This is a genomic window from Rhodococcus sp. 14-2470-1a (assembly GCF_002259425.1).
Taxonomy (GTDB): Bacteria; Actinomycetota; Actinomycetes; order Mycobacteriales; family Mycobacteriaceae; genus Rhodococcoides; species Rhodococcoides fascians_E.
Map to the genome: position 1 here is coordinate 1 of NZ_NPFZ01000014.1, position 112948 is coordinate 112948.

The 112948-nt window shown below is 63.8% G+C and carries 115 protein-coding genes, 1 pseudogene and 1 riboswitch (1 of these 117 cut by a window edge); of the genes and pseudogenes, 75 read left to right on the forward strand and 41 right to left on the reverse strand.

From position 1 onward, the window contains the following. Positions 1–150 precede the first annotated feature (150 nt). Entirely contained in the window at positions 151–585 is a 435-nt protein-coding gene (locus tag CH292_RS06240; protein ID WP_094626844.1) for a DUF6153 family protein, read from the reverse strand. Between the two features lie 400 nt (positions 586–985). Here CH292_RS06240 and dinB point away from each other — a divergent pair. Further along, positions 986–2193: pseudogene (gene dinB, locus CH292_RS06250) on the forward strand (DNA polymerase IV). Here the strand turns inward: dinB and CH292_RS06255 are convergent. Further along, positions 2179–3573 carry a cytochrome P450 gene (locus CH292_RS06255; protein ID WP_019663112.1) on the reverse strand — a complete coding sequence of 465 codons (1395 nt, stop codon included), beginning with the start codon at positions 3571–3573 and terminating at the stop codon, positions 2179–2181. The pseudogene dinB and the gene CH292_RS06255 sit on opposite strands and share 15 nt — an antisense overlap. An 85-nt stretch (positions 3574–3658) precedes the next feature. Between CH292_RS06255 and CH292_RS06260 the strand changes: the two genes are divergently transcribed. Together CH292_RS06260 and CH292_RS06265 are read left to right on the forward strand one after the other, a co-directional pair. Next, positions 3659–4234 carry a TetR/AcrR family transcriptional regulator gene (locus CH292_RS06260; RefSeq protein WP_094654283.1) on the forward strand — a complete coding sequence of 192 codons (576 nt, stop codon included), beginning with the start codon at positions 3659–3661 and terminating at the stop codon, positions 4232–4234. Between the two features lie 30 nt (positions 4235–4264). Next, positions 4265–4540 (forward strand): DUF2277 domain-containing protein, encoded by a 276-nt coding sequence (locus CH292_RS06265; RefSeq protein ID WP_019663114.1) that lies wholly within the window; start codon positions 4265–4267, stop codon positions 4538–4540. A 6-nt stretch (positions 4541–4546) separates the two neighbouring features. Here the strand turns inward: CH292_RS06265 and mraY are convergent, their stop codons facing one another. From mraY to CH292_RS06280, 3 genes are all read right to left on the reverse strand, one after another. Then, positions 4547–5623, reverse strand: coding sequence for a phospho-N-acetylmuramoyl-pentapeptide-transferase (mraY, locus tag CH292_RS06270; RefSeq protein ID WP_094654284.1), 1077 nt, complete (start codon positions 5621–5623; stop codon positions 4547–4549). A 55-nt stretch (positions 5624–5678) separates the two neighbouring features. Next, entirely contained in the window at positions 5679–6098 is a 420-nt protein-coding gene (locus CH292_RS06275; protein WP_019663116.1) for a helix-turn-helix domain-containing protein, read from the reverse strand. Positions 6099–6346: 248 nt separating this feature from the next. Beyond that, positions 6347–7510, reverse strand: a complete 1164-nt coding sequence (locus CH292_RS06280; RefSeq protein WP_019663117.1) for a globin domain-containing protein — start codon at positions 7508–7510, stop codon at positions 6347–6349. A 178-nt stretch (positions 7511–7688) separates the two neighbouring features. Here CH292_RS06280 and clpB point away from each other — a divergent pair, with 178 nt between their 5' ends. The 6 genes from clpB (at position 7689) to pyrE (ending at position 14289) form a co-directional block, all read left to right on the forward strand. After that, positions 7689–10235, forward strand: a complete 2547-nt coding sequence (gene clpB / locus CH292_RS06285; protein ID WP_037143436.1) for an ATP-dependent chaperone ClpB — start codon at positions 7689–7691, stop codon at positions 10233–10235. A 124-nt stretch (positions 10236–10359) separates the two neighbouring features. Continuing rightward, the gene (locus CH292_RS06290; protein WP_256977957.1) at positions 10360–11238 is read left to right on the forward strand and encodes a DUF5666 domain-containing protein; all 879 of its coding nucleotides are present in this window, start codon (positions 10360–10362) and stop codon (positions 11236–11238) included. A gap of 53 nt (positions 11239–11291) precedes the next feature. After that, entirely contained in the window at positions 11292–12173 is an 882-nt protein-coding gene (locus CH292_RS06295; RefSeq protein WP_094654287.1) for a hypothetical protein, read from the forward strand. 69 nt (positions 12174–12242) lie between these two features. Continuing rightward, the gene (locus CH292_RS06300; RefSeq protein ID WP_037112356.1) at positions 12243–13055 is read left to right on the forward strand and encodes an SDR family oxidoreductase; all 813 of its coding nucleotides are present in this window, start codon (positions 12243–12245) and stop codon (positions 13053–13055) included. 67 nt (positions 13056–13122) lie between these two features. Then, entirely contained in the window at positions 13123–13692 is a 570-nt protein-coding gene (locus tag CH292_RS06305; RefSeq protein ID WP_037112354.1) for a LemA family protein, read from the forward strand. 57 nt (positions 13693–13749) lie between these two features. Beyond that, the gene (pyrE, locus tag CH292_RS06310; RefSeq protein ID WP_019663123.1) at positions 13750–14289 is read left to right on the forward strand and encodes an orotate phosphoribosyltransferase; all 540 of its coding nucleotides are present in this window, start codon (positions 13750–13752) and stop codon (positions 14287–14289) included. A gap of 71 nt (positions 14290–14360) precedes the next feature. On the opposite strand, the gene CH292_RS06315 is transcribed toward pyrE, so the two are convergent. The 3 genes from CH292_RS06315 to CH292_RS06325 are packed head-to-tail and all read right to left on the reverse strand — an operon-like array spanning position 14361 to position 17221. Next, entirely contained in the window at positions 14361–14666 is a 306-nt protein-coding gene (locus tag CH292_RS06315) for an EthD family reductase (protein ID WP_019663124.1), read from the reverse strand. Between the two features lie 11 nt (positions 14667–14677). Then, complete coding sequence (locus CH292_RS06320; RefSeq protein WP_094627792.1) at positions 14678–16279, reverse strand: NAD(P)/FAD-dependent oxidoreductase; 1602 nt, start codon at positions 16277–16279, stop codon at positions 14678–14680. Between the two features lie 12 nt (positions 16280–16291). Then, a complete protein-coding gene (locus tag CH292_RS06325; protein WP_019663126.1) occupies positions 16292–17221 on the reverse strand; it encodes an alpha/beta hydrolase in 930 nt (309 codons plus the stop codon). Positions 17222–17440: 219 nt separating this feature from the next. On the opposite strand from CH292_RS06325, the gene CH292_RS06330 reads away from it, so the two are divergent. The 6 genes from CH292_RS06330 to CH292_RS06355 are packed head-to-tail and all read left to right on the forward strand — an operon-like array spanning position 17441 to position 22813. Further along, positions 17441–18604, forward strand: coding sequence for an ABC transporter substrate-binding protein (locus CH292_RS06330; protein WP_094627791.1), 1164 nt, complete (start codon positions 17441–17443; stop codon positions 18602–18604). Positions 18605–18642: 38 nt separating this feature from the next. Further along, complete coding sequence (locus tag CH292_RS06335) at positions 18643–19533, forward strand: branched-chain amino acid ABC transporter permease (protein ID WP_019663128.1); 891 nt, start codon at positions 18643–18645, stop codon at positions 19531–19533. Further along, the gene (locus CH292_RS06340; protein ID WP_094654289.1) at positions 19530–20462 is read left to right on the forward strand and encodes a branched-chain amino acid ABC transporter permease; all 933 of its coding nucleotides are present in this window, start codon (positions 19530–19532) and stop codon (positions 20460–20462) included. The genes CH292_RS06335 and CH292_RS06340 overlap by 4 nt, the downstream gene beginning before the upstream one ends. Continuing rightward, complete coding sequence (locus tag CH292_RS06345) at positions 20459–21286, forward strand: ABC transporter ATP-binding protein (protein WP_094654290.1); 828 nt, start codon at positions 20459–20461, stop codon at positions 21284–21286. The genes CH292_RS06340 and CH292_RS06345 overlap by 4 nt, the downstream gene beginning before the upstream one ends. Next, on the forward strand, positions 21270–21986 hold the full coding sequence (locus CH292_RS06350) for an ABC transporter ATP-binding protein (RefSeq protein WP_094654291.1): 717 nt from the start codon (positions 21270–21272) through the stop codon (positions 21984–21986). The genes CH292_RS06345 and CH292_RS06350 overlap by 17 nt, the downstream gene beginning before the upstream one ends. Then, on the forward strand, positions 21983–22813 hold the full coding sequence (locus CH292_RS06355) for a mycofactocin-coupled SDR family oxidoreductase (RefSeq protein WP_094654293.1): 831 nt from the start codon (positions 21983–21985) through the stop codon (positions 22811–22813). The genes CH292_RS06350 and CH292_RS06355 overlap by 4 nt, the downstream gene beginning before the upstream one ends. Before the next feature lie 8 nt (positions 22814–22821). On the opposite strand, the gene CH292_RS28830 is transcribed toward CH292_RS06355, so the two are convergent. The 11 genes from CH292_RS28830 to CH292_RS06405 form a co-directional block, all read right to left on the reverse strand. Further along, a complete protein-coding gene (locus CH292_RS28830) occupies positions 22822–22986 on the reverse strand; it encodes a hypothetical protein (protein ID WP_179277923.1) in 165 nt (54 codons plus the stop codon). Beyond that, the gene (locus CH292_RS06360; protein WP_094654294.1) at positions 22983–24278 is read right to left on the reverse strand and encodes a phenylacetate--CoA ligase family protein; all 1296 of its coding nucleotides are present in this window, start codon (positions 24276–24278) and stop codon (positions 22983–22985) included. The genes CH292_RS28830 and CH292_RS06360 overlap by 4 nt, the downstream gene beginning before the upstream one ends. Then, entirely contained in the window at positions 24275–24664 is a 390-nt protein-coding gene (locus CH292_RS06365) for a MaoC/PaaZ C-terminal domain-containing protein (protein ID WP_094627788.1), read from the reverse strand. The genes CH292_RS06360 and CH292_RS06365 overlap by 4 nt, the downstream gene beginning before the upstream one ends. Next, positions 24661–25125, reverse strand: coding sequence for a MaoC family dehydratase N-terminal domain-containing protein (locus CH292_RS06370; protein ID WP_094654295.1), 465 nt, complete (start codon positions 25123–25125; stop codon positions 24661–24663). The genes CH292_RS06365 and CH292_RS06370 overlap by 4 nt, the downstream gene beginning before the upstream one ends. Beyond that, a complete protein-coding gene (gene dctP, locus CH292_RS06375; protein ID WP_256977973.1) occupies positions 25122–26402 on the reverse strand; it encodes a TRAP transporter substrate-binding protein DctP in 1281 nt (426 codons plus the stop codon). The genes CH292_RS06370 and dctP overlap by 4 nt, the downstream gene beginning before the upstream one ends. Positions 26403–26411: 9 nt before the next feature. Beyond that, entirely contained in the window at positions 26412–27857 is a 1446-nt protein-coding gene (locus tag CH292_RS06380) for a TRAP transporter large permease (RefSeq protein WP_094654445.1), read from the reverse strand. A 32-nt stretch (positions 27858–27889) separates the two neighbouring features. Next, positions 27890–28372 carry a TRAP transporter small permease gene (locus CH292_RS06385; RefSeq protein ID WP_306437480.1) on the reverse strand — a complete coding sequence of 161 codons (483 nt, stop codon included), beginning with the start codon at positions 28370–28372 and terminating at the stop codon, positions 27890–27892. A 147-nt stretch (positions 28373–28519) separates the two neighbouring features. Next, positions 28520–29257, reverse strand: a complete 738-nt coding sequence (locus tag CH292_RS06390; protein WP_094654300.1) for an SDR family NAD(P)-dependent oxidoreductase — start codon at positions 29255–29257, stop codon at positions 28520–28522. 1 nt (position 29258) lies between these two features. Next, positions 29259–30017: a crotonase/enoyl-CoA hydratase family protein gene (locus CH292_RS06395; protein ID WP_094654302.1), complete on the reverse strand. Its 759-nt coding sequence runs from the start codon at positions 30015–30017 to the stop codon at positions 29259–29261. Next, positions 30014–30778, reverse strand: a complete 765-nt coding sequence (locus CH292_RS06400) for an SDR family NAD(P)-dependent oxidoreductase (protein WP_094654304.1) — start codon at positions 30776–30778, stop codon at positions 30014–30016. Before CH292_RS06400 ends, CH292_RS06395 begins: the two co-directional genes overlap by 4 nt. 11 nt (positions 30779–30789) lie before the next feature. Continuing rightward, a complete protein-coding gene (locus CH292_RS06405; RefSeq protein ID WP_094654306.1) occupies positions 30790–31944 on the reverse strand; it encodes a thiolase family protein in 1155 nt (384 codons plus the stop codon). A 121-nt stretch (positions 31945–32065) separates the two neighbouring features. On the opposite strand from CH292_RS06405, the gene CH292_RS06410 reads away from it, so the two are divergent. Genes CH292_RS06410 through CH292_RS06450 form a run of 9 tightly spaced genes read left to right on the forward strand, consistent with a single transcriptional unit; the run spans position 32066 to position 41983 of the window. After that, entirely contained in the window at positions 32066–33256 is a 1191-nt protein-coding gene (locus CH292_RS06410; RefSeq protein ID WP_094654308.1) for an acyl-CoA dehydrogenase family protein, read from the forward strand. 32 nt (positions 33257–33288) lie between these two features. Then, positions 33289–34059: an SDR family NAD(P)-dependent oxidoreductase gene (locus CH292_RS06415; protein ID WP_094654310.1), complete on the forward strand. Its 771-nt coding sequence runs from the start codon at positions 33289–33291 to the stop codon at positions 34057–34059. A 25-nt stretch (positions 34060–34084) separates the two neighbouring features. Then, positions 34085–35110 (forward strand): LLM class flavin-dependent oxidoreductase, encoded by a 1026-nt coding sequence (locus tag CH292_RS06420; protein ID WP_094654312.1) that lies wholly within the window; start codon positions 34085–34087, stop codon positions 35108–35110. Beyond that, the gene (locus CH292_RS06425; protein ID WP_094654314.1) at positions 35107–36750 is read left to right on the forward strand and encodes an AMP-binding protein; all 1644 of its coding nucleotides are present in this window, start codon (positions 35107–35109) and stop codon (positions 36748–36750) included. The genes CH292_RS06420 and CH292_RS06425 overlap by 4 nt, the downstream gene beginning before the upstream one ends. Before the next feature lie 14 nt (positions 36751–36764). Continuing rightward, a complete protein-coding gene (locus CH292_RS06430; RefSeq protein ID WP_094654316.1) occupies positions 36765–37931 on the forward strand; it encodes an acyl-CoA dehydrogenase family protein in 1167 nt (388 codons plus the stop codon). An 11-nt stretch (positions 37932–37942) separates the two neighbouring features. Then, positions 37943–38833, forward strand: coding sequence for a CoA ester lyase (locus CH292_RS06435; protein ID WP_094654318.1), 891 nt, complete (start codon positions 37943–37945; stop codon positions 38831–38833). After that, positions 38834–39307: a MaoC family dehydratase gene (locus CH292_RS06440; protein ID WP_094654319.1), complete on the forward strand. Its 474-nt coding sequence runs from the start codon at positions 38834–38836 to the stop codon at positions 39305–39307. Position 39308: 1 nt separating this feature from the next. Then, complete coding sequence (locus CH292_RS06445; RefSeq protein ID WP_094654320.1) at positions 39309–40781, forward strand: aldehyde dehydrogenase family protein; 1473 nt, start codon at positions 39309–39311, stop codon at positions 40779–40781. Then, complete coding sequence (locus CH292_RS06450) at positions 40781–41983, forward strand: CaiB/BaiF CoA-transferase family protein (RefSeq protein WP_179277925.1); 1203 nt, start codon at positions 40781–40783, stop codon at positions 41981–41983. Before CH292_RS06445 ends, CH292_RS06450 begins: the two co-directional genes overlap by 1 nt. Here the strand turns inward: CH292_RS06450 and CH292_RS06455 are convergent. Then, positions 41973–42566, reverse strand: a complete 594-nt coding sequence (locus CH292_RS06455; RefSeq protein WP_094654322.1) for a TetR/AcrR family transcriptional regulator — start codon at positions 42564–42566, stop codon at positions 41973–41975. The genes CH292_RS06450 and CH292_RS06455 overlap by 11 nt on opposite strands. Positions 42567–42733: 167 nt before the next feature. On the opposite strand from CH292_RS06455, the gene CH292_RS06460 reads away from it, so the two are divergent. Genes CH292_RS06460 through CH292_RS06495 form a run of 8 tightly spaced genes read left to right on the forward strand, consistent with a single transcriptional unit; the run spans position 42734 to position 49948 of the window. After that, the gene (locus tag CH292_RS06460; protein WP_094654324.1) at positions 42734–43966 is read left to right on the forward strand and encodes a CaiB/BaiF CoA-transferase family protein; all 1233 of its coding nucleotides are present in this window, start codon (positions 42734–42736) and stop codon (positions 43964–43966) included. Next, the gene (locus tag CH292_RS06465) at positions 43963–45165 is read left to right on the forward strand and encodes a CaiB/BaiF CoA-transferase family protein (RefSeq protein ID WP_094654326.1); all 1203 of its coding nucleotides are present in this window, start codon (positions 43963–43965) and stop codon (positions 45163–45165) included. The genes CH292_RS06460 and CH292_RS06465 overlap by 4 nt, the downstream gene beginning before the upstream one ends. Further along, positions 45162–45761, forward strand: coding sequence for a MaoC family dehydratase N-terminal domain-containing protein (locus CH292_RS06470; protein WP_094654328.1), 600 nt, complete (start codon positions 45162–45164; stop codon positions 45759–45761). The genes CH292_RS06465 and CH292_RS06470 overlap by 4 nt, the downstream gene beginning before the upstream one ends. Next, complete coding sequence (locus tag CH292_RS06475) at positions 45758–46192, forward strand: MaoC/PaaZ C-terminal domain-containing protein (RefSeq protein ID WP_094654330.1); 435 nt, start codon at positions 45758–45760, stop codon at positions 46190–46192. Before CH292_RS06470 ends, CH292_RS06475 begins: the two co-directional genes overlap by 4 nt. Then, on the forward strand, positions 46189–47343 hold the full coding sequence (locus CH292_RS06480; protein WP_094654331.1) for a thiolase family protein: 1155 nt from the start codon (positions 46189–46191) through the stop codon (positions 47341–47343). Before CH292_RS06475 ends, CH292_RS06480 begins: the two co-directional genes overlap by 4 nt. After that, a complete protein-coding gene (locus tag CH292_RS06485; RefSeq protein ID WP_094654332.1) occupies positions 47340–47750 on the forward strand; it encodes a Zn-ribbon domain-containing OB-fold protein in 411 nt (136 codons plus the stop codon). Before CH292_RS06480 ends, CH292_RS06485 begins: the two co-directional genes overlap by 4 nt. Before the next feature lie 29 nt (positions 47751–47779). Then, positions 47780–49153: an MFS transporter gene (locus tag CH292_RS06490; protein ID WP_094654446.1), complete on the forward strand. Its 1374-nt coding sequence runs from the start codon at positions 47780–47782 to the stop codon at positions 49151–49153. Positions 49154–49156: 3 nt separating this feature from the next. Next, entirely contained in the window at positions 49157–49948 is a 792-nt protein-coding gene (locus CH292_RS06495) for an SDR family NAD(P)-dependent oxidoreductase (RefSeq protein WP_094654333.1), read from the forward strand. Between the two features lie 109 nt (positions 49949–50057). On the opposite strand, the gene CH292_RS06500 is transcribed toward CH292_RS06495, so the two are convergent. Next, a complete protein-coding gene (locus CH292_RS06500; protein ID WP_094654334.1) occupies positions 50058–50822 on the reverse strand; it encodes an SDR family NAD(P)-dependent oxidoreductase in 765 nt (254 codons plus the stop codon). A 77-nt stretch (positions 50823–50899) separates the two neighbouring features. Here CH292_RS06500 and CH292_RS06505 point away from each other — a divergent pair, with 77 nt between their 5' ends. The 8 genes from CH292_RS06505 to CH292_RS06540 all read left to right on the forward strand — a co-directional run bounded on the left by CH292_RS06505 (position 50900) and on the right by CH292_RS06540 (position 56851). Next, positions 50900–52048: an acyl-CoA dehydrogenase family protein gene (locus CH292_RS06505; RefSeq protein ID WP_256977958.1), complete on the forward strand. Its 1149-nt coding sequence runs from the start codon at positions 50900–50902 to the stop codon at positions 52046–52048. A 176-nt stretch (positions 52049–52224) separates the two neighbouring features. Beyond that, positions 52225–52632, forward strand: a complete 408-nt coding sequence (locus CH292_RS06510) for a nuclear transport factor 2 family protein (RefSeq protein ID WP_094654337.1) — start codon at positions 52225–52227, stop codon at positions 52630–52632. 10 nt (positions 52633–52642) lie between these two features. After that, positions 52643–54199: a class I adenylate-forming enzyme family protein gene (locus CH292_RS06515; RefSeq protein ID WP_094654338.1), complete on the forward strand. Its 1557-nt coding sequence runs from the start codon at positions 52643–52645 to the stop codon at positions 54197–54199. After that, positions 54196–54636 carry a MaoC family dehydratase N-terminal domain-containing protein gene (locus CH292_RS06520; protein ID WP_094654340.1) on the forward strand — a complete coding sequence of 147 codons (441 nt, stop codon included), beginning with the start codon at positions 54196–54198 and terminating at the stop codon, positions 54634–54636. Before CH292_RS06515 ends, CH292_RS06520 begins: the two co-directional genes overlap by 4 nt. Continuing rightward, positions 54633–55052 carry a MaoC family dehydratase gene (locus CH292_RS06525; RefSeq protein WP_094654342.1) on the forward strand — a complete coding sequence of 140 codons (420 nt, stop codon included), beginning with the start codon at positions 54633–54635 and terminating at the stop codon, positions 55050–55052. Before CH292_RS06520 ends, CH292_RS06525 begins: the two co-directional genes overlap by 4 nt. Beyond that, positions 55049–55888, forward strand: a complete 840-nt coding sequence (locus CH292_RS06530) for a mycofactocin-coupled SDR family oxidoreductase (RefSeq protein ID WP_094627783.1) — start codon at positions 55049–55051, stop codon at positions 55886–55888. The genes CH292_RS06525 and CH292_RS06530 overlap by 4 nt, the downstream gene beginning before the upstream one ends. Before the next feature lie 10 nt (positions 55889–55898). After that, entirely contained in the window at positions 55899–56354 is a 456-nt protein-coding gene (locus CH292_RS06535) for a nuclear transport factor 2 family protein (protein ID WP_094627782.1), read from the forward strand. Beyond that, on the forward strand, positions 56351–56851 hold the full coding sequence (locus CH292_RS06540) for a pyridoxamine 5'-phosphate oxidase family protein (protein WP_094627781.1): 501 nt from the start codon (positions 56351–56353) through the stop codon (positions 56849–56851). The genes CH292_RS06535 and CH292_RS06540 overlap by 4 nt, the downstream gene beginning before the upstream one ends. On the opposite strand, the gene CH292_RS06545 is transcribed toward CH292_RS06540, so the two are convergent. The 3 genes from CH292_RS06545 to CH292_RS06555 form a co-directional block, all read right to left on the reverse strand. Beyond that, entirely contained in the window at positions 56839–57354 is a 516-nt protein-coding gene (locus CH292_RS06545) for a nuclear transport factor 2 family protein (RefSeq protein ID WP_094627954.1), read from the reverse strand. The two genes, CH292_RS06540 and CH292_RS06545, sit on opposite strands and share 13 nt — an antisense overlap. Positions 57355–57426: 72 nt before the next feature. Beyond that, positions 57427–57840 (reverse strand): nuclear transport factor 2 family protein, encoded by a 414-nt coding sequence (locus tag CH292_RS06550; protein WP_094627780.1) that lies wholly within the window; start codon positions 57838–57840, stop codon positions 57427–57429. 9 nt (positions 57841–57849) lie between these two features. Then, positions 57850–58971 (reverse strand): NDMA-dependent alcohol dehydrogenase, encoded by a 1122-nt coding sequence (locus tag CH292_RS06555; protein WP_094654344.1) that lies wholly within the window; start codon positions 58969–58971, stop codon positions 57850–57852. Between the two features lie 153 nt (positions 58972–59124). On the opposite strand from CH292_RS06555, the gene CH292_RS06560 reads away from it, so the two are divergent. Together CH292_RS06560 and CH292_RS06565 are read left to right on the forward strand one after the other, a co-directional pair. Next, a complete protein-coding gene (locus CH292_RS06560; protein ID WP_020110866.1) occupies positions 59125–59538 on the forward strand; it encodes a thioesterase family protein in 414 nt (137 codons plus the stop codon). After that, complete coding sequence (locus CH292_RS06565) at positions 59535–60803, forward strand: MFS transporter (RefSeq protein ID WP_256977959.1); 1269 nt, start codon at positions 59535–59537, stop codon at positions 60801–60803. Before CH292_RS06560 ends, CH292_RS06565 begins: the two co-directional genes overlap by 4 nt. On the opposite strand, the gene CH292_RS06570 is transcribed toward CH292_RS06565, so the two are convergent. Continuing rightward, positions 60756–61316, reverse strand: coding sequence for a nuclear transport factor 2 family protein (locus CH292_RS06570; protein ID WP_094654346.1), 561 nt, complete (start codon positions 61314–61316; stop codon positions 60756–60758). The genes CH292_RS06565 and CH292_RS06570 overlap by 48 nt on opposite strands. A 109-nt stretch (positions 61317–61425) precedes the next feature. Between CH292_RS06570 and CH292_RS06575 the strand changes: the two genes are divergently transcribed. Then, entirely contained in the window at positions 61426–62580 is a 1155-nt protein-coding gene (locus CH292_RS06575) for an ABC transporter substrate-binding protein (protein WP_256977960.1), read from the forward strand. Between the two features lie 4 nt (positions 62581–62584). Here CH292_RS06575 and CH292_RS06580 read toward each other — a convergent pair whose 3' ends face one another. Then, the gene (locus tag CH292_RS06580; RefSeq protein ID WP_094654347.1) at positions 62585–63349 is read right to left on the reverse strand and encodes an enoyl-CoA hydratase/isomerase family protein; all 765 of its coding nucleotides are present in this window, start codon (positions 63347–63349) and stop codon (positions 62585–62587) included. A 166-nt stretch (positions 63350–63515) separates the two neighbouring features. Here CH292_RS06580 and CH292_RS06585 point away from each other — a divergent pair, with 166 nt between their 5' ends. Then, a complete protein-coding gene (locus tag CH292_RS06585) occupies positions 63516–64253 on the forward strand; it encodes a FadR/GntR family transcriptional regulator (protein ID WP_094627775.1) in 738 nt (245 codons plus the stop codon). 68 nt (positions 64254–64321) lie between these two features. Here CH292_RS06585 and CH292_RS06590 read toward each other — a convergent pair whose 3' ends face one another. Further along, positions 64322–64513 carry a ferredoxin gene (locus tag CH292_RS06590; RefSeq protein ID WP_094627774.1) on the reverse strand — a complete coding sequence of 64 codons (192 nt, stop codon included), beginning with the start codon at positions 64511–64513 and terminating at the stop codon, positions 64322–64324. A 162-nt stretch (positions 64514–64675) separates the two neighbouring features. On the opposite strand from CH292_RS06590, the gene CH292_RS06595 reads away from it, so the two are divergent. Genes CH292_RS06595 through CH292_RS06605 form a run of 3 tightly spaced genes read left to right on the forward strand, consistent with a single transcriptional unit; the run spans position 64676 to position 68597 of the window. Then, a complete protein-coding gene (locus tag CH292_RS06595) occupies positions 64676–65953 on the forward strand; it encodes a cytochrome P450 (protein ID WP_094654348.1) in 1278 nt (425 codons plus the stop codon). After that, complete coding sequence (locus CH292_RS06600) at positions 65953–67107, forward strand: NAD(P)/FAD-dependent oxidoreductase (protein ID WP_179277926.1); 1155 nt, start codon at positions 65953–65955, stop codon at positions 67105–67107. Before CH292_RS06595 ends, CH292_RS06600 begins: the two co-directional genes overlap by 1 nt. Before the next feature lie 32 nt (positions 67108–67139). Beyond that, complete coding sequence (locus CH292_RS06605) at positions 67140–68597, forward strand: aldehyde dehydrogenase (RefSeq protein ID WP_094654349.1); 1458 nt, start codon at positions 67140–67142, stop codon at positions 68595–68597. A gap of 54 nt (positions 68598–68651) precedes the next feature. Here the strand turns inward: CH292_RS06605 and CH292_RS06610 are convergent, their stop codons facing one another. Genes CH292_RS06610 through CH292_RS06620 form a run of 3 tightly spaced genes read right to left on the reverse strand, consistent with a single transcriptional unit; the run spans position 68652 to position 71553 of the window. Continuing rightward, the gene (locus CH292_RS06610) at positions 68652–69536 is read right to left on the reverse strand and encodes an SMP-30/gluconolactonase/LRE family protein (protein WP_094654351.1); all 885 of its coding nucleotides are present in this window, start codon (positions 69534–69536) and stop codon (positions 68652–68654) included. A gap of 26 nt (positions 69537–69562) precedes the next feature. Next, positions 69563–70318, reverse strand: a complete 756-nt coding sequence (locus CH292_RS06615) for an SDR family NAD(P)-dependent oxidoreductase (RefSeq protein WP_094654352.1) — start codon at positions 70316–70318, stop codon at positions 69563–69565. After that, positions 70315–71553 carry a cytochrome P450 gene (locus tag CH292_RS06620; protein WP_094654354.1) on the reverse strand — a complete coding sequence of 413 codons (1239 nt, stop codon included), beginning with the start codon at positions 71551–71553 and terminating at the stop codon, positions 70315–70317. The genes CH292_RS06615 and CH292_RS06620 overlap by 4 nt, the downstream gene beginning before the upstream one ends. 62 nt (positions 71554–71615) lie before the next feature. Here CH292_RS06620 and CH292_RS06625 point away from each other — a divergent pair, with 62 nt between their 5' ends. Then, a complete protein-coding gene (locus CH292_RS06625; protein WP_256977961.1) occupies positions 71616–73217 on the forward strand; it encodes an NAD(P)/FAD-dependent oxidoreductase in 1602 nt (533 codons plus the stop codon). Between the two features lie 61 nt (positions 73218–73278). On the opposite strand, the gene CH292_RS06630 is transcribed toward CH292_RS06625, so the two are convergent. Beyond that, positions 73279–74676 (reverse strand): FAD-dependent oxidoreductase, encoded by a 1398-nt coding sequence (locus tag CH292_RS06630; protein ID WP_094654355.1) that lies wholly within the window; start codon positions 74674–74676, stop codon positions 73279–73281. 385 nt (positions 74677–75061) lie between these two features. Between CH292_RS06630 and CH292_RS06635 the strand changes: the two genes are divergently transcribed. The 4 genes from CH292_RS06635 to CH292_RS06650 are packed head-to-tail and all read left to right on the forward strand — an operon-like array spanning position 75062 to position 78146. Then, positions 75062–75928: a TauD/TfdA family dioxygenase gene (locus CH292_RS06635; RefSeq protein WP_019663192.1), complete on the forward strand. Its 867-nt coding sequence runs from the start codon at positions 75062–75064 to the stop codon at positions 75926–75928. Positions 75929–75957: 29 nt separating this feature from the next. Further along, entirely contained in the window at positions 75958–76485 is a 528-nt protein-coding gene (locus CH292_RS06640; protein ID WP_094627767.1) for a hypothetical protein, read from the forward strand. Between the two features lie 12 nt (positions 76486–76497). Beyond that, positions 76498–76911 (forward strand): rhodanese-like domain-containing protein, encoded by a 414-nt coding sequence (locus CH292_RS06645; protein ID WP_019663194.1) that lies wholly within the window; start codon positions 76498–76500, stop codon positions 76909–76911. Positions 76912–76922: 11 nt separating this feature from the next. Further along, the gene (locus CH292_RS06650; RefSeq protein WP_170945256.1) at positions 76923–78146 is read left to right on the forward strand and encodes an O-succinylhomoserine sulfhydrylase; all 1224 of its coding nucleotides are present in this window, start codon (positions 76923–76925) and stop codon (positions 78144–78146) included. Between the two features lie 2 nt (positions 78147–78148). Here the strand turns inward: CH292_RS06650 and CH292_RS06655 are convergent, their stop codons facing one another. The 3 genes from CH292_RS06655 to CH292_RS06665 form a co-directional block, all read right to left on the reverse strand. Then, positions 78149–79240: an isochorismate synthase MenF gene (locus CH292_RS06655; protein ID WP_094627765.1), complete on the reverse strand. Its 1092-nt coding sequence runs from the start codon at positions 79238–79240 to the stop codon at positions 78149–78151. Further along, entirely contained in the window at positions 79240–79998 is a 759-nt protein-coding gene (locus CH292_RS06660) for an HAD-IIA family hydrolase (protein WP_371828087.1), read from the reverse strand. The genes CH292_RS06655 and CH292_RS06660 overlap by 1 nt, the downstream gene beginning before the upstream one ends. 87 nt (positions 79999–80085) lie before the next feature. Beyond that, positions 80086–80385, reverse strand: a complete 300-nt coding sequence (locus CH292_RS06665) for a WhiB family transcriptional regulator (RefSeq protein ID WP_256977962.1) — start codon at positions 80383–80385, stop codon at positions 80086–80088. A 295-nt stretch (positions 80386–80680) separates the two neighbouring features. Here CH292_RS06665 and CH292_RS06670 point away from each other — a divergent pair, with 295 nt between their 5' ends. Continuing rightward, positions 80681–81907, forward strand: a complete 1227-nt coding sequence (locus CH292_RS06670) for an amidohydrolase (RefSeq protein WP_094627762.1) — start codon at positions 80681–80683, stop codon at positions 81905–81907. On the opposite strand, the gene CH292_RS06675 is transcribed toward CH292_RS06670, so the two are convergent. After that, a complete protein-coding gene (locus CH292_RS06675; protein WP_094654357.1) occupies positions 81886–83769 on the reverse strand; it encodes an HNH endonuclease signature motif containing protein in 1884 nt (627 codons plus the stop codon). The two genes, CH292_RS06670 and CH292_RS06675, sit on opposite strands and share 22 nt — an antisense overlap. Positions 83770–84230: 461 nt before the next feature. On the opposite strand from CH292_RS06675, the gene CH292_RS06680 reads away from it, so the two are divergent. From CH292_RS06680 to CH292_RS06780, 22 genes are all read left to right on the forward strand, one after another. Next, complete coding sequence (locus CH292_RS06680; protein WP_094627760.1) at positions 84231–85196, forward strand: amino acid ABC transporter permease; 966 nt, start codon at positions 84231–84233, stop codon at positions 85194–85196. Next, positions 85193–85990, forward strand: a complete 798-nt coding sequence (locus CH292_RS06685) for an amino acid ABC transporter ATP-binding protein (RefSeq protein WP_094654358.1) — start codon at positions 85193–85195, stop codon at positions 85988–85990. The genes CH292_RS06680 and CH292_RS06685 overlap by 4 nt, the downstream gene beginning before the upstream one ends. Positions 85991–86022: 32 nt before the next feature. Beyond that, positions 86023–86997, forward strand: coding sequence for an ABC transporter substrate-binding protein (locus tag CH292_RS06690; protein WP_026347448.1), 975 nt, complete (start codon positions 86023–86025; stop codon positions 86995–86997). Between the two features lie 7 nt (positions 86998–87004). Beyond that, positions 87005–88081 (forward strand): FAD-dependent oxidoreductase, encoded by a 1077-nt coding sequence (locus CH292_RS06695; RefSeq protein ID WP_094654359.1) that lies wholly within the window; start codon positions 87005–87007, stop codon positions 88079–88081. Positions 88082–88270: 189 nt separating this feature from the next. Continuing rightward, a complete protein-coding gene (locus CH292_RS06700) occupies positions 88271–88783 on the forward strand; it encodes a GNAT family N-acetyltransferase (RefSeq protein WP_033190170.1) in 513 nt (170 codons plus the stop codon). Next, entirely contained in the window at positions 88780–89850 is a 1071-nt protein-coding gene (locus CH292_RS06705) for an LLM class flavin-dependent oxidoreductase (protein ID WP_094654360.1), read from the forward strand. Before CH292_RS06700 ends, CH292_RS06705 begins: the two co-directional genes overlap by 4 nt. Beyond that, the gene (locus CH292_RS06710; RefSeq protein ID WP_094654362.1) at positions 89847–90884 is read left to right on the forward strand and encodes an LLM class flavin-dependent oxidoreductase; all 1038 of its coding nucleotides are present in this window, start codon (positions 89847–89849) and stop codon (positions 90882–90884) included. Before CH292_RS06705 ends, CH292_RS06710 begins: the two co-directional genes overlap by 4 nt. 1 nt (position 90885) lies before the next feature. Further along, a complete protein-coding gene (locus CH292_RS06715) occupies positions 90886–92277 on the forward strand; it encodes an NtaA/DmoA family FMN-dependent monooxygenase (RefSeq protein WP_094654363.1) in 1392 nt (463 codons plus the stop codon). After that, positions 92249–93688 carry an MFS transporter gene (locus tag CH292_RS06720; RefSeq protein ID WP_033190172.1) on the forward strand — a complete coding sequence of 480 codons (1440 nt, stop codon included), beginning with the start codon at positions 92249–92251 and terminating at the stop codon, positions 93686–93688. The genes CH292_RS06715 and CH292_RS06720 overlap by 29 nt, the downstream gene beginning before the upstream one ends. A gap of 44 nt (positions 93689–93732) precedes the next feature. Beyond that, the gene (locus tag CH292_RS06725) at positions 93733–94833 is read left to right on the forward strand and encodes an LLM class flavin-dependent oxidoreductase (protein WP_033190237.1); all 1101 of its coding nucleotides are present in this window, start codon (positions 93733–93735) and stop codon (positions 94831–94833) included. Between the two features lie 65 nt (positions 94834–94898). Continuing rightward, positions 94899–95001: riboswitch (SAM riboswitch) on the forward strand. 4 nt (positions 95002–95005) lie between these two features. Continuing rightward, complete coding sequence (locus tag CH292_RS29620; RefSeq protein WP_329955143.1) at positions 95006–95101, forward strand: putative leader peptide; 96 nt, start codon at positions 95006–95008, stop codon at positions 95099–95101. A gap of 98 nt (positions 95102–95199) precedes the next feature. Then, on the forward strand, positions 95200–96816 hold the full coding sequence (locus tag CH292_RS06730) for an ABC transporter substrate-binding protein (protein ID WP_094654365.1): 1617 nt from the start codon (positions 95200–95202) through the stop codon (positions 96814–96816). 2 nt (positions 96817–96818) lie between these two features. Continuing rightward, a complete protein-coding gene (locus tag CH292_RS06735; RefSeq protein WP_037112284.1) occupies positions 96819–97793 on the forward strand; it encodes an ABC transporter permease in 975 nt (324 codons plus the stop codon). Beyond that, positions 97786–98676 (forward strand): ABC transporter permease, encoded by an 891-nt coding sequence (locus CH292_RS06740; protein WP_094654367.1) that lies wholly within the window; start codon positions 97786–97788, stop codon positions 98674–98676. Before CH292_RS06735 ends, CH292_RS06740 begins: the two co-directional genes overlap by 8 nt. Next, positions 98673–100316 carry an ABC transporter ATP-binding protein gene (locus tag CH292_RS06745; protein WP_033190176.1) on the forward strand — a complete coding sequence of 548 codons (1644 nt, stop codon included), beginning with the start codon at positions 98673–98675 and terminating at the stop codon, positions 100314–100316. The genes CH292_RS06740 and CH292_RS06745 overlap by 4 nt, the downstream gene beginning before the upstream one ends. Continuing rightward, a complete protein-coding gene (locus CH292_RS06750; protein WP_019663216.1) occupies positions 100306–101454 on the forward strand; it encodes an LLM class flavin-dependent oxidoreductase in 1149 nt (382 codons plus the stop codon). The genes CH292_RS06745 and CH292_RS06750 overlap by 11 nt, the downstream gene beginning before the upstream one ends. Next, entirely contained in the window at positions 101451–102830 is a 1380-nt protein-coding gene (locus CH292_RS06755) for an NtaA/DmoA family FMN-dependent monooxygenase (RefSeq protein WP_019663217.1), read from the forward strand. Before CH292_RS06750 ends, CH292_RS06755 begins: the two co-directional genes overlap by 4 nt. Further along, the gene (locus CH292_RS06760) at positions 102827–103633 is read left to right on the forward strand and encodes a DUF1684 domain-containing protein (RefSeq protein ID WP_094654369.1); all 807 of its coding nucleotides are present in this window, start codon (positions 102827–102829) and stop codon (positions 103631–103633) included. The genes CH292_RS06755 and CH292_RS06760 overlap by 4 nt, the downstream gene beginning before the upstream one ends. After that, complete coding sequence (locus tag CH292_RS06765; RefSeq protein ID WP_020110838.1) at positions 103630–104757, forward strand: LLM class flavin-dependent oxidoreductase; 1128 nt, start codon at positions 103630–103632, stop codon at positions 104755–104757. Before CH292_RS06760 ends, CH292_RS06765 begins: the two co-directional genes overlap by 4 nt. Positions 104758–104823: 66 nt before the next feature. After that, the gene (locus tag CH292_RS06770; RefSeq protein WP_179277927.1) at positions 104824–105765 is read left to right on the forward strand and encodes an NADP-dependent oxidoreductase; all 942 of its coding nucleotides are present in this window, start codon (positions 104824–104826) and stop codon (positions 105763–105765) included. A 36-nt stretch (positions 105766–105801) separates the two neighbouring features. Next, the gene (locus CH292_RS06775; protein WP_094654372.1) at positions 105802–106152 is read left to right on the forward strand and encodes a multidrug efflux SMR transporter; all 351 of its coding nucleotides are present in this window, start codon (positions 105802–105804) and stop codon (positions 106150–106152) included. Next, positions 106152–106466 carry a multidrug efflux SMR transporter gene (locus CH292_RS06780; protein WP_019663223.1) on the forward strand — a complete coding sequence of 105 codons (315 nt, stop codon included), beginning with the start codon at positions 106152–106154 and terminating at the stop codon, positions 106464–106466. Before CH292_RS06775 ends, CH292_RS06780 begins: the two co-directional genes overlap by 1 nt. 2 nt (positions 106467–106468) lie before the next feature. Here CH292_RS06780 and CH292_RS06785 read toward each other — a convergent pair whose 3' ends face one another. From CH292_RS06785 to CH292_RS06810, 6 genes are all read right to left on the reverse strand, one after another. Further along, a complete protein-coding gene (locus CH292_RS06785) occupies positions 106469–107797 on the reverse strand; it encodes an LLM class flavin-dependent oxidoreductase (protein ID WP_019663224.1) in 1329 nt (442 codons plus the stop codon). Continuing rightward, positions 107794–108549, reverse strand: a complete 756-nt coding sequence (locus CH292_RS06790; protein WP_256977963.1) for an ABC transporter ATP-binding protein — start codon at positions 108547–108549, stop codon at positions 107794–107796. Before CH292_RS06790 ends, CH292_RS06785 begins: the two co-directional genes overlap by 4 nt. Then, complete coding sequence (locus CH292_RS06795; protein WP_037143522.1) at positions 108525–109421, reverse strand: ABC transporter permease; 897 nt, start codon at positions 109419–109421, stop codon at positions 108525–108527. Before CH292_RS06795 ends, CH292_RS06790 begins: the two co-directional genes overlap by 25 nt. Continuing rightward, positions 109421–110428: an ABC transporter substrate-binding protein gene (locus CH292_RS06800; RefSeq protein ID WP_037143523.1), complete on the reverse strand. Its 1008-nt coding sequence runs from the start codon at positions 110426–110428 to the stop codon at positions 109421–109423. The genes CH292_RS06795 and CH292_RS06800 overlap by 1 nt, the downstream gene beginning before the upstream one ends. A gap of 200 nt (positions 110429–110628) precedes the next feature. Then, on the reverse strand, positions 110629–112302 hold the full coding sequence (locus tag CH292_RS06805; RefSeq protein ID WP_256977965.1) for an ABC transporter ATP-binding protein: 1674 nt from the start codon (positions 112300–112302) through the stop codon (positions 110629–110631). Positions 112303–112305: 3 nt separating this feature from the next. Beyond that, on the reverse strand, positions 112306–112948 hold the 3' portion of the coding sequence (locus tag CH292_RS06810; RefSeq protein WP_094654378.1) for an ABC transporter permease. The gene runs 194 nt beyond the window's last position; the window shows 643 of its 837 coding nt (coding positions 195–837); its start codon lies off the right edge, out of view; it ends in the stop codon at positions 112306–112308.

Genomic DNA, 112948 nt, shown 5'->3' on the forward strand with positions numbered 1-112948 from the left:
CAGCCGACGACGAGGAACGCGCTCGCAGCAGCAGCAGCGATCGAGGCAATGACTTTGGTACGCATGAGGAAACTCCTTGCAAGAGTGAGTAGTACAGAGGATTCGATGTCGTTCGATCCGCCGACAGACACGCGTCTGTCGGGCTCCCCGTCACACTCGCAAGGTCACCGATCTGTCCAACTCCCACAACGTCCACGGCGGCGCACGCCCCCACGCGGAGTCGGTGCGCCCAACGATCCGGTTGACCAGCATCGGTACCGGGTCGATGGCTGCGCTCGTCGCCGGGACCGTCAGCGCGGGCCACGACGCTGTCGTGCCCACACAGGGGTGCATCATCTGGTGTGCCGACGGGCAGTCGTGCTCCCCGGTCATCACCGGAACCGACACCGAGTTGGCCATGCGGGACGGCGCTGCCATCGAGGCATGGCCGCCGCTCATCGACATGGACATGGACATCGAGCCGGTCACAGGCATCGACATCGGTGTCACCGAATGCATCAACAGCACACCGAACACCGTCAGTGCAATCAGCAAACCGACCATCGGAGCTGGACCCCGTCGACCGCGCCGGCTCACTGAGTGCATGCCCTCGACGATACCAAGAGATACCCCTGGGGGTACATTCGTCTCTGCGCTTCGGTCTTCGATGCATTTTGTCAGACTTTCGTGGTGTCGAGACGGTCCGCGCCCGAAGGTCGACGACCCATGGTCCGTCGTCGATGCGGCGGCGTAGCGCAAGAGATCGTCCGGTGGTTGCCCGGCCTGCGAATGCGGTTGTCCCGCAGGGGTTAATGCTCTACGCACACGCGGGTTACGACGCTATAGTCCGCAGGTTTCTGCGAACCCGCGCAGTTACGGCCCACTTCCACTCCACGACGCACCCCGTCATGGAGTCCGCCGAACCCGGTGAGAACTGGCGCTGGTGCTACATCCACCACGTCACTGCCTGAGAAAGTTCGTACCTGTCGGACCGTCGTGCGAACATATGTTCGTGATCATGCATGCCGATCTCGACTCGTTCTACGCGTCGGTCGAGCAGAGGGACGACCCGCGCCTGAGAGGACGACCAGTCCTCGTGGGCGGCGGTGTCGTGCTCGCGGCAAGCTACGAGGCGAAGGCCTTCGGAGTGCGTACCCCGATGAGTGGGTCGCAGGCCAGCGCACTGTGCCGCGACGCCGTCGTCGTTCCTCCCCGGATGGACGCCTACATCGAGGCGAGCAAGGCCGTCTTCGAGATCTTCCGCGACACCACCCCGCTCGTCGAGGGGATTCGGTTGACGAGGCGTTTCTCGACGTCACCGGTCTGGGAAAGATCCGCGGCACTCCGGTGCAGGTGGCGCAGCGGCTCAGACGCGAGGTCAAGGAGAAGGTAGGGCTGCCCATCACGGTCGGCATCGCGAGCACCAAGTTCCTCGCGAAGGTCGCCAGCGCAGTCGGCAAGCCCGACGGCCTCCTGCTCGTCGAGCCGGGACGTGAGCTCGAGTTCCTGCACCCTCTGAAGATCGAGCGGTTGTGGGGCGTGGGGAAGGTGACGGCGGAGAAGCTGCATGCCTTCGACATCGTGACCGTCGGTGACATCGCCGCGCAGTCCGAGGCGTCGATCGTGTCGATTCTGGGGAAGGGCGCGGGGCATCACCTGTACTCGTTGGCCAACAACCGCGATCCCCGACGCGTGCAGACCTACCGTGGACGCAGCTCGATCGGCGCCCAGCATGCACTCGGGCGTGGTCCGACGTCACCGAAGGACGTCGAGGCCTCGCTCATCGCTCTGGTGGACCGCGTGACGCAGCGGATGCGTGCCGCCGAGCGGACCGGCCGCACGGTCGTTCTGCGGCTCCGGTTCGCGGACTTCACCAAGATCACGCGCTCGCACACACTGAACCGGGCAACAGCGGACACTCGGGACATTCTCGATGCCGCCCTCGCGTTGCTGCGTGAGGCTGCGCCTCTGATCGCCGATCAGGGCATCACGCTGGTCGGGGTGACCGTCGCGAACATCGAGCGCACGGGCGCCGAGCAGCTCGAGCTGCAGTTCGATGCGCCACCGCGCAGCGGGGTGCAGGGCGCACCGAGCGCATCGGCGTTGGACATCGCTCTCGACGGTGTGCACAGCAAATTCGGGAAGAAGGCACTGACCCGCGGGGTGTTGCTGGGCCGCGACTCCGGACTGTCCGTGCCGCTACTTCCGGATTGACACCGTCAGCCGGAAATCCTTCGGCATCAGCGTCAGCCGCTCCTCGACCTTCAGGCGATACGTCGGATCTGCCTGGAAATCGAAGTGCTGCAGCAACGTACCGAGTACGAGGACGGCCTCGTGGATCGCGAACTGCCTTCCGATGCAGGCGCGTTCGCCGGTGCCCCAGGGCTTGTAGACGTGGCCCGGGCGTGAGCGCACCTCGGCCGAGACGAAGCGATCGGGATCGAACACTTCGGGGTTCTCACCCCAGACCGGGTCGCGATGCAACCCGGGAATCAGCACGAACGCCCAATCGCCCTGCTTCATCTCGTGTACACCGCCGATGACGGTGTCCTCCCGAGCTTCCCGCGCGAAGGCAGGTGCTGTCGGCCACAGCCGCAGGGTCTCGTCCAGTACTCGCCGGACGTAGCGCAGCTTGGGTACCTGCTCGAACGACGGTGCTTCACCGCCCCAGACTTCGTCGACCTCCGCGCGTGCGGCGTCCAGCACGTGCGGATTGTTCGCGAGGTAGTAGAGGGCGAACGACAATGCCCCCGAGGTGGTCTCGTGGCCTGCGATCAGAAAGGTCAGTATCTGCTGGCGAATGTTCACTTCGCTCAGCGCATTCGGGTTCCCGGAATCCCGCGCGGCGTCCAGCATGATCTCGAGCAGATCTGCATGGGCGCCCGGGTCGGAACGTTCGTCGCGGCGGGTGCGCACGATGTCGTCGAGGACCTGTTCGAGGTAACGCTGATTCGCGAGGTTGCGCCGGTCGGCTTTCTTGAAGACGAGGTTCGCCAACCAGGGGATGGGAACGATCTCGCGACGCTGATTGTGCGAGAGCACGCCGACCATCGCGTCGACGAATGGGTGGGGCTTGCTTCGGCTGAAGGAATCGAAACCGTAGCTGAACCCGGTGCGTCCGATGGTGTCCAGCGTCAGCTTCGTCATGTCCGAGGAGACGTCGACGGAGGTCTGCGAACGCCAGTGTGCCGCAAGCTCGGACGCAACGGCGAGCATGATGTCGTGGTATCCGCGCATGGCGCTCTGAGCGAACGCGGGGCGCAGGAGGTCGTGTGCCTTCTGCCAGTTCGGTTCGTGAGAATAGGCAGTGAACAGTCCGTCACCGCCGACTGATCTGAGACCTTCGATCGCGGGGGACACGTGCTTGACGAATCTGGACTCGTCGCACAGTTCCCCCGCGAGGTCGGCGCCGGAGACGAGCACGTAGCGGCGACCGAGGACGACCCGCTCGAAGATCGGGCCGAGCCGTGCGGCGAGTGCCATCGAGTCCTGGACCGGCCTCGACGCGTGGGCGCCGACGACGTCGCCCAGGACGGGCAGGCGTCGGGGCGGGTGGGGGAGAGCTGCGCTGCGTACTCCGACGTCGACGACCATGTGCGACCTCTTCGCTCGTTACTGAACTCGGATACAACAGTGAACGTACTCGCTACTGAACTCGTGTCAAGTAGCATCCTGGGTGATGAACGGCGTTCGAAAACGACTCTCCCCTGACCTGCGGCGCGCGCAACTACTCGACATCGGGTCGAAGCTGTTCGCCGACAGGCCCTACGACGAGGTGTGGATCGAGGAGGTCGCCGACCTCGCCGGAGTGTCCCGGGGCCTGATGTACCACTACTTCGCGTCGAAGCGAGATTTCTTCGCGGAGATCTTGAAGGTCGAGTCCGCGCGCATCCTCGACACGACCGCGCCGGACACGTCACTGCCGGTGGCGGATCAGGTCGCGGCCGGCCTCGACGCCTACATTCGCTACACCGTCGAGCACGAACACGGCGTCCGGGCCATCAACCGCGGTGCCATGCTGGGCGACGCGGAAATCCAGGCCATCCTCGCCGACGAACTGGAAGTGCAGCAGCAGCGGATTCTGGCCGCGCTGACCGCCGAGATTCGCGAGGACGAGATCACCCGGACGGCACTGCGTGGTTGGGTGTCGTTCGTGCGTGCGGTCTGCATGGACTGGCTCGATCGCCGATCCATCAGCGAGGACGAGGTCAAGGCGCTGTGCCTGCGTGCACTCGACGGGCTGCTCAGGACGTGAAGACCGGCGGAAAAGTCTATCGTGGCTGTTATGTGCCGAAACATCACCACCCTGCGCGGGCTGGAACCGCACGCGACGGACGAGGAGATCGAGGCTGCGGCCCGGCAGTACGTCCGTAAGGTCAGTGGCGTTCAGAAAACGTCCGACGCCACCCGCGATGCATTCGAGCTCGCAGTTGCCGAGGTCACCGCGACCACTCATCGACTGCTCGACGCGCTTCCCGAGCGTCGCCAGCCGCCACCGACGGTTCCGCCGCTGCGTCGCCCGGAAGTTCAGGCGCGGATCGCAGCGAAAGCCGCCGGCTGATCGATATCAGCCGACCGCCGAGAGGTACTCGCTGTAGAACAGACCCATACCGAGTGCCGAGGCGATGGCTGCCATCAACCACAGCCGGATGATGACGGTGGTCTCCGGCCAACTCGCGAGCTCGAAGTGATGATGGATCGGTGCCATACGGAAGACCCGAACACCGTTGGTGCGGAAGATCGCGACCTGGATGACGACGGACGCAGCCTCGACAACGAACAACGCGCCGATCGCAACGGCGAGCAGCTCGGTCTTGGTGACCACGGACAGACCCGCGAGCAGACCGCCGAGAGCGAGCGATCCCGTGTCACCCATGAAGATCTTCGCGGGCGCGGCGTTCCACCACAGGAAGCCGATGCACGCACCGGCCGCGGCGGCACAGACGATCGCGAGATCGAGAGGATCCCGCACGTCGTAACACCCGACGCGTGGGTCGGTGCTGCAGGACTGCCGGTACTGCCAGAACGTGACGACGGTGTAGGCCCCCAGGGCCAGCGCCATCGATCCCGCGGCGAGGCCGTCGAGCCCGTCGGTCAGATTCACCGCATTCGACCAGGCCACGACCAGGACACAAATGAAGCCGACGAACAACAGGGTCGGCATGTACACGATGGCGAAGTCGCGGACATAGGACAGGTTTCGGCTGCCGGGCGTCACTGCGTTGCTGTCCGGAAAGCGAAGGACGAGAAGCGCGAACACGACCGCAGCGCCGATCTGGCCGACGTACTTGGCGCGCGCGGTGAGTCCGAGGTTCCTCTTGTTTCGTAGGCTCGTGTAGTCGTCGACGAAACCGACGATGCCGAGGGCCGTCGTCAGACCCAGGACGAGCAAGGCCGACGCCGAAGGGCCCCCGCCGTCGTATGCGATGCCGACCACGTGCGCCCCGCCGTATCCGACCCACAGCGCGACGAGGATCGCGACGCCGCCCATCGTCGGTGTTCCGCGCTTCGACTGATGGCTCGCCGGTCCTTCCAGCCGAATCTCTTGGCCGAAGCCCTGCTTCGAGAAATTCCGGATCAGCATCGGGGTGAGCAGAATCGACACCGCGAGAGCTGTTCCTCCCGCGAAGAGAATCAAGATCACCGCGTGTCATCCCCCTGATCGTCTGGCTGCAGTTACTGCCCGGTTATCGGCCGAGTCAACGCGTGCTGTCCGGAGGAATCTCCGGAAGCCCCTCACTGGCACGCAATTTTTCGGCCATCGAGCTCAGTAGATTCTGTGACTCCTCGGACAGATCGAACGCACGCGCCGACAGACGCTTGAGGCCATAGCCTTCGAGCTGAGTCACCAACTCGAGGTCGTGATCGATCTTGCGCGCGTAGATGTCGTTGAAGAAGTAATCCGGCTTCACCTTGAAGAACCGGGCGAGTGCAGCAACGGTGTCGTTCGACGGATTCGTCCGCTGACCGGAACGCAGCTGCGAGATGTACGGCTTGGAGATCTGGTGGCCGTGCTCGGCGAGCGCATCGGCGACTTCTGCATTGGTGTGGGGCTTACGGCCAGGTGGATGCACCGTGTTGAACAGACTGTTCAACCGTGCCGCGAAGTCTGCAGGCATCGGGATCTACTCTCACCCTTCTCGGTATGACCGGGCCGTCTTCGACGCGGCCCGGAAACGATAACGAGTAGGTAACCACATTCCAGGCCGACTGGCTGTTTCGGCGCGACGAACGGTAGAACGTGTTGCTTTCGGATCGGACGACCGGAGAAATGCGGAGCCCGGCGCGGCCCCGCCATCGACGACGTCATTCGAACGATCGACGAGGCACGGGTTCGAGCGCAGGCCGTTTGCCGAGCGTTAACTGCTCACAGCGGATCGTGCTGCACGTGTTCCATCGGGGTGCCGACCTTCCGCAATGCGTAGAGCGTCGTCCGCACCATCGACGGCGAACCACAAATCTGGATCTGCCTGTCCGCCCACGAGCCGAACTGCGTGACGACCTTCCCGATGGACCCGTGCAGCCGATGATGCATGCCCCACGGCAGTTCCGGCGTCGGACCGGAATGCCACCACGGATTCTCGTCCTCCTCGGTCACCGGAACCACCGTCAACCACGGGTTGGACAGCGACAGCTGCCACAGGGTCTCGGCGTCGTACAGATCCCGGGGATACGTGCCCCCGACGAACAGGTGCACTCGCGGGTTGTGGCTGCGTCGAGCCATGTCCATCACCTGAGCACGGAGCGGCGCCAGGCCGGTGCCGCCTGCGATCATCAGCACGTCCTCGGCGATTCCTCGGTCGATCTGCAATCCACCCAAGGGAGGGCTGACGGCCCATCGATCGCCGACGACCGACTCGGTCACCATGGCGGGGGACACCCAACCGCCGGACACCCGCCGAACGTGAAACTCGATCTCGCCCTGCGGATTACACGGAATTGCCGGCGACAGGTACCGCCAGAGTTTGGGGCGTTGCGGAATCTGCACGCTCACATACTGACCCGGGTAGTAGTGAATGCCCTCGTCCAGTTGGAGGCGAATGATCGCCAGATCGTCGAGCACCCGTTGATGCTCGACGATCGTGGCGCCCCAGTACGGGGGCAATTCGTCCGAGTCCGCTGCAACGGCCATGTTGTCGGTGACGAGCGCTAGCGTCCGATGCCAGGCGTCCTCGACTTCGTCCGTCCACACCTCGTTGCCGACGAAGTTGCGGAACGCCGAGATCAGGGCCGAGGCACCGGCTCGGAAGTGGGTGCCGTCGACGCCGTGCTTGCGGTGGTCTCGGCCAAGTTGCTGGAGGAACGACTCGACGCGCTCGTTCTTGTCGAGATTGTCGAAGATGTAGGCCAGCGCACGGACGAAATGGTCGCGTTGCTGGTCCATCGACGCCGGAAAGAACGCCCGGAACTCCGGATGGTCGACGAACAGCTGGGCGTAGAAGGACCGTGCGAGAAGTGCCGGACCGTTCTCAGCGGCCAGAACGGACTTGAAACCGGCACGAACCAGGGAGATCGCCCGTGCATCGAGCATCGATCAACCTCCGCCGCAGCTAGACGGTTCCAAAGTAGACCGCCCGAGGGTATCCCGATTACACACCACTGGCCACAGAAGAAAACTGAGAAAATCAGACTTGAGCGGAACAGACTCAAGTCTTGGTACGTTGTACCCACCGACATCAAATTTTCTCCCAGCAGAAAGCAGGTGACCGGTGGACAGTTTCACCCCCACCACGAAAACGCAGGCCGCACTCAGTGCCGCTCTGCAGGCCGCATCCGCGGCCGGAAACCCGGACATCCGTCCGGCCCATTTGTTGGTGGCGTTGCTCGATCAGACCGACGGCATCGCCTCCCCCCTGTTGAAGGCTGTCGGCGTCGATCCTGCGACGGTGCGCGGTGAAGCTCGCACCCTGGTCGATCGACTCCCGTCGGCAACCGGATCCACGACGACTCCGCAACTCGGTCGCGAAGCGCTGGCGGCCATCACGGCTGCGCAGAACCTCGCTACCGAACTCGACGACGAGTACGTCTCCACCGAGCACCTCATGGTCGGACTCGCGACGGGTGACAGCGACGTCGCCAAGCTCCTGACCGGCCACGGCGCCGGACCGAACGACCTGCGCGACGCCTTCCAGACTGTCCGCGGCAGCGCGCGCGTCACCAGTGCCGATCCCGAGAGCACCTACCAGGCGCTCGAGAAGTACAGCACCGACCTGACCGCGCGGGCCCGCGAAGGTCAGCTCGATCCGGTCATCGGCCGCGACACCGAAATTCGTCGTGTCGTCCAGGTCCTGTCCCGTCGCACCAAGAACAACCCGGTTCTCATCGGCGAGCCCGGCGTCGGCAAGACCGCCATCGTCGAAGGTCTCGCGCAGCGCATCATCGCCGGCGACGTGCCGGAAAGCTTGCGCGGCAAGACCGTCGTCTCGCTCGACCTCGGCTCGATGGTCGCCGGTGCGAAGTATCGCGGTGAATTCGAGGAGCGGCTCAAAGCCGTGCTCGACGACATCAAGAACTCGGCCGGGCAGGTCATCACCTTCATCGACGAGCTCCACACCATCGTCGGAGCTGGCGCGACCGGTGAGTCCGCGATGGACGCGGGCAACATGATCAAACCGATGCTCGCGCGCGGTGAACTGCGGCTCGTCGGTGCGACCACGTTGGAGGAGTACCGCAAGTACATCGAGAAGGACGCAGCGCTCGAGCGTCGATTCCAGCAGGTCTACGTCGGCGAACCGTCCGTCGAGGACACCGTCGGCATCCTGCGTGGGCTCAAGGAGCGCTACGAGGTGCACCACGGTGTGCGCATCACGGATTCCGCGCTCGTCTCCGCCGCCACACTGTCCGACCGCTACATCACGTCGAGGTTCCTGCCGGACAAGGCAATCGACCTGGTCGACGAGGCCGCGTCGCGTCTCCGCATGGAGATCGACTCGCGTCCCGTCGAAATCGACGAGGTCGAACGAGCCGTCCGGCGACTCGAGATCGAGGAGATGGCGCTCGAGAAGGAGACCGACGATGCGTCGAAGGCTCGTCTCGAGAAGCTGCGCGCGGAACTGGCCGACGGCCAGGAAAAGCTCAACCAGTTGAGCACCCGCTGGCAGAACGAGAAGAACGCCATCGATTCGGTTCGCGTCCTCAAAGAAGAACTCGAGAACCTGCGCGGTGAATCCGAGCGTGCCGAACGCGACGGAGATCTGGGAAAGGCAGCCGAACTTCGGTACGGCCGCATCCCGACGCTCGAGAAGGAGCTTGCCGAGAAGACACAGGCAACTCCGGCGCAGGACGACGTCATGCTCAAGGAAGAGGTCGGTCCGGACGATGTCGCCGACGTCGTCGCAGCCTGGACCGGCATTCCTGCAGGCCGCATGCTCGAGGGTGAAACCGCGAAGCTGCTGCGGATGGAAGACGAGTTGGGCAAGCGCGTCGTCGGGCAGAAGGACGCCGTGCAAGCGGTGTCCGACGCCGTCCGTCGTGCTCGCGCCGGCGTCGCCGATCCGAACCGTCCGACGGGCTCGTTCCTGTTCCTCGGTCCGACCGGTGTCGGCAAGACCGAACTCGCGAAAGCGTTGGCGGACTTCCTGTTCGACGACGAGCGCGCCATGGTCCGCATCGACATGAGCGAGTACAGCGAGAAGCACGCCGTAGCTCGACTCGTCGGTGCGCCTCCCGGCTACGTCGGCTACGAGGCAGGCGGTCAACTCACCGAAGCCGTCCGCAGGCGTCCGTACAGCGTGATTCTGTTCGACGAAGTCGAGAAGGCTCACCCCGATGTCTTCGACATCCTGTTGGCCGTGCTCGACGAAGGCAGGCTCACCGACGGGCAAGGGCGCACGGTCGACTTCAGGAACACGATTTTGATCCTGACGTCGAACCTCGGTGCCGGGGGATCGAAGGACCAGGTCATGGACGCAGTCAGGCGCGCGTTCAAACCCGAGTTCGTCAACCGCCTCGACGACGTGGTGGTGTTCGACTCGCTCTCCGAGGATCAGCTGGAATCGATCGTCGACATCCAGCTCGGCTTCCTGGCCCGCAGGCTCGCAGCTCGCAGGCTCACGCTCGATGTGACCTCGCCGGCGAAGCTGTGGCTGGCAGCTCGGGGCTACGACCCGCTGTACGGCGCTCGTCCGCTGCGCAGGCTGATCCAGCAGGCCATCGGTGATCAGTTGGCCAAGCTGCTGCTCGCAGGAGATGTCCGCGACGGCGACGTCGTGCCGGTGAACGTATCGGCAGACGGCGACGCACTGGTCCTGGGTTAGACCGAGTATTTCGCTCCACTCTTGCGCGATATTTGCGGGATTCCGTGAATATCGCGCAAGAGTGGAGCTCTGTGCACGCCTGGACGTTCGTCACCCGCGAGGTGCCGGACGTACCCTCGGTGTCATGAGTCATCCGGACGGTCAGCGCGCGAGAGTGGAGCCCGCGGAAGGACCCCACGACCGGCCGTGGGAAGACGGCACCGCGAATCCGCCTCCGGATCGTCCCGAATCCGATTACGTCGCCGACGGCTGGCAGGCATATCCGGACACCCAGCCGTACCCGGACACCCAGCCGTACCCGGATTCCCAGCCCTATCAGCAGGCACAGCCCTATCAGCAGGCACAGCCCTATCCACAGGCGCAGCCCTACCAGGACCAGCCGACGCAGCAGTACGGATATCCCCAGCAGTACTCGCCGCAGCAGCAGTACCCAGCCCAGCAGCCCAACCCGACCCAGGTGTTTCCGGCGTACGACCCGAGGCAACACCAGGCTCCGCCCGAGTACGGCGAGTATCAGGCTCCGCCCGAGCCGAAGGGGCCGCGGCGGTGGATGTTCGCGCTCGTCGCCCTGGCCGCGCTGGCGGTCGTCGTGCTGGCAGGAATTCTCGTGTTGACCAATCAACGATCCGACACCGACGACGTCGCGGTTCGGCCACCGACCAGCCTGGCCCCGATCCCCACGCTCCCACCGAGCCAGGCGCCCCTCGCGCCACCGTCGGCTCCCGGTGGACTCGTCCCGGGAGGTATCCCGGAAATTCTGGGGAACTCCGGCGCGGCGATCGGAAACATCACCGCCATCGACGGTCCGACTCTGACGATCCAGGGCATCGACGGCGCCCCCGTCACGGTTCTCGTCACCCCGCAGACGCAGGTCCTGTCCCTGTCCGGCTTCGACGCCTCCTCGCTGAAGGTCGGGTCGCTCGTCGTCGTGAACGGCAGCCCCATGGAGAACGGTGCCATCACGGCGGACATCATCGTGGAAACCCCCGATCTGGGCGGGTGAGCCATCACGAGGCCGAACCGCTGGACGCTATAAGCTGACCCTCGATGACGGCTATGTGGTTCGGACTTGCAGCGATCGCCCTCCTGGGTGCGGTCGCCCTTCTGTACATCGACCGTTCGCGCCGGGACCAGGTAGGCCGGGTACGGCAGATGTGGGCCAAGGCGCAGGGATACACGTACGAGGCGTCCGACGACCACATCGTGCTGCAGTTCCGTCGTGCTGCGCTCGCCAAGCCCGAGCAGACCACTGCGGTGGACCTCGTGAGCGGAGTCCGACGCGGCGAGAAGTTCGTACTGTTCGACGTCGAGGAAACGTCGACGATTGTTGCAGTTCAACGACCCGTCGGATCCGACGTGGACATCGACCTTCGATTGAAGTCGACGCCGCCCCCTCGCGACTCGGACATGGAGCTGCTTGGATCGATCGGCCCCCGTGTCGTGTTCGCGACGAACGTCGAAGTGGCGCGGCGCGTGTGCGATCAACGCATGGCTGCGTTCACCGAATCCGTTCCGGCCGGCCTGAACCTGCTGTGGAGCGAGAACGACTGGACACTCGGATCGTTGCCGCTCGGCAGCACCGGACGCGACTGGGATGCCGCCATCGACGCCGTGGCACGACTGTCCGGGATGCTGCATGTACTACCGCCGGTCAACAACCGACGTCCATCCGGTCCCGCTCGAACCAGCCCTCCGCAGCGCGGTCGACCCGAAACCACAGTCGGCCGCCAGAGCCCAGAACCCCTCCAGAGCCCAGAACCCCGCCAGAGCCCAGAACCCCGCCAAAATCCAGAACCCCGGCAGGCGCGCCCCGAGGTGCGGCGTCCCGAGCCGAGGCCGCCGCTGCGTTCCGGTCCCGTGATCCAACCGTCGGGACCCCGGCCACCGAGCCGACCGACGCCCATCACCCGCGACTCGGACCGCCGCCGCCAGGACTGATCCGCAGGACCGGGCATTCGGCGGTGTGGGACTCCACAACACGTCGATCGCACCGTAGCCTTCAGTTTCATGACCGCCGAACCGATCGAACCCGCGTCCCCCCTCACCGTGCGCCCGGTTGCCCTCGTCACCGGACCGACGTCCGGTCTCGGCGCAGGATTCGCCACTCACCTCGCTGCTCGCGGCTACGACCTCGTGCTCGTTGCCAGGAACGAGGTGGGGCTGCGTTCGCTCGCGGACGACCTGCGCGTCCGCTTCGGAGCCGACTCGGAGATCATCCCGGCGGATCTGGCCACCCAGGCGGGACGGGACATCGTCGCCGAGCGGCTGAGCCGAGGCGTCGAATTTCTCGTCAACAACGCAGGTTTCGGAACTTCGGGTGAGTTCTGGACAGCGGAACCCGAGCTGCTGCAGGCGCAGCTCGACGTCAACGTCACCGCGGTGATGCAGTTGACGCGCGCAGCGCTGCCGTCGATGGTTGCTGCCGCGAAAGGCACCGTGGTCAACGTGGCGAGCGTCGCGGGCATCCTGTCCGGCCGAGGGTCGACGTATTCGGCGTCCAAGGCGTACGTCATCTCGTTCTCCGAAGGGCTGTCCGGTGGTCTCGCCGGTACGGGCGTCCAGGTGCAGGCACTATGCCCCGGGTTCGTGCGGACCGAATTCCATCAACGCGCGGGCATCGAGATGTCCAGCATCCCGAAGTTCATGTGGCTGAACGTGGAACAGGTCGTGCGTGAGTCCATGCGTGATCTGGGCAAGGGCAAAGTCATCAGTGTGCCGGGCGCGCAATACAAGGTCCTGACGGCGCTCGGCACCAAAGTCCCCAAGAGTGCGGTGCGCAAGCTGACGAATCTGGTCGGTCGGGGCCGCGGCCGAACCTAGGACGACTTCGGCGCGTATGGGCGAGCCTCCGAGCGCGATTCGAGTATCACCGTTAAATTCAGACCTTGTGACTGTTTTCGTGATCGTGGCGATCCTCGTACTTGCAGTTCTCGCCTACGCGGCGAGCGTCGAGCGTCGGGTACGGCGTTGTCGGTCGAACACGGCCGCGAGCAGGCAGCTGGTGACCGTGGAGCTGGAGCGTCGCCACGTTCAGTTGGAGCCCTTCATCGCGGCCGTCGAATCGTCCGGCCTGGACCAGGAGCTGATTCGTCAGCTCGTCGGCGCGAGGTCGTGGTCCAAGGCGGTACGAGACAAGAATCTGGGTCTGCAAGCTCAGGCAGCTGCCGAGAACGCGCTGTCGGCGGCGGTGCATGCGGTGCTGTCGGAGTCCGATCTTCACCCGAAGCTACGCTCCAACTGGGCCTTCCAGGGCCCCGCCGGCGACCTGGAGACGACGGAGAAGCGTATCGCCGGCGCAGTGCGCGTGTACAACGACAACGCGTACGCGTTGGCGGAGCTACGCAGGTCGTTCGCGACCAAGCCCATGGCCACCGCACTCAAGGTCGTTCCGCCCGAGCCGTTCGTCGAGCACGTCGACCTCGTCGCCGACGAAAAGCCGGAGGACGTGCCCGCATGAGCCTGCGGGATTCCGGCCGGTAGATTCATCGACTGAATCGATCGAAGGGAACCGCACATGGCCGACAGTGCCCAGCGTGCCGAACTGGCCGAGCTGGTTCGTGAACTGGCCGTAGTCCACGGCAAGGTGACGTTGTCATCCGGCAAGGAAGCCGATTACTACGTCGACCTCAGACGCGCAACGCTGCATCACCGCGCGAGCGCGCTGATCGGAACCCTGATGCGCGAACTGGTGGCCGATTGGGACTTCGACTCCGTCGGCGGCCTGACGATGGGAGCTGATCCCGTCGCGTTGTCCATCGTCCACGCGGAAGGCCGCCCGATCGACGGCTTCGTCGTACGCAAGGCCGCGAAGGCGCACGGTATGCAGCGTCAGATCGAAGGACCCGACATCGTCGGCAAGCGGGTGTTGGTCGTGGAGGACACGACCACGACCGGGAACTCACCGCTGACTGCGGTGAAGGCGCTCCGCGACGCGGGAGCAGTCGTCGTCGGAGTTGCGACGGTAGTCGACCGGGCAACCGGAGCCGACGACGTCATCGCTGCCGAGGGGCTCGAATACCGCTCGCTGCTCGGCTTGGCCGATCTGGGTCTGTAGCGGCTTCGCCGCTGGTGGTGTGGTTAGGCGCCCCAGGGGGCACCCAACCACACCACCAGGCGCGGAGCGCCTCAGGCCACCTCGACCTCATGCATATCCATGACGAAGCCCGCTCCGGCGAAGTTGGGCATGTCGTCGGCACCGGCCTTGCCCTCCTCGGATCCGAGGGCTGCAATGGCGTCGTCCTTGGACGGGAAGTTCAGGTTGCCGACGACGAAGTGTGCAGGCTGGGATCCGTCCAGTGTTTCTGACACACCCCACTCGAACGAGATGATGCCGGGCATCTTCGCGGTCAGTGGCGCATGCACGCTTCGGTAGTGTGCCAAGAACGCATCGGGGTTCTCGGGGTGGTTGTAGGCGATGCTGATGCGAAACATTCGAGCTCCTTCTAGTGGGTGATCGTGAAGCCTTCGTAACCCTTGGATGCGACGTCGTCGCAGATGTCGCGGTAGACGTTGAGTCCGCCGACGTAGGACATGATCATGCGAGGTTTGCCTGGGATGTTGGCGCCGGTGTACCAGGAGTTGCCCTCGGGGTAAAGCGTGGTGTCGGCGAGTTCGATTGCTTGCGTGGTCCATTCCTTTGCTGCGGTCTCGTCGGCCTCGAATGTCCTGGCGCCGATCGACTCCAGATGTGCGACGGTGTCCGCTGTCCACTCGACGTGCTGTTCGATGGCGCAGACCACGTTGGTCAACACGTTGGGGCTACCGGGGCCGGTCAAGGTGAACAGATTGGGGAACTCGTCGACGGCGATACCCAGATATGTGGTGGGACCGTCGGTCCACTTGTCCTGCAGTGACTTCCCGTTGCGTCCACGGATGTCGATCTTCAGCAGGGGGCCGGTGATGGCGTCGAAACCGGTGGCGAAGACTATGACGTCGAGCGGGTATTCGTCGTGGGCGGTCTTCAACCCGGTCGGAGTCAATCCTTCGATCGGCGCATCCTTCACGCTCACGAGCGATACGTTGTCGCGATTATAGGTCTGAAAGTAGTTGGTATCGAGTGTGATTCGCTTGGCCCCCAAGGGATGCTCGCGAGGTGAGAGTGCCTCGGCAAGTTCAGGGTCCTCGACGACGGATCGGATCTTGCCGCGGAAGAACTCGGCGATGGTGTCGTTGGCCTGCCGATTGCTGAGCAGGTCCGGGTAGGCAGCGATGAGATCGATGGCCCGATGGCGACTCCATCGTTCCTCGAACACCGCCAATCGCTCTTCCTCGGAGTGGTCGAATGTGTTGACTGACAATGTGTCCACGGGCTGGCCGCCCCCGGACGCCTTCGATGCGACCTTGAAGTTCTCGATGTCGGCTCGAAAGGACTGCTTCTCGTCCTCGGTCAATGGGCGATTGCCGCAGTCGAGGCTGAAGGCAGGTGTGCGCTGGAAAACCGTCAGATGTTCGGCCTGCTCGGCGATCTTCGGGATCACCTGAACACCAGAAGATCCGGTGCCGATGACGCCGACCCGTTTGCCGGTGAAGTCGAACCCGTCGCGCGGCCACGCGCTGGTATGGATCGTCTCGCCCTCGTAGGCGTCGAGACCCGCGAAGTCGGGTGTCGATGACGTCGAGAGGCATCCCGCGGCGGTGATCAGGTACTTGGCGGTGACGTATTCACCGGCGTCGGTGCCGACCGTCCACCGTAACGCCTCCTCGTCCCAGACCGCTGATTCGACACGTACTCCGAAACGAAAGTGCTTCTTGACATCGAGTTTCTCGGCGACGAAGTCGATGTAACGCAGGATCTCCGGCTGAGCAGGATAGCGTTCTGTCCACTCCCACTCGTCGATGATGTCCTGGGAGAACGTGAACGCGTATTCCATGCTGATGCAGTCGCATCGTGCGCCGGGATACGTGTTCCAGAACCACGTACCACCGACGGTTTCTGCGGCCTCGTATCCACGGACCGACAGGCCGAGAGACTCGAGCTTGTGCGTCATGTAGACGCCGGAGAAGCCGGCGCCGATGACGACGGCATCGAAATCGCTTGTGCTCACGGAACACTCCTTTCAGGCGACAACGGATGTGAGATGGGCGCGAACGGATTCGCCGACGTACGCGATACCGGCGTCGGCTCCGGGGAGGATGTTGACGAACTGGAAGAAGCCATGCATCTGTCCGTCGAACACTCTCACCTCCACGGGTACGCCCGCGGCGGTGAGTTTCTCGGCATAGGCCTGACCTTCGTCGCGTAGAACATCGTGTTCGGCCAGCAACACCACTGCTGGTGCCACTCCTGACAGGTCCTCTGCGTGCAAGGGTGACACGTCCCAGTTGCGGCGTACTCCGGCATCGGGTGTGTAGAGATCCCAGAACCAGATCATCGACGTCTTGTCGAGCATCAACTGGTTGGCGGGGTCGGCGTACGAGCTGTTGTCGAAATCGTGGTCGGTGACGGGGTAGACCAACACCTGTAGCGAGACGGCCGGGCCGTTCTCTCGCACTGCTCGCTGCGCGACGACGGCTGCAAGGTTGCCGCCGGAACTGTCGCCGCCGACCAGTAGCGGCAACGCAGAATCGGAGCGAGAAGCGGTCCACTGCAGAACATCCCATGCGTCGTCGGCTGCAGTCGGGTAGATGTTTTCGGGAGCGAGTCGGTAGTCGGGAAGCACTACGGTGCACCCGGTCTCGACCGCGAGGCGTCTGGCAAGTGTGTCGAACTGATCCGGTGTGCCGACGACCCAGCCACCGCCATGGAAGTAGACGAACACCCCGCGTGGGCTGTCGTCAGGTGTCAGGACGCGAACCGGAATTGCATGTCCATCCGCCGCCTCCACCGTCAGGTTCTCGACCGACGCCATCTCGGGCCCTGGACCGTAGAGGTCGATGAATGTGTCGTTCATCGAGCGGACCTCGTCGGGGGTCATCTCGTGGAGCGCTTTACCGCCTCCTTCGGCGGCTTGGGCGAGGAACGCGGCGGTGGCGTCGTCGAGTGCCATGACAGGACTCCTTCGGAGTGTTCTAATTACGGACGGCATCCGTTCAGGTGATACACCTCACTCTAAACGCTGATAATCATTCGCCGCAACCATCTGTTGTCACGGCTTTTTCTGCTGCGACTTTGTCCTCAAATGTGATCTGGACAACTCGACGTTTTGGTTCTACTGTGACAGCGATCACGAGTTCATGCGCATCATTGCCATGAAATAGGAGGAGCCATGAAGTTCACCACGGGTCCCGGCAGGCTGGTCCTGTTCGGGCTGACCGGAGCCATGCTGTCGATGGCAGCATGTAGTGGGTCAGGCCCATCCGGTGCAACAGCCTCGGGGGAGATGCCCGCCGAGATCACCGTGCTCTCCACGACGGACAAGACCGGAACGCTCGCGTACGTCGGAGGTTCCCAGCTCGAAGGTATCGAACTCGCCGTCCAAGAGATCAACGAGCAGAAGTTCCTCGGCGACTCCACGCTGAAGCTCGACAGTCGCGACACCGCAGGCGACGCCCAGACAGCCGCGAGTCAGGTGACCGAAGGGATTGCGAACCCGAACGTCGCCGCCATCCTCGGCACCGTGTCCGGTGCGCAGTCCGTGGCGGTGGCGCCGATAGCAGAGTCGTCGAAGACTCCTGTCGTGTTCACCCAGTCCGGTAGTGCCGGTGTCGTCATCGGCGACTACACGTTCCGATCGACCGCACCCCAGGAGACATACTTCCCCAAGGCGATCGATCATCTGAAGACCCTCGGCGCCAAGCGAATCAGCGTGCTCTACAACGCAGGCCAGCCGACACTGGCGGAGATCGCCGAGAATCAACTCCCCGCGTTGCAGGAGAGTGAGGATCTCGAGATCCTCTCGAGCACCAGCGTGCAGTCGACCACCCAGGACTTCGCGTCGACCATCACCAAGATCGTCGGCGAAAAGCCGGATGCCGTGGTGTTCCTCCTCGTCGGTGCGCAGAATTCCACCGCGATGTCGCAGCTGCGCCAAGCAGGCTTCGACGGCCCAGCCGTCGGAAATCCCGCCGCAGGCGCCGGAAACCTCGCGCCCGCAGGGCCTGCAGGCGCGGGAATGTTCTGGGCGACGGACTTCAACTACCTTCAGACCGCACCGTCTTCGGTCTCCTTCGTCGAGGCTTACAACGCCAAATACGGCAAGAACCCGCTCAACTACGCAGCCGAAGGCTACGACGCGGCATGGATGATCGCCAGGGCCATCAAGGAATCGGGCGGCGCCTCGCGTGAGGACATCAAGAACGGTCTCGACGCCGTGGCCACGGCCGGATTCGACGGCGCCGTCGGACCGGTGACGTTCGAAGGCAACGACCAGCGAGTGGCGGGAGTTGTCGTCGAGTGGGACGGGACCGCAGAAGGGTTGCTGGCGGAATGACGGTCACCGAACGTTCACGGAAGAGGTGATCTGAAACCATGGGCCAGACACTCATCGATGCGGCGATACTCGGATCGATCTACGTACTGTTCTGTCTCGGCATGTCCCTCGTGTGGGGCACCGTCGGCATCCTCAACTTCGCGCACGGCGCGATCTTCATGTTCGCGGGGTTCGTCGGATACCTGGTGGTCAAGGACCAACAGCTGCCGATGATCGGCGTCATTGCGGTGTCGGTGTTCGTGGGTGCGTTGTTGTCCACAGCCATCGAAGTGCTTGCTTTCCAACCGATTCTGCGGAGGGCAAAGACTCATCGGATCGCAGAGCTGCAAATTCTGATCGGCGGCATCGGCGTTGCTGCCATCCCGCTCGCGATCGCCCAGTACGTCACCAAGTCCGAACCGTTCGGATTCTCCAACAGTTCGTATGCAGTGAAGGTGTTCTCGCTCTTCGGTCTTCGCATCTCGAACACCGGTTTGATCATCGTGCTGTCCGCCGTGATTCTCACGGTCGGGATGGCGATATGGCTGCGCAAGTCCATGGCAGGACTTGCGCTCCGTGCCATCGGTGTCGATGCCGAAACGGCAGCGTTGATGGGAGTCGACCGTCGAAAGCTCTCCCTGTCCACAATGGCCTTTGCCGGTGGTCTTGCCGGTCTCGCGGGCGCCTTGCTCACGTTCAATCTCGGCGCCATCACTCCGGAAAGCGGTGAGACACTGCTGATCAAGGCATTTGCGGTCATCATCCTCGGTGGCGTCGGGAGCACGGCCGGTGTCGCTGCCGGCGCCTACATTCTGGCGTTGTCGGAGACTCTGGTGTTGCGATTCACCGGTGGTGGCTGGGTCGACGCCGTGTGCTTCGGCATGATCTTCCTCGTCCTGCTGCTTCGCCCGCAGGGTCTCTTCGGCCGCAAGGAGGTGCGAAGGGTATGAGTCAGTTCTATTTCACGCATATCGTTCTGTTTCAGAGCACCTTCACCGTTCTGTTGCTGGCACTGAGCATTCAGGTACAGCTTCGTATGGGTGTGTTCTCGTTCGCAGGCGCCGGGTTCTACGGCCTCGGTTCATACGGCGCCGCGATCTTCGTGATCCGATACGGATTCAGCTCTTTTGCAGCCATCGCGGCGATCATGATCGTCTGCGGACTGATCGGTTTTCTGCTCGCGCTGCTGGTGCAGCGGCTCAACGGGCTCTATCTGGCCATGGCCACGGTGTCGTTCGACCTGATCATCACCGTCGTCGCGCACAACGGTGGAACGTTGACCGGCGCGTCCGTCGGACTGTTCGGCGCGCTTGCGTTCCCGCAGTTGACCATCGGTCACATCATCGGCATCACCGTGCTCGTCGTCGCGCTTCTGGCGTTGAGTGAGCGGGGGCGTCTGGGACGGCGCATCGACGCGGTCCGTGAAGATCCAGAGTTGGCTGCTTCCATGGGCGTCAACGTATCTCGCTACCGAATCAGCTCGTTCGTGATCAGTGGATTCATCGGTGCCCTCGGCGGCGCGATCAACGTGCTCCTGCGTACCACAGTGGCACCCGAGAGTATCGGATTCCCGTTGGTGGTGCTGGGTCTGACGATCATCATCGTCGGCGGCGGCCGCTCGTGGCTCGGCATCGTCATCGGCGCGATCATTTTCACCTGGTTGCCGTACTACCTCGAGATCGTCGGGCAGTACCAGGCCATCGTCTACGGCATCATCGTCGCGATCGCCGCCGTCTACGTACCCGGTGGGATCTACGGAACCGTCCTGGATCTGATTCGAAAGTCCAAGGCGAAACGACTGGCAGGGGTTGCTCGGAAGAAGGAGCCCGACGACAGGGTCGAGGAACTCGACCTAGCCGAGATAGGGGAGAAGCCTTGACTACCGACGCAGTGTCACGAGAATCCGTCGCCCGCCACGCCACAGCCGACGTGGTACTGGGAATCGACGATGTCGCAGTTCATTACGGAGGCATCAAGGCTGTCGACGGCATTTCCTTCGATATCACCCGAGGAAAGATTTTCGGCATCCTCGGACCGAACGGATCCGGCAAGAGCACCCTCTTGGCGGCGATCACTCGGTTGACGCCCCTGACACGTGGTGCCTTGACGTTCGAAGGCGAACCGTTTGCGAAGGTGTCTTCGCAGAAGGTCGCCAAGCTCGGCATTGCCCGCACATTTCAGACGGTACGGTTACTGCCGGACTTGACCGTTCGCGAGAACGTCGCACTCGGGGCGGACCTCGGCGCCGAGGAAGGTGGCCTCCGCGAGTTGTTGCTCGGGCGCAAGGCGTTGCTGAAGCGTTCGAAAGATGCGGTCGCGGAGGCGTTGGAGCGGACTGGGCTCTCGGGCTTGGAGGATATCAGGCCAGGCGAGCTGTCCTATGGCTTGCAGCGCCGGGTGGAGATCGCCCGCGCAATTGCCATGTCGCCCAGACTTCTTCTGCTCGACGAACCGACAGCGGGCATGAACAAGTCCGAACGCGAGGATGTGTCGGAGCTGTTGAAGAAGTTGCGCGAAGAAGGCCTGACACAACTTCTCGTCGAACACGACGTGCAGATGATGGTCGATACCTGCGACACGCTGATCGCAATGAATTTCGGCGTATTGATCGCGCAAGGTAAGCCGCAGGACGTCGTGCGCGAACCCAGCGTTCAGGAAGCTTATCTCGGGAAGCGAGGAGCACAGGATGCTCGAAGTCAGTGATCTCCACGTCCAGTACGGCAAGGTCAGCGCGGTCACGAACATCGGCCTGACGGTCGAACCCGGCCGAATTACGCTGGTTCTCGGGGCGAACGGAGCGGGTAAGAGTACGACGCTGCGAACCATCGCCGGCTTGGTGGAGCCGACGTCGGGCGCGATCGTTCTCGATGATGTTTCGCTCGTCGGACTCAAGGCCCACAAGGTGGTGCGACGCGGAATCTCCCTCGTACCGGAGGGTCGTCAAGTCTTCGCGTCGTTGTCCGTGGCGGAGAACCTGCGTATCGGGGGTTACACCTCGACCAGGGAGAAGCGCGAGAAGAACACCGAACTCGCGTACGAATTGTTTCCAATTCTCCGTGAGCGCAAAGACGGGCCCGCAGGGCTGCTGAGCGGCGGTGAACAGCAGATGCTCGCCTTCGGCCGTGGGCTGATGTCCGATCCGAAGTACATCATGATGGACGAGCCGTCGATGGGCCTGGCGCCCGCCGTGGTCGACACAGTCATGGCAAGTGTCCGCGAGATCGCCGACCGCGGACTCGGAGTGCTCATGGTCGAGCAGAACGCCGAAGCCGGCCTCCGCGTCGCCGACGACGTCGTGGTGGTCAATCGCGGTGAGTCGGTGTACTCCGGCAATGCCGAAGAAGCGCGCTCGCACTCCTCGGTGGTCCTCGCTTTCCTCGGCGAGGCGGCGTTGGGCGCATGAGCAGGTTCAGCGGCAAAGTAGTCCTGATCACCGGTGCTGCCCGCGGGCAAGGTCGTAACCACGCACTGCGTTTCGCCGCCGAAGGTGCCGACATCATCGCAGTGGACGCATGCGAGGACGTCGATACGGTTGGGTACGACCTTGCGACCGAGGACGATCTGGCGGAGACGGTGCGAATGGTCGAGACGCTCGACCGGCGGATTTTCGCGTCGAAGACGAACGTCCGCAATCTCGAGGCGCTACGCGCAGCCGTCGATTCCGCAGTAGGCGAACTCGGCCGACTAGACGTAGTGGTCGCCAACGCGGGAATTGCGGGTAGCGGTGTGACGCACGAGTTGTCCGCCGAGAATTGGCACAACATGATCGATACCAACCTCACCGGCGTGTGGAATACGACGACGGCGGCCACTCCGCACATACTATCGGGAGGCCAAGGCGGTTCGATGGTGCTCATCAGTTCCGTTGCAGGCACCAAGGGTCTGCCCTACAACGCGCATTACACGGCGGCCAAGCATGGTGTCCTCGGGTTGATGAAGAGCCTCGCAAACGAGCTCGGCCCGCAGAACATCCGGGTCAACACGGTGAACCCGACCAACGTCGAGACTCGAATGCTGTTGAACGACGCGATCTACAAGCTGTTCCTTCCCGACGAGGAAGCACCTACCAGGGAACAGGTTGTTCCGCTTCTGCATGACATGCACGTGCTCGACATTCCGTATGTCGAGCCGGACGATGTCAGCAACGCGGTGCTCTTCCTGGCGGGCGACGAATCACGCTACGTAACAGGTATTTCCATTCCCGTCGATGCGGGAGTCCTCATCAAATAGTGGCAGAGTCAGGTTTGTGCGCCCAGTTCCCAAGCGAACTCGTCGACCAGGGCGTCGATTCGTTCGCAGAACTGGATGAGCAACGGTGATTCTGGAAGTTCGGCCACCAACTGCGTCACGGCGTCGAGATGCGCCCGGGCACGGGCCAATTCTTGCTCGATCGAGTCGGTCATCGCACTGCCCTTCGGTCGGTCCAGCGTCGGGACTTGAAGTGCTGTTCGTCCAGTGTCCCGGTGGGTAGCACAGAGATCGACATCGAGATTCCGACAGTGCGCTTGATCGTCTCCGCGATATCCGTTATCAGGTTCGGGTCGACGTCGGCAGCCGCGTCGATCTCCAGCTGCAAGTCGACGGACTCGCTGCCGTTATCGGCAGTGTGAACAATCGCTCTGTAGTCGAGTACGGGCACACGGAGCACCGCCGCATCCACAGCGCTCGGCCAGATATTCATACCCTTGATCTTGATCATGTCGTCGATGCGACCGATCGATCCTGCCTCGAACTCCGGAAAGAAGCCATCGCGCAGCAACCGGATGCTGTCGCCCATCCCGAATCGTATGCTCGGCAACCCACGGGTCCGAAGGGTCGTGACCACGATCTCGCCGCGCTCACCAGGAGCTACGGAGACCCCGTCTGGATCGAGGACCTCGATGAGACAACGGTGTCCGATGCCGTGGAGGACGCCGCGTCCGTGTTCCTCGATCGCACCGGTTCTGGTCGCCATCACCACTCCGAGGGTCTGAGTTGCACCCCACCCTTCGTGGACTGTGGCGCTCCAGAACTCCTGCATCGACTCCGCCCACTCGATCCCGTAAGGCTCACCGGAGAGAAAGATTGCTCGTAGCGCAGAACCAGAGCGCTTCGGCTCGATCCCGAGACGCTTGGCCTCGGCTGTCATGCGGTGTAGATAGGAGGGCGTGATGGACATGCCGGCGCAGCCGAAACGTTGCAGCATGTCGATGCGCTCGGCCGTCGATCCGGTGAATGCGTTGACCGGAACGAGACCGGCAGCGAGAGCGGATGCCTGGAAGTACGGCCCGGCCATGGTCTGCGAGTACGGAATGGTGAGCATGATCTTCTCGCCTGCGGCAAGCCCGGCCCAGAAGTACTGATAGGCGCCGCCGGTACCCAACGCGGCGAGGTCGTGTGCCGTTCGAGGATGTACCTCCCTGCCCACCCCGCTGGTCCCGCTCGTCAGGTGTAATTGGCGAACGTCGTCCCGCACAGTGCCAGGATGCAGTTCCTGGTAGCGGAGATAGTCGGCCTTGCGGGCAACCGGGATGTGCCGGGCGAAGGACCGCTGGTCGACTACGGAATCGACATCGACGGCGTGGTCTCCATAGAACCATCGGTGGAAGGGGGACTCTTCTCGGGCGAGCCGGAGCGCACGGACCAGTGCAGTGTCGCGGAAGCGGGTCGCCGCGATGCCGGTCATCGATTCGGTCAGCGCATTCGCGGTAGTCATCTCATACCATCCCGGACCATGATTGCCGTTGCAGTGGCAGCTTGGCGCTCGTTGTCCTGCAGCAGAATCAGGTCGACGGTTACCGATGTTTCGGACTCGTCGGCGATGACGCCGCGTACGACGGCATCCTGGCCGGTCAGCACGAAATCGTGCAAGGTGACGGCCCGTAACGATTCGAGCGAGGCGCGCGTACCAGCCCACTCGCCGACGCACCGTTCGAACATCGCGAGCACGAACATGACGTCTGCGTAGGCGCCAGGCGCACCGCCGGCTCGTGCAGCCTCGTGGTCGATGTGTGCCGGAGCGAAATCTCGACTGGCAGCGGCAGACATCACGAGCCGTTGGAACGTCAGAGGCAGCCGGATCTCCGGTAGAGGTGCGTTCATCGTCGGGACTCGAACGGGAAGTACCGATAGACGCTGCACCGCTCGCGTGCGACGACAGTGCCATCCTGGCGTAGAAAGGTCAGCTCGAAATCCACGAAGTTGCCGTCGCCCACGCTTGTTCGTTTCGGCGTCACGCCAGTGACCCGGTATTCGGTAGTGATCACGTCTCCGGGTCGTAGTGGGTGAAAGTAATCGAATTCCATCCTGTTGGTCACGGATTCGGCAGCGGGCACGCCGCACGCATCCCACGGCAACGGAGGGAGGGCGCCGTCGCTCAATGACGGGTCTCCTGGCGTCCAGTACGCAGGCATGGAGAACGAGGACAGCATTGCCCATGGAGCGATGGGGTCGACTGGGTCGACGAAGCGTGGGTCGGCCATCTCGTGCGCCTCGACGAACCGTCGGATCGCCTCGCGAGTCACCGGCTCCGCGCCGACGGTGACGGCAACGGGATCGTTCATGCTTCCGTGTCCGGCGAGGCCGGGCGGTGGTCGAGTAGAACCTCGTCGAACACGGCGTCGACGTAGGGCCCGAGATCGATGGCGTCGGTGTCGTAGAAGTCGGCGAACTCCGGGTAGGTCATCGTCTCGTCGTAACCGAGATCTCGGACGAGGGTGCTCCACCGCGAGGCGGTTGCGGCCCATTCGGTCATCGAGGTGGCCGCGTCCTCCAGCGCTGGGGACTGCTTCAGTAGTTCGAGTTGCTGGTCGTTGACGCTCTGTAGTCGCTCTCGTGCATCCGGTGCGAATTCGGTAATTGTCCCGCCTGCGTCCTGGATGTCGTGCACTCCTTGCACCATTGCATCCCACGACGTGCGGATATTGGTTTCGAGGAAGACGTCGAGTCGATCGAACAGCAACTGCTGAACGAGAAGCGGCATGCTGTTCCAACGGTTCTCATTGAGCGCTACCGACCCGAAGGTCAAAGCGAAGCCAGCGGCCGGATCGATGACTACCTCCGGTGTCAGACCGAGGTACCCGCCCAGCACTGCGTTCTGCACCGAGGTCGCGGTGCAGTCGACCACGCCGCGTTGCAGGCTCTCGTACAGCTCCGAATACGACGCACTCACGGGTATGGCGCCCAACCCGCTGATCTGTGCGCCTTGAGTCCGGCCTGCAGCAGAGATCTGACGTCCCCGTAGTTGGTCGAGGGTCTGCGCCTCCTCGGTGCACAGTAGCGCCATGCCGCCCCCGTTGTACGACGGCATCAACAGGTGCATGTCGTTGTCCGCGAATTCCTGCGCGACTTCTTCTGTTGCGTAGGCGGACTCGAGCAACCACGCGTGCGACTGGAGAATGCCTGCGATAGGAGACATATCGCCGAGGAAGGACGCGTTGACCAACGTGTTGACCGCCGGGTACTCGGCCGGTTGGTTCGCGACGGCGAAGCCGTCGATGTCCGTTCGGCCGTCACCCAATGCGTCGTCGATCTCACTGGCTCCCGCGATGGCGTTGGCGTAGAAGATATCGAAGGTCACCTTCCCGCCCGACCACTCGGTGACTGCGTCGTAGTAGATCTCCATCTTGTCGCTGACGAACGAGCCCTGAGGTCCGGGTGTTTGTGCGTACAGGTGAACGGGTTCGATGTCGCCGAAGGCAGCCTGGTACTGATCCAGGGTGGCGCCGTACTCGATGCCGGGGCCACCACTGTTCGATTCGGTCGTTGTGGTGCAAGAGGTCACCACGACCACGGTGGCGGCAATGGCCATGCAGGACAGTGCTTTGGGTAAACCGAACACGTTCAACCTCTATCCACCCATCTGGCTCGGAAGAAATGTTGCGACTTGCGGGAACGCGATCAGCAGGACGACGAAGACGAGCGCGATCGGCATCACCCATGCAACGCTGGCGAAGACGTCGCGCAGACTGATCTTGTTGCCGAGGTTCACTTCTGGGTCCTGCGCTACGCCGTGAATGATGTAGGACAGGATGCCGACGGGCGGAGTGATGACGGCGAGCTCGCCCATGAAGACGACGAAGACACCGAACCACAGCAGCGAAATGTCGAGGTAGGCGAGCGTAGGGATGAGCAGGGGCACCGTCAGGAGCATCATCGCGAGGGCGTCGAGGAACATCCCCATCACGAGGTAGACCACAGTCATCAACGCGAGGAACTGCCACGCCGTCAAACCGAGGTTGGTTGTCCAGTCGGTGAACCCGGTCGTCAGTCCGGTCAATGGAAGCATTCTGGACAATGCCGTTGCGCCGAGAAGCATCAGGAAGATCGATCCGGTGCTTGCTACGGCACTCACTGCCGCCTCGCTGACTGCGGCGAATGGGCGGTCGCGGCGACGTGCGAACAGTGCGACGAACAGCGCAACCATCGCAGCAGCGGCGCCGGCCTCGGTAGCGGTGAAGACGCCGGAGAACATGCCGACCACGACCACCAGCACGAGGACCGGGACCGGCCACACCGAAACCAGTGCACGCCACTTGGCACCCGTGGATTCCGGGGCGACGTCCACCTTCTCAGGTGTCCTCGGTTTGACAATCGATGCAGCAATCATCAGGGCGACGCTGAACAAGACCGCCACTGCCACACCGGGTCCGACTCCGGCCAAGAGTTGTTCTCCGACCGGGACTTCAGCGATCCCGGCGAACACTACGAGGGTGATCGAGGGTGGTATGAGCTGGCCGGGCAATCCGGCTGCCATGACGGATCCGATGGCCAGACGCTTGTCGTAACCCGCTCGGAGCATCTCGGGGATGCCGATACGTGCCAACGCATAGGTAGTCCCGACTGTCGAACCGCTGACCGAGGCGAGGCCAGCTCCCGCGAGGTTGGTGCCGACTGCCAGCCCGCCGGGCATCCACCCTAGCCAGGTCCGTGCGACGTCGTAGAGCTTCTCGGTCACTCCGGATCGCCACAGCAGCAGACCCATGAACACGAACATCGGGACGACGCTCAACGTCCATTGCGCAACATTGTGATACGGCAGTTTGCTGACGGTGCTTGTGACGACACCGAAGTCGCGCAGAGCCCACATTCCCATGAGCGCGGACACCAAGAGCGCGAAACCGATGTGCATCCGCAGGAAGATCAGGCTCAGCAGCAGGATGATCGACAGGACACCGATGGTCTCTTTCGATCCGCCGAGGAACATGCCTACGGTGGACCCGACGGCCGCCGCGACGAATACTGCAAGGGTGACGCTCCCGCTCGGGAGGCGGCCTGCTCGAACTCGACCTGGCATCGGTTTCGAGGGTTCGCGCGTGGCTACGGCGGTCATCGTGCCTTCTCTGTGTCAGCAGCTTGGTCGGATTCGGGGGAGACGGCGAAGGTGGATCCGGAATCGTCGATATCTTTGTCGTGCACTTGTTTCCATCCGAGACGTACGTACTGTACGGCGAAGAGCGCGAACGTGATCGGGACGAGGTACGTCAATGGCCACGCTGCGATGTCGGTCAGTCCAGCCGTCAGTTCGATGTCGCGATTGTGTTGCGCGTGATCGAACGAGTAGGCGACGGTAAGGATGCAGACCGCGGCGCACACGATGCTTGCGCTTGCGGCAACGTACCGCTTGGCGGCCGCAGGGAACCGTGTGAAGAACATATCGGCCCACACGTGTTCGCCACGATGCATCGCGATCACGAAGCCCAGTAGGACGACCAAGGGCATGTACCAGTACTGGACTCGTTCGAGAGTGCCAGATATGGGATCCCCGAACACAGTGCGAGAGAATGCATTTGCGACGGTATGAACCATCATTGCGAGGAGTCCCACTACCGCAGGTATCTCGACCAGCGTGAACAGGCGATTGCCTACAGGATTCGTCAAAACAGATGCTCCGCTCGAAAGAGTGTGATGCAAGCAACTCTATCTATACGAATGATGCGAAGCAATAGAATCGGACATTCAGTACCGCCCCGATGCACCACCGTCGACGGAAATAGCCGACCCCGTGAGGAACGGGACGTCGTCTCGCAAAAGGAAAGCTGCTGTGCGCGCGACCTCTTGGGCACTTGCCATACCGCGACCCCCGACACCGAGGGCCGGGATTGCTTGACCGTCGCGAGCGAGAAGCGCTCTGAACTTGCCGATGATGGGCGTGTCGGTCGACCCGGGACAGATGCAGTTCACAGCTATTCCGTGGTCACGGACCTCGGCTGCAGCAGTTCTCGTCAGTCCGAGAATCGCGTGTTTCGCGGCTACGTAATCCGCGCGCTTGGCTGCTCCTTGCAGGCTCGCGATGGATCCTGTGTTGACGATCTGTCCCCTGCCCGCCGTGATCATGTGTGGAAGAACATACTTCAGTCCGTAGAACATGCTGTTCAGGTTGACCGATATCGTGGTCGACCACTCGCCTGGAGTCATGTCCACGATCGCTCGGTTGGCTCCTGCTATCCCGGCATTGTTGAAGAACTGATCCGGAATGCCGAGTGTGTCGACCGCAGCGGCCACGTATTGCTCGACCTCAGCTGGATTCGACACGTCAGCGCGGTGCGCGACGACGGTGCCGTCCGACATCCGACTGGTCTCTTCGGCGCCTGCGAGATCGATGTCGACGGCGAGTACCTGCGTACCTGCCTGCGCGAGTTCGAGGCAGACGGCTCTGCCTATCCCGCTTCCGGCACCGGTGACGATCGCGACCACCTCAGCGCCCTCGCCAGACCGGAGTCCGTTTCTCCTTGAACGCCGATGCCCCCTCGCGGGCGTCTTCCGAGCTTCGGACTGGCTCGTAGATCTTCCACATCTCCGCGAACTGCTCGTCGTTGGACCAGTCGCGCGCCTTGGTGATGATTTCTTTGGTCGCCCGCACAGCCATCGGGCCGTTCTTCGCGATCTTCTTCGCCAGCTCCAGCGCGACCTCCAGTGCCTCTCCCGCTGGGGTGAGCCGGTTGATCAGGCCGGCGTCCTTGGCTTCCTGTGCGCTGATGAAATCGCCGGTGAGGCACCATTCGACGGCGAGTGCGCGCGGGACCCGGTCGGGCAGCCGGAGTAACCCGCCGCCGCCGGCGAGCAGACCTCGCTTGACTTCGGGGAGGCCGAAAATTGCTGTCTCCGACGCCACGACGAGATCACAGGCAAGCACGATCTCGAAACCTCCGGCGATGGCGTGGCCCTCGACGGCAGCGATCAGCGGTTTTGCCGGGGGAGTCTCGGCGACTCCCGCGAATCCTCGCCCCGGAATCGACGGCTTCTCACCGGCGAGGAAGGCCTTCAAATCCATTCCGGTGCAGAAACTCTTGCCCTCACCGGCGATGACACCCGCGACGAGATCGTCGCGGACATCCAGCTCGTCCATGGCGTCGGCGATGGCCTGCGCGGTGGCGGTGTCGATCGCGTTACGCACTTCGGGCCGGGCGATCGTGACTACCTGCACCCCGTCGACCTGCTTCACAAGGACCGTCATCGCGGTGCCATCCGGATCGCCCCGTCGAGGCGTATGACTTCGCCGTTGATCATCGCGTTGTCGACGATGTGCAGGGCGAGCTTGGCGTACTCGTCGGCGTCGCCGAGGCGCGCGGGGTGGGGGATCTGGGCGGCCAAGCCGTCGCGAATTTCTTGGGAGAACCGGGACAGAATCGGGGTGTCGAAGATTCCGGGCGCAATGCTGTTGACGCGAACCAACTTACGAGACAGATCGCGAGCCGCAACCAACGTCATGCCGACAACACCGGCTTTGGCCGACGCGTACGGAATCTGACCGATCTGACCTTCCCACGCTGCGACGGATGCCGTCATGATGACGACGCCGCGCTCACCGTCGACCGGTTCGTTGCGGACCATCCGAGCTGCTGCGAGCCTGAGGACATTGAAGCTGCCGATCAGATTCGTCTGGATCAGTGAAGTGTAGAGCTCCAGAGAGCCTGGTGTTCCGTCTTTTTCGACGACCCGAACGGTTCCGCCGCGGCCTGCGCAGTGCACGACCGACCGAATGGGAGCCCGAGCTTCGGCGAGATCCAACGCCGCATCGACGGCGTCGGGATCGGCGACGTCGGCGGGACCGAACTGCACGAAGTCGCCGAGCTCCTGCGCCACGTCCTTGCCGGCGGACTGCGGCAGATCGACGATGACAGTGTTGACGCCTGCGGCGACGAACCGCTTGACCGTCGCGAGTCCGAGGCCGGACGCCCCGCCCGTGACGACCGCGGAAGAATTGGTGAGATCCATGAACCGACTCCTTACTTCAGTATCTCGATGATGGTTGCGTTGGCCATTCCGCCTGCTTCACACATGGTCTGCAGTCCGTAACGGCCACCGGTGCGTTCGAGGTGATTGATCAACGTGGTCATGATGCGGGCGCCCGAAGCACCAAGTGGATGTCCGAGTGCAATCGCTCCACCGACGGGATTCAGAACGGCCTGATCGACGCCGAGCTCCTTCGCCCATGCGAGCGGTACCGAGGCAAAGGCTTCGTTGACCTCGAAGGCGGAGATGTCGGCCAGCGTCAAACCCGCCTTCTTCAACACTTTCTCGGTCGCCGGGATCGGGCCGGTGAGCATCAGTAGCGGATCGTCGCCGATCACCGCGGAGGCGACGATTCTGGCCCGGGGCCGCAGACCCAACTGCGAGGCCCGCTCCTCGCTCATCACCAACAGGGCCGCCGCACCGTCGGTGATCTGCGACGCGTTCCCGGCGGTCACGGTCCAGTCGAGGTCAGGGAACTGCGCTCGTCGTTCTTCGGTGCCGAACACGGCTTTCAGTCCGCCGAGCTTCTCGGCCGTCGTGCCCGTTCTGATGGTTTCGTCGGCGACGAGCCCACCGACCGGCACGATCTCGCCGGCAAAGTCCGCTTCCGAGGCTCGTGCGTGGGAGCGAGCGGAGTATTCGTCGAGTTCCGACCTGGAGACTCCCCACTTCTGCGCGACGAGTTCCGCGGCCACTCCCTGCGGCACCAACACTGGGAACCGTTCACGAACTCCCTCGCCGAACGGGTCGGCGTCACCGCGCGCGCTGCCCATCGGGACGCGGCTCATGGATTCGACGCCGCCCGCGATAGCGATGTCGTACGCACCGGCTACGACGCCTTGGACGGCGAAATCCAGTGCCTGCTGGCCGGAGCCGCATTTGCGTTCGACCGTCACCGACGGCACGTGGACCGGGAAACCCGCGGACAGCACGGCCTGACGGCCGGGTGTTCCAGACTGCTCACCGTTGCCGCCGACGCAGCCGATGATGACGTCGTCCAGTAACCCTGCGTCGAGCGAGGATCTGTCCACCAGCTGCCGCAGCACCTGACCGAGAAGGTCGGCGGGATGAAGGTGTGACAGCCCACCTCCGATTTTGCCCTTGCCCATGGGCGAACGAACGGCGTCGACGATGACTGCTCGTGTCATGTAAACCCTCCTGAAGCAGGTTTCTGGAAAGCTCGCGAACTATTCATGATTATGTTTAGCATGAACCTAGTGGCCGACGGGTGAGATCTTGTACCGTAGGTCACACCGGATTAGTATAATCATGAGCATGAAAGAGGTGGCCATGTCTGCCAGCACACTCACCGACGACGAGCGCGCCATCAAAGAGGTGGCCGCCAAGGTCGCCACTGAGCGGTACGCCCCCAAGGCTGCGCAGTGGGATGCGGAGAGAACTGCGTTCCCGCTCGAAGAACGCAAATTCCTCGGGTCGCTCGGCTTCCTCGGGATCGCCCTTCCCGAGCGCTTCGGCGGAGGAGGTGCACCACTTCAGCAGGCGCTCAACGTCATCGAGGAGTTCGCCTACCACTGCAGGCCCGCCGCATTCCAGATCTTCGAGGCAAACACCGGGCCAGCCCAGGTGATCGCCCGGATCGGAACCGAGGAGCAGCGTGAGCGGTTCCTCCCAGGAATCATCGCCGGCGACCTGACGATGGCCGTGGCGATCTCCGAACCGGACGCAGGCTCTGCTGCCACGGACCTGACCACCAAAGCAACGGTAGACGGCGACACCGTCCGAGTCAGCGGAAACAAGCGCTGGATCTCCAACGGTTCCGAGGCCGACGTCTACCTCGTCTATTCGCGCATGAGCGACGCACCCGGTGCCAAGGGGATCGGTGCGGTTCTCGTCGAAGCTGACCGGGAAGGCGTCAGCTATGGCGCACGTGAAAAGCTCATGGGCTTCCGCGGCATTCCGTCGGCCGACATCTACTTCGACGACGTCGCCGTCCCGAAGGAGAACATCGTCGTCGAACCCGGTGGTTTCCGCACGCTCTTCACCGCGTTCTCGATCGAGCGACTCGGCAATTCGACGATGAGCCTTGCGCTCGGCCAGGCTGCACTCGACCAGTCGATCCGCTACGTCCAGGAGCGAACGCAATTCGGCAAGCCGCTCATCGAGTTCCAGGCCGTGCAGATGACGATCGCGGACATGGCGCTTCAGGTCGACGCTGCGAGGCTACTGCTGCAGCGTGCAGCTGCATCGGTGATCGACGGGGAGCAGCTTCCCAACTCGCTGCACGTCTCGCTTGCGAAGTGCACTGCCAACGAGATGGCCAAGAAGGTCACCGATCTCGCGATGCAGCTTCACGGCGGCAACGGCTACACCGAGGAATTCGGCATCGAGCGCATGCACCGTGACGCGCACGGTTGGGCGCTCGCCGGTGGAACGCCGACCATGCAGCGAACCCGAATAGTTTCCGAATTACTGGGACGTTCGTTCGACCAACGCGCTTGAATAACGAAGTAACTTGAGAAGGAGTACAAGAAATGCAGCGTTATGAAGGTCGCATCGCCGCCGTCATCGGCGGAGGATCCGGCATGGGACGTGCCATCAGCCACCGTCTCGCCTCCGAAGGCGCGTTCGTCTACGTCACCGACCTCAGTGAGGAAGCTGCGCGCAAAGTTGCCGCGGAGATCGAAGCCGACGGTGGACAGGCCACGGCCGTGACCGTCGACGCGACGAACAACGACGACCTGAGGTCTCTGTTCGCCAAGATCGACGAAGAGAAGGGCGTACTGCACGCGCTGCACGCCCAGGTCGGCATGCCGGGTCCAGGCGGACTCGAGGTCGACGATGCAACGTGGGACAAGAACATCGATGTCAACGTCAAGAGCGCTTACTACTCCACGACGCTCGGGTTCGAACTACTCAAGAAGGCAGGCGGAAAAGGCTCGGTCACGCTGACCTCCTCGACGTCGGCTCTCATCGGATCACCGTTCAGCCCCATCTACTCGATGACGAAGGGAGCGCTCGTACCGTTCGGCCGCGCGCTCGCGCTCAACGGCGCCAAGGACGGAATCCGCGTCAATGTCATCTGCCCTGGCCAGGTCAAGACGCCGATGCTCGCCCAGTTCTTCGGACGCGAAAAAGGTTCGGACGTGACGGCTCTTGCAGCCGACTTCGTCGCGACCATCCCGCTCGGCCGCGGCGCCGAGCCCGAGGAGATCGCGTCGGTCATCGCATTCCTCAACAGTGACGACGCCAGCTACATCACCGGCGTCACCATCCCCGTCGACGGCGGCCTCACCGCGCAATAAGCGCGCCAGATCAGAAGGGACTCTCATGGTTCAGGTCGGCTTACTGCTCAGCGACGTGCCGAAGTCGGTGACGCCGGCGCAGCAGTTCAAGGACATCCTCCGCATCGTCGAGACCGCGGAGGACAACGGATTCAACTACATCGCCATCGGGCAGCACTTCCTCTACGGCGATCTGCGCTGGCTTCAGCCGGTGCCGCTGCTCGCTCGCCTTGCCGCGCACGTCGCGCCGACGACCAAGCTCGTCACACAGATCATGATCGCCCCGCTGTATCACCCGGTGATGCTCGCCGAGGAGATCGCGACGCTCGACGTCGTTACCGAGGGTCGATTGATCTTCGGCGCCGGATTGGGTTACCGCCCAGAGGAATTCGACTATCTCCAGGTTCCGTACAAGGAGCGAGCCGGGCGGTTCGACGAATCCCTTCAGGTCATGAAGCAGCTGTGGACCCAGGACGAGGTCACCTTCGAGGGCAAGTACTTCCAGCTCGACGGCGTCAAACCGCACCTGCATCCCGTTCAGCAACCGCACGTCCCGATCTGGATCGGTGCGCACGCCATGGGCGGTGTGCGCCGAGCCGGAAAGTACGGCGACGCCTACGCCGTGCCGCCCGAGACCCCGAAGCACGAGGTCGAGGAGCGCTACCGCGTCGTCAAGGATCTGTTCGAGGCACGCGGCAAGGAATTCGGCCTCCAGCCGCTTCGTCGCAATGTCCTCGTCGCGGACAGCAAGGAAGAGGCGATGGTCGAGTACGCCCGTGTCGCTCAGGGCCGGTATCTCACCTATGCGGCAAAGGGTCTCGACGTCATGGCCGGCCGCGATCTCGCAGGCCAGTTCGCCGAGTCGGTCTCCGATCACGTGATCGTCGGTACCCCGGACGACGTCGTCGGCAAGCTCACCGATCTGGTGACCACCCTGCCGGTCGATCCTCTCCTTCTTCGGCCCCAGTGGCCGACGATGGACGGCGACGAGACCATCGCCGCGATCGAGCGCCTCGGTAAGGATGTCGTTCCGTCGATGCTGGCCCTCGAACCGTTCCGGGATTTCAAGTGAGCCAGACATACACCGATCTGCACCCCACCTTCGCCGATCCCGACGGGTGGACGCTCAGCAACGTGCTGCGCACCCACGCCGCGGCCACGCCCGACGCCACCTTCCTGGTGACGCCCGAGGAGAAGCTGGAGTTCACGTACTCCGATATCCTCGGCGCCGCAGAACGTATCGCCGGTTCCTGGCATGCCGCAGGAGCGCAACAGGGCGACCGCGTCGTCATCATGGCGATGAATTCCTCACGACTGGTGCGTAGTTGGTTCGCTGCCGCCGTCGGCGGAACCGTCGAAGTTCCGATCAACACGAACTACGAAGGTGAGTTCCTCCGACATCAGATCGTCACCGTCGGCGCACGGTGGGCCGTCATCGACGACACGTTCGCCGAGCGATTCGTTGCCATCGCCGAGCACAGCCGCGGCATCGAGAAGTTCTGGGTGATCGACACCGGTACCGCAGACAAGGCACTCACTCTGCTGCGCGAGCACGGATGGCAGGCCGAAGCCTGGGACGAGTTGGAGAAGGGCACACCCGTCACCGTTCCCGCGCCGCGGGCGCAGGACCTCGGGGCGATCTTCTTCACCTCGGGCACGACAGGGCCGTCCAAGGGCGTCGCGATGCCGCACTCGCAGCTGTACTTCTTTGCGCAGGAGGTCGTGTCGCTGACGCGCCTCACACCGTCGGATCGCTACATGACGGCGACGCCGTTGTTCCATGGCAACGCCCAGTTCATGGCCGTCTATCCGGCCCTCGTCGCGGGCGCCAGCGCCGTAGTGCACCCCAAGTTCAGTGCCAGCCGATGGATCGACATGGTCCGCGACTCCGGCGTCACCGTCACCAATTTCGTCGGCGTCATGATGGACTTCGCGTGGAAACAGGCTCCGCGGGACAACGACCGCGACAACCAATTGCGCGCGGTGTACGCCGCCCCGATCGCAGACACCGTCGTCGAACAGTTCAAAGATCGTTACGGCATAGAGGCTTTCGTCAACGCGTTCGGGCTGACCGAGACGTGTGCACCGATCCTCACTCCGTACGGCGAGAAGATCCCGCCCGGTGCGGCAGGCAAGGTGGCGTCGGACTGGTTCGACATCAGGCTCGTCGACCCCGAGACCGATCGCGAAGTACCCGTCGGTGAAGTCGGAGAACTCGTCGTACGCCCGGTCCAGCCGTGGACCTGCAGCATGGGCTACTACGGCATGCCGGAGAAGACTCTCGAAGCGTGGCGCAACCTCTGGTTCCACACCGGTGACGCATTGCGGAAGGACGAGGACGGCTGGTTCTACTTCGTCGACCGCTACAAGGACGCGCTGCGTAGGCGCGGGGAAAACATCAGCTCCTACGAGGTCGAACAGGCCGTACTCGCACACCCGGCGGTCGTCGAATGCGCTGTCATCGGTGTACCCGCCGACGTCGAGGCCGGCGAGGACGAGGTGCTCGCGGCTGTGGTCGTCAGCGAAAAGGCTGATCCGGCAGAGATTCTCGACTGGTGCAAGGGCCGAATCCCGGCCTTCGCCACACCGCGCTACGTCCGTTTCCTGGACGCACTTCCCAAGACACCGTCCGAGAAGGTCCGCAAGGCAGTACTGCGCGACGAGGGCATCACCGCCGACACGTTCGATCGCACTGCGGTGCCGGTCGCATAGCGCAGGAGATACACATGGACTACTCATCCGACCCAACACACGACGACATCCGCGCCGCGGTCAAGACGCTCTGCAAGGCGTTTCCCGACGACTATTGGATGGAACACGACGACAGCCACGAGTTTCCGTGGGACTTCTACAACGCTGTCGCAGAGGGCGGTTGGCTCGGACTGACCGTTCCCGAGGAATACGGCGGCGGCGGACTCGGCGTCACCGAAGCGGCCATCGTCGAACGTGAGATCTCCGCATCCGGAGCGGGTATGGGCGGATGCAGTGCCGTCCACATCGGCATCTTCGGATTCGAGCCGATCATCAATCACGGCAGCGAGGCGATGAAGAAGAAGTACCTTCCGCGCGTCGTCACCGGGGAACTGCACACCTCGTTCGCCGTCACCGAGCCCGACGCGGGCACCGACACCACCAACATCAAGACGTTCGCGAAGAAGGTCGACGGGGGATTCCTGGTGTCGGGCAAGAAGGTGTGGATCACCAAGGCGCAGGAAGCGGAGAAGATGCTGCTTCTGGTGCGCACCAGCCCGCGCATCGAGGGCGAGAAGCGCACCGCAGGAATGACATTGCTGTTCGCGGACATGGACCGCAGTAAAGTCCAGATTCGTCCGATCCCGAAGATGGGCCGTAATGCCGTCGACACCAACGAACTGTTCATCGACGAACTGTTCGTCGCCGACGAGGACGTCGTCGGCGAGGTAGGCCACGGGTTCCGCACCATCCTCGGTGGTCTGAACGCCGAGCGCGTCATCTCGGCCAATGCCGCTCTCGGCATCGGTGAAGCGGCGCTGCGCCGCGGCACCCAGTACGCCAAGGAACGAGAAGTGTTCGGCCGGCCCATCGGAAAGAACCAGGGCATCGCTTTCCAGCTCGCCGAATCGCGTATCCGACTCGACGCCGCGACCGCCGTCGTCGACAAGGCCGCGTGGATGGTCGACGCCGGACTACCGTGTGGACGGGAAGCCAACGCCGCCAAGTACTTGTGCGCCGAGGCAGGCTTCTTCGCCGCCGACGCAGCGCTTCAGGTGCACGGCGGGTTCGGTTTCGGCAAGGAGTTCCATGTCGAACGGTACTTCCGCGAATCCCGTCTCATGCGGATCGCGCCGATCAGCCAGGAGATGGTCCTCAACTACACCGCCGAGCATGTTCTCGGCCTACCGCGCAGCTACTGAAGGGGAGTGACATGCAGCCCTATCGTTCGATCCTGTTCGTGCCCGGTCACCGCCCGCGGTGGGTGGACAAGGCCGTCGCGTCCGGCGCCGATTGCGTCGTCCTCGATCTGGAGGACTCGGTTCCCCTGGCGGAGAAGGAGTCTGCGCGCGCAACTGTCGCCGAGTCGATCGAGAGGGTCCGTGAGACCAATCCCGATGTGGGACTGTTCGTTCGCGTCAACCCACTTACGACGAGGCTCACCGGTGCCGATCTCGAAGCCGTCGTTGTCCCCGGCCTCACCGGCGTCTTCGCGCCGAAGATCGAAAAGGCAGTCGACGTACTGCAGTACGACGCGTTGCTTGACCACTTCGAGGCACGCAACGGTGTCGACGGGCTTGAGTACATCGTGCCTGTCGAGACAGTGAAGGCGATCCACAACTGCCTCGAGGTCGCGACGGCGTCGCCGCGCGTGGGCGCTATGATCGGCCCGTCCGCCGAGCACGCCGATATCGCCCGCGAGGTCGGATACGAATGGACGCTCGATGGACTCGAAACCCTCTACCTGCGTAGCCGGGTTCTCCTCGCGTGCAGGGAAGCGAAGATCCACGCGCTGACCGGGCTGTGGGAGGACCTCGAAAATCTGGACGGTCTCCGGGAATTCGCGGTCAAGGGTCGTCAACTGGGATTCCGAGGCATGATCGCGATCCACCCGTCGCACGTCGAGACCGTCAACGAAGTGTTCAGCCCGTCGGAGCAGGATATCGAATTCTACCGAGGCTTGGCCGAAGCGTACGAAAAGGCCGAAGCGCAGGGGACCGGCGCGTTGCGCTACCGAGGTCTGCACATCGACAAGGCGCACTACGACAAAGCAGTTCAGTGGCTGGAGCGCGCCGAAGCGATCACGAAGAGAGGCGAGAAGTAAATGCGAGGCTTGTATTTCGAAGAATTCGAGGTCGGCAAGCACTACAAGCATGCGATGACCCGAACCGTGACCGAGATGGACAACGTCATGTTCACTTCGCTGACGATGAACATCCAGCCGCTGCACCTCGACGCCGAGTTCTGCAAGGGCACGATCCACGGCCAGCGGCTGTTCAACAGTCTCTTCACCGTTGCGTTGATCGGTGCGTTCCATGTACCCGAGCTGACCATGGGCACCACCCTCGGCAACCTCGGCTACGAGAAGATCACTTTCCCCAATCCGGTATTCCACGGCGACACCTTGCGCGCCGAGACCACCATCAAGAACAAGCGCGAATCCAAGAGCCGTGACGATTCCGGGATCGTGTGGTTCGAGCACATCGGCTACAACCAGCGCGACGAGATCGTCTGCGTCCTCGAGCGCGTCGGCTTGATGGCCAAGTTGCCCGCCAATTTCCAGAATGAAGGTGTGTGAGATGACTGCAGTGGCAGAGATCGACCAGAAGTGGGTACCGGACACCAGGACGCTGTTGATCGGCGACACCGACGCCCAGCCGCAGGGCGAAACCTGGGACGTGTACAACCCCGCCACCGAAGAGGTCATCGCGACCGTCGGGGGAGCGTCGAGCAGTCAGGTCGACGACGCCGTTGCCGCAGCGCGGCAGGCGTTTCCGACGTGGTCCGCGTTGAGCGGTGAAGAGCGCTCGAAGCACATCCACCGCTTCGCCGACGCGTTGGAGAAGGCTGCGGACCGGTTGCTGCCCTCGATCGTCAACGAGGTCGGGTGCCCGGTATCGCTGGCGTCGTACCTGCAGGTGAAGATGGCCGTCGACGAGCATCTGCGATGGGCCGCCGAGGCTGCGAAGACCGATCGCACGATCCACCTGGGTGAGTACGACAAGCCGGTTCCGACGATGAGCGACGTCGTCCACCAGCCCGTCGGCGTCGTTGCCGCCATCACCGGATACAACTACCCGCTCAACCTCGCGATCTTCAAGTTCGGTGCCGCGCTGGCCGCGGGCTGTACCGTCGTGCTGCTGCCGTCGCCGCGGACCCCGCTCACCACCCTGTTCCTCGGCGACCTCATCAAGGAATCCGGCCTGCCGCCGGGCGTCATGAACGTCATCGTCGGCGGCGCCGATGTGGGACAGCAGCTCTCGTCGCACCGCGGCGTGGATCGGGTCTCGTTCACCGGCTCCGACGGCGTCGGCGCGAAGATCATGGAACAGGCGTCGGCCAACCTCACCGGGGTGACGCTCGAACTCGGCGGCAAGTCCCCGAACATCGTGCTCGAAGGCGTCGACGTCAAGAAGATCGCCGTCGAGATGCACCTTCGCTGGGCACGCAACGGCGGCCAGGGATGTGCCGCGCTCGCCCGGCTTCTCGTGCACGACAGCGTGTACGACGAGTTCCTCGAGGCCGGCGCATCGGCGTTCGATCAGATGGTCGTCGGCGACCCGTGGGATCCCGCGACCAACATCGGACCGATGATCCGCCCTGACCATCAGGCCCGCGTCAACGGATTCATCGACGGATCGGTCGCCGAAGGCGGCACGAAACTTCTCCAGGTCACCAAGCCGCTGCCGGAGAAGGGATGGTTCGTCAATCCGGTTCTCCTGGGCGGGCTTCCGCACAGCGCGCGGGCGGTACAGCAGGAGATCTTCGGACCCGTCGCGGTGATCGTGCCGTTCAAGGACACCGAAGAAGCGATCCGTCTCGCCAACGACACCGACTACGGTCTCGCGGCCAATGTCTGGTGCGACGATCCGATCGAAGCCAGGAGGGTCGCGGAGCAAGTCCGAGCCGGAACGGTGTGGATCAACGGAGGCGGCTCGATGCGCCCCGACGCGCCGTTCGGCGGCTACGGCAAGTCCGGAGTCGGCCGTGAGCTCGGCGAGTGGGGCATGAAGGAATACCTAGAGGTCAAGCACATCCAGTGGAGGATCTGATGGGCGCCACCGGTCCGCTCGCGGGCATCAAGGTCGTCGAACTCGGCACGATGTACGCCGCGCCGACGGCAGGCCGCATGCTGCGTGACTTCGGGGCCGAGGTCATCAAGGTCGAGGACCCAGCCTCGGGTGACTATGCACGGCAGTGGATTCCGCAGAAAAAGGGCTTGTCCCTCGGGTTCTCGCGTCTCAACGCAGGAAAGCGATCGGTGGGGATCGATTTGCGCGACGCCGAGGGGCGAGCGTTGGTCAAGCGTCTCATTGCCGGCGCGGACGTCGTGATCGAGTCTTTCAGGCCCGGGCGTCTGGAAGCGTGGGGACTCGGGTTCGAGGAACTGTCGAAGGACAACCCCGGGCTCGTTCTCGCTCGGGTGTCCGGCTTCGGCCAGACCGGACCGAACCGCCTGCTGCCTGGATTCGGCACCGTCGCCGAGACGGCCAGTGGATTCGCGAACGTCAACGGTTGGCCGGACTCGCCTCCCACCTCCCCGCCGTTCGGGTTCGCCGACTCCATCGCGGGCTTGTCCGCCGCAATGGGCGTGGCGATGTCGTTGTTCAAGCGGGAAAAGACCGGTATCGGTGAGGAAGTCGACGTCGCGTTGTACGAGCCGCTGATGTTCATCGTCGGAGACATGTTCCTCAAGTACACCGCGACGGGCGAGATCCAGCAGCGTATCGGCAACTCGACCGGAGCCGCGTCCCCTCGCGGCATCTACGAGGCCGAGGACGGCAAGTTCCTGTCCATCGCTGCGTCGAATCAGGCCATCGCCAAGCGGTTGTTCGCTGCGATGGGCAAAGCGGAGGTCGTCGACGACCCTCGTTACGCCACCAATGCCGATCGCCTACGGAACAACGACGACGTGCAGAAGATGGTCATCGACTGGTGCAAGAGCATGCCGCGTGCCGAGGTGCTCGAGGTGCTCGAGAAGTTCGAGGTGGTGAGCGCCGCTGTGAATGACGCATCGGATGTGGTGCAGGACCCGCACTTCTTGGAGCGGACATTGGTGGAGATCACCGGCAGCGACGTTCTGGGCAAGGTCCTGATGCCGGGTCCGGTCCTGCACATGAAGAGCTACGACGGTCCGGTGTACGACGGCGTGCCCGGAATCGGGGAGCATACGGCCGAGATCTTGACGGCTGAATTGTCCTTGAGCGCAGACGAGCTCACCGACCTCGCGGCGCGCGGGATCGTCAGCGCGTAGTTCGCAGTACATGGTCGACCAAGTTGCGGGCGTACTCCTCGGAGTGCGCCCGTACTGCGTCGTCGAGTTCCTTCGGTGTGCTGAGGGTGTGCAGAATGATTGCGCCGAGCAAGGTTTCGAGCAGCAGCGTCACCGAGGTGTCGGCGGGGAGTTCTCCGCGGGCAATGGCCTTGCGGACCATCTCGCGTGCGGCGAGAGTTTGCGAGTCGCGGAAGAGCGCGAACTGATCGGTGACGCCGGGGATGGAATCCCCCTCGATGGCCATGCGAAAGATCGCTCGTCCTGCTCCGCCGAGGTAGAGCCGCATGGTCTGACGGGCGAGTTCGAGGAGGTCGGCCTTGATGTCACCGGAATCCTGAGTGGCGACGACGGTGATGCGGTCCTCGATGGCGTCCTGCAGCAGGGTGTTCTTGTTCGGCCACCGAAGGTAGATCGACGCCTTTCCGACGGAGGCCTGACGCGCGACGGCTTCGATGGAGAACTTGGCCCACCCCTGCGTTCCGAAAATGTCGACGGCGGCATCGAACACGCGTCGTTCCAGGTCGGGGTCGCGTGGGCGCCCCGTCTTGGAGGTGTCCGGCACAGCCGTCTCCTTCTCGTTCGAAAGATTTGTGACCTGAACCACTGAAAACCATTGATTCGCGTCTAGAGGGAGTGTACTTTCCTAGTTACAGACGAAGAACGTTCAGAAACGTTCCGCCTTCCTGCTGATCCGGAAGGTGTTCTCCCTTTTCATGATTGGTGGGCGCAATGGCGCTGTTGGAGCGGTACCGCGTGCTCGACTTCACCGATGATCGTGGCTTGCTCGCAGGCCGAATGCTTGCCGATCTCGGAGCCGACGTGGTCCAGGTCGAGCCGCTCGGTGGGTCCTCGGCACGTCAGTCCGAGCCTCTTGGACCTCATGGATCGTATTTCTGGGACACCTACGCAGCCAACAAGCGCGGCATCGCGATCGACTTCGAGAATCCAGCGGGTCTCCACGACTTGATCGCTCAGGCCGACGTCGTGATCGAGTCCGCCGGGCCCGGCGTGATGGACAGCCTGGGGCTCGGATTCGAGAAACTGCACACCTTGTTTCCGCGTCTGGTCTACGTCTCGATTTCGGCGTTCGGATCCACCGGGCCGAAGGCACGTTACGCCGCCAGTGACCTTGTGGTGTGGGCGGCGGGAGGACCGCTCGACCCGCATCGGGAGGCGGATCGCCCCCCGGTCAGGATCTCGATTCCGCAGACTTTTCTGCATGCCGCCGCCGATGCCGCTGACGGTGCTTTGCTCGCGTTGCTGGCACGGACACGAACCGGTCGCGGTCAGCACGTCGACGTCTCCGCACAGGCATGTCTCGGAACAGCCACGTTGGGAAGGGTTCTCGCCCACACCGCAGGTGACGTAGCCCCGGAGTGGGAAAAACTGGTGGATGGTCCGGCTGAAAAGATGGATCAGTCCGGCAGTGGTTCCGGTACCGATCCCGCCAAGAAGAAGTGGCGCTGCGCCGACGGTCTCATCGAATTCCATCTCACGGTGGGCCGTGCCTCCGGTGCGTTCACCACCGCGTTCTTCGGGTGGATGGCCTCGGAGAATCCGGCCTACGAGCGGTTCGCGTCCATCGATTGGCGCGAAATTCCGGACATGGTGGCACGCGGGGAGTTCGACGATGCTCGATTCGAGGAAGCCCGGAGCGCCGTCGCGGAGTTCCTGGCCGGCAAGACGAAGAACGACGTGCTGGAAGCGGCACGCGAACACCGTCTGCTGTGCGTGCCGATCTACGACACCGGCGACGTCTCTGCGAGCCCGCAGCTGGATGCGCGAGGCTTCTACTCCACAGTCGTCGACGACGCAGGTCGCGCGGTCAGAATGCCGGGTGCATTCGCGAAGATCAGTGGGGAGACCCTCCAGGTCCGATCGCCTGCACCGTCCATCGGGCAACACACCGAGGAAGTTCTCGCCGACTGGGTCGGTACGCGCGTCATGGAGAACGCGTCATGAGCAAGCCCCTTGATGGAGTGAAGGTCCTCGACATGTCCTGGGTGGTAGCGGGCCCACTCGTCGGGCGAGTACTGGCCGACGCGGGCGCCACCGTCGTACGAGTGGAATCCGGCACCAAGGTCGAGACCGCGCGCCTGATGCCTCCCTTCGAGGGTGGTGTTGCAGGACACGAGAACTCGGCCCTGTACGGGAATGTGAATGCTGGCAAACTCGGCGTCTCCCTGGATCTTCGGCTCCCGGCCGCACGCGGCGTCGCCAGATCTCTTGCCGACTGGGCCGACGTCGTCCTCGAGTCCTACGCGCCCGGGCGAATGAAGAAGTGGGGGCTCGACTACGAGACTTTGAGCGCGACGAATCCCGGCCTGATCATGGTGAGCAGTTCGATCAACGGACAGGACGGTCCCTACAGCGGTCTGGCCGGCTATGGAAACGTCGGTGCCGCGCTGTCGGGATTCCAGTCCGCGGTGGGATGGGCTGATCGACTTCCGCTCGGACCGTTCGGCCCGTACACCGACTACGTCGCTCCCCGATTCGGCTTGGCGGCGTTGCTCGCTGCCCTGTTGCAGCGTGAGCAGAGCGGCGTCGGCGCGTACATCGACATCTCGCAGGTCGAGTGCGGTGCCTACCTGCAATCTCCCTACCTGGCGCAGTATTCCGCCGAGGGCACGGTGGTCGAACGGCGTGGCAACAGCGACGCAGCGTTCGCTCCCAACGGTGTCTACCCTTGCGTCGACGGCCGATTCGTGGCCATCACCGTCGGCGATGACGACCAGTGGCGGATGCTCGCCACGGTCATGAATCTTCCCGACGCCGCAGCCGGTTTCCGCACGCTCGACGTCCGACTGCGGCGAACTGACGAACTCGACGATCTCGTTGCTGGATGGACCGTGCGGCATCGCTCGCAGGACCTCGAAGATCTCCTGCAACGCGTCGGTATTGCCGCGCACGTCTCGGCCGACAGTCAGGCTTTCTGCGAGGACCCGCAGCTCAGACACCGAGGACACCTGGTGGAGCTCGACCACCCTCTGCACGACCGAGTGACCGTCGAGGGCCCCCGATACCAGCTCAGTGACACGGCGTTGTCCGTCGAACGAGCGGCACCGGTGTGCGGCCAGGACAACTCGTACGTACTCAGCGACATTCTCGGCCTCACCGCCGAGCAGATCGAGACATTGGAAAGTGAAGGTGCACTGGCATGACCGCAGAACTGACGGACGTCAGACCGTCCTGGGTGGCGGACTGGGACGAACTTGTCGACCGGGTAGGTGAGGACTTCTCCGACGGCAGCATTCGCTGGGGTGGAGATCCGGTCGAGTCCGGAACCGTACGCAGGTATCTCGAACCGCTCGAGCTCGACAGCGCGATCCACTACGACGAGGATGCCGCCCGCGGCGCTGGATTCGACGGTGTGATCGCACCCTCGACCGGCCTGCTGTCCTGGGCGATCGCAGCGATGCGCAGCCCAGGTGAAGAGACGTTGTACGGCAGTGCCGATCGCGACGCGCAACCGACACGAAGCCCGATCAACAACGAGGACCCATATCCCGGACCCGACACAAGCGGGTTCCTCACTGCCAGCATGGAACTCGACTTCGTCAGGCCGGTTCTGCTCGGCGAGCGACTCGGAAACCGAGGACGACGCCTGATCTCGTGCAGTCCCAAGCAGACCTCGCTGGGCCGAGGGGCGTTCCTGTCCTGGGAGAACGACATCGTCAGCGACCGCGGCGACGTCGTTGCGCGAGTACGCAACGTCGTCTACGCCTACAACCCCGTAACCGAGGACTCCGAATCATGAGATTTTTCGAGGACGTCACCGAGGGCGAGCAGCTCCCGGTGCCCGAATACCCGTTGTCGATGTACCGGCTTGTGATGGCGGCGGGGTCGAACCGCGACTTCAACTCCATCCACCACAACTCCGAATACGCCAAGGATTCCGGCGCACCCGAGGCCTACGCCAACGTGCTGTTCCTGATGGGCATGTGGGAGCGGGCAGTTCGCGACTGGGCAGGACCGACCGGTGTCATCGGATCGGTGAAGGGCTTCGCGATGAAGAAGTTCAACCTCGTCGGCACCACCACGACGGTGCACGGCACCGTCGTGGGCAAGGAGATTCGAGGCGACAAAGGCGTCGTGACGGTCGAGCTGATCAGCCGTAACGAGGGCGTCGTCACCGTCGGACCCGGCACCATGGAGGTCGAATTGCCTCTCCAGAAAGCGCTGGTATGAAAGCCTCGATCGCCGGCCTCGGTGTGACCGAGATGGGCCGGATCTACGGTAAGACGGCAACGAACTTCGGCGCCGCCGCGGTCCGCCGGGCAGCGGCCGATGCGCACCTCGAGCTGAGCGAGATCGACGGTCTTCTCATCAGCGGGGGAGTCACCGGTGAACTCGGTTTGCCGCTGGCACAGGAACTCGGTCTCGAAGACCTCTCGCTACTGTCGGTAATGCAGTCCTACGGCTCGACGGCAGGCGCGATGGTTCAGTTCGCAGCACTGGCCATCGAATCCGGGCAGGCCACCGCGGTGGCGTGTGTATTCGCGGACGCGCCGTTGAAGGAGCGCGTAGCGACGGGCGCGTCGTACGCGCAGGCCAACTCGGGCGGGGTCGGTTGGGAGGGAATCCTCGGATCGACGGGCGTCAACAGTGCCAACTCGCTCTACGCACTCGCGGCCAACCGACACATGCAGACCTATGGCACCACCTCCGAGCAGCTCGGTGCCGTTGCGGTCGCACAGCGAGCCTGGGCTGCTTTGAATCCGCTTGCACAGATGCGTGATCCGATCACCCTCGCCGATCATCAGGATTCGCGGATGATCAGCTCACCCTTCCACCTCCTCGACTGCTGCCTGGTATCCAACGGAGGGGTGGCCGTCATCGTGACGAGCGCCGAACGTGCCAGAGATCTGGCACAACCGCCAGTGGACATCCTCGCGTCGGCTCAGTCGCATCCCGGCCACTACATGCGGCGCAGCGAGGACTTCGGACTAGTCAGCGGTGCAGCGCAATCGGGACCGAAGGCGTTCGCTGCTGCTGGGCTCGCGCCGTCCGACATCGATCTCGTCGAACTCTACGACTGCTACACCTACACGCTGATGATCTCACTCGAGGACTACGGATTCTGTGAGAAAGGAGCCGGTGGCGAATTCGTCTCGACGCCAGGTCTTCTCGGTCCCGACGGTTCGCTGAAGGTCAACACCGGAGGTGGACAGCTGTCGTCGTACTACATGTGGGGAATGACGCCGTTGTCCGAAGCGGTCATCCAGCTTCGCGGTCAGGCGGGGGAGCGTCAGGTCGAGAAACACCACACGGCCCTCGTCTCCGGCAACGGCGGCGTCCTCGACCACCATTCCACCCTCTTGTTGGGAGCCGGCCGATGACCGCGATCCTGTCCATTCCCCTCGTACCCGTCCGCCGCGACGCACAGACTGCCGAGTTCTTCGACGGCACTGCGCGTGGCGAGTTCCTGTTGCGCGAGAACATCCGCACCGGCGAACTTCTCGCTCCACAGACCGCAGTAGCGAACGACGCCGACTACCGCTGGACACCTGCCGGCGGCCGCGGCCGAATCATTTCGTGGACCACCGTGTACGGCCGCAATGCCGATCGCGATGTGGTCCCGCAACACATTCTTGCCGTCGTCGAACTCGACGAAGGCCCATGGTGGTGGACCCGACTGGTCACAGACGGCACAGAATCTCTGACCGGTGCGTCCGTCCACGCCGAATTCCACAAATCCGGTGAAGCCGACGAGCACGAATACGTGCCCGTCTTCGTACTCGACTGAACCCCTTACCTTTCGGAATGGAACCAACGATGGACGTTTCGACCGCGATCAAGACATCGCCGATCTCCCGCTATCAGTACAAAGTGCTGGCCGCCTGTCTGCTGGTCATCACCATCGACGGATTCGATGTGTTCGTGATGGGATTCGTGCTCCCACACCTACCCGACGGATTCTTCGACAGCACCGCCGAGAAGGGCTACCTGCTCAGCGCGGGCCTGGCCGGCATGGCGGCGGGATCGATATTCCTTGCACCCCTTGCCGACAGGATCGGGCGTCGACGCCTCATCCTGTGGGGCCTCGTCCTCAACCTGATCGGCCTGGCCGCGTCGGCGATGTCGCCCAACGTGGAGGCCCTCATCGCAGCCCGCTTCCTCACCGGCATCGGTATCGGCGGCATGGCCGCCAGCCTCATCGTGCTCGTCCAGGAGTTGTCCTCGGAGAAGCGTCGAAACACGATCATGGGTGTGTACTCGATCGGCTTCCCTCTCGGTAGCCTCGTCGGCGGCGGAATCGGGGCCTTGCTCGTGGCTGCATTCGACGGCGCGTGGCAGGTCATGTTCATCTTCGGCGCCGTCATCACTGCAGCCGCAGTTGCAGTTACACTCGCCATGATTCCAGAGTCGGTCGACTTCCTGATCAGCAAGAACACGCCGGAAGCCGACGCGCAGATCCGCAGCTTCATCGCCAAACTGAACAACCCCGCCATCGACCCGAATGCCCGACCCGCGCTGGCGCCCGTCGTCGAGGACAACACCTCCGTTCGCGGATTGTTCGCGAACGGTATGTACTACCGAACGCTGCTGACGTGGCTGATGTACTCGTGCTTGATGTCGGCGTTCTACTTCGCGAACACCTGGACGCCGCAGCTGGTGAAGGAGTCCAGTGGCAGTGCAGAACTCGGAACCACCGCCGGACTGATCCTCTCCCTCGGCGGACTCGTCGGAGCACTGGTGTTCGGTGTGTGGACTTTGAAGATCTCGGCGGGTCGGTTGCTGTGGACGGCAATGGCGATCGCCTCGGTCTCGATTCTTGCGTTCGCAGCGTTCTTCGGGCACCCAGGAATTGCCATTGCGCTCACCGTCGCGGTTGGACTGTTCACCTACATCGCGATCACCGCGGCTGCTGCCGTCGTCCCTCCGCTGTACCCCGTTCGGGCCCGCTCGACCGCCATCGGGTGGATGCTGGGTATCGGCCGGTTGTTCTCCATCTCGGCGCCCATCGCCGTCGGCTACGCGTTGGCAGTGTTCGCTCCGCAGACGCTGTACTACTTCGCCGCAATCCCGATGGTGGTCGGCGCTCTGGCCACCTACGCGCTGTGGAAGCACACGCGCGACGAAACTGCGCCGATGGACGTCGTGGCGGAGTCGGTGCCCGGTTATCCACCACTCGTGAAAGAAGGCTGAACCATGCAGGACAAGCGCGTATTGGTGACGGGCGGAGGCTCGGGAATCGGCCGGGCCATCGCCGTCGAGGCAGCTGCTCAGGGTGCGGAAACGGTTGTCGTCGCCGACATCTCAGCGGAGCTGCTGGCCGAGACCGAGGCCCTTATCGCGGCGGCAGGGGCCAAGAGCGTCGCGCTGCGGGTGGATGTGTCCGACGGTGCACAGGTCCGGCAGATGATCGACGATGCCGTCTCCGCAGCAGGTGGGCTGGACACGCTCGTCAACAACGTGGGCGTCATCGACACCGGTTTCGTGCCGGGGGAGCAGGCCAACATCGTCGACCTCCCCGAGGACGTATGGGATGCGGTCATGAACATCAACGTCAAGTCGATGTGGCTGGCGACGAAATACGCTGCACCGCATCTGCGTGCGTCCGATCGCGGGCCGTCTATTGTCAACGCCGCCTCGGTGTCCGGGATGATGGGGTACAAGACCCCGGCGTACTCCGTCAGCAAAGCCGCGGTGATCCAGCTGACCCGTACGACGGCGATCTCACTGGCGAACGAGGTTCGGTGCAACAGCTTCTCGCCGGGAAGTTTCCGAACGACCATGGCGCAGAAACACATCGATGCAGCCGAAGACCCGGTGGTGCAGGAACGCTTCATGAGTGGGGCGCACCTGATCCCGCGGCTCGGCGATCCCGTCGAGGTGGCCCGGGTTGCGTGCTTCCTTGCCTCGGATGCAGCGTCGTTCATGACCGGCACCAACGTCCCTGTCGACGGCGGCACCATGGCCTGGCGAGGTCTTCGGTCGTAGACGGTGCTCCGCACCAGTGGCACGGTTATGTACCTTCAGGGGTACATAACCGTGCCACTGGCGGCGGAGCCGCCCCGAGCGCACTGGCGCGGAGCCGCTCCGAGCCGCCCTACATTCCGCCGTCCACGGTGATGATGGACCCCGTGGTGTAGCTCGACGCATCACTGGCGAGATACAGCGCGGCGCCGACGATTTCGTTGGGGTCGCCTCCGCGCTTGGCGGCGAAGGTGTCGGCACGCTTGGCGAATGCCTCCATGTCCCAGGCGTTGGAGACGTCGGTGAGGAAGGTTCCCGCCATGATCGCGTTGGTGCGCACGGTGGGACCGAAAGTCTTGGCCAGTCCGACGGTGATGGCGTTCAGGCCTGCCTTCGCGGCGGCGTACGGCAGCACATCCGGCCGCGGCTTGGTCGACGCCGCACTCGAGATATTGATGATCGAGCCGCCGTCGCCTTGGGCCATTCTGGTTCCGATCAGGGCCGCGAGGCGGAACGGACCCTTCAGATTCACCCCCAGGACCTTGTCGAACAACGTCTCGGAGATCGAGTCCACCGAGTCGTACAGCGGCGACATGCCCGCGTTGTTGACCAGCACGTCTACCTTGCCGAAGTGCTCGTAGGACTTGTCGACCAGCTCGTCGAGCGCGTCCCACTTCCCGACGTGGGCGGCGATAGGGAATGCCCGACGCCCGGTCGCGTCTTCGATCTCCTTGGCTGTCACCTGGCACGATTCGAAATCCCGACTGGCGATGATCACGTCCGCACCTGCCTGGGCCAGCCCGAAGGCCATCGCTTTGCCGAGACCTCGGCTGCCTCCGGTGATCAGGGCGACGCGGCCGCTGAGATCGAACTGGGAGGGGGCGTCGAACTGGGGCATCGTTTTTTTCTCCTGGATCCGGACCGCTGTAGGCAATTCCTTAGTATGGTAATCATAGATTGACGAATGGAGACATGGTGTCTGAATCAGCGGGACTGTTCGAACTCCCAAATAAGTATGTCGAACTGCAGGTAGAAGCGCGGGCGCTTGCGGAATCTGTCCGCGATATCGCCGATCGGGCCGACGAGTCGGACAGCATCGATGTGGACGTACGCAAGCGTCTGCAGGCCACCGGTTTGGCCGGCGTGACGGTCCCGAAGCAGTTCGGAGGCCGGTTCGACACGGTCGATTCGCTTGCGGTCACCGTCGTACGCGAGCGCCTTGCGGCCGAATGTGCACACCTCGACTCGCTCTTCGCGATGCAGGGCATCGGCAGCTACGGCCTGTCGGTCGGTGGCACGCCCGCGATGCAGGAGTACTGGCTGCCCCGGGTGGCAAACCTCGATGCCATCGCCGCGCTCGGACTCACCGAGCCGCACGTTGGATCGGATCTCAAGGCCCTGACGACGTCGATCGAAGAGGTCGACGGCCAGCTCGTGGTCAACGGGCACAAGTCCTTCATCACCAACGGCGGAGACGCGGACTTCTACAGCATTCTCGGTCGTGAGGGCAACGGGTACTCGTTGGTGCTGATCCCGGCCGATGCCGCGGGTGTCACCACCGAGCGCCCGCATCAGATCATCGCACCGCACGTGCTCTCGGACGTGATCTTGAACGACGTTCGGGTACCGCTCGATCACCGCATCGGCGAGCCAGGGAAGGGCTTCTCGCTCGTGCTCGCTACCCTCGCCACGTTCCGGGTGTCGGTCGCGGGCGCGGCCGTCGGCCTGGCGGAGGCTGCGCTGAAAGAAGCTGTACGCCACGCCAACAGCCGTGAACAGTTCGGAGTGAGCCTGTCGAGGCTCGGTTCGGTGCCCGAGCATCTGGCAACGTGTTGGACCGATATCGAGATGGCGCGTTCGCTGACGTACCGCGCCGCCGCGGCGTCGGCGCGTGACGCCCGGGCGAATCTGCACCTGTCGTCGATGGCCAAGGTCGCTGCAACCGAGGTGGCCGGCCGAGTGGTCGATCGTGCCGTCCAGGTCATGGGCCGCTACGGAATCACCCGCGGGAGCGTAATCGAACGGCTCTATCGCGAGGCTCGTCCGATGCGAATCTACGAGGGCTCCACCGAAGTGATTCTGGATTCGCTTGCCAAACAACTGATCAAGGGCGATTTGCTGTAGTAACCGCCCGGTATGCCCGTCCGAGAATGCTCCGTGCTCGGGCGGGTATCGGCATGTTCGCGGCAATCCGAAAGTCTCGAAATCGCCCTTGACGCAACGTGATTGATGATTATGATTGGCCTTGATGTGACAGCCATCACCCCCTTCTGTCGCACGGTCGCCTCGAGGAGTCAGCCATGTCGTCCCGTTCAGGTATCGAGAACACTCTCAGTCGCTACGCGCTCGGATACGACGATCATCATCCCGAGATGATCGAAGCATCGTTCACCAAAGACGCCGTTCTGACGATGAAGATCGCCGACGGCGACCTCATCGGGCCGTTCGACGGACTCGACGCGATCATGGAACTCATGAACGGCTCCGCCCATTCGCAGTCGGATCAGCGCCGCCATCTGACGACGAACATCTTGATCGACGACGTCGATGCCACCCATGCGAAAGTCGTTGCTTATCTGGTGATCATCTCGGTTGCCGAAGGAAAACTGACGGTTCTGTCCAGCGGCAAGTACGAGGACGAGTTCACCGAGGTCGACGGCACTTGGTTGATCTCCAAGCGTCACATCGCACTCGACCTCCCGTACTGAGGGCGCTGACATGCTGAATCAGGGACTGATCCCCGCCAAGTGGGCTGCGCTGACGCCGAACCGTCAGGCCGTGTTCGACGTCCCGAACGATCGCCGCATCACCTTCTCCGAGCTCGACGAACGTGTCCGACGACTTGCCAACGGACTGCGCGGGCTCGGCCTGGAGAAGGGCGATCGCGTCGCGGTCCTGACCCGAAACAGTGTCGAGTTCCAGGAGCTGTACTTCGCTGCTGGACGTGCGGGATTGGTTCTGCAGCCACTCAATTGGCGCCTCGGGGTCAAGCAGCTCATCGGACTGATCGCCGACGCTGCGCCGAAGGTGATCATCACTGCCGCGGAATGGTCCGAGACCAAGCTCGAGCTGCAACGCTCGGTGAACGTCGAAAACTGGCTCGAGTTCGGCGCAGATTCGGATGGTTCCTACGACGAACTACTTGCACGCTCGAGCGCGGCCGAACCCATCTGGACACCGTCGATCGGAGGTGACGATCCGTTCTTCATCCTCTACACGGGCGGAACCACCGGCGAATCCAAAGGTGCCATCCATACCCACACCAGCGCGGCGAACGGGATGCTCAATCAGACTGTGGCAGAACGGGTCGTACCCACCGACGTCTACATGCTCACCGGCCAGATGTACCACATTCCTGTCGTCCTCTCGATGAACTACATGAAGCACGGTTGTCCGGTGGTGCTGGTCAACTTCGAAGCGCAGCAAGCACTCGAGATCATCGAGGCCGAGAAGGTATCCGCTTTCCTCGGCATCACCACGATGCTCAACTGGATGATGGCAGTCCCGAACTTCGCGTCGTACGACCTGAGCAGCCTCCGCAACATCCAGTACGGCGGCGGTCCGATGCCGTCGACTATCGTGCGTGCGGCGCTCGAATCCTTCCCGTGCACCCTGATTCAGGGATACGGGCAGACCGAGGGTACGACGATGTCCTTCCTGTCGCAGGAAGACCACCTCGCCGCGGTCAAGGGTCACGACGTGCACCGTCTGAAGTCCTGCGGCCGAGAAGGGTTCGTCACCACCATTCGGATCGTCGACGCTTTCGGAGAGGAAGTCCCGCGTGACGGCAAGACCCCCGGTGAGATCGTCGTCCGGTCGGAGTCGAACATGATCGGCTACCTGAACCGTCCGGAATTGACCAAGGACACGCTGCGTGACGGTTGGATGTGGACCGGTGACATCGCGACCTGGGACGAGGATCGCTACATCTACATCGTGGACCGAGCCAAGGACATGATCATCTCCGGTGGAGAGAACATCTTCAGCGTGCAGGTCGAAGAAGCCATCGGAGCGCACCCGTCCGTGCTCGAATGCGCTGTCATCGGCATCCCCGACGACGAATGGGGCGAGGCTGTCAAAGCTGTCGTCGTACTCAAACCCGGGACGACGGCCACCGAACAGGACATCATCGACGTGGCCAAGAAGAACCTGGCGTCGTACCAGAAGCCGCGGTCGGTGGACTTCGTCGCCGCGCTCCCCAAGGCGCCCACCGGCAAGATCATGAAGCGTGACTTGCGGGCGCCCTACTGGGACGCGACGGGTCGCAGCGTATGACCGAGGACGAACTGGCAGCTCTCGTCGGAACCCGAATGCCCGGCGGCACCAGGACGCTGGAGAAATGGTGGGTCACCCTGGTGCTCGACGCCATGGAGTGCTCAGCGGACGACGGAGCCTCGCATCCTACGTTCGTGTTTCTCGTCGCCACCGGATCGATGGGGTGGACGTGGAACGAATTGTTCGAAGTCTTCGCCGCAACCGAAGCAGACGGTCCGATGTTCGGCGAAACGAATACGACCGTCCACACCCCACTGCAGACGGGGGAGACCTACACGGTCCGGGGAGAGATCGTGTCGGCTGCCCGCAAGACAGGTAAGAAGACAGGAGTGTTCGACATCGTCGCTTACCGCTTGGATGTGCTCGACGCACAGGCCGAGCTCGTCGCATCGACGACCAACTCCATCGTCTTCCCGCGTCGAGTGGAGAATGTATGAGTATCGAGGAGGGCCAGTCGCTTCCGAGTCGGATCGTGGAGAGAGTCGACCCGGAGAAGATGAAGCTCCTGTCGGCGCTGATGCGCGACCCCAACCCGATTCATTTCGATCGCGGAGCCGTCGCCCAACTCGGCATGGGTGACAAGACCGTCAATCAAGGTCCGAGCAACATGGCGTACGTGCTGTCGATGCTCGGTCAGTGGGCGGGGGGCTCCGATCGGATCATCCACTATCGATTCAGGTTTCTGGGCAATGTGTTCGAAGGCGACCGGCTGGAGGCGTCCGGAATCGTCATTTCTGTCCGCGAACGCAACGACGGTCTCGAAGTCGACTGTTCGCTGTCTCTGTCCGTCGTCGGAGGGACCGAGGTCCTCACGGGAACCGGCACCGTACTACTACCGAAGGACTTTGCATGACCGGAAGACTCGAAGGCAAAGTAGCATTCATCACCGGCGCGGCACGCGGCCAAGGTCGCTCGCATGCAGTCAGATTGGCGCAGGAAGGCGCCGACATCATCGCCGTCGACATCTGCGAGAACATCGATACGGTCACCCCGTTCTACCCGCTTGCCACCGAGGAAGAACTGGCCGAGACGGTCAAGCAGGTCGAGGCCCTCGATCGCCGCATCTTTGCCCGGCGAGCCGACGTCCGTGACCTCGATCAGCTGCAGGCAGTGTTCGACGAAGGTGTCGCGGACTTGGGCCGCGTCGACATCGTCGTCGCCAATGCAGGTATCGCTACCTACGGGCTCTCGTGGGAACTGACGTCCGAACAGTGGAGGGACATGATCGACGTCAATCTCACCGGCGTCTTCCACACGGCAAAGGTCGCCATTCCTTCTCTGATCAGGGCGGGCAACGGTGGGTCCATTGTGTTCACCAGTTCGATCGGTGGGCTCAAAGGCATTCAGCACGTTGCCCATTACGTTGCCGCAAAGCACGGCATCGTCGGGCTGATGCGGACAATGGCCAACGAGCTCGGTCAGTACAAGATCCGCGTCAACACCGTGCATCCGACCAACGTCGACACCATCATGATCCAGAACCCGGGGACCTACTCGATGTTCGCTCCGGGAGATCCGGAGCCGACCCAGGACAAGGCCATGGCTGGGTTCATGTCACTCAACACGTTGCCGGTGCCGTGGATCGACCCTGTCGACATCAGCAACGCCGTGCTCTATCTCTCCAGTGACGAAGGCAGATACGTCACCGGTGTCACCCTGCCCGTGGATGCGGGCGCGTACGTCAAGTGAAAGGACGATCATGACAACAACTCTCGTCGACCAGGACCTCGCCTACCGCGCGCAGACGACGTTGACGGCCTATGCCTGGGCAGCCGACTCCGGTGATCTCGACACATTGCGCGATCTCGCGCTCGAGGACATAGCGGTCACGCAGACGACCCAGGAGAAGCACGGGATCGAGAACTTTCTCGACATCTACCGTGCGTTCGCGGCGTCCGAGACCGAGGTGTCGCGTCACGTTGTCACCAACACACTGGTGACGCCCGAGGGCGACGGTGTTCGCATCGATGCCTACTTCGAGGCGACATTGTTCAACCCGGGCGGCACTTCCCGGATCTTCGGTCGCTACTCCGACTCATTGCTAGAGGTGGACGGTGATCTCAAGATCAAGCACAAGAGAATCTTCGTCGACCGAGTCATGGCTCTGCCGACTGCGACCGCAGCGTTCGTGCCGTACGGGTCCTCCGACTCGTGAGCCGGGTGGGAATCGACGACAACGAGAACCTCTCGTCGGTGCGCGCATCGATGGAAGGGCGCTCGGAGTTGATCGCGACCCAGACCGAGTGCACCTTCGCGTTCACCACCGAAGCAGGCTGGCCCGCGGGCGTCGTCATGAGTTACCTGTTCACGAGAGACAGGTTCTGGTTGACGGCGGCCGCCGGCCGGGCGCACGTTCGCGCCGCGGTGCGCGATCCCCGCGTGAGCTTGGTGATCTCCAATGCCGGCACGTCGTTGCCGGGCCGCCGGATGGTCTCGATTCGAGGTAAGGCCACTGTGCACGACGAGGCTTCGGTGAGAACGTGGTTCTATCCGAAGTTCTCGCGGCATCTCGCACCAGGGGATCCCGACGCCTTCGCGCGACTACTGGACAGCCCGGAACGCGTCGTCCTCGAAGTCGAGCCGGTTCGCATCGCCGTCAGCCACGATTCGACGAAGATGCCCGGTGACGGGCGTGGTGGTCAGCTGCGATAAGTGTTCCAAGTGGGCGCGGACTCGGGATAGTCGGCTTCGGCGTATCGAGTCTGCGGCCACCTGATCCGCTTGCCCGTGCGGAAGCTTGCGCTCATGGCTTCGAACGGTACCGCGTACATGAAGGTGACCTCGCGGTGCTGGAACCGCCACTCACCGTCGAAGGCGTACAGGTCCGAGTAGCGAAACGCCGTTAGCATCAGCGTGTCTCGGACGGCGAGTTCGGCATGCCCGGTCATCCGGCCCGTTGCGGTGGTTGCGCTTTCGACGGTGATCAGGTGGATCTCCGGGGTGTGCAGCATGGTGGTGTAGCGATCCATGCTGCCGACGTAGAACTCTCGGAGCTCGTCTTGGCCACGCAGAGTACTGCCGGCCACCGCGAACGTGGCGTCGGGCGTGTACATCCCGAGGACCGCGTCGATGTCGTGGTCGTCCACCGCCATCGAGTAGGCGCCTGCCAGGTCGCGGATCGCGTCCTTGGCGATCAGTACGTCGAGTCGGTCCATGAGTCTCCTTCCCACGCCCGTCAGCGGCGTGTGCACGTAGCTCACGCACACACGCCGCTGATCGAGAAGCTGTCAGGCCTCGAACCCCTCCATCTGGGGCGGGGTGAGAGGCGAGATGACGCGGGAAGCGATTTTCCACCCGTCGTCGGTGCGGACGTACGTGTCTTCGTTCAGCGCAATGGCTTTGAACGCCGCGCCACCGTTGGTGTGGCCCTCGGAGAACACGTAATTGGTGCCGTGCGCGGTGGTGTCGGAATCGAAGTGCACGATGTGATTGGTGATGATGTGGAACTGATCCTTCACCTGCTCGGCATCACGCTCGAAGAAGTCGAGGATCGCCTCGTGACCCTCGTACTTCGCCAGGCCCACCGGCGTCGCATCCCACACGGCGTCGACGGCGAACGCACTCAGAGCCAGTTTGGGATCGAACTTGTCCAATCCCAACGCGTAGGTATGTGTTGCGGAAATGATCTCACTGACACTCATTCGAGCCTCCTACTCGTCGTACATGATGACGCCGCGGATGTTCTTGCCGTCGCGCATGTCCTGGATGGCCTCGTTGATCTGTTCGAGCTTGTAGGTCTTGGTGACCAGCTCGTCGAGCATGAATTCGCCGCGGCGGTACATGTCGGCGATCAACGGGATGTCGCGGCGGGCCGTCGTGGTTCCGTACAACGTGCCTTGCAGGCGCTTTCCGGACATCGCGAAGGTGAACAAATCGAATGGCACGTCGCGCTGGGTGACCGGGGCCGCAGAGGTGAGCACTAGGGTGCCGCCGCGTCGCGTCATTTCCTGTGCTGGGTTGAGGAGGTGACCGTAGGCGATGTCGACGGTGATGAGCACCTTGTCTGCCCCCTGGCCGTTGGAGAGCGTGTCGACGAGTTCCTTGGCCTGATTCAGGTTTTCGACGGTGTGCGTTGCGCCGAAGAGCTTCGCCTGGTCGCGCTTGTACTCGACGGGATCGACGGCGACGATGTTCTTCGCGCCCTTGTGGCGAGCGCCCTGGACGGCGTTCATGCCGACGCCGCCGGTACCGATGACGACGACGGTTTCACCGAGAGCAACCTCGGCCGCGTAGACGGAGGATCCCCAGCCGGTGGGGACACCGCAGCCGATCAACGCAGCCTTGTCGAGCGGAATGTCCTTCCCGATCTTCACGCACGAATCGATGTTGACGACGACGTACGGCGAGAAGGTTCCGAGGAACGAGAAGGGTCCGACGCCCTGACCGCGAGCATGCACGCGATGGGTTCCGTCGGGTGCGAAGCCGGCGAGCACCCCTGCGCCCATCTCACACATGTTCGAGCGGCCGATGGTGCACATCTGACAGTGCCCACACGAGGGAAGGAACGACAGCACGACGTGGTCGCCGACCTCGAAGCCGGTGACATCGGGACCGAGCTCCTCGATGACGCCTGCACCTTCGTGACCACCGATGATGGGTGCCCAGTCGAGCGGGATGTCGCCGGTGTCGACGTGATCGTCGCTGTGGCAGATTCCCGAGGCCGCGAGCTTGATGCGCACTTCACGGCTCTTGGGCGGATCGATCTCGATCTCTTCCACACTCCACCCCGACCGTGTGCCGGGCTCCCAGATCAAGGCTCCGATGGTTTCCACTTCATGCTCCTTCGATAAGACCGAACGATGCTGTCCACGTGCGACGTTGAATTGATGCGCACCTTTACATGTGACTCCTGTCACCATAACCATGATAATGATTAGTGTAAAGGGTGGGATGTTAGAAAGTGAGTACAGAAAGAGGTGCCGCAGATGGTCGACCATCCGACTAGCCAGACCTTCACACTTGCCTACGGAGATTGCGATGCCATCGGTATCTCGTACTTCGCGATGAACTATCCCTGGATGGAACGCACCTACAGCGTGTGGCTGCATTCCTACGGTCTCGACAGCCACACGATGATGGATGCCATCGGGGTCGGTACGGTCGGATTCGGTTCCGAGTGCACCTATCTCACGTCGTGCCGTGTGTTCGACGAGATCGATTGCGGCATGGAACTCGATCACCTCGGAACCACCTCCTACATCGTCGGATTCCCGTTCACGCGCGTCGGCGAGCGCGTCGCCTACGGCAAGATCAAGTACGCCGTGCGAGGACCCGACGGACTCAAAGCTCCGATTCCCGACGCCCTGCGCGACGCGCTCTCCTCTCTCGGCCGTCCGTGACGGCACAGACCGGAGCCGATATCGCAGGTGTTGCCCACCGGCGGCGAATGCTGGGCGCCGCGACAGCAACAGCGTTTGCTGCACTCGTCGTCGGATCGAACGTGCCCGGGCCGCTGCTTCCGATGTATGCAGACCGGATGGCACTCTCGACGTTCACGGTGTCTGCGCTGTTCGCAACCTATCTCGTGGCATTGGTCGTGACGTTCACCGTGATGGCACGCACGCATCTCACTCGCTATGCGTGGCTGCTGTTGCCGGGGTCCGTGGCCGGCGGGATCGTCGCCGATGTCGCACTGATGATGGGCGGCGATTCCGTCGTCGCACTCTTCGTCGGCAGGTATCTGACCGGCACGTGTGTCGGGGTGGCCACGGGTGCGGCTGCAACCATCGCCGTAGCGGCGCGTGGTGAGAAGGGACGCACCATCGCGGCCTCGGGGGCAATATTCGGGTCGTTCGTCGGTCTGATCCTCGGAGCTGTCACAGCCGAGTACCTTCCGGGCCCGACGACGACTGTGTACGTGATCCACACGGGCCTGCTCGTGACGGTGGTGGCCGTTCTTGTCTTCGCTCTCTATCGCGCGCGAGACATCCTGCGCGCTGCTCTCGTCGAACCTGAATCTGTCGATGCCGAGGCGTTCGACACCGAGCGCGACACCCGCGCTCGCGCCGCGGGTTACGGAATCGGCCTCGCGGGTTGGGCAATCGGCGGAATCGCCGTCGGAATCTTGCCGACGGCTGTTCGTGAGCAGACGGAAAGTTCGTCGCTGATCGTCGGCGCCCTCGCACCGGTTGTGTTGCTGTCGATCGCGTGGCTCTCGCCCTTCGTCTTCACCGCTCTACGGACGGCGCTGCGGCCGATCCAGTCGTTGATTCTCATCGCTGCCGGGGCCATCCTGTGCGCGGCCGGGGTGCTCTCGTCGAGCTTGATTCTCGTTCTGGCCGGCTGTGTCTGCTGGGGGCTCGGGCAAGGGTTCGCGTACGCATGCGGGCTCCGGATCTTGACGCGCGGCGCATCTGCCGTCGAGCAGGGGCGTATCGCCTCACGATTCGCCTCGTTCTGTTACGGGTTGACTGCCGTGCTGGCGCTGGTCACCGGTGCGGTGTCGACTGCATGGGGGAGCGCGACGGGGATGGCAACGGCAGGAGTGGTTTTCGTGGTGCTGTGTTCAGTTGTTGCTCTGCTCGGCCACGGCCGATGGGAAGCACCCGCCGAGCCGCTAGGACCAGAACTGCTCCAACCAGGAAGCGTCACCCGCGTGCAGTGACTCCGGCCAGTCCGCCGGCCGTCGATCTCCGTAGGCGCGCATGCTGTTCGGATCACCGAGCCCGTCCGAGTACTCGCTCGCGGGTAGGTAGTACATGTAGGACATCAACCGATCCTGAATCCTCCAGGTGCCGTCGACGCGTCGGTAGAGGTCGCGATATCGCAACGCTGTCACCATGGGTACGTCGTTGCGCACCAGCTCCGCATGGCCGACGGCAATCCCGACGGCGCGGTCGTGATCACCGTCGTCGAATCGGATCACATGGCCGTGTGTGACGTGATTCGTCGGCCCGAGCGCGTCGAATCTGCCCTGAAAGACGTCGACGATGGCGTCGATGCCCGACGCCGAGAACACGCCGTCGGCGGACCGCATGGTCGCATCGGCGGTGAACAGGGCTCTGATCCCCGTGGTGTTCCGTTCGTCCATGGCGAGGCAGTAGAGAATAGGGAGTTCGCCGATGGCAGTGCGTGATTCGATTCGCTCGAGGCGTGTTTCGACGTCGGAGGTAGGCATCGCGCTGATCTTCTTCCGATTCCGGTATTTCCTGGACAGGACGTCGCGGACGGCCCATCATGAACTCCATCCAGTATATGCGCATGATTACCAGGAAAAGAGTGCAACGATGAAAAGGTTTGCTTTCCCGGCGTTGGCCGCGGCTGCGGTACTCGGCATCGCCGGATGTAGCGGCGGAAGCAGTGGAGGAAGCACCGCGTCGGGGGAAATGCCCTCGGAAATCACGCTTTTCTCCGTCACGGACAAGACCGGAACGTTGTCCTATGCCGGGTCAAACCAACTCAAGGGAATCGAGCTGGCGATCGATGAGATCAACGGCGAGAAGTACCTGGGCGAGTCGACGGTGAAGTTGGAGAGCCGCGACACCGCAGGCGAGGCGCAGACCGCCGCGAGCCAGGTCACTGAAGCGACCGTCAACCCCGAAGTCGCCGCGATCCTCGGCACAGTCACCAGCGCGCAGTCCATCGCCGTCGCGCCTCTTGCGCAAGCGGCCAAGGTGCCCATCGTGTTCACCCAGTCCGGCAGCGAAGGCACACTCGTCGGCGAATACACCTACCGTGCAACCGCTCCCATGGCGACCTATTACGACCAGGCCGGTGAGTACCTTCAGCAAGAGGGCGTGAAGACCCTCGGCGTTCTGTACAACAGCGCCAACCCGACCTTGACGCAGCTGTCGGAAACGACCATCCCGGAGATGGCCGACCGATTCGGATACACCGTGGCGTCCACTTCCTCGGTGCAGAACACGACCCAGGACTTCACGGCGCCAATCGCGAAGATCCTCGCCGACAACCCGGACGGGATCGCGATCATGATGAACGGCGCCCAGAACGCCACCGCGGTCTCGCAATTGCGTCAAGCCGGTTACGACGGAACTCTGGTCACGCACACCGGTTCCGGTGCAGGTAATCTCACGCCCGCGGGGCCGGCAGGCGCGGGCATGACCTGGCCCACCGATTTCACCTACCACGGCACCAATCCCGCGACGCAGGAGTTCGTCGCGGCCTACCGCGCCAAGTACAACGGCGAGAACCCGAACAACTATGCAGCCGAGGGGTACGACGCTGCGTGGATGATCGCCCACGCCATCGAGAAGTCCGGTGGTGCGTCGCGCGAGGACATCCAGAACGGTTTGCAGCAGGTCGTGGCCGAGGGCTTCACCGGCGCAGAAGGTGACGTCACCTTCGAGGGCAACGACATGCGCGTCAAAGGCGCTGTCGTGCAATGGAACGGCACCGAGGAAGTCCTCCTGTCCGAAAAGTAGCCCTTTACTCCGGGTCTGGGAAGACGGCTTTCCTCTTCTGAAGGAAGGCCGTCGCACCCTCGATCATGTCGGGGCTGCCGACCGCCTGGTTGAGCATGCCGAGTCCTGTCGAGAACGAGTCGCGTGCTGCGTTCCACCACACGTTGGAGCTGATCTTGGTGATCTCGAGGTAGCGGGGACTCAACGCAGAAATCTCGTCGCACCATCCCCGGACCGTCTCCTCCAGCTTGTCGTCTTCGACCACCTCGTTGATCAGACCCAGATCCAACGCCTGCTGTGCGGAATAGCGTCGGCAGAGCATGGCCATCTCCTTGGCGCGCTTCTCGCCGATCTGAACGCCCATCACGTTGGTGGCTCCAGTGACCGGGGAGCTTCCGACGCGCGGGCCGGTCTGGCCGAAGGTTGCCGAGCGGGCAGCAACAGCCAGGTCGCACGCAACGATCAGCTCGTTCCCACCGCCTGCGGCGGCGCCGTTGACGGCGGCGATCACCGGCCGTGGGCAGTTGCGGATGGAGTCGAACAGACGCAACGAGCCCCGGTACAGCCTGCGCATCTCCTTCGGCGTCGGCTCGCTGAGCTTGGCCAATGACCCGCCCGCGCAGAAGCTGCCTCCCGATCCGGTGATGACGACCGAGCGATAGCCGGAGGCGTCGTCGAGTGCGTCGGCAATCGCGGCCGACATCTCGGGGTCGAATGCATTGCGCCGCTCGGGCCTGTTGAGGCGGATCCAGAGCGTGGCCGGTGTACTTTCGATGATTACGTCAGGCATGAACGTTCCTGTTCGTCGGCGTGGGGGTTGAAGAAGTTGTAAAGCGGGGAACTGCGGTTTCGCGGTCGAAGACCAGCTCGGGCTTTATTGTTATAATCAATCGCCTTGATTTACGGGGCGTCCGCGGGCAGCGTTGTCGTCCGCGCGAAGCTGGGAGGACACACTCATGACCGTGACCAATCGCGCTCCCAAGGCGGCGATGGTAATCGCTCAACAGATCATCCGTGACACCTTGCGGCAAGGCCTTACGGTGGGCAACCTTCTTCCGCCCGAGAAGGCGATGCTCGAGAAGTATCAGATCGGTCGCGGAACGCTCCGTGAGGCGCTTCGCCTGCTCGAATTCCAAGGAGTCATCGCGCTCAAGCCGGGCCCCAAAGGCGGACCAGTTCTGCTCGACCCCGACGCCTCGCATCTGGCCAGCACTGTCATCCTGCTCATGCAGCTCAAGAACGCGCCTTTCAAGGCCATCGCCGAAGCGCGCGTAGCGATGGAGCCGATGATCAGCAGGTTGGCCGCCGAACGGATCTCCGACGAGTCTCTCGTTCAACTCAACGGCACCATCGAAGCGATGCGCGATTCCCTCGACGACCAGTACATCTTCCTCGAGGCCAACAAGCAGTTCCACGACATCATCGCGTGGTCGTCGGGTAACCCGCTGTTCGGTTATCTCGTCGACTCGCTGCTCGGCATCATGGACGGCACGATTATCGGCATCGACTACCCGGCGCCTCGTCGCGCCGCGATCCTGACAGCTCATCAATCGATCTACGACTCTCTGCTCGTACGGGACCCGGAACTGTCGCAGGACCGAATGGCTCAGCACATCAACGAGTACGTTCGCTACGCCGAGCGGAAGTTCCCGGGTGTGATGAGTTCTGTCATTCAGTGGGATCGGGCTCTGTAGGCGCTTCGCGCATGTGAGCGGAAATACATAGTCCGCTGTGTATTTCCGTTCACATGCGCCGTAGGCGCCTAACTGACGCTGATGGCCCGTTCCGGGCAACTGTCCGCGCCTGCCCTGGCCTCCCCGACGTGGTCGGGCGTCTGTCCTTCGGGCAGCACATAGGCATGTCCATCCTCGTCGCGCAGGGCAAAGACCTGCGGCGACGTCATCTGGCACAGTCCGTGCCCCTGGCACTGGAACTCGTCGACCGATACGTTCACGACTCCTCCTTCGAAGCGCTCTTTGTTTACAGCCATTCCAGTGACTTGAACTATAAGCTGGTCACTGTTGTGATGTTGACAACATCGTAATCTAGTATAACCATTATCAGAACAAGGCCCGAATGGTTGCGCCAGATTTCGCTCGCAGGAGGAAACACAGACATGACGGAAAGCGGCCGTTGCCCGGTCATCCACTTCGACCACAATTCGCAGGAGCACTCCGCGGATCCCGTCGGCTCCTACCGAAAGCTACGTAACGCCGAGAAGCGCGGTTGGTCCGAAGCACATGGCGGTTACTGGGTTCTGTCCGATTACGACGCCGTATTCGACGCTTCCCGCGACGACGACACGTTCTCCTCGGCGCGTAACGAGTACGGCGGCGAGGGCTTGTCGGTTGTCATCCCCAAGACGCCCATGCACCTTCACATCCCGATCGAGCTGGATCCCCCGGAGTTCCGCAAGTACCGCAAGATCGTCAACCCCATCACCTCGCCAGCTGCCGTCGAGAAGATGAAGGATCTGGTCGAGCACCACACCACCGCCTTCATCGACAGCGTCATCGAGGCGGGCGAATGCGATTTCACCTCGGTCATCGGCGTTCCGGCCATCGTCACCGTCGACTGGCTCGGCCTCGGCATCGAAGACTGGAAGACTTATGCCGCAGCCCATCACGAGGCACTCGCCGGGGTGCCGGGGACTCCGCACTACGAGCACGCGATGAAGGTCGACTTCCCGTATCTGTCCGCGAAGATGCGCTCGGTCATCGCCGACCGACGTGAGAACCCCGTCGACGATGTCATCAGCTACCTCGTGCAGCAGGAGGTAGACGGCCGCGTCCTCGACGATTTCGAGGTTTTCGCGATGGTCGAGTTGTTGGTCGCGGGCGGCACGGGGACGACGGCTTCACTGGTCAGCCAGACCCTCGTCTGGCTTGCCGACCACACCGACGTGAGGCAGCGGCTCATCGACGACCCGTCGCTCATGGACCACGCCGTCGAAGAATTCCTACGGTTCTTCTCGCCGACGCAGGCGCTCGCCCGGACGGTCACCGACGACGTCGAATTCAAGGGATGCCCGATGAAGAAGGGCGACCGTGTCCTTCTGTCGTGGGCGTCGGCGAACCGAGACGAAGAGCTGTTCGAGAACCCCGACGAGATCGACATCGATCGCTGGCCCAACCGCCACACCGCATTCGGAATCGGGGTGCACCGTTGCTCCGGTTCGCACCTGGGTCGTTTGATGGCCAAGACGCTGTTGACGCAGATCCTCGACCGCATGCCGGATTACACGATCGAGCGCGACAAGCTGGAGCGTTACCCGCACCAGGGCACAAACATGGGCTGGCAGCGGATCCCGGCCCACTTCACCCCGGGGAAGCGGGTGCTGGCCGAGGGCGAGGCTCTTGCCGCCGCCACCGCACCCGCAGCCCCGATGTACTGATGAGGGTCGTCATCGTCGGCGGTGGTCTCGCCGGAGCGCGGTCCTGTGAAACGTTGCGAGCACGCGGTTTCGAAGGGGAGATCGTGCTTCTTGCTGCCGAGAAGCACCTACCGTACGACCGGCCCCCGCTCACCAAGGCTGCGTTGAAGGGCGAGTTGAACACCCAGTTGCGCACCGACTACGACGCTTTGAGTATCGATGTCCGCACCGCCACTGCCGCAACAGGACTCGACACTTCGGCCAGGAAAGTCCACACGGCAGGCGGACCGGTCGAGTACGACGCGTTGATCATTGCGACGGGCGCCGCACCCATCCGGCTGCCGGGAACCGACCGTCAGTTGGCTGTGCGTACCGTCGACGATTCCTACGCGCTCCGCGAAAAGCTGGTTCCGGGAACGAAAGTCGTTCTCGTCGGCGCAAGTTGGATCGGCGCGGAGGTCGCGACGGCGGCTCTGGCTGCCGGCGCCGAGGTCACGTGTATCGAATTCGGTCCCGCGCCACTCGGAAACGCACTGGGTGAGGAGGTCGGCAAGCGGTTCGTCGACTGGTGGTCGGAGGTGGACCTGCGTCTCGGCGTCGGCGTTCGCGAAGTCACCGACACCGGCGTCTCGCTGACCACCGGTGAGGAGATCCCCGCCGATGTCGTCGTCGCAGGAGTCGGCGTCAGGCCTGACGTGGCGTGGTTGGAGGGATCGGGATTGGAAATCGAACGCGGGATTGTCGTCGACGAGAACCTGCGAACGTCTGATCCTCACGTGTTCGCAGTCGGTGACGTCGCGGTGCGCTGGTCTCCGCGCTCGAGCCAGCCTCTGCTCGTGGAACATTGGGACGACGCAAGAACCGGTCCGGACTCGATCGCCCAGACCCTGACTGGCGGCGAACCCGTAGCCCACGATCCTGTCCCGTACTTCTGGAGTGATCAATTCGGTCACAAGCTCCAGTACGTCGGCCACCACGCAGCCACCGACACCGTTGTCGTTCGTGACGGCGTGGACGGCAAGTGGGCTGTGGCGTGGATCGACGAAGCAGGCTTGCTCACAGCACATCTCAGTATCGACACGCCCAAGCTCATGATCGGCGCACGCGCCGCTATCGCAGCATGTTCTCGACCCGACGCGGCAGCACTACGCGATATCACCCAACCGCTCAGCTAAATCCGTTAGGCAACAACAGGAGTGATGTACCGATGACCGCTACAGTCCCCACCACACTCAAGAGTTACGACAAACTGTTCATCGGAGGAAAGTGGGTCGAGCCGTCCAGCGACGAAGTGATCGAAGTCGTCTCCCCGATCACCGAGGAATTGCTCGCGACCGTTCCCGAAGCGCAGCCAGCCGACATCGACAAAGCCGTCGCTGCCGCACGGAAGGCGTTCGACGAAGGCCCATGGCCGCGTCTCACCGCCGCCGAACGGTCGAAGTACCTCATCCGTATCCAAGAAGAGGTGGAGAAGCGATTCGACGCCATGGCGACCGCTTTCACCGCCGAGATCGGCGCACCGGCGGGCGCGAGCGTCGCATTCCACAACAACGCACTCAAGATGTGGGGCGACGCCTCCACCCTTCACGAACGATTCGAATTCGAAGAAGAGCGCAGCTGGCCCGAAGGCCACGGCAAGCTCGTCCGCGAGCCCATCGGCGTCGTCGCGACGATCATCCCGTGGAACGGCCCGGTCGCCACGGCCTCGCTGAAGATCGCGCCTGCACTCGCCGCCGGTTGCACGGTCGTGCTCAAGCCTGCACCCGAAGGCCCGGTCAGTACCATGCTGCTCGCCGAAGCACTCGAAGCAGCCGGTCTGCCCGAGGGCGTCATCTCCCTGCTGCCAGGTGGCCGTGAGACCGGTGAATATCTGGTGCGGCACAAAGACGTCGACAAGATTTCGTTCACCGGATCGACCATCGCCGGACGCAAGATCATGAGCATCTGCGGTGAGCGCATCGCACGGGTCACGCTGGAACTGGGCGGAAAATCTGCAGGCATCATCGCCGACGACATCGCCCTCGACAAGGTGTTCCCCGGCCTTGCGTTCGCAGGTATCGGCCACAGCGGTCAGGTCTGCGCGGCCATCACCCGCATCGTCGTCCCGCGTCACCGTCAGGACGAGGTGGTGGAGACCGTCAAGACGATCTTCGAATCGGTGTCCGTGGGCGATCCACGTGAGGACGGCACCGTGATCGGACCGCTCGCCGCCGAGCGACAGCGCACCCGCGTACTCGACTACATCGAGGTCGGCAAGGCCGAGGGCGCCAGGCTCGTGACCGGTGGTGGACGCCCGGCCGGGTTGGACAAGGGCTGGTACGTCGAGCCGACGCTCTTCGCCGACGTCACCAACGACATGCGCATCGCACAAGAAGAAATCTTCGGTCCGGTCGTCGTGGTGATCCCGTTCGACGATGTCGAGGAGGCCATCGCCATCGCCAACGATTCCGATTACGGACTCTCCGGAGCCGTGTACGCCGAGGATACTGCGCTCGCGGAGAGCATCGCCCGACGCGTCCGCACGGGACAGATCTCGATCAACGGCTGGGACATGTGCGTCACGCAGCCTTTCGGTGGATACAAGCAGTCCGGCCTGGGGCGTGAAGGCAACGTCGAAGGCCTTAGTTCGTTCCTCGAGACCAAGCTGATTCAGTTCGCGAACTAGCTTTTCCCACGAAGAAGGGCCCCTCTTACGTAAGAGGGGCCCTTCTTCTTCGGGTTACGCCGGTATGTCGACCCTGACCGAGAGTAGGCTCGCGTCCCGGGTGTCCTGGCGTGCGTGCTCCGAGGACGACGGTGCAGCGCAGGCAAACAGGGTCCTGCCGTCCTGCCCGCCGAGCATGCAGGCGAACACACCTGTCGGGAAGACTTTCTCTTCGACGATCTCCCCGCCTTCGATGACACGGATCAATCTCTGATGCAGGGCATCTGCAACCCAGATTGCACCTTCGGAGTCGAGGCTGATGCCGTCCGGTGCGACCTGTGCTGCGCTCATCGCGTCCTTGACCGTGGTGCGGGGAACCTCGGGACCGAACGCCGCCCAGGTGCGACGGTTCGACAAGCCACCATCGTCGGCGATGTCGAATGCGGTCAATCGGTTGCCCATGGACTCGGCGACGACCAGGGTGCGGTCCTTCGTGATGACGGATCCGTTGGGGAACAGTAGATCTCCGGCCGCGACGTCGGCGTCACCGTTGGGAGCTACATGGATGAGCACCGCGGATTCGACGTACGACCGGCTGCGGAACTCGAAACCGAAGGTGCTGATGTAGGCATGTCCGCGCTCGTCGACGACCATGTCGTTCAACTTGCCTGTCGCAAGGTGGGACACGTCGGCATGAGTGACGAGGGTGCCGTCGTTCTCGCGTCGTAGCACGAGCCCGTCGACCATGGAGACGATCAGCAGACGTCCGTCGGGCAGCCAACCGAGACCGGAGGGGCGATCGGTCAGATTCGCTTCGACGCGAACATCACCGTCGTCTCCGATCGAAAGTACCTCGTGGGCATAGAGATCCGAGATCCAGATCCGTCCGTCGTGCCAGCGCGGGCATTCCAGGAACGCTCTGTCGGTGACGACGGTGCTGATGTCGGTGGTGCTGGTCATTGTTCCAATCCTTTGCGTGTCGATCTCTATGGTGTCAAAAATCCGCCGTCGACGGCGATGGTTTGTCCGGTGACGAACGAGGCTGCGTCCGAGCACAGCCACAGTGAGGTTCGAGCCACCTCGTCCGCTGTGCCGAGTCGGCCCAACGGGGTACGAGTCTTGGTGTCGGACTCTGCCGTTTCTCCGCGGCGTGCGCGCGCCTGCCGCAGCATCGGGGTATCGATCGGACCAGGGCAGACCGTGTTGACGCGGATTCCGTCGGAGGCGTATTCGAGTGCAGCGGTGTTGCTCAGGCCTACGACTGCGTGCTTCGTTGCGGTGTAGCCCGGCGATCCAGCGAGCGCGCGGAGGGATCGGACGGAACCGATGTTGACGATGGAACCACCGCGGTCGGCGTCGAGCATGGCTCTGATCTGGAATCTCATGCACAGCAGTACAGAAGTGAGATTGACCGTCAGCATCCGGGCGAACTCGGCTTCGTCGACATCGACGATACGCAGACGATCGGGAGCAATGGCTGCATTGTTGACGGCGAAGTCGAGCCGGCCGAAGCTGCTGATGGTGGCGTCGACCATATCGTGAATCTGCCCGGAGTCTGCGACGTCTACCTTGACGAACTCGGCTCGTGCACCAAGAAATTCGATCTCGTCAACCGTATTCTTCCCTGCAGTTTCATCGATGTCGGCGGCGACGACGTCTGCGCCCTCCCTCGCGAAGGCGAGGGCCGTGGCCTTGCCCATCCCTGCGCCTGCACCAGTGACCAGTGCGGTTCTACCCTTCACGCGGACATCGAGCGACGAACGCCTGGCGTGAACGTTGCAGGGAGCGAACGGAATCCCACGTTGACGCCCTGCCGGATGTAGCGCTGCATCTTGGACTCGTCGATGGCGAAGTCCGGCATGCGTTCGAGAATCTGGCCGATGAGTGAACACGCCATCGCCCGGCCCAGATGCGAACCGGCGCAACGATGTACCCCCACCCCGAAAGCCGTGTGCCGGTTGGGCCAGCGCTCGATATCCAGTTCGTCGGGGTTCTCGAATCCGGCGGCCTCGTCGCGGTTTGCCGACGCCCAGGACAGAAGAACACGGTCACCCTCACGCATCGGGCACCCCTTGAACTCGATGTCCTGGGTGACGGTGCGGGCAAGTGCCTGAGTGGGGGAGAAATACCGAAGAAACTCCTCGACCGCGTGGTCGAGCAGGGACGGATCGTCGATCAGCTTCTGCCGAGCGTCATGATGCTGATGCAGCCAGACGAGAGCCTGGCTCACCAGTGATGCGGTAGTCCCGACGCCGCCGGAGATGAGCAACTCGACGATGGAGAAGACCTCGTCGTCGGTGATCGGGCGGTCGTCGATGGACTGCTGAACGAGGAAGCTGATGGCGTCGTCGGTGGGGTTTTCGCGGCGTGCGGCGATGGTCTCGTGCATCTGTGCGGAGCACGCGGGAAGGTCCACCTCGACGGCCTGCTTGAACTCCGGGCTGTCCTGAGGAGATGCGAGAGTTGCTCGGTGCGCGGAGGAGTAGCGACGCCACTCGTCGGTGGGAATTCCCAGCCAGTCGATCGTGACGATCGACGGCACCCCGATGATGTCCGAGAAGTCGCACTCGCCTGCTTCGATCACCTCGTCGATGAACCAGGTCGTGTAGTGCGCGATCATGTCCGTCATCCGGCCGACGGCGGCGGGCGCGGTGATCAGGTTGACGATCTTGCGATACTTCCGGAACTCCGGTGGATCGAGCTCGATCGGGATGTGCTGATGCATAGGGGTCTTGGGGATGACCACCGACAGTCCGTCGCCACCGGAGGGGGTCCTGCGTGAAGTGAAGATGTCGTCGTTGCGGGCGGCCTCGAAGACTGCGTCGTATCCGGCGAGAACCCAGTAGCCTCCGTTGGCCTCACTCCATGCAATGTCGTGCTTGGACCGAAACTTGCTGTAAGAACCGATCGGGTCAGCGGAGTGCTCGGGCGAGTTGTGATCGAAATGGGCTACTGGGCAACGTGACTGGTCGGTCATGGTTGCTCCCTCCGCGCTTGTGACCGTTGACACAACCAGGCTACACCAATACCGTGCTAATCATGCGCACTAATACGAGATGTTCTCACGACGCGATCATCGTGGGCGCCGGCTTCTCCGGCCTCTACCTGCTGTGGAAGCTCAGAGGCCAAGGCCTGAACGTCCATCTCTTCGAGGCAGGCGACGACGTAGGAGGAACCTGGTTCTGGAACCGGTATCCAGGTGCGCGGTGCGACGTCGAGAGCGTCGACTACTCGTTCTCGTTCGACGACGAGTTGCAGCAGGAGTGGAAGTGGAAAGAGCGATATCCGGCGCAGCCCGAGATCTTCGAGTACCTACAGCACGTTGCAGATCGATTCGATCTCCGACGCGACATCTCGCTGACAACGCGAGTGCGGTCGGCGCGGTACGACGAGGACACGCGGACCTGGACGGTATACGCCGACGGAGCGGGGGTCACGACGCAGTTTCTGATCATGGCAACGGGGTGTCTGTCGGTTCCTCAGACGCCGAACATCCCTGGGCTGGAATGCTTTGCAGGCAGGACCTACCACACCGGAGACTGGCCCAAGGAGGGGGTCGATTTCAGCGGCAAGCGCGTAGCGGTGATCGGCACGGGGTCGTCGGGCATTCAGCTCATTCCGGAGGTCGCGAAGGTCGCTGAACACCTGACCGTGCTGCAACGTACGGCGAGTTTCTCGGTGCCGGCGCTCAACGGGCCGCTCGACCCCGAGTTCGAGCGCGAGGTAAAGGCAAACTATCCCGAGCGTAGGCGTCGGGCGCGTGCGTCGTCGGCCGGTGTCGAGCGTGGAGACAACGAGCAGAACGCGCTGGATGTGCCCTACGAAGATCGGGTGAAAGAGTTCGACGGGCGATGGGGCAAAGGTGGATTCGCCCTCTTGGGTGCCTATCAGGACCTGATGCTCACCGACGAGGCGAACGACACCGTCGCCGATTATGTCCGGGACAAGATTCGCGCCACTGTCGAGGACCCTGATACTGCCGAATCGTTGATCCCGCGCGGTTACCCGCTGGGTGCCAAGCGAATCTGCGTCGACACGAACTACTTCGAAACCTACAACCGAGGCAATGTCACCTTGGTGGATCTACGGAAATCACCACTGGAATCGATCACTCCCGCGGGAGCGCGTACCGGAGATGCGGAGTACGAGTTCGACGTGCTCTGCCTCGCCACCGGATTCGACGCCATGACCGGTGCTCTCGATCGTATCGACATCACCGGCGTCGGCGGCGAGACGCTGAAGAACAAGTGGCAGCACGGACCGACCACCTACCTGGGCCTCGGTGTCGCAGGCTTCCCGAATCTGCTTCTCATTGCCGGATCGGGCAGCCCGTCCGTGCTGGCGAACATGGTCACCGCCATCGAGCAACACGTCGAATGGGCGGCGGAACTACTGGGTTACATGAGCTCTCACGGATACGACACCATCGAACCCGCCCAGGAAGCAGAGGACGGCTGGGTGGCGCACGTCAACGAGATGGCGTCGTACACGGTGTTTCCGAAGGCCGCCTCGTGGTACATGGGAGCCAACATTCCGGGGAAACCGCAGATCTTCATGCCCTATGTCGGCGGCTGCGTGGAGTACGAGAAGAAGTGCAACGAGGTCGCCGAGAAAGGCTACTCAGGGTTCGTCCTTCGTTGATGTGCCCGTGAGTGGTTCTACACAAGTGCTGTGCAGAACTACTCACGGGAACGCAACGTGCTCATTCCTTCGACGCGGCGACCATCTCTTCGCGTTCGACGACCTTGACGCGTTCGCGGCCTTCGGGTTCGCCGAGGGAGCGTTCGTGGGCGTCGAGGCGGTACCAGCCGTCCCAGGTGGTGAAGGGGACCTTCTTGTCTTCGAGGAACGTCGTGACCGCGTCCAGATCGGGGTCGGTGGCGCCGGTGAAGTTCGGTGCGTCCTCGAGGAGGTTGGCGACGGTTTCGTTGGCGTCGCCCTTGGTGTGGCCGATCAGGCCGACGGGTCCACGCTTGATCCAGCCGGTGACGTAGGTGGCCGGGACCGGGGTGGTCGAGGACGGGGATTGGCCGGGAGTGGAGTCTGCGGAATGACCCGGTGAGGCAAGTACGCGGCCTGCTTCGTTGGGGATGGTGCCGGCTTGGTCGTCGAAGGGGAGTTGGGCGATGTTCTGGGAGAGGTAGCCGACGGCGCGGTAGACCGCTTGGACGTCCCAGTCGTTGTAGGTGCCGGTGCCGCGGACGTTGCCGGTGCCGTCGAGTTCGGTGCGTTCGGTGCGTAGTCCGACGACCTTGCCGTTCTCGCCGAGGATTTCGGTGGGGGATTCGAAGAAGTGCAGGAACAGTTTGTGGGGGCGGTTGCCGACGTCGCGGATGGCCCAGTCCTGCAGGGTGTTGGCGACCATGTCGACCTGCTTGGATCCGCGGCGGGCGGCTTCGGAGCCTTCGTCGTAGTCGATGTCCTCGGGGGCGACGATGACCTCGATGTTGGGGGAGTGGTCGAGTTCGCGGAGTTCGAGGGGGGTGAACTTGGCTTGCGCGGGTCCGCGGCGTCCGAAGACGTGGACTTCGAGGGCCTTGTTGGCTTTGAGGCCTTCGTAGACGTTGGCGGGGATTTCGGTGGGGAGGAGTTCGTCGCCGGTCTTGGCGAGGACGCGGGCGACGTCGAGGGCGACGTTGCCGACGCCGAGGACGGCGACTTTCTCGGCGTCGAGGGGCCAGGTGCGGGGGACGTCGGGGTGGCCGTCGTACCAGGAGACGAAGTCGGCGGCGCCGTAGCTGCCGTCGAGGTCGATGCCGGGGATGTTCAGTGCGCGGTCGGCGTTGGCGCCGGTGGAGAAGATGACGGCGTCGTAGAAGCGGCGGAGGTCGTCGAGGGTGATGTCGGTGCCGTAGTCGATGTTGCCGAGCAGGCGGACCTGTGGCTTGTCGAGGACCTTGTGCAGGGCGGTGATGATGCCTTTGATGCGGGGGTGGTCCGGTGCGACGCCGTAGCGGATGAGGCCGAAGGGTGCGGGCATGCGCTCGAACAGGTCGATACTGACATCTGTGTCGGACTTCATGAGTGCGTCGGCGGCGTAGATGCCTGCGGGTCCGGCGCCGACGATGGCGACGCGGAGTGGACGAGTCTGATCGGTCATGTGCAGCGAACTACCTTCGTCGAGGGCATGTACGGACACCCCAGCATAAATTAAGTGTTACCTGATCTGGGCTGGTGGTCGTCACTCAAGGCTACGTCGCACTCCGGGCACACTCCAAGGCATCCGGACTTGAGCTATTTCCCGGTTTCAGGTAGGAATTGCATCATGCAGACGACATTCCTGGTCCGGCGAATCGCCCTGGACCTTTGTCGTACCTGCACCACCATGTGTTGTCGGTGACCTCTCCCGCGCACCGGGCCCTCTGAGCGCCCTTCGCTTCTTTCGTCACACATCCAGTACGGCTGCACCGACCACGGTCTCGGCGCGGACGGGCCATGCGGCTCGCCGTCGAAACGTCCGCGACCATCATGAATCGAGGACAGACATGACCACTGTGGAAACCACGGTTTCACTCACGCTCGACAAGTTCGGCCCGAGTTTCGGTGCCGAGGTGATCGGGCTCGATGTGGCGTCGGCGTCCGATGCGCACATTCGAGCGGTGCGCGACGCACTGGTCGAGCACAAGGTTCTGGTACTGCGCGGGCAGTCCCTCGACGATGCGGGGCAGATCGATTTCGGTCGACGGCTCGGCGAGCTGACGGCGGGGCATCCGGTGCACGACAGTGGTCATGTCGCTGCCGAGGTCTATGCCCTCGACAGTCAGGACAACGGGTTCGCGGACATCTGGCACACGGACGTGACGTTCATGGAGCGTCCGCCGATGGGGTCGATTCTGCGGCCCGTCGTCCTCCCTCCGCACGGGGGTGACACCAACTGGGCGGACAGTCAGCTCGCCTACGAGTCGTTGGCTGCGCCGGTGCGGCAGATGATCGACCAGCTGACCGCGGTGCACGACGGTAACCGCGAGTTCGGCTACTACCTCGCGCAGAAGCGAGGAGGCAAGGGCAACGTCTGGGACGGCAAAGAGGTGACTGCGCTGGTACCCGTCGAGCATCCGGTTGTTCGGGTGCACCCGGAGACCGGTCGCAAGGGCATTTTCGTCAACCCTGGTTTCACGTCGCACATCGTCGGTGTCTCCGAGGCGGAGAGTCGGGGCATCCTCGACTTCCTGTACGCGCATCTGACCAAGCCGGAGCACGTGGTGCGTCACCGCTGGCGTCTCGGTGACCTGGTGCTGTGGGACAACCGGAGCACCTCGCACTACGCCAACCGTGATTACGGCACCGAGCACCGCAAGATGCACCGCATCACCCTGCGCGGCGACATTCCAGTCGGACCCCAGCAGCACTAGAGGTTTGCCGGGCGGGGAAGATTGTCGCCATGGCGTCGTGGCGTGAACGTAGGCAACAGTGGGTCGACAGTCGTGAGGAAGCGCAGAACAACGCGTCTGCAGCAGCTGCCGCGTCGGGTGAACGCCGCCCGCCGAACGCGTGGCCGTTTCTGATCGCCGTCGGCATCGTCGTCGTGATGCTCGCCGGAATCTTTCTCGCGGCTCGGTTCGCTCCCGCCGAGGACAACGTCACTCAGGCTCAGTTGCTCACCGACAGCATCACCGAGTTCGTCGACGCCCAGAACGAGGGCGACGCCGACGCTCTGCGCGCCGTCACCTGTGACGAGCAGGTGAGCAGCCTCGTCACCGGGTCCGATCAGGACTACACCGACGCTCGGGTTGCCGATGTGGAGGAGAACGGCAAACTTGTGGTCGACGGGGCTCCCAGTGAGTACGAGATCAACGGTGACCGCGGGGTCGTCACGGTGCCGACGAAGTTCGAGAAGACCGGGGCTACGTCGAGCGAGGTGTGGAAGTTCGTCCGCGTCGACGACAAATGGCTGGTGTGCAACGTATGAAAGGCTTGATCCGTGACTTACGCAGGTGACATAACCCCGGAGGCGGCCTGGGAGCTGCTTCGTGACAATCCCGAGGCAGTTCTGGTCGACGTCCGCACGCACGCCGAGTGGCAGTACGTCGGCGTCCCGGACACGTCGTCGATCGAGCGGCCCACTCACCTGATCGAGTGGGTGAGCTACCCGAACGGCGCGCGGAACGAGAACTTCGTCGATCAGCTGAAGGAAGCCGGTGTCGACGGCGAGCGCCCGGTGGTGTTCCTGTGCCGCTCCGGTCAGCGTTCCATCGGTGCGGCGGAGGCCGCGACGGCCGCGGGTATCGGCCCGTCCTACAACGTGCTCGACGGTTTCGAGGGTGCAACCGACGCCGACGGTCACCGCGGCGTCGTCGGGTGGCGTGCAGTAGGACTTCCGTGGAGGCAGCAGTGAGCGAGCAGAGGATTCCGGGCCTGCCCAAGGGCGGAGGCTTCGACAAGAAGCTGCCTGACGGTGTGGGGCAGGGAACGCTGGGTGTTCGCGGCGGGTTGATGAGGTCCGGGTTCGACGAGAATGCGGAAGCGTTGTATCTGTCGTCGGGCTTCGTCTACGAGAGCGCAGGTGCGGCCGAGCAGGCGTTCACCGGGGAGATCGATCATTTCGTCTACTCGCGGTACGGCAATCCGACGGTCAAGATGTTCGAGGAGCGACTGCGGTTGATCGAGGGCGCCGAGGCGTGCTTCGGTACCTCCAGCGGTATGTCGGCGGTGTTCACGGCCCTCGGTGCGCTGTTGAAGGCGGGTGACCGTCTGGTGGCTGCGCGCAGCTTGTTCGGTTCGTGCTTCGTGGTGTGCAACGAGATCCTCCCGCGGTGGGGCGTCGAGACCGTGTTCGTCGACGGTGAAGACAACGCGCAGTGGGAAGAGGCGCTGTCGGTACCGACGACTGCGGTGTTCTTCGAGACGCCGTCGAACCCGATGCAGTCGCTGGTGGACGTCAGGCGTGTGTCCGAGCTTGCTCACGCGGCGGGCGCAACGGTGGTGTTGGACAACGTGTTCGCGACGCCGTTGCTGCAGAAGAGCTTGGATTTGGGTGCGGATGTGGTGGTGTATTCCGGCACCAAGCACATCGACGGCCAGGGCCGTGTCCTCGGTGGTGCGATTCTCGGTAGCAAGGAGTACATCGAGGGCCCGGTGCAGACGTTGATGCGTCATACCGGCCCTGCGCTGAGCCCGTTCAACGCGTGGACGCTGCTCAAGGGTCTCGAGACCATGCCGGTTCGGGTGCGTCATTCGACGCAGTCGGCGCTCGAGATCGCGACGTTCCTCGAATCCCATCCTGCGGTGTCGTGGGTGAAATACCCGTTCCTGGAGTCACATCCGCAGCACGAGCTGGCGAAGAGTCAGATGACGGGCGGCGGAACCGTCGTCACGTTCGAGCTCGCTGCTCCCGAGGGGGAAGGCAAGAAGCGTGCGTTCGAGTTGCTCGACGCTCTGCGTGTCGTCGACATCTCCAACAACCTCGGCGACTCGAAGACTCTCATCACGCACCCTGCGACCACGACGCATCGCGCCATGGGGCCGGAAGGCCGTGCTGCAGTGGGTCTTTCCGACGGGGTCGTTCGTATCTCGATCGGCCTGGAGGACACCGAGGATCTCATCGCGGACCTGAAGCAGGCGCTCGGCTGAGCTCAGACGCCGAAGGCGGCCAGTACCGTTCGGAACTTGGCTGTCGTTTCGGCGAGTTCGGCGTCGGGGTCGGATTGGGCGACGATCCCGCCGCCGGCGGTGGCGAGGGCCGAGCGGCCGTCGGCGGCGAGTTCGAGGCCTCGGATGGCCACCATCCATTCACCGTCACCCACGGCGTCGGCCCATCCGACTGCGCCTGCGTAGAAGCCCCGTGGTCCTTCGATCCGCTTGATCGCGTCCATCGCCGCCCGGCGCGGTACGCCCGCGACGGCAGGTGTGGGATGCAGGGCGATCGCCAGATCGAGCGAGGTCGTCGCCGCGTCGCGCAGAGTCCCGGTGATGGGTGTGCTGAGGTGCCACAGTTGCGGGGTGCTGCTGAGCTGCGGTTCCGGCGGGATGTCGAGGTCGCTGCACAGCGGTTCCAGTGCGGACCTGATCTCGTCGACGACGAATCGGTGTTCGGCTTGGTCCTTGGCGCTGGCTGCGAGGCGAGCGGCGATGGCGGCGTCCTCGTCGGGGATGTCGCTGCGCGCCGCGGTTCCGGCGAATGGATGGCATGTCACGGCGCGGCCGTGGCGCCGAATCAACAGCTCCGGGCTCGACCCGACGAGGTACGAGCCCGCATGCTCTGCCCCCGCTGCGGAGAGGTCGACGGCATAGCCGTTTCCCAGGACGTCCTTCTCGACGAGGGTGCCGAGCAGGGCCATGGGGTCGATCGGGGAGTCGGCGAACAATCGGAGCGATCGCGCCAGCACCACTTTCTGCACCGACCCGTCGCGCATGCTGTTCACCAGTGCGCGCACGCGCGCGACGTGTTCCTCCGCAGAAGGGATCTGTTCTCCGACGCGGACCCGGGGCAGCACAGTCGTGAACGCTCGCCAGGGACCGTCGGTTCGATGCAGTGATGTCGGGTGTGTCAGGGCCACCGGGTCGGCGTCGTCGAACGGCAGGGCACCGACGACGGGCGTTCCACTGCGGACGGCTGCGACGGCGTCGTCCGTCGACGCGTACGCGTTCTCCACTCCGTCTGCTTCGACGTTGTAGGTGCTGCGTGACAGAACGAAGGTCGGTGTACCGGTGGGCGAGGGCGCCATCAGAACGGCGACTGGGTCCGGCCGACGAGATCGGCGACCGAGTTGATCACCTTCGTCGGGCGGAACGGGTAGTTCTCGACGGACGTCTTCGTGGAGATTCCGGTGAGTACCAGGATGGTCTGCAGGCCTGCTTCGAGTCCGGAGAGAACGTCGGTGTCCATGCGGTCACCGATCATCAGCGTGCTTTCGGAGTGACCGCCGATGGCGCGCAGCGCCGAGCGCATCATCAGCGCGTTCGGCTTCCCGACGTAGTACGGCTCTTTGCCGGTTGCCTTGGTGATGAGGGCTGCGACGGACCCCGTCGCGGGCAGGGAGCCTTCTCGCGACGGCCCGGTGGCGTCGGGATTGGTGGCGATGAACCGAGCGCCCTTCTCGACGAGGCGAATGGCGGTGGTGATGGCCTCGAACGAGTAGGTGCGGGTCTCACCGAGCACGACGTAGTCCGGGTTGGAGTCGGTGAGCACGTATCCGATGTCGTGCAGCGCCGTCGTCAGACCTGATTCGCCGACGACGTACGCGCTGCCGCGGGGACGTTGGTTCCCCAGGAAGTTGGCCGTCGCCAGTGCCGACGTCCAGATGGACTTCTCGGGGATGTTCAGGCCGGTGCGTTCGAGCCTCGCGCGCAGGTCGCGGGGTGTGCGGATCGAGTTGTTGGTGAGCACGATGAACGGAATCTCGTTCGCCTGCAGCTCCGCGACGAACGCGTCGGCGCCGGGTATGAGGTGATCCTCGTGGACGAGCACACCGTCCATGTCCATCAGGTAGGTCCAACGCTGGGGCTCGTCCGTGTCGCTCACCCCTACAGTCTTCCACTCGCGACGTTTTCCACTCGCGGGAAGTGCGATCTAGCCGGCTTTCTTCAGTGCCGTGCGCCGCAGGGCCCGTTCGCGGGCGGTCATTCCACCCCACACTCCGAACGGCTCGTTGGTCGCGAGGGCGAACTGACGGCACTGAACGATGACCGGGCATTGTTCGCACAGCACCTTCGCCCTGTTCTCGCGCTGGCGCCGTTCGGTCCTGCCTTCGCCCGACGGGGAGAAGAACACATCGGAGATCGGATCGGGGCCTGCGGAGTCTTCGGTGGTGCCGTGCCCACGGCAAACCGCGTCCAACTGCCACTGCCATGCTGTTGTCGTTGGGGCCATGAACCGATGATGGCGTTCCTGCAGACCACGGAGAAGGTTTCGAATCATCGAGCGTCTAATGATGGAGTGAACATCTGGTGACCGCGTAGGGCAACGGTGTTCAGTGGTGACAGCGCCTCTGCCGAGACCGGCAATAGAATCAGCCTGATTCTGAGTTTTCCGAGTGCGCGAAAAGCATTGTCTTCGTGGGCCTTCAGGGCAATCGTGCACTTCTCTTGGCGTCGAATCCAGGGAGATGTGAAGGTACGGGAACTAACCTCCTGACCGAAGTGTCTTCACTCGACGGGAGATCTGGATGACGACGTTGGCGGCGGTGCGGCCATCTCGACTGCGCGAACTGTACGAGGATTTCCACCGTTGGCCGGAGGTGGCGTTCCAGGAGAGACGGACTACGGCCGTGATCGCCGACGAGTTACGCGGCCGCGGACTTCAGGTGTCCACGTCGGACACCGTGACCGGTCTCGTCGCGACGCTGGAGAACGGGCCGGGGCCGGTGGTCGGCCTTCGCGCGGACATAGATGCGCTGCCCATCGCGGAGCAGACGGGCGTTCCGTACGCGAGCACTACCGGTGCGATGCATGCCTGTGGCCACGATGTGCACATCACGTCGCTGATCGGCACGATCGACAGGCTCCTGGCGGTGCGGGACCGGTGGTCGGGCACCGTCGTCGCGATCTTCCAGCCTGCGGAGGAGGTCGGATCGGGGGCACGCGCGCAGTTGGCGTCGGGAATCTTCGACGATCATCCGACCCCGCACATCGTGCTCGGGCAGCATGCCAGCGGCGCACTTGCTCCGGGCACCGTCGGGTCACGGCCCGCGGTGTTGCAAGCCGCTGCCGATACCTGGCAGATAACTCTGCGCGGCGACGGTGGGCATGCTGCCGGTCCGCACAAGACCGTCGATCTCGTCGTGCTGGCGGCGTCGATGATCCTGCGTTTGCAGACCATCGTGTCCAGGGAGGTTCCGCCGAACGAGACGGCGGTGGTATCGGTGGGCACGATTCATGCGGGCACCGTCAGCAACATCCTTCCCGACGAATTGACGTTCACCGTCAACGCTCGGTCGTTCACCGAGGAGGTGCGGTCTCTGATCGAGCGATCCGTGCGTCGAATCGTCGTTGCCGAAGCCCAGGCCAGCGGCCTCCAGGCAGAACCCGAATTCGAGCACACGGTGCACTTCCCGCTGAACGTCAACGATGTCGCCGCATTCGAGACCGTTCGATCGGCGCTCGAAACCGAGTTCGGCGAGCACGGCTTCACCGTGGTCGACCCGGTCACCGGTTCGGAGGACTTCGGCGAATACGGCACCAGTTTCGGTGTCCCGTCTGTCTATTGGTACTTCGGCACCGGTCTGGCGGAAGAAGTGGCGAGCAGGGTTCCGGTGCCGAACGGTCACAGCCCCTGGTACGCGCCCGACCCCGACGTCGCCATCGACGTCGGGGTGCGAGCGTTCACCTCGGTTGCGCTCGCAGCGTTGAATTCGGTCGTGCCGCCTGTTCGTCAGAACGGCGGCGGCCGGTAGCGTTCACGCGCGGTCACGACTGCGCGATGTTCGAGGAATCGTTCTCGGAGGAAAATCGCGTCGGCACGTGCCGTGGGGTCTGTCAGTCGCGCGATGTCACCGAGCGACGGCACGTAGGCAGCCCGATCGGTGTCGGCCACGTCGCCGTATTCGCTGTACTCACCGATGTACGTTTCCCACCACGTGGGTGCATACAGCTCGTCGGGTGGATCGCCGGTGGGGGCGGTCGGTCGGGGCGTGCGTGTGCGTTTGTTCTTGCGCGCGGGTACACCGTTGCCCGGGACCATCACCGTGCCGAAGGAGGACGGTGTAATTCTTCGCAGACCGGAGCGCGATGTCCAGAACACACTGTCGCCGTCCAGTTTCGCGGCAGCCCAGAGCTTCATGGTTTTGGCTTGATGGTGAAACGCGCACAGCGGCTGCAGATTCGACGCAACGGTCCACCCATCGGCCAGCGGGTCGGTGTGATCGAACGGAACGACATGGTCGATCTCGCACTGCGCGGCGGGCACACTGCACCCAGGGAACGTACAGGTGCAATGGGTTGCACGCGTCAGCGCGGCCAGCTCGGCCGACGGCCGGTACGTCAGTGCACCGGCAGGGGGTTCGCTGAACCCTCCGTGACCGTCCGGGTGTATCCCGGAGGCAAGCGAGGGGTTTTCGCCGACAGCGGCCAGAAATGCGTCGATGGCAGCCGACAGACGAACATCTCGTCCGGCGCCGTTACGGCCGGTCCTCGCCTGATTCGGATCGGGAAGTGTGGCGGCTGAACGGGTTCGGCCCCGTGCAATGATGCGGAAGGCTCTCGGCTCACCTGGTGATCCGGTAATGGGCTCGGGCTCGGGCTCGGGTTCGGGTGTCGTGTCACCTGAACTGTCGTCGGCAGCAGCTTTCTGTGCCTTGGCGGCGTCGAGAAATTCGGTGAGAAGTATCTGCCAGCGGGCGTCGCCTGCGATGAGGCGTGCCGTGTGGGGGTCCAGTACGGTGCCGTCACCGAGGGTCGCGGGTTCGCTGGCCAAACCGAGCAGTGTTTCCGCGCTGATCAGTATCTGCAGGAGGTGAGGGCGACGCCTCCGGCCGAGGTAGCCCGATCCGCGGACAGGGCAATCCTCCCTGCCGCACAGGCACGCGATGGCCTCGTCGCGGTGGGGCAAGGCAACCAGAGCATGTCCGCGCAGCTGTCTCGTGGAACGCGGGTCGTGCGCGCAGACCGTGCCTGCGATCTCGTCGAGAACCGAATTGCATTCCACGCCTTCGAGAGCGGTCATCTTTGCGAACAGAGTGGCCATTCCGTCGGCGCCGTGTTTGATCGATGCGCACCGTTCTTCCGATTCTGCTGCCTTGCGTGCCGCCAGTGCTTCGGCCTCGTTGTAGTCGAACCAGTGCGCCCAGATGCGCTCGCGCAATCGACGGATACTGCACCGACGTGCAGAGGCCAGAACATCTGCTTCGATCCCGCGGACGGTGTTGTCGCTCGCTTTCGACAGCACGAGCGCGACGGTGCGAACCCGTTGATAGTCGAGGTCGCCCGCTCTGAATGCGTCGAGGATGGCCGGGAGTCGCTCCTCCAATTCCCTGCCCACGATCAGTCTCTCGCGAGTCGCTGTGCGCGACAGAGCAAGAGTCACCGAGGCCTCGCATTCGACGGCTCGCTGCGCGAGTGTCACGTCCGCTTCGCCGCCCTGGCTGTGGATATCCGCCTCGGTGGCCAGCCTGAACTCTCCGAGTGCGTACAGGCCGCGGATCAGTTCGGCCGAAGCTCGGTTTTCGGCCCTGCGTGACTCTGCAAGGCCGTCGAGGATATGCGCAGCCGCGTCGGCCTCGCTCCGTACCCGCTCTTCGATGCCCCCCGGCTTCCCCATGGCTTCGAACGTACTCGAACATGTGTTCGATTGCAACGCACTCCGAACAATCCGTCTTCCTGGATGCAAGGTTTGAAATCAGGGTGATTCGAACCCTAACGTCAAGCGCCGCTGCACAAATCGGTTGCGCTGACTTGACGGTTGCACTATCGAGCGAATACATTCCTGTCACCATCCAGAGCGACCGAGACTGGGCCACTGGTCGTTCCGCAGGCTCCACTCCCGTCTTGGCTCTACGACGTCGCAGCAACCCCCTGCCTCACGGTAGGTGTGGGTGCTACCGCCAGGACCGATGGAGGACACATGAACAGCGCACCGCTGTACCGGACCCAGTGGCGTCGTCTGCACGTCGACCTGTGCCGTATCGCGACGTACTGCTGTAGCTAGCGCGCTACCCGCATCGCACCACCCCTCGCTCTACTTACCTCGGCAAAGGCTTCGATCATGCATGCTCACACCCGGTGGATCCGGTGACTCAATTGGACGCGCGGCCCGCCGCCGCAGAACCGACCGTCGACGACGAAGATCTGATCGTCGCCAAGAAATGGCACCCGTTCCGCTGGATCGTCAGCGTGGTGGTTCTCGTACTCGTGGCGCAGTTCGTCCACGGTCTGGCCACCAACCCGGGCTGGGATTGGACGACGTTCGCTCAGTACTTCACGGCGGCGTCGGTCATGTCCGCGCTGTGGTTGACGATCCAGCTGACGTTCTGGGGCACGCTGATCGGGTTCGCGATCGGTATCGGTCTTGCTGTCGCTCGGTTGTCCAACAACCCTGTTCTGCAGGTCATTTCGTGGTTCTACATCTGGGCGTTCAGGTCCATTCCGCTGATCGTGCAGCTTCTGTTCTGGTTCAACATCGCGTACCTGTATCAGACATTGACGCTCGGAATTCCCTTCGGTCCTGCGTTCTTCGAGTTCAACGTCAACAACGTCATCAGTGGATCGACGGCCGCGATCATCGGTCTTGCTCTTCATCAGGCGGCGTACTCGGCCGAGATCGTCCGTGCCGGCATCATCTCGGTGGACCAGGGTCAACTCGAAGCCGCTGCCGCGCTGGGTATCCCGAAGCGGCGCGAGTTCTTCAAGATCGTTCTGCCACAGGCGATGCGGGGCATCCTGCCGAATGCCGCCAACGAGGTGATCAGCCTCTTCAAGGGGACCTCGATCGTGTCCGTCATGGCGATCGCCGAGCTGTTCTACCAGGTGCAGGTCATCTACGGCCGTAACGGCCGCGTCGTTCCGCTGCTCATGGTCGCGACGGTCTGGTACATCATCTTGACCTCGGTTCTGTCCGTCGTCCAGTTCTACGTCGAACGGCACTACGCCAAAGGCGCGGTGCGGACCATTCCCCTGACGCCGATCCAGAAGATTCGCAAGCGGGTTGCCGAGATCACCGCACCGCCGCGCGGAGGAGCTACGCGATGACGACGCTCGACGCCACCACGCCCACCGAGAACAGCAAGTACGCCGTCGAGGTCCGGGGCGTGCACAAGTCCTACGGACCACTCGAGGTCCTCAAGGGTGTCGACCTCGTCGTCCGGCCCGGCGAGGTGACGGTGATCATCGGTCCGTCCGGATCGGGCAAGTCGACGCTGTTACGCAGCCTCAACCACCTCGAGAAGGTCGATCAGGGAACGGTCCGTGTCGACGGCGACCTCGTCGGATACCGTCGTCGGGGCAACAAACTGCACGAGCTCAGCAACAAGGACATCCTGAGGCAGCGCTCGCAGATCGGTTTCGTGTTCCAGAACTTCAATCTGTTTCCGCACCTGACCGTTCTCGAAAACGTGCTCGAAGCTCCGGTGTCCGCGCAGAAGCGCAAGCGTGCCGACGTGGAACCCGAGGCGCTCGCGCTTCTCGAGCGCGTCGGGTTGAAGGACAAGGCACACGACTATCCACGACGCCTGTCGGGCGGGCAGCAGCAGCGTGTGGCGATCGCACGCGCACTTGCTCTGCGTCCCAAAGTGATTCTGTTCGACGAACCGACGTCGGCCCTCGACCCCGAGCTGGTCGGAGAGGTACTCGAAGTCATCCGAGGACTGGCCCGTGAAGGCGCGACCCTGGTGATCGTGACCCACGAGGTCGGATTCGCCAAGGAAATCGCCGACACCGTCGTCTTCATGGATGCCGGGCAGGTCGTCGAACAAGGCACTCCTTCCGAACTGCTCGACAATCCACAGGAACCGCGCACCAAAGCTTTTCTCGCGCACGTTCTCTAGACCTCCACACCCACACAACACAAGGAACAACCATGCCCAGATTCAACCGGGGACTTATTGTCCTCGCGTCTGCACTCTCTGCTGCGGCCGTGACCCTCACCGCATGCAGCGAGCCGGCGGCGGAATCCGAGGTGGTGACCGAGACAGGTCAGACCTTCGATCTCTCGCCGGAGCAGGAAGGCCGCGTCCACGCCGACAAGGTGGACGACATCGCAGCCAAGGTTCCGCAGGCGATCCGTGACAGCGGCGTGCTGACCATCGCCGGAACATCCGGAACTGCCCCGCCGCTGCGCTTCTACGCCACCGACGACACCACCGTCGTCGGATCCGAGGTCGACTTCGGCATCCTCATTGCCGACATCCTGGGATTGAAGCCCGAGATCACCGTCGCCGACTGGGCGCAGAACTTCGTCAAGATCGACTCGGGCGAGAACGACGTCTTCATCTCGAACGTCACGGTCACCGAGGAGCGCAAGGACAAGTACGACTTCGCGACGTACCGTCTGGACAACCTCGCGTTCGAGACGCAGAAGGACACGGACTGGACTGTCGACAAGCGAGAGGACATCGCGGGCAAAAAGATCGGTGTCGGATCGGGTACCAACCAGGAGCAGCTGCTGGTGGAGTGGAACGAGGCCAACATCGCCGACGGGTTGGCTCCGGCCGAGATCGCCTACTACCAGAACACGTCCGACTATTACCTCGCACTGTCTTCCGGTCGCATCGACGGCTACGTCGGGCCGAACCCGAGCGCTGTCTATCACGCTGCCACCAGTGGCGAGAGCAAGATCATCGGCACGGTCTCCGGAGCAGGCGACGCTTTGCAGGGTGAGATCGCCGTGACGACGAAGAAGGACAACGGGCTCATCGAGGCCGTGCAGGAGGCGATCGACCATGCGATCGAGACCGGTGATTACCAGAAGGTCATCGACCGGTGGGGCCTGAAGGACGAGGCAGTCACCGAATCGGTCGTCAACCCGCCGGGTCTGCCGCGCAAGGCTGGATAATCGGTACATGAACGTAGTAGTCGTCGGTGGCGGAGTGATCGGTGCGGCGTCCGCCTGGGTGCTCGCACGGCGTGGCCACCGTGTCACCCTGCTGGAACAATTCGCGCCGGGCCATCGTTACGGCGCGTCACACGGAACTTCCCGCATCTTCCGTCATGCCTACGCCGACGACTACTACGTTGACCTCGCCGCGCGTGCGTACACACTGTGGCGAAAGCTCGAAAACGACACCGCTACAGAACTACTGACGCTCACGGGCGCCGTCGATCACGGTGCACCCGTCATCGTGACTCCGCGCGTCGAGGCGCTCGCGAAGGCCGGGCTGGCGAGCGAGGTCCTCGAACCGCGTGAGGCACAGAAGCGTTGGGCAGGGCTGAAATTCGACACAACCGTGCTTTATCACCCGGACGCCGGGCGGTTGCACGCCGACCGTAGTGTGGCCGCGTTCACCGCTGCGGCTGCCGCCCTCGGGGCGAGAATCGAGTACGGCAGTCCGGTGCGCAGCATCTCCGCGAGCGAGGTGTCCACCGACGCGCACACCTACGTGGCCGACCACATCGTGGTCGCCGCAGGTGCCTGGACGTCGAAGGTAGTCGACTCGCACGTCACCCTGCCCGAACTGGTCACCACACAGGAACAACCCGCACACTTCCTACCGACCACCTCGGCCGACTGGCCGAGCTTCATCCACCACCCCGGCGCCGAACTCGACGGTGAGGGGATCTACGGTCTGCAGGGCGAAGAGGGCGTCAAGATCGGCGAACACGGAACCGGACCGATCGTCGATCCCGACACGCGAAATTTCGTCGCTCGCGAGGACGGTGTCGACCGACTGCAGACGTATGCCCGCACCTGGCTGCCCGGCGTCGACGCCGCATCAGCCGACCCTCTGACCTGCCTGTACACCACAACGCCCGACTCCAATTTCGTCGTCGACCGTGTCGGGAACCTGACCGTCGCCGGTGGATTCTCCGGACACGGCTTCAAATTCGCGCCTGCGATCGGCGAGCTCGTCGCGGACCTGGTCGACGGTGGGACGTCCGAGACACCCTTGTTCCGGCTGGGAGCTCGACAGATTTCCTAGCAATCGGGAATGGAACAGCACCGGTCCCGGTTCGTACAACTGAAAACACCATCCAGACCATCCAGAGCGACCGAGACTGCCACTCTGGTCATTTCGCAGGCTGCACTCCTGGCTTGGCTCGACGACGTCGCAGCAACCATCACGCCGTGTGCGTGCGGGTGCTCCCGCCAGGACCGATGGAGGAGAAACATGACAACCTCGCTGGGAACCACAGCACTGCAGTTCGTTGCCGTCCACCAGACCGATCCGCTGGCGGCGCCGCTGATCGAGGAGCTGGCACTCGAGTATTCGAGCCGGTACGACACCACGCCGGGGCAGATGTACAGCGAGTTGACGTCGTATCCGGCTGACGAGTTCGAGCCACCGGGCGGTGCGCTGGTGGTGGCGATCGCCGAAGGTGTTCCGGTGGCCGGGGGAGCTTTTCGTCAGTACGACGCCACCACTGCGGAATTGAAACGCATCTGGACGTCGGCCTCGCACCGTAAGAGGGGTTACGGAAAGCTCGTCGTTGCCGAACTCGAGCGTATCGCGTCCGAGCGGGGTTACCGCCGTGTCTACCTGACCACCGGATGGAATCAGCCCGAGGCTGTTGCGCTGTACCTGTCCACCGGGTACACAGCGCTCTACGATCGGTCGCTGCCCTCGGCGGAAGTCGGCGTTCACCCGTTCGAGAAGTCCTTGAGCTGTGAGGGCGCAGAATGAAGTTTCTGCTGATGAGCCTCATCGCCCACCGACCGGATCCGATCTCGCAGGAGAAGAAGAGTCCTGCGGAGAGGTTCACGGATGTGGTCGAGACTGCAGTTCTCGCAGAAGAACTGGGTTTCGACGGATTCGCGGTCGGTGAACGTCACGAGGACCCGTTCATCTCGTCGTCGCCGCCGGTGGTGCTCAGCAACATCGCGGCTCGTACGTCGCGGATCGGGTTGTTCACCGCCGTCACGACGCTGAGTCTGTTGGATCCGGTTCGAGCGTTCGAGGATTACTCGACGCTGGACAACCTGTCGGGTGGCAGGCTCGAACTGATCATCGGCAAGGGGAACGGTAGCGCGCAAGCAGATCTGTTCCATGTCACCCCGGACGATCAGTGGGACCGTAACCGCGAGGGTTACGAGTTGTTCCGCATGCTCTGGGAGAGCGAGACCGTGACGTGGTCCGGTCGGTTCCGGCCGTCGTTGAACAACGCCAAGGCGCTCCCGCGTCCGCTGCAGGAGCGCATCAGAATCTGGCACGGTAGCGCAACCAGCACCGAGTCCGTGGATCTTGCTGCGCGCTATGGTGATCCGCTGTTCTCGGCGAACGTCAGCAACCCTGTTCAGCCGTACGCCGAGCTCATACGCCACTACCGCGAGAGGTGGGAGCACTACGGGCGTGCTCCACAGGACGCACTCGTCGGCGCAGGCACAGCAGGCTTCCACGTGGCGCCGACCTCGCAGGAAGCTCTCGCTGCGTACCGCTTCACCTTCGAGGCACGCCTCGCGGCGCAGCGTAAAGCCGGTCTGCCCGTCGTCTTCGACACGTTGGAGGACCTGGTGGAGCGCAGCTCGGCGTTGATCGGCAGTCCTGAGCAGGTGATCGACAAGGTCGGCCGCTACCACGAACGGTTCGGCCACGAGGTGATCCACCTCAGCGCCGATGCCGACGGTGTGACCGCATCTCAACAGCGCCGCAGTCTGGAACTTTTTCAGTCCGACGTGGCTCCCGTTCTGCGCCACCGCATTCCCAGCCGGCCGCTGGTTTCCGAAAGTTCTCCGAAAGAGGTTCTGGTATGAGCATTTTCGCCCTCGGTATCGAGCTGGACGGGGAGGGAACGCATTCAGCGGCATGGCGTCGGGCGGCGCATGCACCGAGCGAATCCCTGTCCGGTCGAGTGCTCGGCCGCCGCGTCGCTGCCGCGGAGAACGCAGGATTCACGTTCGCGACGTTCGACGACTCCATCGTGGCTCCCGCCGGGGACGTGAGCGCCCGGGTCGACGCCGTCAACCGCGCGTCGTTCGTTGCTGCGACCACGTCGACGATCGGGTTGGTTCCCGTCGTCGGGACCACCTACGCAGAGCCGTTCCACACCGCCTCGCAGCTCGCCACGCTGGACTACGCGTCCCGTGGCCGCGGCGGATGGATTCCGGTGCGGGTCGACGACGCTGCTGCGGCGCGGGCGTGGGGCCGTCCCCTCGTCGAATCTGCGGTGGACCTGGACCGCGAACAGGCGGACACCATCACCGTCGTACGGCAGTTGTGGGATTCGTGGGAGGACGATGCCGTTGTGCGTGACGTCGCGACCGGACGCTTCCTGGACCGAGACAAGCTGCACTACGTGGACTTCGAGGGCGAGAGCTTCTCGGTGAAGGGCCCGGCGATCGTGCCGAGGCCGCCGCAGGGGCAGTTGGTCGTCTTCGGTACCGAAGACGACCGGGATCAGGTCGACGTCGTGCTCGAGTCGAACGAGAGCACACACCGCGGCGACGGGCTCACGTTCCTCGAACTGGACGTCACGCTCGACGCGTCCGGCGTCACGGCGTCCGAACGTACGGAGCTGTTGAATTCGCAGGGGAGTGCGCCGACGAGCGGACGGCGCGAATACGTCGGTGACGCGGCCGGATTGGTGAACCTTCTGACCGACATCGCAACGCGATACGACGGCGTTCGCCTGTTTCCGACCGTCGTCGACGAGGACCTTCCGGCCCTCGCGCGCTACGTCTTACCGCCGCTGTTGAAGTCAGGTGTTGCACATCGACCCGTACCCGGATCGACGTTGCGCGCCAACCTCGGCCTGACTCGGCCCGCCAACCGCTACGAAAGGGTCTGACATGAGCCCGTACCGCCCCGACGCCCAGGTTCACTTCGGTGTCTTCTTCCAAGGCGTCAATCACACCACCATCTGGTCGGATTCGGCCAGTGGTTCGCAGATCGACTTCGAGACGTTCCGCCGGATGATCACGACCGCGGAACGGGGATTGTTCGACGCGTTCTTCCTCGGTGAAGGCCTGCGCCTGCGCGAGCAGGAAGGCAAGATCCTCGACCTGGACATCGCGGGCCGTCCCGACGCGATCGCGCAGTTGTCCGCGTTGGCCGGCATCACGTCTCGGATCGGCCTGGTCGCGACTCAGAACACGACGTACAACGAGCCGGGTGATCTCGCGCGTCGTCTGGCCGGCCTGGATGTTCTGTCCGACGGCCGGGCGGGATGGAATGCCGTCACCACCGACAATGCGTGGACGGGTGAGAACTTCCGGCGCGGCGGCTTTCTCGACCACGAACTGCGTTACGAGCGAGCCGGACAGTTCATCCGGACTGCCCGTGCCATCTGGGATTCCTGGTCGGACAACGCACTCGCGACCTCGCGTGACAGCCAGTACTGGGCCGAGAAGAACGCCGTCCAACGGGTGTCGAGAACGACGTCCCAGTTCGACCTCGAGCTCGATGCGACTCTGCCACGCAGCGCGCAGGGGCATCCCGTCATCTTCCAAGCCGGTGACTCGTCGACCGGTCGCGATTTCGCTGCTGCGAACGCCGACGTCATCTTCTCTCGACACGGAACCGATTTCGACGAGGCACTGACCTTCGCCGACGACATCCGCGCCCGGCTCCGCGCCGCGGGTCGTCCGGAGGACGACATCAAGATTCTTCCCGGTACTCAGATCGTGTTGGCGGAGAACGCGTCCGAGGTGGAGGAGAAGGAGCGGTGGGTTCGGGAGGGACAGTTCACCGGTCCGACCGCGCTGTCGCTCGTCGGCCTCGTCTGGGGCAAGGATCTGTCCGATCGCGACCCGGACGGGCCGTTGCCCTCCGAGGATCCGGTATCGGCGCCGATCTCCGGAACCCGGGGTGCGTTCCGCGACGGCAAGGATCCCAACGCCATCGCCAAGGAGTGGCGCGCATTGGCCGAGGCCAAGAACCTCTCGCTACGCAAGGTCGCCATCGAGACGACGGCGCGTTCCGGGTTCGCCGGTACGCCAGGGCAGGTCGCCGACGAGCTCACGAAATGGGTCCGCGAAGGAGCGACGGACGGATTCAACATCTCGCCGTACATCGTCCCCGGTGGCCTCGACGAGATCGTCGACTGGCTGGTTCCGGAACTGCAGGAGCGCGGTGCGTACCGGACCGAGTACACGGAGACCACGTTGCGTGGTCATCTCGGTCTTCGCGAACCGTTGACGTGGAGAAAGACCGGTGAGACCGATAGCAGCGCTGCAGGCTGATCTCGAGCAGCAACGAACCGGTGTCTCGCGAAAGGACGTATACGTCTGCGCGGCAGCGGGGTTCACCACCCTTCTGGACTCCGCGGTTCTGAGTATCGGCGTGCCCGCGATCCGGTCGTCACTGGATGCGGGCACGTCCGAGGTGCAGTGGATTCTGGCGAGTTACTCCCTGACGTTCGGTCTCGCGCTGGTACCGGCGGGCAGGCTGGGCGACGTCATCGGGCGACGACGGTTGTTCCTCGCAGGACTCGGTGTGTTCTCCGTCATGGGCCTGATCGGGGCAGGTGCGGCCGAGCCGTGGATGATCGTCGCAGCGCGGCTGGGACAGGGGATAGGTGCCGGCACCGTCAGCTCGCAGGTTCTGGGCATCATCACCGATCGGTACAGTGGCCGCGAACGCGCGAAGGCACTCGGTGTCTACAGCACGGCGGGCGGCCTGGCAGGCCTCTGTGGTCCGATCCTCGGCGGAACGCTTCTCGGCGTTGCCGATCCAGACGTCGGCTGGCGCCTGCTGTTGCTGCTCAACGTCCCGTTCGCCGTAGCGACCCTGATCGCGGGTTCCCTGTGGCTACGCAGGGATTCCAGTAGACGCTCCGGCGCCAGCATCGACGTGCTCGGCCTCCTCGCTCTCGGTGTCGCGACGCTGCTGCTGTTGCTGCCCATGGTGTCTTCGCTCGGCGCGGTGTTCTCGACCCTGTCGGTGGTCGGATCGGTGGGACTGCTGGTGGGCTTCTGGTTCTGGGAGAAGCGTTTCGCGTCGAGGGGCGGCACACCCGTTCTCCTGCCTGCACTGCTGGCCGCCAAGGGATACACGCTGGGGACGGCCGTTGCGATGTTCTGGTTCGGCGCCGTGCTGGCGCTGCAGGCGGTGCTGAGTCTCTACCTCATCGAGGGCCTGGGATACCCCGCGCTGCAGGCCGCTCTGATCATGGTCGGCAGTTCGATTCTGATGGCGGTGACGTCTGCGTTCGGATGGAGGGTCGTAGCGAAGTTCGGCCGAAGTGCCGTGGTCGGTGCGATCGTGCTCGAACTGTTCGTGGTGGCCGGCTACATCGGCGTGATCGCATACCTGCCCCGGGGTGCGACGGTACCGGCGTTCGTCGTGCTCGCGGTGTTGTCCGGCGTGGCAAGTGGATTCGTGGACGCACCGAATCGCGCGATGACGCTCGAGTACTCGCCTCCCCAGGCCAACGGCGTCGCGGCCGGATTTCTGCAACTGTCCCAACGACTTTCGGCAACCATTTCCCTCGCCGCGGTGCCGGGCATCTACCTGGGGGTGCTCGCGGCCGACGACACCGACTTCGGGCGTGCGGCAGGCCTCGGACTCGGGGTCAGTGGCATGATGCTGATCGGGTCTCTCGTATGTGCAGTGACGGACAGCCGGCGTAGAGCTGATCGGAGACAGCAGTGACACGAACAGAAGCGACACGAACAGAAGTGAGCCAGAAGGCCTCGGTGACACCGAAGTTCTCGTGGTTTCTCCCGACGGGCGGTGACGACGAACGTCTGGGTGGCGCGTCGCACGGAGTCGGCATCGGGGCCACCGGAGTCGTCGTTGCGGACACCGGCCACCGGGAGGCGTCGCTCGACTACCTCACGCAGGTCGCGCAGACCGTCGATCGGCTGGGTTTTCACGCGGTTCTGACGCCGACGGGAGCGCATTGCGAGGACGCGTGGCTGGTGACGTCGGCGCTGATTTCGGCGACGAAGAATCTGAAGTTCCTGGTGGCTTTTCGTCCCGGTGCCGTGGCGCCCGTTCTGTCCGCGCAGATGGTGAGTACCTTCCAACGATTGTCGGCCGGACGCGCGTTGTTGAATGTCGTCGTCGGTGGAGACGACGCCGAGCAGCGGGCATACGGCGACGCGCTGGACAAGCAGTCGCGGTACCGTCGAGCGCAGGAGTTCCTCCAGATCGCGAGAGCCGTGGGCGACGGCGAGGCAGTCTCGGTGCACAGTGAGTTCTACGAGGTGGACCGGCCTGCAGGTGGATTCGGCGGGTACGCACCTACTCCGCTGCCCGAGGTGTACCTGGGCGGGTCCTCGCCGGAGGCGATCGACGTCGCAGCCTCCGAGGCGGACGTGTTTCTGACCTGGGGAGAACCGCCCGCGCAGGTCGCGGACAAGCTCGCCGCGGTCAAGGCCGCCGCGAGGGAGAAGGGGCGGAGCATTCGTGGCGGGATTCGCCTGCACGTGGTGACGAGGGAAACCAGTGAGGAGGCGTGGCAGGTCGCGGAGAATCTGATCTCGGGTGTCGACGACGAACTCGTTGCGCGGCGCCAGAAAGCGTTGCGCAGCATCGGGTCCGAAGGGCAGCGTCGAATGCTGGATCTGCACGGTGGGGATCGAACGAAGCTTGTGGTCGGACCCAATCTGTGGGCCGGATTCGGGCTCGTTCGAGGCGGAGCGGGCACGGCCCTCGTCGGGAGCCACGACGAGGTGGCCGAGCGAATCCGCGAGTACGTCGACGTCGGGATCGAGGAGTTCATCTTCTCCGGCTATCCGCACCTCGAGGAGGCCGAGCATTTCGGGGAAGTACTGCGCAAGAACTTCACCTAGTTTGTCGGTAGGAAACCGACCCAATTGGCGCAGCCCGACCGCGTCGTCGTAGACTCGTCGGCGAAACACCATCCAGAGCGACCGAGAGACCTGGCTCTACGACGTCGCAGCAACCCCCCGCGGGGTGAAACACGCGGGTGAGGGTGCTACCGCCGGGACCGATGGAGGAACGATGACCACCACGCAGCTCAGCGAGGGCTTCGTCACGGCCTGGGGCCGTATTCACGTGGATCTGTGCCGGTTGACCGGTTCGATCTGTCGCGGCTGAGTTCTCACTCGGTCTGCTGTTCTCTCCATCCCTCTCCGCCTGACTCGGCGCGCCTGCGTGCGCGTCGACGGCGTCCTATCAAGATCCGGAGTATCTCGGTGTCTTCACGTTCCGTTTTTGCAGGTGTCAGCGCTGTCGCTGCCCTGAGTGTCGTGCTCACAGCCTGCGGAGGTGGCGGGGCAACCACCTCGGCCGATGCCGGAGAGCCCACTGCCGGCGGCACTCTGCGCTACGGATTGTCGGGTGCTCCCACCTGCTCGGACCCCGCTCAGTCCGGGACCAACCAGACCATCTACGTCGTCAGGCAAGTCGTCGACTCGCTGACGGATCAGGATCCGGAGACGGGGGAGATCACTCCGTGGCTCGCGGAGAGCTGGGAGGTGGCACCCGACGCGTCGTCGTTCACGTTCAAGCTGAAGGACGGTGTCACCTTCAGCGACGGCACACCGGTCGACGCGGAGGCGGTGAAGGCCAATTTCGACTCGATCGTGAACATCCTGACCACGGCCAAGTCGCCGCTCGGTGGTAGCTACCTGTCGGGTTACCAGGGCACCACTGTCGTCGACCCGCTCACTGCGCAGGTCGACTTCGACGGCCCGAACGCACAGTTCCTGCAGGCGACGTCGACGGCGCAGTTGGGCCTTCAGGCGCTGTCCACCGTCGCCAAGCCTGCCGAGGAACGGTGCGACGGCTCCAACGTCGGCAGCGGGCCGTTCACCTACGCCGATTATCAGCAGGACAAGTCGGTCACGTTGGCCAAGCGCACCGGATACGACTGGGGCTCGGACGTGTTCGGACACGAGGGCGAGGCATACCTCGACACGATCGAGTTCACCGTCGTACCCGAGTCGGGTGTGCGTACCGGCAGCTTGTCCTCCAACCAGCTCGACGCCATCTCCGACGCGCTTCCTCAGGACGCGCCGCAGATCGAGGCCACCGGAGGGCAGATTCTGACGACGTCCAACCCGGGCACACCGTTCGGCTTCCAACCCAACGTCACTCGCGGGGTGCTGCAGGATCCCGAGGTCCGTAAGGCGTTGGTGCCGGCGATCAACCGTCAGGAACTGATCGACACCATTCTCGGACCCGACTTCAAGGTCGCGACGAGCACGCTGGCCAGCAAGACCCCCGGTTACACGGAGTTGGCGGACGTCACGTACGACCCGGAGAAGGCGAAATCGATTCTCGACGCAGCAGGCTGGGTGCCCGGTGCCGACGGAATCCGCGAGAAGGACGGCCAGAAGCTTTCGTTCAAGGTCATGTTCAGCGCGGTGTTCGCCGGTAATCAGGCGATCCTCGAACTGACGCAGCAGCAGCTGCGCGACGTCGGAGTGGATCTGCAGCTCGAGCTCGTTTCCAATTCCGAGGCCACGGCGCGTCAGGGGACGAAGGACTACGACTCGACGTACTACAACAGCACCCGCGCCGACGGCGACATCCTGCGTACGTCCTTCGCCGTAGACGGGCGAAACCTCAACGCCCGCGGACCGATTCCCGACCTCGACGCCTCGCTCGACGAGGAGTTGGCCACCACCGACACCGCTGCCAGGAACGAGATCATCGCTACCGCGCAGCAGCAGGTTCTCGACAACGGACTGTGGATTCCGACGATCGAACTGTCGCAGGCCATCGGTGCCGGACCGAACGTGCAGGACCTGAAGTTCGAGGCGTCGGCCCGGCTGCAGTTCTTCGACACCTGGCTGAGCGGACAGTAACCATGATTCGTTATCTCGCACTGCGCGTCGTGCAGGCCGTCCTCGTTCTCTGGGCGGCGTTCACGATCTCGTTCATCGTGCTGTTCCTTCTGCCGTCGGACCCCGTCAGCATCGCCGCCGACTCGGCGGGGTCCGGTACGCCCGTCGACGCGGCGGCCATCGCCGAGTTGCAGGCGCGATACGGACTGGATCAGCCGGTGTGGGTGCAGTACTGGAACTCTCTGAGCGGTGCAGTGCGAGGTGACTTCGGGTTTTCCATAGCCACCGGTCAGAAGGTCACGACGGCCATCCTCGACGCACTGCCGAGCACCCTGGCGTTGGCGACGACCGCGCTGGTGCTGTCGCTGATCTTCGGCGGATCGGTTGCCTTCCTGGCCACCTACACGCGTGTCCAGTGGCTGCGTACCCTTCTGTTCTCCATCCCGCCGTTGGGCGTTGCGGTGCCGACCTTCTGGGTCGGGCTGCTTCTGCTGCAGGTGTTCTCGTTCCAACTCAGGATCTTCCCCGCGTTCGGTGACCAGGGAGCGTCGTCGCTCGTGCTGCCTGCGATCACGCTCGCGTTGCCGACGGGTGCCGTGATCGCTCAGGTTCTCGCCACGTCGATGACCACGACGTGGAAGCAACCGTTCGTCGAATCTGCCCGTGCCAAGGGAGTGTCACGTCTGCGAGTACAGACCAAGCACGTCGTGCGGCTGTCCTCGATTCCGGCCTTCACCATCGCCGGTGTACTCGTCGGCAACCTGCTCGCCGGATCGGTCGTCGTGGAGACGGTCTTCTCCAGGGCCGGTGTCGGCAGGTTGACTCAGACGTCCGTTCTGGCGCAGGACATTCCCGTGGTGCAGGGCATCGTCGTTCTGACGTCGCTGGTGTTCGTTCTGGTCAACCTGCTGGTCGACCTGTTCTATCCGTTGATAGACCCTCGGATCGTGTCCGAGTACAAGCAGTCCGCTCCCGCGAAGGAGAAGGCACATGTCTGACATCCTGACCCGCGTCGAGACGGTCGCCACCGCTGAACCCGTCGTCCCGAAGCCGAACCCTGTTCGTCGTAGACCGCGTGTGCGGTCACTGGTGAAGAACATCTGGCTGGCGCTGTCGGTCGTCGTACTGGTTCTCGCCGTCGGCTTCGCATTGTTTCCCTCGCTCTTCGCCAGTGGGGACCCTCTGAAGGGAACGCCTGCGGACAAATTGCAAGGGCCGAGCGCGGCGCACTGGTTCGGAACCGACAACATCGGACGTGACCTCTACACCCGCGTCGTCCACGGTGCCGGGTTGTCGCTCACCGCAACGTTGTTCGCGGTCGCGATTGCACTCGTGGCCGGATCGCTGATCGGTCTGCTCGCAGGCGCCGTCGGCGGCGTCGTCGACGCGATCCTGATGCGCATCGTCGACGTGCTGCTGTCGATTCCCGCACTTCTGCTCTCGCTGGCGCTGGTCACGGCGCTCGGGTTCGGTACACGCAACGTCGCCATCGCTGTCGGTGTCTCCCTCGTCGCGAACTTCGCGCGCGTCATGCGCTCCGAAGTGCTGCGGGTGCGGCAGTCGCAGTACGTCGAAGCCGCCTACGCCTCCGGCGTCCGGTGGTACGACGTGTTCGGGCGCCACATTCTCCGCAACTCCTACGGACCGGTCATCGCCCTTGCCGCAGTGGAATTCGGCCAGGCGGTGCTGGCGGTGTCCGCCCTCAGTTTCCTCGGATTCGGCGCTGTTCCACCGACACCCGAGTGGGGATCGTTGATCTCCGAGGGCCGGAGTTTCCTGGCCACCGCATGGTGGATGACCACACTGCCCGGCCTGGTTATCGTGGCCGTCGTCCTGTCGGCGCACCGCGTCGGCCACGCAATCGAGGGAGGCACACGATGAGCCCCATTCTGGAAGTCGAGAACCTCCAGGTGGACTACGGCAACGGTGCCGCGGTCCGAGGAGTGTCGCTGACAGTCGAGCGCGGCGAAGTGGTGGCGGTGGTGGGTGAGTCCGGATCGGGCAAATCGACGACGGCACACGCGATCATCGGTCTGCTTCCCGGCGCGGGTCGCATCACGTCCGGCGAAGTCCGCTTCGACGGCAAGCGGATCGACGATGCCTCCGAGAAGGTGCTGGACCGCCTGCGCGGGGCTCACATCGGTCTGGTTCCCCAGGACCCGACGACGTCGCTCAACCCGGTCATCCGAGTCGGTGAGCAGGTGGCCGAGGTGCTCCGCGTGCACGGGCTGGCCACCAAGCGGTCGGCGAAGCTCGAAGCGATCAGGATCCTCACCGAGGCCGGGATCGACAACCCCGAGGTGCGGGCCCAGCAGTACCCGCAGGATCTCTCGGGCGGTCAGCGTCAACGCGTTCTCATCGGCATCGCACTGGCATGCACGCCCGAGCTCGTGATCGCCGACGAGCCCACGTCCGCGCTCGACGTCACCGTGCAGCGCCGCATCCTCGACCACCTGGACGCCCGTATCGCCGAGACGGGGACGGCCGTTCTGCTCATCACGCACGACCTCGGGGTCGCTGCCGACCGCGCCGACCGGCTCGTCGTCATGAGCAAGGGTGACATCGTCGAGACCGGGCGTACCTCCGAAGTTCTCGCGAACCCGAAGCACGAGTACACGAGGTCGCTGCTGGCAGCCGCACCCAGCCTGGGGACGGCACTGCGGCCGGCCAGGCCGTCGACGACACCGATTCTGACGGCCACCGAGGTGTCCAAGACGTTCCGAATCGGACGGCAGGAGTGGAGCCTGCGGAACGACCCGAAAGGCGGTGTGCACCTCGATGCGGTGAAGGCTGCGTCGTTGACGGTCGAACGTGGGCGGACACTGTCGCTCGTGGGGGAGTCCGGATCCGGCAAGTCGACGTTGGCGCGCATCACCATCGGGTTGGAGAAGCCGACGTCCGGGCGCGTCGAGTTCGACGGGACCGAGGTGACGGGCTTGCGTGGCTCGCGGCTTCGTGATCTTCGCCGACGCGTTCAGATCGTGTACCAGAACCCCTACGCCTCGCTCAACCCGAAACTGACCGTCGAGCAGATCATCGAGGAACCACTCGACGCGTTCAAGGTCGGGACGAGTGCCGAGCGTTCGGCGCGGACCGCGGAGCTGTTGAATCGAGTCGCGTTGCCTGCCGACTACTCCCGGCGCAAACCCGCGGAACTGTCCGGCGGGCAACGCCAGCGCGTTGCGATCGCGCGAGCGCTGGCACTCAGGCCGGACCTGGTGGTTCTGGACGAACCGGTGTCCGCACTCGACGTCTCGGTGCAGGCTCAGATTCTGGACCTTCTCGACGAGTTGCAGACCGGACTGGACCTGAGCTACCTGTTCATCTCGCACGACCTCGCCGTCGTGCGGCAGATCAGCGACACCGTCGCGGTGATGCAATCCGGGACGATCGTCGAATACGGGCCGACGGCACAGATATTCGATTCGCCACAGCGTGAGTACACCCGTGAGTTGCTGGCGGCCATTCCCGGCAACTCGCGCCCGAGAAGTCACGACAAGGAGACCGCAGGTGCCCGATAAGTTCTTGATCGCCGTCGAACTGCGCGGAGCCGGAATTCACCCGCATGCCTGGCGGCGGGAGGATTCTCGCGCCGAGGAACTGTTCACCGCGCAGTACTGGACCGATCACATCGAGGCGGCCGACCGCGCAGGGATCGACATCGCGTTCCTCCCCGACGCATTCGCGCTTCAGAGCGGTGATGGCGTCGAACTGGGCAGGATCGAGGCGGCGGCGATCGCCGCACGGGCTGCCGCGGGCACCCGCTCGATCGGCCTCGTCCCGACGGTGACCGTCACGCACACCGAGCCGTTCCACGTGTCGAAGCAGATCGCGAGCATCGACTACGCATCGTCGGGTCGCGCAGGCTGGGAAGTCGCTGTCTCGCAGGACGCCGACGAAGCGACGCTGTTCGGGCGCAAGGGCCCGCAGACCGTCGACGAACTCTGGAATGAGGCCGACGACGCCGCCGAGGTCGTCACCCGGTTGTGGGACAGCTGGGAGGACGACGCGGAGATTCGCGACGCGTCCACCGGACGCTTCATCGACCGAGACAAACTGCACTACATCGACTTCGAGGGCGACTACTTCTCGGTGAAGGGCCCGTCCATCACGCCGCGCCCGCCGCAGGGGCAGCCGATCGTCGTCGTCCGGGCCGAGGACGACCCGTCCACGGCCGTTGCCGCCAAGCGCGCGGACATCGCGCGAATCTCCGCGCCGACGATCGACGACGCAGCCGTCGTGGCCGCGCGGGTGCGTCGTGCCGTCGTGGCCGAGGGACGTGACCCTGCCGAGGTTCACGTGGTGCTCGATCTCGAAGTGCACGTCTCGGATACCGCGGCGGCCGACGTCGATCAGCTGAACAGCTGGTCGCCGTACGTGCCGGACTCGGTGAGCTTCCGGGGGAACGCCGCGGAACTGCAGGAGTTGCTCGACGGCCTCGCCGCATCCGGCGTCGTCGACGGCGTGACCCTGCGACCGTTGGCGCTCGCCCAGTCGGTCGAGGCCATCACGACCGATGTCGTACCCGGCTTGGCCTGGCACGATGGTGCAACGCCCCGTCTGCGCCCCGGTCCGCTGCTGCGCAGCAGGCTCGGCCTTGCACGACCGGAGAACCGATACGCAGTACGCCGTCAGGCAGCACAGGGAGCGTCGAAATGAGCGCGATCAAGAAGCAAATCCATCTGGGAGCGCACTTCCCGGGTGTCAACAACACGACGGTGTGGCAGGACCCGGAATCGAAGAGCCAGATCGAGTTCGACTCGTTCGTCCACCTCGCGGAGACCGCGGAGCGCGGGTTGTTCGACTTCTTCTTCCTGGCCGAAGGGTTGCGGCTGCGCGAGCACCGAGGCCGTATCCACGACCTGGACGTCGTCGGTCGTCCCGACACGTTGATCGTGCTCAACGCGTTGGCCTCCGTCACCACGCATCTCGGGCTGGCCGGCACCATCAACACGACGTTCAACGAGCCGTTCGAGCTGGCGAAGCAGTTCGCGACGCTCGATCACCTGTCCGGTGGCCGCGCGGCGTGGAACATGGTGACCTCGTCGGATGCGTTCACCGGCGAGAACTTCCGCCGCGGTGGATATCTGGACCGAGCGGATCGGTACGTCCGTGCTCGCGAGATCATCGACACGGCCCGAGAGCTCTGGGACAGCTGGTCACCCGACGCGCTCGTCGTCGATCGAGAGAACGGGGTGTTCGCACGTCGCGAGCACATCGCACAGGTCCGCCACACCGGACCGCAGTTCGACATCGATGCGGCGTTCACGGTGCCACGTAGCCCGCAGGGTCACCCGGTGCTTCTGCAGGCGGGCGATTCCGACGAGGGACGCGAGTTCGGTGCCGCGAAGGCCGACGCCATCTTCACCGTCCACGGCACGCTCGAGGCGGGGCAGGCGTTCTACTCCGACGTCAAGGGCAGGCTGGCGAAGTACGGCCGGGAGCGTGACGATCTGAAGGTCCTTCCCGCCGCGACGTTCGTCCTCGGCGACACCGCCGAGGACGCGGAGGAGCGAGCCGACGCCATCCGCCACCAGCAGGTCGGGCCGCAGACAGCGATTTCGTTCCTGGAGCAGGTGTGGGGGCGTGACCTGTCGGAATACGATCCCGACGGTCCTCTTCCCGACGAAGACCCGACGGACGACGTCAACATCACCCGAGGCCGGGTCCGCCACGCCGATCCGGTGCAGGTTGCGCGCGACTGGCGTGAGCGGGCCGAGTCGAAGGGTCTGAGCATCCGCGAACTGATCATCGAGGTCACCACGCGTCAGCAGTTCGTCGGCACGCCTGCACAGGTGGCCGAGGAGATCGACAGTTACGTACAGAACGACGCGAGCGACGGGTTCATCCTCGTCCCGCACATCACCCCGGCGGGGCTGGACGAGTTCGTGGACAAGGTGGTTCCGATTCTGCAGGACCGCGGCAGCTTCCGTACCGAATACTCCGGTACGACGCTGCGCAGCCACCTCTTCGGATCCGATTCCGCCGCGCTGAACCATCCGGACACCGAGCGAGAAGGAGTGCGAGCATCATGACCGCCACCGTGAACGAGACGTTCGAAGCATCGTGGAACCAGTGGCACAGCGAGCGTGAGAGTTACTACAGCGACCCACTCGGATGGGTGTCGCTCACCGGGCTGTACTGGCTGACGGACGAATTCGAGACCGTCGGAGATCTTCCCGGCCGCTGGCGCGCCGACGAGGATGTCGTTCATGTCGACGGATTGTCGGTCACCACGCTCGAACCGGTCGAGGGCGCACCGGGCATTCTGGTCGAGGACGGTGACCGACGCATCGAGGTCATCCGTCGTACCGGTTCGGTGGCGCTGCGAGTGCACGACCCCGCATCACCCCACCTTCAGGAATTCTCCGGAATTCCGACCTACGATCCCGACGAGAAGTGGAGTGTCACTGGCACGTTCACGCCGTATCCCGAGGCGAAGATCGTCACCACCGGTGCTGTCGTCGAGGGACTGGAGCACCACCACGCCGCGGTCGGTGTCATCGACTTCGAACTGGGCGGAGACAAGCAGCAGTTCGTAGCTTTCGGCAGGAGTGGAGCCGGCGGAACGACCGGATCGAACGGCAAGGACGGTGGGCTGCGGGTGATGTTCACCGATGCGACGTCGGGTGTGACGACGTACCCGGCCGCGAGGACGCTCGTCGTGACCGATCCGACCGACAGCGGCGAGGTGATCCTGGACTTCAACCGTGCGTCGAACCTGCCGTGCTCGTTCACCGATTACGCGACGTGCCCCGTGGCGCCGGCGGAGAACAAGCTCGCCGTTGCGGTCGAGGCGGGCGAGAAGAATCCGCGTCCGTTCGGCAGCGCGTCGTGAGCAGGGTTCCGCTGTCGGTACTGGATCTGTCGCCGATCAGCGAAGGTTCCACCGCCGCCGAGGCATTGCGCAACACTCTCGACCTGGCGCGTCAGGCAGAGGAATGGGGGTACGAGCGCTACTGGGTCGCCGAGCATCACTTCGTCGCGGCCGCCAGTTCGTCCCCGGCCGTGCTAGTCGGGTTGATCGCGGCCGCCACCAACAGGATTCGCGTCGGGTCGGCGGCCGTACAGATCGGTCATCACACGGCTGCATCGGTCGTGGAATCGTTCGGCACCGTCGACGCCGTGTATCCCGGTCGAATCGACCTGGGTATCGGACGATCGGGTCAGCGCAGGCAGGAAGCGCTGGCGGGTAAGGACGTTCCGGAGCCCGAGCACGAGGAAAGGGTCGTCGACGGCATTCTGTTCCCCAAGCCGTTCCGTTCCGGCAAGCTCGTTCTCTCCGAGCGGGTGCTCGCATCGGGTGAGGTGCTGCAGCAACCACATGCAGTCGCCCCGGATTTCGACACCCAACTGCAGGACGTCCTCGACTTCCTCGGTGGGCGATTCTCCACGTCCGGTGGTGTGGAACTGACGGCCACACCCGGACTCGGTGCGCAGGTCGAAGTTTGGCTCTTCGGTAGCAGCGGTGGCCAGAGCGCACAGGTCGCCGGAGCACGAGGATTGCCCTTCGTCGCCAACTACCATGTCAGTCCCGGTACGACGCTCGACGCCGTCGAGGCCTACCGTGCGGCGTTCGTGCCCTCGGACACCGTGAAGGAGCCGTACGTCGTCGTGTCGGCGGACGTCGTCGTAGCGGACACGGATGCGGACGCGCAGTACCTGGCCTCGTCGTTCGGCCAGTGGGTCCACAGCATCCGTAGTGGACACGGTGCCATTGCGTATCCGGATCCCAAGACGGCGGCGCCGCTGACCGCGGAGCAGGCGGAGTTGGTGTCGGACCGAGTCGCCACTCAGTTCGTCGGCTCCGCCGTCACGGTGGCGGAGAAGCTCGACGGTCTGCAACGAGCCACGGGAGCCAACGAACTCGTCGTGACCACCGCGACGCACGGACACGGAGACCGGCTGCGGTCCTTCGAACTGCTCGGGAAGGAATGGGGACTGCCACGGCTGCGCGTGTAGGGGCCCCACGCGCATGATCGTTGTGGGCCAGGAACAATCCGTGACAGCGAGGAGTTGAAAAGTTAAATGACACGAGTAGCGGTAGCAACGGCATTCGGTGGACCCGAGGTGGTGCGCATCGTCGACGAGGCCTTGGCCGCCCCGGCGGCCGGCCAGGTCTCGATCGAGGTCAAGGCCATCGGCGTGAACCCGATCGACTACAAGCTCTACAGCGGAGCGTTCGGCTCGGACCCCTCCACTCTCCCACTTCATCTCGGAAGTGAGGCCAGCGGTGTCGTTGTCGCCGTTGGTAATTCGACCAGTGGTCCGGGCGGGCAGATCTCCGTCGGCGACGAGGTCATCGTCTCCGGGGCGAAGGGAGCGTACGCGGAGAAGCTGCTGGTTCCGGCAGATGCTGTGCTTCCCAAGCCTGCGTCGCTCGGCTGGGAGGCCGCAGCAGGACTGCTCGTCGTTGCCGGGACGTCGTACGACGCCCTCGAGGTCACGAAGGTCGCCGAGGGCGACACGGTGCTGGTCCACGGCGCAGCGGGAGGTGTCGGGTCGATCGTCGTTCAACAGGCCAAGGCACGAGGCGCGCGGGTCATCGGCACCGCTCGGCCCGTCAACCACGACGCACTGCGTGAACTGGGCGCCGAGCCCGTCGAGTACGGTGACGGATTGCTGGAGCGGGTGCAGGAACTCGCTCCCGACGGAATCGATGTCGCGATCGACGCGGTCGGTACCGACGAGGCCGTGGACGTCTCGCTTGCTCTCGTCTCGGACAAGGATCGCATCGTCACGATCGCCGCATTCGACCGCGCGGCCGAGGAAGGGTTCCCCTCCGTGGGCGGTGGCAACCCGGAGAGTGCGAAGCGCCGCAAGGCAGCCCGACTCGACCTGGTGAACTCGGCCGGTGCAGGCGATTTCATCGTGACAGTCGCCAAGACGTTTCCTCTCGCGGAGGCGGCCACGGCACACGAGGAATTGAAAGCCGAACACCCGCGCGGGAAGTTCGTGTTGATCCCGTAACTCGTGTGCCAGGTGTGGAATCAATCTCGATCGCCGATGGTTCGTCGAACGGTGAGCAACAGATACTGGGCGCTGCTGGCGTCGGCCATCGTGTCGGAAGTAGCGGCATCGCTGTCGTTGAAAGCTGCGCTGAACACGCCGGCCTGGTACAGCGTCGTGGTGGCAGGGTACGGCGCATCGTTCGTACTGCTGTCGCTGATCCTGCGGATGGGCTCGCCCATCGGGAAGACCTACGGGATCTGGGCTGCGTCGGGAATCGCGTTGACCGCCGTACTGGGTACCGCGGTGTTCGGTGAACCGCTGACGCCGACGATGCTGGCCGGCATCGTGCTGGTCATCGGGGGAGTGGTGTTGGTGGAATTCGGCGCGGGCAGGGCGCACGCCTGATGTGGTTGTTACTTGCCGGAGCAATCGTCACCGAAGTCATGGCCACGCTGTCCTTGCGAGCATCCGAGGGAGGACGCAAGAAGTGGTGGCTCGTCCCCGTCGTCGCAGGCTACGGAGCCGCGTTCACTCTGCTGGCCCTGACACTGTCGGCCGGGATGGCTGTCGGTGTCGCCTACGGCGTGTGGGCAGCGAGCGGCGTGGCCTTGACGGCCATCGCCGGCCGCTACCTGTTCCGAGAACCGTTGACCTGGGTCATGGGCGCAGGTATCGCACTGATCATCGGCGGCGTTCTGCTGATCGAGATCGGTGCGTAGCGCTACACGGGTACCGCTGTGAACCGGTTGGCCGGACGCGGAAGACCGTAGTGCTCGCGCAATGTGGTCCCGGTGTACTCGCTGCGGAACAGCCCACGGGCCCGCAGAATGGGCACCACTTCGTCGACGAAGATCTCGAGTCCCGACGGCAACGCAGGCGGCATGATGTTGAAGCCGTCGGCTGCACCGCCGAGGAACCATTCTTCGATGGCGTCGGCGACTTGCTCGGGCGTGCCGGTGAACGTGTGGTGTCCGCGGCCGCCGCCGAGTCTGCCGATGAGTTCGCGCACGGTCAGCGACTCCCGTCGCGCAAGCTCGACGATCAGCGTGTAGCGACTCTTGGCTTCCTCGATGTCGTCTTCCGCCAGCAGATTCTCCGGTAGCTGCTCGTCGAGCGACAGCGCCGACGGATCCACCTTCAATGTCTTCGCGAGCTGCAGCAGTGCGTATTCCGGAACGATGAGGCGGTCCAGCTCGGCGTCGAGTGCACGAGCCTCGGCCTCGGTGGAACCGATCACCGGAACGATGCCGGGCAGAATCTTGATGTGGTCCGGGTCACGGCCGACGGCGACGGTGCGCGCTTTGAGGTCCGAGTAGAACGCCCTCGCGTCCTCGATGGTCTGCTGCGCGGTGAACACGGCCTCGGCGTACTTCGACGCGAGGACCTTGCCGTCGTCGGACGAACCCGCCTGAACCAGAAGCGGATACCCCTGTACCGGACGCGGAACGTTCAACGGGCCGCGCACGGTGAAGTAGTCACCTCGATGGTCGACGGTGCGAACCCGGTCGTTGTCACCCCACACTCCGGAATCCTTGTCCGCGAGGACGGCGTCGTCGTCCCAACTGTCCCAGAGTTTCTGGGCGACGTCGACGAACTCGGCCGCTCGGGCATACCGATCGCCGTGCGCAGGTAACGCGTCGAGATTGAAGTTCTGGGCCGCATCGAGCCCCGCTGTGGTGACGATGTTCCATCCCGCGCGGCCACCGGAGATGTGATCGAGCGACGCGAACGCTCGGGCCAGGTTGTACGGCTCGTTGTAGCTCGTCGTCGCCGTGGCTACGAGGCCGATTCGCTCGGTGACCGTCGACACCGCGGTCAGGATCTGAAGAGGTTCGAGATATCCCGACGGCCGACGACCGACGTCGGCGACGAGCTGGGGGCTGTCGGCGAAGAAGATCGAATCGAACTTCCCCCGTTCCGCGATCTGCGCGAGCCGCTGGTAATGCTTGATGTCGACACCGGCGAGCGGGTCGGACTGAGGTAGACGCCAGGACGACTCGTGATGCCCGGTCGTCATCAGAAAAGCGTTGAAGTGCAATTGCCTTGTCATGCCGTCACTTTCTCGAAAGCGCCGAGCGCGGTCAGCAGATCTTCACGCTGAGCGGCGAACTTCGGATCACTGTGTGTACGGGGCGTGTCGAGATCGACTGTCCGATCGGAGACGATGCGACCGTCCTGAAGGACGAGTACACGATCTGCGAGCAGAAGAGCCTCGTCGACGTCGTGGGTGATGAACAGAACTGCAGGCGTGTGCTTGGCGCACAACTCGCGCAACAGAGCGTGCATGCGGATTCGAGTGAGTGCATCGAGGGCACCGAACGGCTCGTCCGCCAACAGGAGTTCGGGCTCACGCACCAACGAACGCGCCAGTGCAACGCGCTGCTGCTCGCCACCGGAAAGCTCCTTGGGCCAGGCCTTCTCGCGGCCGGCCAAGCCGACCTCGGCCAACGCCGCTTGGCCTCGCTCCGCTGCATCGCGGCCGGGAAGACCGAGGATCACGTTGTCCAGCACTCGGGACCACGGAAGCAGGCGTGAATCCTGGAACACCACGGACCGATTCGCCGGCACCTGGAGTTCACCCGAACCGAGCACGTCGTAGTCCAACTCCGCCAGCGCCCGGAGCAACGTGCTCTTGCCGGACCCACTGCGTCCCAGCAGCGCCACGAACTCACCGCGTGCGATATCGAGATCGATGGCATCGAGCACCACCCGATCACCGAACCCCCGGCTCAACGACCTCGCACTCACCACCCGACCGGCCTGATCCCCGCCCGTTCCTACCCGCCCAGTGTCTGGCGCCATGACAATGCTCTCCTTTCCACTCGCCTGACCAGGAAGTCGCCCACGAGTCCGAAGATGGCGTAGACGACCAGGCCGACGACGATGATGTCGATCTGTCCGTACGTTCGCGCCTGGGTCATCAGGTAACCGATGCCGCTGGTGGCGTTGACCTGCTCGACGACGACGAGGGCGAGCCACGAAATGGTCACGGCCATGCGAAGTCCGGTGAAGAAGCCGGGCAACGCGCCCGGGAGGGCGATTCGCCGGACGAACTGCCACCTGGACAGACCGACCGTCTCGGCGAGCTCGACGTAACGATTGTCGACACTGCGCAACTGTGCATGGGTGTTGATGTAGACCGGGATCAGCACGCTGGTGGTGATGACGATGATCTTCATCGACTCGCCGATGCCGAACCACACGATGAACAGAGGAATGAGCGCAAGCGTCGGGATCGCTCGTTTGATCTGGACCGGGCCGTCGATGATCGATTCTCCGAGCCTCGACAGACCCGACACGAGTGCGAGTACGACACCGATCGCCACACCGAGAACGAGCGAGATCACTGCCCGCTGCAGCGACGTGAGCAGGTTGCTCTGGAGTCGACCGTCGTCGATCAGGTCTCGCGCGGCCTCGACGATGGTCAGCGGTGCGGGCAGGGTCTGAGGATCGAGTATCCCTGCCGCCGAGGATGCTATCCATGCCACGACCAGGATGAGCGGACCGATCGCGAGACCGTACGGAATGGCCTTACCAGGCCCCAGCCTGCGACGCGCGATCTTCCGGGGTCGTAGAACCGTCGACGACGCCGTGTTCTTCGATGTACCCGTGTTCTTCGAGGTACTGGTGGTCCTGGATTTTCTCTTGTCTCCTACCGGGGTTGCGATTGCCATCAGCTCTCACTCCTGGTGAACGATCCGCCGACTTCTTCGACGGTGCGGGCGCCGACGTCGCCGAACCGGAGGTCGAATCCGTCCGAGGCCTGAACGGACTTGGGTAGCTCACCGGCGTCGTCGATGACATCGATGGTCGACTGCTGCTGCTCCACGAGACTGTCCAACTTGGGAAATGCGTACGCGCCGAGCGAGTCGACGATGCGCCGGCCGTCCTCGGGCGTCAACCCCTGCCCCTCGACGTAGTACTTCTGCAGCCACTCGTCGGGATGCTCGTTGGCCCACTGGACGGCACGCGTGAAGCTGGCGATGTATGCCTGCAGCGCAGCGGCTTTGGCGGGATCCTGAATGGCCTCACGACGGGCGTAGAGGTAGGACAGGCCCGTGGACGTGCCCCCGGACTCCGACGTGTCGATCAGTGTGGTCCCCGGATTGTTCAGAAAACGAGTCAGGTTCGGCTCGTTCAACGGAGCGACGTCCACCTGTCCGGTTCTGATGGCGTCGGGAAACTCCGAGAGTTGCAGACGGACCAGTTCGACGTCGTCGGTGCTCAGATCGGCCTTGGCGAGTGCGCGCAACACGATGGCCTGCTGCGCGGTGCCCTCGGCGTAGGCGATCTTCTTGCCCTTCAGATCGGCCAGTGTCGTGATGTCCCGATCCGCAGCTACGGCCAACCGAGTGTTGTTCGGCTCGGATTGAGTGGCGTGGATGATCGGGACGTCCTGGCCGGCGATGAGCGCTTGGATCGGTGGGGTGTCGCCCACTCTCGCAGTATCGGCTGCGCCTGCCCGGAACGCTTCGAGAATGGCCGGGCCACCGACGAAGTTCGCGAACTCGTACTCGAACGGCAGCTTGTCCAGCTCACCCGAGGCGCGGAGGACGGATTGCTGGAACTCGGACTGGTCGGCGATGACAAGCGTGGTGCCGGCCGGGATCTCGGTCGGAAGTGCCGCATCCGACGCAAGTGCGTTCTCCGGAGTGTCTCTGCCGGCGCAGCCGGCGGCCATTGCGACCGCGAGGACAAGTGAGGTGAGGGCAATTGCTGTCCGCCGCGTCGATCTTCGGCTTGCCAGGAATGTTCGCATCCGCACAGCCAACATCGGCAGCGAAGCGCCGACAACAGTTTACGTTTCCGTGAATATAAGTATGTGCAGGTCGGTCCGAGCGCCCCGACTTCTCAGCCGTCGACTTTCCAGCCGTCGAATTTTTAGCCTTCGACGGCCACCGGATACGGAAGCGACGGGACCGAATCGAGGAGCTCGACGGTGTAGCTGTGCTGTGGGTCCTCGAAAATCTGCTCGGCTCTGCCTCGTTCGACGATCGCCCCGTCCTTCATGACCGACACGGTGTCGCTGACATGGCTGATCACACCCAGGTCGTGGGAGATGAAGATCATCGACACACCGGTTCGTGCCCGGAGGTCGAGCAACAGATCGAGTACCTGGGCCTGGATGGACACGTCGAGTGCCGAGACCGGTTCGTCGCAGATCAGGATGTCCGGCTCGGTTGCCAGTGCCCGGGCGATCGCCACGCGCTGACGCTGGCCACCGGACAGCCGGCGCGGTGTGCGAGCGAGGTGATCAGGGTCCAGGCCCACCTGGTGGAGCAGTTCGATCGTCCGAGCCTTGCGCGCGTCGGCATCGAGTGTTCCGGTCTCGACCAGTGCACGATCGATTACGTTGGCGACCGTGAATCTGGGGTCGAACGAGCTCAGTGGATCCTGCCAGATCGGTTGTATCCGCGACCGGTGCGCACGCCTGCCCCGTTCTCCCGGGCCGCTGGGTGAGTTCCAGTTCAGGCTCGGCCCACCGGGTGGGGTCAGACGCACCGTCCCGGTATCCGGTTCGACGAGTCCGAGGGCTATCGACGCGAGAGTGGATTTCCCCGAACCGGATTCGCCGACGAGACCGTGGATCTCAGCCTGACGGAGCGTGAGCGAGACCGAATCGACCGCCCGGTGCCGTGAGCCGTCACGCCGATCGAAGGACTTGCTCACCGCGTCGACGACGAGCACAGGATCGCCTGAGTGGGCGAACGGGACAGCGATCGGTGTCCGGCCCACCAGAGTCGTTCCTCGTGTCGCTCCGCTCGGGGCTGCGCTCAACAGGGCTCGTGTGTACTCGTGCTGCGGATCCCGCAGAATATCCTGGGCTGCACCCTGTTCGACTATCCGACCGTCCTTCATCACTGCTATTCGATCGGCGAGTGCGGCGACGACGGCCAGATCGTGGCTGATGAGCAGCAGACCGGTGCCGTCGTCTCGGAGGTCACCGAGCAGAGCGAGAATGCGTGCTTGAACCGTGACGTCGAGCGCCGTGGTCGGCTCGTCCGCGATCAACAGTGAGGGGCCTGCAGCGAGACCCGATGCGATCAAAGCACGTTGACGAAGGCCGCCGGACAACTCGTGCGAGATCTGCGTGGCTCTGACCTCGGGGTCGTCGATACCGACCGAGCGGAGCAACTCCACGGCAGCACGTGAACGCGCGTGACGCGGGACGGTGTTGTGTATGGCCATGGGCTCGGCGACCTCGCGGCCGATGGTACGCAGCGGATCCAGCGACACCAGAGCGTCCTGCAACACCAGTCCGATCGTCCTGCCGCGCAGTTGCCGGAACTGCTTCTCGCCGAACGACGATGCGTCGACGCCGTCGATGTGGAACCGCGACATGCGGACGTCCGCCCGTCGCCCGGCCAGGCCGATGACGGCACGTGCTGTGACGGACTTGCCCGAACCCGATTCGCCGACGAGGGCGAGGCACTCGCCGGAGGAGACGTGCAGTGACACGTCCTGCACGGCGCGCACCGGCGCCGATCGTCGACCGGCCGCCGGGAAGGACACGGACAGGTTCTCGATGTCCACCAAGCGTTGTCGTACCGGCATGGGTCAGACCTCCGAGTTTCTGCGCTGCAGTGCCCGCCCGAGCACGGTGATGGAGACGACGGTCGCGGCGACGGCCAGGCCGGGAAAGATCGAGATCCACCACGCCAACCTCAGGAACTCGCGGCCCTGGGCAAGCATCACGCCCCATTCGGCGTCCGGAGGCTTCACTCCCAGGCCGAGAAAGCTCAGTGCAGCGACGGAGATTATGGCGGTCCCGACACCCACGGTAGCCACCGCGAGCAGCGGGCGCACCGTGTTGGGGAGGATGTGGAGACGAACTATTCGCAGTCGCGGCGTTCCGAGTGCGATGGCGGACGTCACGTACCCCGCGCCGGCGACGGGGAGCGCCTGCGCACGTACGACCCTGGCGAACCGAGGAACCATTCCGAGAGCGACGGCGATCAGCGTGTTGAGCGGCCCGGGTCCGAGCACGGCGATCACGAGCAACGTCAGCAGCAGGTCGGGAAATGCCATGGCGATGTCGATGCCGCGTAGCAGTGTCGCGCGCACGACACGGGGACCGAGCGCGGCCGCGATGCCGAGTGCAGTGCCGATCACGACCGCGAGAACAGTTGCCCCCACGCCGATCAGCAACGAGAACCGTGCCCCGTGCACGACCCGAGCGAACACGTCGCGACCCAGGTTG

Bases quoted from the DNA above. Each gene is read 5' to 3' on its own strand.
- CH292_RS06635 (WP_019663192.1), top strand. From the start codon at position 75,062: ATGACCACTGTGGAAACCACGGTTTCACTCACGCTCGACAAGTTCGGC.
- CH292_RS06795 (WP_037143522.1), bottom strand. From the start codon at position 109,421: ATGGCAATCGCAACCCCGGTAGGAGACAAGAGAAAATCCAGGACCACC.
- CH292_RS06475 (WP_094654330.1), top strand. From the start codon at position 45,758: ATGAGATTTTTCGAGGACGTCACCGAGGGCGAGCAGCTCCCGGTGCCC.
- CH292_RS06525 (WP_094654342.1), top strand. From the start codon at position 54,633: ATGAGTATCGAGGAGGGCCAGTCGCTTCCGAGTCGGATCGTGGAGAGA.
- CH292_RS06665 (WP_256977962.1), bottom strand. From the start codon at position 80,385: ATGGCCCCAACGACAACAGCATGGCAGTGGCAGTTGGACGCGGTTTGC.
- CH292_RS06800 (WP_037143523.1), bottom strand. From the start codon at position 110,428: ATGGCCGCCGGCTGCGCCGGCAGAGACACTCCGGAGAACGCACTTGCG.
- CH292_RS06350 (WP_094654291.1), top strand. From the start codon at position 21,270: ATGCTCGAAGTCAGTGATCTCCACGTCCAGTACGGCAAGGTCAGCGCG.
- CH292_RS06300 (WP_037112356.1), top strand. From the start codon at position 12,243: ATGACCGCCGAACCGATCGAACCCGCGTCCCCCCTCACCGTGCGCCCG.
- CH292_RS06740 (WP_094654367.1), top strand. From the start codon at position 97,786: ATGTCTGACATCCTGACCCGCGTCGAGACGGTCGCCACCGCTGAACCC.
- CH292_RS06775 (WP_094654372.1), top strand. From the start codon at position 105,802: ATGGTTCGTCGAACGGTGAGCAACAGATACTGGGCGCTGCTGGCGTCG.
- CH292_RS06290 (WP_256977957.1), top strand. From the start codon at position 10,360: ATGAGTCATCCGGACGGTCAGCGCGCGAGAGTGGAGCCCGCGGAAGGA.
- CH292_RS06280 (WP_019663117.1), bottom strand. From the start codon at position 7,510: ATGCTCGATGCACGGGCGATCTCCCTGGTTCGTGCCGGTTTCAAGTCC.
- CH292_RS06510 (WP_094654337.1), top strand. From the start codon at position 52,225: ATGTCGTCCCGTTCAGGTATCGAGAACACTCTCAGTCGCTACGCGCTC.
- CH292_RS06675 (WP_094654357.1), bottom strand. From the start codon at position 83,769: ATGGGGAAGCCGGGGGGCATCGAAGAGCGGGTACGGAGCGAGGCCGAC.
- CH292_RS06670 (WP_094627762.1), top strand. From the start codon at position 80,681: ATGACGACGTTGGCGGCGGTGCGGCCATCTCGACTGCGCGAACTGTAC.
- CH292_RS06260 (WP_094654283.1), top strand. From the start codon at position 3,659: ATGAACGGCGTTCGAAAACGACTCTCCCCTGACCTGCGGCGCGCGCAA.
- CH292_RS06490 (WP_094654446.1), top strand. From the start codon at position 47,780: ATGGACGTTTCGACCGCGATCAAGACATCGCCGATCTCCCGCTATCAG.
- CH292_RS06695 (WP_094654359.1), top strand. From the start codon at position 87,005: ATGAACGTAGTAGTCGTCGGTGGCGGAGTGATCGGTGCGGCGTCCGCC.
- CH292_RS06580 (WP_094654347.1), bottom strand. From the start codon at position 63,349: ATGCCTGACGTAATCATCGAAAGTACACCGGCCACGCTCTGGATCCGC.
- CH292_RS06385 (WP_306437480.1), bottom strand. From the start codon at position 28,372: ATGATGGTTCATACCGTCGCAAATGCATTCTCTCGCACTGTGTTCGGG.
- CH292_RS06255 (WP_019663112.1), bottom strand. From the start codon at position 3,573: ATGGTCGTCGACGTCGGAGTACGCAGCGCAGCTCTCCCCCACCCGCCC.
- CH292_RS06445 (WP_094654320.1), top strand. From the start codon at position 39,309: ATGACTGCAGTGGCAGAGATCGACCAGAAGTGGGTACCGGACACCAGG.
- CH292_RS06370 (WP_094654295.1), bottom strand. From the start codon at position 25,125: ATGAACGATCCCGTTGCCGTCACCGTCGGCGCGGAGCCGGTGACTCGC.
- CH292_RS06620 (WP_094654354.1), bottom strand. From the start codon at position 71,553: ATGACCGACCAGTCACGTTGCCCAGTAGCCCATTTCGATCACAACTCG.
- CH292_RS06755 (WP_019663217.1), top strand. From the start codon at position 101,451: ATGAGCGCGATCAAGAAGCAAATCCATCTGGGAGCGCACTTCCCGGGT.
- CH292_RS06430 (WP_094654316.1), top strand. From the start codon at position 36,765: ATGGACTACTCATCCGACCCAACACACGACGACATCCGCGCCGCGGTC.
- CH292_RS06515 (WP_094654338.1), top strand. From the start codon at position 52,643: ATGCTGAATCAGGGACTGATCCCCGCCAAGTGGGCTGCGCTGACGCCG.
- CH292_RS06595 (WP_094654348.1), top strand. From the start codon at position 64,676: ATGACGGAAAGCGGCCGTTGCCCGGTCATCCACTTCGACCACAATTCG.
- CH292_RS06605 (WP_094654349.1), top strand. From the start codon at position 67,140: ATGACCGCTACAGTCCCCACCACACTCAAGAGTTACGACAAACTGTTC.
- CH292_RS06770 (WP_179277927.1), top strand. From the start codon at position 104,824: ATGACACGAGTAGCGGTAGCAACGGCATTCGGTGGACCCGAGGTGGTG.
- CH292_RS06240 (WP_094626844.1), bottom strand. From the start codon at position 585: ATGCACTCAGTGAGCCGGCGCGGTCGACGGGGTCCAGCTCCGATGGTC.
- CH292_RS06500 (WP_094654334.1), bottom strand. From the start codon at position 50,822: ATGCCCCAGTTCGACGCCCCCTCCCAGTTCGATCTCAGCGGCCGCGTC.
- CH292_RS06785 (WP_019663224.1), bottom strand. From the start codon at position 107,797: ATGACAAGGCAATTGCACTTCAACGCTTTTCTGATGACGACCGGGCAT.
- CH292_RS06625 (WP_256977961.1), top strand. From the start codon at position 71,616: ATGCGCACTAATACGAGATGTTCTCACGACGCGATCATCGTGGGCGCC.
- CH292_RS06560 (WP_020110866.1), top strand. From the start codon at position 59,125: ATGGTCGACCATCCGACTAGCCAGACCTTCACACTTGCCTACGGAGAT.
- CH292_RS06315 (WP_019663124.1), bottom strand. From the start codon at position 14,666: ATGTTTCGCATCAGCATCGCCTACAACCACCCCGAGAACCCCGATGCG.
- CH292_RS06420 (WP_094654312.1), top strand. From the start codon at position 34,085: ATGGTTCAGGTCGGCTTACTGCTCAGCGACGTGCCGAAGTCGGTGACG.
- CH292_RS06480 (WP_094654331.1), top strand. From the start codon at position 46,189: ATGAAAGCCTCGATCGCCGGCCTCGGTGTGACCGAGATGGGCCGGATC.
- CH292_RS06360 (WP_094654294.1), bottom strand. From the start codon at position 24,278: ATGACTACCGCGAATGCGCTGACCGAATCGATGACCGGCATCGCGGCG.
- CH292_RS06395 (WP_094654302.1), bottom strand. From the start codon at position 30,017: ATGACGGTCCTTGTGAAGCAGGTCGACGGGGTGCAGGTAGTCACGATC.
- CH292_RS06685 (WP_094654358.1), top strand. From the start codon at position 85,193: ATGACGACGCTCGACGCCACCACGCCCACCGAGAACAGCAAGTACGCC.
- CH292_RS06460 (WP_094654324.1), top strand. From the start codon at position 42,734: ATGGCGCTGTTGGAGCGGTACCGCGTGCTCGACTTCACCGATGATCGT.
- CH292_RS06365 (WP_094627788.1), bottom strand. From the start codon at position 24,664: ATGAACGCACCTCTACCGGAGATCCGGCTGCCTCTGACGTTCCAACGG.
- CH292_RS06570 (WP_094654346.1), bottom strand. From the start codon at position 61,316: ATGCCTACCTCCGACGTCGAAACACGCCTCGAGCGAATCGAATCACGC.
- CH292_RS06610 (WP_094654351.1), bottom strand. From the start codon at position 69,536: ATGACCAGCACCACCGACATCAGCACCGTCGTCACCGACAGAGCGTTC.
- CH292_RS29620 (WP_329955143.1), top strand. From the start codon at position 95,006: ATGACCACCACGCAGCTCAGCGAGGGCTTCGTCACGGCCTGGGGCCGT.
- CH292_RS06575 (WP_256977960.1), top strand. From the start codon at position 61,426: ATGAAAAGGTTTGCTTTCCCGGCGTTGGCCGCGGCTGCGGTACTCGGC.
- CH292_RS06715 (WP_094654363.1), top strand. From the start codon at position 90,886: ATGAGCCCGTACCGCCCCGACGCCCAGGTTCACTTCGGTGTCTTCTTC.
- CH292_RS06380 (WP_094654445.1), bottom strand. From the start codon at position 27,857: ATGCCAGGTCGAGTTCGAGCAGGCCGCCTCCCGAGCGGGAGCGTCACC.
- CH292_RS06355 (WP_094654293.1), top strand. From the start codon at position 21,983: ATGAGCAGGTTCAGCGGCAAAGTAGTCCTGATCACCGGTGCTGCCCGC.
- CH292_RS28830 (WP_179277923.1), bottom strand. From the start codon at position 22,986: ATGACCGACTCGATCGAGCAAGAATTGGCCCGTGCCCGGGCGCATCTC.
- CH292_RS06265 (WP_019663114.1), top strand. From the start codon at position 4,265: ATGTGCCGAAACATCACCACCCTGCGCGGGCTGGAACCGCACGCGACG.
- CH292_RS06470 (WP_094654328.1), top strand. From the start codon at position 45,162: ATGACCGCAGAACTGACGGACGTCAGACCGTCCTGGGTGGCGGACTGG.
- CH292_RS06805 (WP_256977965.1), bottom strand. From the start codon at position 112,302: ATGCCGGTACGACAACGCTTGGTGGACATCGAGAACCTGTCCGTGTCC.
- CH292_RS06585 (WP_094627775.1), top strand. From the start codon at position 63,516: ATGACCGTGACCAATCGCGCTCCCAAGGCGGCGATGGTAATCGCTCAA.
- CH292_RS06640 (WP_094627767.1), top strand. From the start codon at position 75,958: ATGGCGTCGTGGCGTGAACGTAGGCAACAGTGGGTCGACAGTCGTGAG.
- CH292_RS06440 (WP_094654319.1), top strand. From the start codon at position 38,834: ATGCGAGGCTTGTATTTCGAAGAATTCGAGGTCGGCAAGCACTACAAG.
- CH292_RS06335 (WP_019663128.1), top strand. From the start codon at position 18,643: ATGGGCCAGACACTCATCGATGCGGCGATACTCGGATCGATCTACGTA.
- CH292_RS06465 (WP_094654326.1), top strand. From the start codon at position 43,963: ATGAGCAAGCCCCTTGATGGAGTGAAGGTCCTCGACATGTCCTGGGTG.
- CH292_RS06600 (WP_179277926.1), top strand. From the start codon at position 65,953: ATGAGGGTCGTCATCGTCGGCGGTGGTCTCGCCGGAGCGCGGTCCTGT.
- CH292_RS06660 (WP_371828087.1), bottom strand. From the start codon at position 79,998: ATGGACATGGACGGTGTGCTCGTCCACGAGGATCACCTCATACCCGGC.
- CH292_RS06630 (WP_094654355.1), bottom strand. From the start codon at position 74,676: ATGACCGATCAGACTCGTCCACTCCGCGTCGCCATCGTCGGCGCCGGA.
- CH292_RS06745 (WP_033190176.1), top strand. From the start codon at position 98,673: ATGAGCCCCATTCTGGAAGTCGAGAACCTCCAGGTGGACTACGGCAAC.
- CH292_RS06735 (WP_037112284.1), top strand. From the start codon at position 96,819: ATGATTCGTTATCTCGCACTGCGCGTCGTGCAGGCCGTCCTCGTTCTC.
- CH292_RS06790 (WP_256977963.1), bottom strand. From the start codon at position 108,549: ATGGCGCCAGACACTGGGCGGGTAGGAACGGGCGGGGATCAGGCCGGT.
- CH292_RS06780 (WP_019663223.1), top strand. From the start codon at position 106,152: ATGTGGTTGTTACTTGCCGGAGCAATCGTCACCGAAGTCATGGCCACG.
- CH292_RS06545 (WP_094627954.1), bottom strand. From the start codon at position 57,354: ATGGACCGACTCGACGTACTGATCGCCAAGGACGCGATCCGCGACCTG.
- CH292_RS06550 (WP_094627780.1), bottom strand. From the start codon at position 57,840: ATGAGTGTCAGTGAGATCATTTCCGCAACACATACCTACGCGTTGGGA.
- CH292_RS06535 (WP_094627782.1), top strand. From the start codon at position 55,899: ATGACAACAACTCTCGTCGACCAGGACCTCGCCTACCGCGCGCAGACG.
- CH292_RS06690 (WP_026347448.1), top strand. From the start codon at position 86,023: ATGCCCAGATTCAACCGGGGACTTATTGTCCTCGCGTCTGCACTCTCT.
- CH292_RS06340 (WP_094654289.1), top strand. From the start codon at position 19,530: ATGAGTCAGTTCTATTTCACGCATATCGTTCTGTTTCAGAGCACCTTC.
- CH292_RS06405 (WP_094654306.1), bottom strand. From the start codon at position 31,944: ATGACACGAGCAGTCATCGTCGACGCCGTTCGTTCGCCCATGGGCAAG.
- CH292_RS06485 (WP_094654332.1), top strand. From the start codon at position 47,340: ATGACCGCGATCCTGTCCATTCCCCTCGTACCCGTCCGCCGCGACGCA.
- CH292_RS06330 (WP_094627791.1), top strand. From the start codon at position 17,441: ATGAAGTTCACCACGGGTCCCGGCAGGCTGGTCCTGTTCGGGCTGACC.
- CH292_RS06415 (WP_094654310.1), top strand. From the start codon at position 33,289: ATGCAGCGTTATGAAGGTCGCATCGCCGCCGTCATCGGCGGAGGATCC.
- CH292_RS06530 (WP_094627783.1), top strand. From the start codon at position 55,049: ATGACCGGAAGACTCGAAGGCAAAGTAGCATTCATCACCGGCGCGGCA.
- CH292_RS06495 (WP_094654333.1), top strand. From the start codon at position 49,157: ATGCAGGACAAGCGCGTATTGGTGACGGGCGGAGGCTCGGGAATCGGC.
- CH292_RS06325 (WP_019663126.1), bottom strand. From the start codon at position 17,221: ATGGCACTCGACGACGCCACCGCCGCGTTCCTCGCCCAAGCCGCCGAA.
- CH292_RS06295 (WP_094654287.1), top strand. From the start codon at position 11,292: ATGTGGTTCGGACTTGCAGCGATCGCCCTCCTGGGTGCGGTCGCCCTT.
- CH292_RS06655 (WP_094627765.1), bottom strand. From the start codon at position 79,240: ATGGCGCCCTCGCCCACCGGTACACCGACCTTCGTTCTGTCACGCAGC.
- CH292_RS06410 (WP_094654308.1), top strand. From the start codon at position 32,066: ATGAGCATGAAAGAGGTGGCCATGTCTGCCAGCACACTCACCGACGAC.
- CH292_RS06400 (WP_094654304.1), bottom strand. From the start codon at position 30,778: ATGGATCTCACCAATTCTTCCGCGGTCGTCACGGGCGGGGCGTCCGGC.
- CH292_RS06700 (WP_033190170.1), top strand. From the start codon at position 88,271: ATGACAACCTCGCTGGGAACCACAGCACTGCAGTTCGTTGCCGTCCAC.
- CH292_RS06275 (WP_019663116.1), bottom strand. From the start codon at position 6,098: ATGCCTGCAGACTTCGCGGCACGGTTGAACAGTCTGTTCAACACGGTG.
- CH292_RS06760 (WP_094654369.1), top strand. From the start codon at position 102,827: ATGACCGCCACCGTGAACGAGACGTTCGAAGCATCGTGGAACCAGTGG.
- CH292_RS06435 (WP_094654318.1), top strand. From the start codon at position 37,943: ATGCAGCCCTATCGTTCGATCCTGTTCGTGCCCGGTCACCGCCCGCGG.
- CH292_RS06710 (WP_094654362.1), top strand. From the start codon at position 89,847: ATGAGCATTTTCGCCCTCGGTATCGAGCTGGACGGGGAGGGAACGCAT.
- CH292_RS06520 (WP_094654340.1), top strand. From the start codon at position 54,196: ATGACCGAGGACGAACTGGCAGCTCTCGTCGGAACCCGAATGCCCGGC.
- pyrE (WP_019663123.1), top strand. From the start codon at position 13,750: ATGGCCGACAGTGCCCAGCGTGCCGAACTGGCCGAGCTGGTTCGTGAA.
- CH292_RS06705 (WP_094654360.1), top strand. From the start codon at position 88,780: ATGAAGTTTCTGCTGATGAGCCTCATCGCCCACCGACCGGATCCGATC.
- CH292_RS06450 (WP_179277925.1), top strand. From the start codon at position 40,781: ATGGGCGCCACCGGTCCGCTCGCGGGCATCAAGGTCGTCGAACTCGGC.